The sequence below is a fragment of the Actinacidiphila rubida genome (genome assembly GCF_900110255.1).
GTDB classification, from domain to species: Bacteria; Actinomycetota; Actinomycetes; order Streptomycetales; family Streptomycetaceae; genus Actinacidiphila; species Actinacidiphila rubida.
This window is the reverse complement of the sequence record NZ_FODD01000023.1, coordinates 1-115,343: the sequence shown is the minus strand read 5'-3', so window position 1 is coordinate 115,343 and position 115,343 is coordinate 1. Positions and strand designations below refer to the sequence as shown.

Annotated in this window: 80 protein-coding genes and 1 pseudogene (1 of these 81 running past the window's edge); 30 read left to right on the top strand and 51 right to left on the bottom strand. The window is 73.1% G+C overall.

Annotated elements, in window-relative coordinates:
• Positions 1–502: the final stretch of an SPFH domain-containing protein gene (locus tag BMW99_RS23015; RefSeq protein ID WP_069465005.1), read on the top strand. It extends 707 nt beyond the left edge of the window; the window shows 502 of its 1,209 coding nt (coding positions 708–1,209); its start codon lies off the left edge, out of view; the stop codon is at positions 500–502.
• 43 nt (positions 503–545) lie between these two features.
• Here BMW99_RS23015 and BMW99_RS23010 read toward each other — a convergent pair whose 3' ends face one another.
• Positions 546–1,244 (bottom strand): TetR family transcriptional regulator, encoded by a 699-nt coding sequence (locus BMW99_RS23010; RefSeq protein WP_069465004.1) that lies wholly within the window; start codon positions 1,242–1,244, stop codon positions 546–548.
• 134 nt (positions 1,245–1,378) lie between these two features.
• Between BMW99_RS23010 and BMW99_RS23005 the strand changes: the two genes are divergently transcribed.
• Positions 1,379–2,530 (top strand): acyl-CoA dehydrogenase family protein, encoded by a 1,152-nt coding sequence (locus tag BMW99_RS23005; RefSeq protein WP_069465003.1) that lies wholly within the window; start codon positions 1,379–1,381, stop codon positions 2,528–2,530.
• A 146-nt stretch (positions 2,531–2,676) separates the two neighbouring features.
• On the opposite strand, the gene BMW99_RS23000 is transcribed toward BMW99_RS23005, so the two are convergent.
• Entirely contained in the window at positions 2,677–2,883 is a 207-nt protein-coding gene (locus BMW99_RS23000; RefSeq protein WP_069465002.1) for a hypothetical protein, read from the bottom strand.
• Between the two features lie 196 nt (positions 2,884–3,079).
• On the opposite strand from BMW99_RS23000, the gene BMW99_RS22995 reads away from it, so the two are divergent.
• On the top strand, positions 3,080–4,045 hold the full coding sequence (locus BMW99_RS22995) for an SDR family NAD(P)-dependent oxidoreductase (RefSeq protein WP_069465001.1): 966 nt from the start codon (positions 3,080–3,082) through the stop codon (positions 4,043–4,045).
• Between the two features lie 307 nt (positions 4,046–4,352).
• Here the strand turns inward: BMW99_RS22995 and BMW99_RS22990 are convergent, their stop codons facing one another.
• Together BMW99_RS22990 and BMW99_RS22985 are read right to left on the bottom strand one after the other, a co-directional pair.
• A complete protein-coding gene (locus BMW99_RS22990) occupies positions 4,353–5,198 on the bottom strand; it encodes a hypothetical protein (RefSeq protein ID WP_177226092.1) in 846 nt (281 codons plus the stop codon).
• Positions 5,199–5,487: 289 nt separating this feature from the next.
• Positions 5,488–6,180 carry a DUF899 domain-containing protein gene (locus BMW99_RS22985; RefSeq protein ID WP_075017443.1) on the bottom strand — a complete coding sequence of 231 codons (693 nt, stop codon included), beginning with the start codon at positions 6,178–6,180 and terminating at the stop codon, positions 5,488–5,490.
• Positions 6,181–6,546: 366 nt separating this feature from the next.
• On the opposite strand from BMW99_RS22985, the gene BMW99_RS22980 reads away from it, so the two are divergent.
• On the top strand, positions 6,547–10,626 hold the full coding sequence (locus BMW99_RS22980) for a discoidin domain-containing protein (RefSeq protein WP_075017442.1): 4,080 nt from the start codon (positions 6,547–6,549) through the stop codon (positions 10,624–10,626).
• A gap of 115 nt (positions 10,627–10,741) precedes the next feature.
• On the opposite strand, the gene BMW99_RS22975 is transcribed toward BMW99_RS22980, so the two are convergent.
• From BMW99_RS22975 to BMW99_RS22955, 5 genes are all read right to left on the bottom strand, one after another.
• Positions 10,742–11,203, bottom strand: a complete 462-nt coding sequence (locus BMW99_RS22975; RefSeq protein ID WP_075017441.1) for a nucleoside deaminase — start codon at positions 11,201–11,203, stop codon at positions 10,742–10,744.
• 154 nt (positions 11,204–11,357) lie between these two features.
• Positions 11,358–12,542 (bottom strand): amidohydrolase family protein, encoded by a 1,185-nt coding sequence (locus tag BMW99_RS22970; protein ID WP_245791591.1) that lies wholly within the window; start codon positions 12,540–12,542, stop codon positions 11,358–11,360.
• 73 nt (positions 12,543–12,615) lie between these two features.
• Entirely contained in the window at positions 12,616–13,968 is a 1,353-nt protein-coding gene (locus tag BMW99_RS22965; protein ID WP_218108478.1) for a type I glutamate--ammonia ligase, read from the bottom strand.
• Between the two features lie 224 nt (positions 13,969–14,192).
• The gene (locus BMW99_RS22960; protein WP_069465989.1) at positions 14,193–15,164 is read right to left on the bottom strand and encodes an aldo/keto reductase; all 972 of its coding nucleotides are present in this window, start codon (positions 15,162–15,164) and stop codon (positions 14,193–14,195) included.
• 200 nt (positions 15,165–15,364) lie between these two features.
• The gene (locus BMW99_RS22955) at positions 15,365–16,357 is read right to left on the bottom strand and encodes a L,D-transpeptidase (protein ID WP_075017440.1); all 993 of its coding nucleotides are present in this window, start codon (positions 16,355–16,357) and stop codon (positions 15,365–15,367) included.
• Between the two features lie 195 nt (positions 16,358–16,552).
• On the opposite strand from BMW99_RS22955, the gene BMW99_RS22950 reads away from it, so the two are divergent.
• Together BMW99_RS22950 and BMW99_RS22945 are read left to right on the top strand one after the other, a co-directional pair.
• On the top strand, positions 16,553–19,108 hold the full coding sequence (locus BMW99_RS22950; protein WP_069465391.1) for a polysaccharide lyase family 8 super-sandwich domain-containing protein: 2,556 nt from the start codon (positions 16,553–16,555) through the stop codon (positions 19,106–19,108).
• Between the two features lie 118 nt (positions 19,109–19,226).
• Positions 19,227–20,969, top strand: a complete 1,743-nt coding sequence (locus tag BMW99_RS22945) for a pyruvate dehydrogenase (RefSeq protein ID WP_075017463.1) — start codon at positions 19,227–19,229, stop codon at positions 20,967–20,969.
• Positions 20,970–21,103: 134 nt separating this feature from the next.
• On the opposite strand, the gene BMW99_RS22940 is transcribed toward BMW99_RS22945, so the two are convergent.
• Positions 21,104–22,375, bottom strand: coding sequence for a phosphatase PAP2 family protein (locus tag BMW99_RS22940; protein ID WP_069464987.1), 1,272 nt, complete (start codon positions 22,373–22,375; stop codon positions 21,104–21,106).
• Between the two features lie 439 nt (positions 22,376–22,814).
• On the bottom strand, positions 22,815–23,327 hold the full coding sequence (locus tag BMW99_RS22935) for a DinB family protein (protein WP_069464988.1): 513 nt from the start codon (positions 23,325–23,327) through the stop codon (positions 22,815–22,817).
• A 244-nt stretch (positions 23,328–23,571) separates the two neighbouring features.
• On the opposite strand from BMW99_RS22935, the gene BMW99_RS22930 reads away from it, so the two are divergent.
• A complete protein-coding gene (locus BMW99_RS22930; RefSeq protein WP_075017462.1) occupies positions 23,572–26,877 on the top strand; it encodes a GH92 family glycosyl hydrolase in 3,306 nt (1,101 codons plus the stop codon).
• A gap of 90 nt (positions 26,878–26,967) precedes the next feature.
• Here BMW99_RS22930 and BMW99_RS22925 read toward each other — a convergent pair whose 3' ends face one another.
• Entirely contained in the window at positions 26,968–27,546 is a 579-nt protein-coding gene (locus BMW99_RS22925; protein ID WP_069467154.1) for a hypothetical protein, read from the bottom strand.
• A 157-nt stretch (positions 27,547–27,703) separates the two neighbouring features.
• Between BMW99_RS22925 and BMW99_RS22920 the strand changes: the two genes are divergently transcribed.
• Both BMW99_RS22920 and BMW99_RS22915 read left to right on the top strand, forming a co-directional pair.
• Positions 27,704–28,372: a response regulator transcription factor gene (locus BMW99_RS22920; RefSeq protein ID WP_069467156.1), complete on the top strand. Its 669-nt coding sequence runs from the start codon at positions 27,704–27,706 to the stop codon at positions 28,370–28,372.
• 1 nt (position 28,373) lies between these two features.
• A complete protein-coding gene (locus tag BMW99_RS22915) occupies positions 28,374–29,663 on the top strand; it encodes a sensor histidine kinase (protein WP_075017439.1) in 1,290 nt (429 codons plus the stop codon).
• Between the two features lie 27 nt (positions 29,664–29,690).
• Here BMW99_RS22915 and BMW99_RS22910 read toward each other — a convergent pair whose 3' ends face one another.
• Positions 29,691–31,637, bottom strand: a complete 1,947-nt coding sequence (locus BMW99_RS22910; RefSeq protein ID WP_075017438.1) for a phosphocholine-specific phospholipase C — start codon at positions 31,635–31,637, stop codon at positions 29,691–29,693.
• Positions 31,638–31,917: 280 nt separating this feature from the next.
• Positions 31,918–33,153, bottom strand: a complete 1,236-nt coding sequence (locus BMW99_RS22905; RefSeq protein WP_075017461.1) for an MFS transporter — start codon at positions 33,151–33,153, stop codon at positions 31,918–31,920.
• An 83-nt stretch (positions 33,154–33,236) separates the two neighbouring features.
• Here BMW99_RS22905 and BMW99_RS22900 point away from each other — a divergent pair, with 83 nt between their 5' ends.
• Positions 33,237–34,004: a DeoR/GlpR family DNA-binding transcription regulator gene (locus BMW99_RS22900; protein ID WP_069465337.1), complete on the top strand. Its 768-nt coding sequence runs from the start codon at positions 33,237–33,239 to the stop codon at positions 34,002–34,004.
• A 29-nt stretch (positions 34,005–34,033) separates the two neighbouring features.
• Here BMW99_RS22900 and BMW99_RS22895 read toward each other — a convergent pair whose 3' ends face one another.
• From BMW99_RS22895 to BMW99_RS22885, 3 genes are all read right to left on the bottom strand, one after another.
• Positions 34,034–34,582 (bottom strand): pentapeptide repeat-containing protein, encoded by a 549-nt coding sequence (locus tag BMW99_RS22895; RefSeq protein WP_069465336.1) that lies wholly within the window; start codon positions 34,580–34,582, stop codon positions 34,034–34,036.
• Between the two features lie 1,055 nt (positions 34,583–35,637).
• A complete protein-coding gene (locus BMW99_RS22890; RefSeq protein ID WP_245791590.1) occupies positions 35,638–36,261 on the bottom strand; it encodes an HD domain-containing protein in 624 nt (207 codons plus the stop codon).
• Positions 36,258–37,190, bottom strand: coding sequence for an NADP-dependent oxidoreductase (locus BMW99_RS22885; RefSeq protein WP_069466895.1), 933 nt, complete (start codon positions 37,188–37,190; stop codon positions 36,258–36,260). The genes BMW99_RS22890 and BMW99_RS22885 overlap by 4 nt, the downstream gene beginning before the upstream one ends.
• 873 nt (positions 37,191–38,063) lie before the next feature.
• On the opposite strand from BMW99_RS22885, the gene BMW99_RS40800 reads away from it, so the two are divergent.
• The 4 genes and pseudogenes from BMW99_RS40800 to BMW99_RS22870 all read left to right on the top strand — a co-directional run bounded on the left by BMW99_RS40800 (position 38,064) and on the right by BMW99_RS22870 (position 46,829).
• Positions 38,064–38,243, top strand: a complete 180-nt coding sequence (locus BMW99_RS40800) for a hypothetical protein (RefSeq protein ID WP_141726166.1) — start codon at positions 38,064–38,066, stop codon at positions 38,241–38,243.
• Positions 38,244–38,471: 228 nt separating this feature from the next.
• Complete coding sequence (locus tag BMW99_RS22880) at positions 38,472–39,011, top strand: DinB family protein (RefSeq protein WP_069463931.1); 540 nt, start codon at positions 38,472–38,474, stop codon at positions 39,009–39,011.
• Positions 39,012–39,509: 498 nt separating this feature from the next.
• Positions 39,510–41,852 (top strand): annotated as a pseudogene (locus BMW99_RS22875) (GH92 family glycosyl hydrolase); the annotation flags it as partial.
• Positions 41,853–42,872: 1,020 nt separating this feature from the next.
• A complete protein-coding gene (locus tag BMW99_RS22870; protein ID WP_069463930.1) occupies positions 42,873–46,829 on the top strand; it encodes a GH92 family glycosyl hydrolase in 3,957 nt (1,318 codons plus the stop codon).
• A 136-nt stretch (positions 46,830–46,965) separates the two neighbouring features.
• Here BMW99_RS22870 and BMW99_RS22865 read toward each other — a convergent pair whose 3' ends face one another.
• From BMW99_RS22865 to BMW99_RS22855, 3 genes are read right to left on the bottom strand one after another with little or no spacing between them, the layout of a single operon-like run.
• Positions 46,966–47,313: a UBP-type zinc finger domain-containing protein gene (locus BMW99_RS22865; RefSeq protein WP_069463932.1), complete on the bottom strand. Its 348-nt coding sequence runs from the start codon at positions 47,311–47,313 to the stop codon at positions 46,966–46,968.
• 2 nt (positions 47,314–47,315) lie between these two features.
• Positions 47,316–48,764, bottom strand: a complete 1,449-nt coding sequence (locus tag BMW99_RS22860; RefSeq protein WP_069463929.1) for an ATP-binding protein — start codon at positions 48,762–48,764, stop codon at positions 47,316–47,318.
• Positions 48,761–50,437 carry an FAD-dependent oxidoreductase gene (locus tag BMW99_RS22855; protein ID WP_075017437.1) on the bottom strand — a complete coding sequence of 559 codons (1,677 nt, stop codon included), beginning with the start codon at positions 50,435–50,437 and terminating at the stop codon, positions 48,761–48,763. The genes BMW99_RS22860 and BMW99_RS22855 overlap by 4 nt, the downstream gene beginning before the upstream one ends.
• A gap of 276 nt (positions 50,438–50,713) precedes the next feature.
• On the opposite strand from BMW99_RS22855, the gene BMW99_RS22850 reads away from it, so the two are divergent.
• Together BMW99_RS22850 and BMW99_RS22845 are read left to right on the top strand one after the other, a co-directional pair.
• Complete coding sequence (locus BMW99_RS22850; protein WP_069466431.1) at positions 50,714–54,856, top strand: beta-galactosidase; 4,143 nt, start codon at positions 50,714–50,716, stop codon at positions 54,854–54,856.
• Between the two features lie 302 nt (positions 54,857–55,158).
• Complete coding sequence (locus tag BMW99_RS22845) at positions 55,159–57,084, top strand: hypothetical protein (RefSeq protein ID WP_322900213.1); 1,926 nt, start codon at positions 55,159–55,161, stop codon at positions 57,082–57,084.
• A gap of 42 nt (positions 57,085–57,126) precedes the next feature.
• Here the strand turns inward: BMW99_RS22845 and BMW99_RS22840 are convergent, their stop codons facing one another.
• The 11 genes from BMW99_RS22840 to BMW99_RS22790 all read right to left on the bottom strand — a co-directional run bounded on the left by BMW99_RS22840 (position 57,127) and on the right by BMW99_RS22790 (position 72,079).
• A complete protein-coding gene (locus BMW99_RS22840) occupies positions 57,127–57,978 on the bottom strand; it encodes a M55 family metallopeptidase (protein ID WP_245791589.1) in 852 nt (283 codons plus the stop codon).
• Between the two features lie 85 nt (positions 57,979–58,063).
• A complete protein-coding gene (locus BMW99_RS22835) occupies positions 58,064–59,011 on the bottom strand; it encodes a N(4)-(beta-N-acetylglucosaminyl)-L-asparaginase (protein ID WP_069463864.1) in 948 nt (315 codons plus the stop codon).
• 444 nt (positions 59,012–59,455) lie between these two features.
• Entirely contained in the window at positions 59,456–60,973 is a 1,518-nt protein-coding gene (gene glpK / locus BMW99_RS22830) for a glycerol kinase GlpK (RefSeq protein WP_075017436.1), read from the bottom strand.
• A gap of 260 nt (positions 60,974–61,233) precedes the next feature.
• Positions 61,234–63,042, bottom strand: coding sequence for a glycoside hydrolase family 76 protein (locus BMW99_RS22825; RefSeq protein ID WP_322899521.1), 1,809 nt, complete (start codon positions 63,040–63,042; stop codon positions 61,234–61,236).
• A 282-nt stretch (positions 63,043–63,324) separates the two neighbouring features.
• Positions 63,325–64,761, bottom strand: coding sequence for a Re/Si-specific NAD(P)(+) transhydrogenase subunit beta (pntB, locus tag BMW99_RS22820; protein ID WP_069462168.1), 1,437 nt, complete (start codon positions 64,759–64,761; stop codon positions 63,325–63,327).
• A 9-nt stretch (positions 64,762–64,770) separates the two neighbouring features.
• Positions 64,771–66,309: a Re/Si-specific NAD(P)(+) transhydrogenase subunit alpha gene (locus BMW99_RS22815; protein ID WP_107451447.1), complete on the bottom strand. Its 1,539-nt coding sequence runs from the start codon at positions 66,307–66,309 to the stop codon at positions 64,771–64,773.
• 393 nt (positions 66,310–66,702) lie between these two features.
• Complete coding sequence (locus BMW99_RS22810) at positions 66,703–67,788, bottom strand: sugar ABC transporter substrate-binding protein (RefSeq protein ID WP_069462166.1); 1,086 nt, start codon at positions 67,786–67,788, stop codon at positions 66,703–66,705.
• Between the two features lie 332 nt (positions 67,789–68,120).
• Positions 68,121–69,338, bottom strand: coding sequence for a GNAT family N-acetyltransferase (locus BMW99_RS22805; protein ID WP_069462165.1), 1,218 nt, complete (start codon positions 69,336–69,338; stop codon positions 68,121–68,123).
• 154 nt (positions 69,339–69,492) lie between these two features.
• Positions 69,493–70,188, bottom strand: a complete 696-nt coding sequence (locus BMW99_RS22800; RefSeq protein WP_079138199.1) for a CGNR zinc finger domain-containing protein — start codon at positions 70,186–70,188, stop codon at positions 69,493–69,495.
• 36 nt (positions 70,189–70,224) lie between these two features.
• Positions 70,225–71,169 carry a ketopantoate reductase family protein gene (locus tag BMW99_RS22795; RefSeq protein ID WP_069462164.1) on the bottom strand — a complete coding sequence of 315 codons (945 nt, stop codon included), beginning with the start codon at positions 71,167–71,169 and terminating at the stop codon, positions 70,225–70,227.
• 79 nt (positions 71,170–71,248) lie between these two features.
• Positions 71,249–72,079 carry an aldo/keto reductase gene (locus BMW99_RS22790; protein ID WP_069462170.1) on the bottom strand — a complete coding sequence of 277 codons (831 nt, stop codon included), beginning with the start codon at positions 72,077–72,079 and terminating at the stop codon, positions 71,249–71,251.
• 250 nt (positions 72,080–72,329) lie between these two features.
• Between BMW99_RS22790 and BMW99_RS22785 the strand changes: the two genes are divergently transcribed.
• Positions 72,330–73,718 carry a cellulose binding domain-containing protein gene (locus BMW99_RS22785; RefSeq protein ID WP_075017435.1) on the top strand — a complete coding sequence of 463 codons (1,389 nt, stop codon included), beginning with the start codon at positions 72,330–72,332 and terminating at the stop codon, positions 73,716–73,718.
• A 75-nt stretch (positions 73,719–73,793) separates the two neighbouring features.
• Here the strand turns inward: BMW99_RS22785 and BMW99_RS22780 are convergent, their stop codons facing one another.
• The 5 genes from BMW99_RS22780 to BMW99_RS22760 all read right to left on the bottom strand — a co-directional run bounded on the left by BMW99_RS22780 (position 73,794) and on the right by BMW99_RS22760 (position 79,234).
• Positions 73,794–75,005, bottom strand: coding sequence for a cellulose-binding domain-containing protein (locus tag BMW99_RS22780; protein WP_075017434.1), 1,212 nt, complete (start codon positions 75,003–75,005; stop codon positions 73,794–73,796).
• A 124-nt stretch (positions 75,006–75,129) separates the two neighbouring features.
• Positions 75,130–76,050, bottom strand: a complete 921-nt coding sequence (locus tag BMW99_RS22775; RefSeq protein ID WP_079138655.1) for a carbohydrate ABC transporter permease — start codon at positions 76,048–76,050, stop codon at positions 75,130–75,132.
• Positions 76,047–77,054 (bottom strand): carbohydrate ABC transporter permease, encoded by a 1,008-nt coding sequence (locus BMW99_RS22770; protein ID WP_069465055.1) that lies wholly within the window; start codon positions 77,052–77,054, stop codon positions 76,047–76,049. Before BMW99_RS22770 ends, BMW99_RS22775 begins: the two co-directional genes overlap by 4 nt.
• Positions 77,054–78,349 (bottom strand): ABC transporter substrate-binding protein, encoded by a 1,296-nt coding sequence (locus tag BMW99_RS22765; protein ID WP_069465060.1) that lies wholly within the window; start codon positions 78,347–78,349, stop codon positions 77,054–77,056. The genes BMW99_RS22770 and BMW99_RS22765 overlap by 1 nt, the downstream gene beginning before the upstream one ends.
• Before the next feature lie 399 nt (positions 78,350–78,748).
• The gene (locus tag BMW99_RS22760) at positions 78,749–79,234 is read right to left on the bottom strand and encodes a hypothetical protein (RefSeq protein ID WP_069465056.1); all 486 of its coding nucleotides are present in this window, start codon (positions 79,232–79,234) and stop codon (positions 78,749–78,751) included.
• A 444-nt stretch (positions 79,235–79,678) separates the two neighbouring features.
• Here BMW99_RS22760 and BMW99_RS22755 point away from each other — a divergent pair, with 444 nt between their 5' ends.
• Positions 79,679–80,680 carry a beta-ketoacyl-ACP synthase III gene (locus tag BMW99_RS22755; RefSeq protein ID WP_069465057.1) on the top strand — a complete coding sequence of 334 codons (1,002 nt, stop codon included), beginning with the start codon at positions 79,679–79,681 and terminating at the stop codon, positions 80,678–80,680.
• Between the two features lie 603 nt (positions 80,681–81,283).
• Here the strand turns inward: BMW99_RS22755 and BMW99_RS22750 are convergent.
• Together BMW99_RS22750 and BMW99_RS22745 are read right to left on the bottom strand one after the other, a co-directional pair.
• Positions 81,284–82,288: a phosphotransferase family protein gene (locus BMW99_RS22750; protein ID WP_069465058.1), complete on the bottom strand. Its 1,005-nt coding sequence runs from the start codon at positions 82,286–82,288 to the stop codon at positions 81,284–81,286.
• 37 nt (positions 82,289–82,325) lie between these two features.
• Positions 82,326–83,132, bottom strand: coding sequence for a hypothetical protein (locus BMW99_RS22745; RefSeq protein ID WP_407640313.1), 807 nt, complete (start codon positions 83,130–83,132; stop codon positions 82,326–82,328).
• A gap of 407 nt (positions 83,133–83,539) precedes the next feature.
• Between BMW99_RS22745 and BMW99_RS22740 the strand changes: the two genes are divergently transcribed.
• From BMW99_RS22740 to BMW99_RS22730, 3 genes are all read left to right on the top strand, one after another.
• A complete protein-coding gene (locus BMW99_RS22740) occupies positions 83,540–84,790 on the top strand; it encodes a phosphodiester glycosidase family protein (protein ID WP_069467246.1) in 1,251 nt (416 codons plus the stop codon).
• A gap of 50 nt (positions 84,791–84,840) precedes the next feature.
• The gene (locus BMW99_RS22735; RefSeq protein WP_245791588.1) at positions 84,841–85,602 is read left to right on the top strand and encodes an SDR family NAD(P)-dependent oxidoreductase; all 762 of its coding nucleotides are present in this window, start codon (positions 84,841–84,843) and stop codon (positions 85,600–85,602) included.
• 84 nt (positions 85,603–85,686) lie between these two features.
• Positions 85,687–86,106, top strand: a complete 420-nt coding sequence (locus tag BMW99_RS22730) for an RNA-binding S4 domain-containing protein (RefSeq protein WP_075017433.1) — start codon at positions 85,687–85,689, stop codon at positions 86,104–86,106.
• Between the two features lie 47 nt (positions 86,107–86,153).
• Here BMW99_RS22730 and BMW99_RS22725 read toward each other — a convergent pair whose 3' ends face one another.
• Complete coding sequence (locus BMW99_RS22725) at positions 86,154–86,561, bottom strand: VOC family protein (RefSeq protein WP_075017432.1); 408 nt, start codon at positions 86,559–86,561, stop codon at positions 86,154–86,156.
• A 159-nt stretch (positions 86,562–86,720) separates the two neighbouring features.
• On the opposite strand from BMW99_RS22725, the gene BMW99_RS22720 reads away from it, so the two are divergent.
• Positions 86,721–87,182 (top strand): MarR family winged helix-turn-helix transcriptional regulator, encoded by a 462-nt coding sequence (locus BMW99_RS22720; protein ID WP_256090468.1) that lies wholly within the window; start codon positions 86,721–86,723, stop codon positions 87,180–87,182.
• A gap of 76 nt (positions 87,183–87,258) precedes the next feature.
• Positions 87,259–88,443, top strand: coding sequence for a thiolase family protein (locus BMW99_RS22715; protein ID WP_075017431.1), 1,185 nt, complete (start codon positions 87,259–87,261; stop codon positions 88,441–88,443).
• 60 nt (positions 88,444–88,503) lie between these two features.
• On the opposite strand, the gene BMW99_RS22710 is transcribed toward BMW99_RS22715, so the two are convergent.
• The 5 genes from BMW99_RS22710 to BMW99_RS22690 all read right to left on the bottom strand — a co-directional run bounded on the left by BMW99_RS22710 (position 88,504) and on the right by BMW99_RS22690 (position 95,594).
• Positions 88,504–90,600 carry a restriction endonuclease gene (locus BMW99_RS22710; RefSeq protein WP_069466191.1) on the bottom strand — a complete coding sequence of 699 codons (2,097 nt, stop codon included), beginning with the start codon at positions 90,598–90,600 and terminating at the stop codon, positions 88,504–88,506.
• Positions 90,601–90,824: 224 nt separating this feature from the next.
• Positions 90,825–92,087 (bottom strand): D-alanyl-D-alanine carboxypeptidase family protein, encoded by a 1,263-nt coding sequence (locus BMW99_RS22705; protein WP_069466190.1) that lies wholly within the window; start codon positions 92,085–92,087, stop codon positions 90,825–90,827.
• 428 nt (positions 92,088–92,515) lie between these two features.
• Positions 92,516–93,667: an inositol-3-phosphate synthase gene (locus tag BMW99_RS22700; protein ID WP_079138856.1), complete on the bottom strand. Its 1,152-nt coding sequence runs from the start codon at positions 93,665–93,667 to the stop codon at positions 92,516–92,518.
• Positions 93,664–94,518 carry an MBL fold metallo-hydrolase gene (locus BMW99_RS22695; protein ID WP_069466189.1) on the bottom strand — a complete coding sequence of 285 codons (855 nt, stop codon included), beginning with the start codon at positions 94,516–94,518 and terminating at the stop codon, positions 93,664–93,666. Before BMW99_RS22695 ends, BMW99_RS22700 begins: the two co-directional genes overlap by 4 nt.
• Complete coding sequence (locus BMW99_RS22690) at positions 94,515–95,594, bottom strand: MsnO8 family LLM class oxidoreductase (protein ID WP_069466188.1); 1,080 nt, start codon at positions 95,592–95,594, stop codon at positions 94,515–94,517. Before BMW99_RS22690 ends, BMW99_RS22695 begins: the two co-directional genes overlap by 4 nt.
• A gap of 166 nt (positions 95,595–95,760) precedes the next feature.
• On the opposite strand from BMW99_RS22690, the gene BMW99_RS22685 reads away from it, so the two are divergent.
• Positions 95,761–97,035: a transglycosylase family protein gene (locus BMW99_RS22685; protein ID WP_069466187.1), complete on the top strand. Its 1,275-nt coding sequence runs from the start codon at positions 95,761–95,763 to the stop codon at positions 97,033–97,035.
• On the opposite strand, the gene BMW99_RS22680 is transcribed toward BMW99_RS22685, so the two are convergent.
• The 3 genes from BMW99_RS22680 to BMW99_RS22670 all read right to left on the bottom strand — a co-directional run bounded on the left by BMW99_RS22680 (position 97,017) and on the right by BMW99_RS22670 (position 99,496).
• Positions 97,017–97,766 carry a phosphatase PAP2 family protein gene (locus BMW99_RS22680; RefSeq protein WP_075017430.1) on the bottom strand — a complete coding sequence of 250 codons (750 nt, stop codon included), beginning with the start codon at positions 97,764–97,766 and terminating at the stop codon, positions 97,017–97,019. The genes BMW99_RS22685 and BMW99_RS22680 overlap by 19 nt on opposite strands.
• On the bottom strand, positions 97,766–98,770 hold the full coding sequence (locus BMW99_RS22675) for an aldo/keto reductase family protein (RefSeq protein WP_069467630.1): 1,005 nt from the start codon (positions 98,768–98,770) through the stop codon (positions 97,766–97,768). Before BMW99_RS22675 ends, BMW99_RS22680 begins: the two co-directional genes overlap by 1 nt.
• Positions 98,771–98,848: 78 nt before the next feature.
• Positions 98,849–99,496, bottom strand: coding sequence for a hypothetical protein (locus BMW99_RS22670; RefSeq protein WP_069467631.1), 648 nt, complete (start codon positions 99,494–99,496; stop codon positions 98,849–98,851).
• 164 nt (positions 99,497–99,660) lie between these two features.
• Between BMW99_RS22670 and BMW99_RS22665 the strand changes: the two genes are divergently transcribed.
• From BMW99_RS22665 to BMW99_RS22645, 5 genes are all read left to right on the top strand, one after another.
• Positions 99,661–102,450: an alpha/beta fold hydrolase gene (locus BMW99_RS22665; RefSeq protein ID WP_079176145.1), complete on the top strand. Its 2,790-nt coding sequence runs from the start codon at positions 99,661–99,663 to the stop codon at positions 102,448–102,450.
• Positions 102,447–103,346 carry an ABC transporter permease gene (locus BMW99_RS22660; protein WP_075017429.1) on the top strand — a complete coding sequence of 300 codons (900 nt, stop codon included), beginning with the start codon at positions 102,447–102,449 and terminating at the stop codon, positions 103,344–103,346. The genes BMW99_RS22665 and BMW99_RS22660 overlap by 4 nt, the downstream gene beginning before the upstream one ends.
• Positions 103,347–103,575: 229 nt before the next feature.
• Entirely contained in the window at positions 103,576–104,955 is a 1,380-nt protein-coding gene (locus BMW99_RS22655; RefSeq protein WP_069464626.1) for a S53 family peptidase, read from the top strand.
• Between the two features lie 290 nt (positions 104,956–105,245).
• Complete coding sequence (locus tag BMW99_RS22650; protein WP_069464625.1) at positions 105,246–106,778, top strand: glycosyl hydrolase family 18 protein; 1,533 nt, start codon at positions 105,246–105,248, stop codon at positions 106,776–106,778.
• 263 nt (positions 106,779–107,041) lie between these two features.
• Complete coding sequence (locus BMW99_RS22645; RefSeq protein ID WP_245791587.1) at positions 107,042–109,303, top strand: RICIN domain-containing protein; 2,262 nt, start codon at positions 107,042–107,044, stop codon at positions 109,301–109,303.
• A 270-nt stretch (positions 109,304–109,573) separates the two neighbouring features.
• Here BMW99_RS22645 and BMW99_RS22640 read toward each other — a convergent pair whose 3' ends face one another.
• The 4 genes from BMW99_RS22640 to BMW99_RS22625 form a co-directional block, all read right to left on the bottom strand.
• Entirely contained in the window at positions 109,574–110,677 is a 1,104-nt protein-coding gene (locus tag BMW99_RS22640) for a Gfo/Idh/MocA family protein (protein WP_069464623.1), read from the bottom strand.
• A complete protein-coding gene (locus tag BMW99_RS22635) occupies positions 110,674–111,420 on the bottom strand; it encodes a sugar phosphate isomerase/epimerase family protein (RefSeq protein ID WP_069464622.1) in 747 nt (248 codons plus the stop codon). The genes BMW99_RS22640 and BMW99_RS22635 overlap by 4 nt, the downstream gene beginning before the upstream one ends.
• A 94-nt stretch (positions 111,421–111,514) precedes the next feature.
• Positions 111,515–112,435, bottom strand: coding sequence for a sugar phosphate isomerase/epimerase family protein (locus tag BMW99_RS22630; RefSeq protein WP_069464621.1), 921 nt, complete (start codon positions 112,433–112,435; stop codon positions 111,515–111,517).
• Between the two features lies 1 nt (position 112,436).
• Positions 112,437–113,570 carry a Gfo/Idh/MocA family protein gene (locus tag BMW99_RS22625; RefSeq protein WP_075017428.1) on the bottom strand — a complete coding sequence of 378 codons (1,134 nt, stop codon included), beginning with the start codon at positions 113,568–113,570 and terminating at the stop codon, positions 112,437–112,439.
• A 118-nt stretch (positions 113,571–113,688) separates the two neighbouring features.
• Here BMW99_RS22625 and BMW99_RS22620 point away from each other — a divergent pair, with 118 nt between their 5' ends.
• Complete coding sequence (locus BMW99_RS22620) at positions 113,689–114,867, top strand: ROK family protein (protein ID WP_075017427.1); 1,179 nt, start codon at positions 113,689–113,691, stop codon at positions 114,865–114,867.
• Positions 114,868–115,343: the final 476 nt, after the last annotated feature.

Sequence of the window (115,343 nt, the reverse complement as noted above, 5' to 3'; positions counted from 1 at the left end):
CCACGCGCAGCGGGAGGTCCTCGCGGCGCAGACCGAACTGGCGCTGCGGGCCGCCGAACTGCGCCAGCAGCAGCTGGTCGCCGAGATCGTCAAGCCGGCCGAGGCGGAGGCCGAGCGGATCCGGGTGCTGGCCGTCGCCGACGCCGAGCGGATGCGTATCCAGGCCGCCGCGGCCGCCTCGCACGACCGCGTCGCCCTGGACCGGATGCTGATCGACCAGCTGCCGCAGATCGTCAAGGAGGCCTCCGCGGGCCTGTCCGGCGCCAACGTCAACGTGCTAAACGGCGCCGACGGGCTCAGCGAGATCGCCGCCGGACTCGTCAGCCAGGGCCTGACGATCCTGGACTCGGTCCGCAAGAACCTCAACGGGGAGGACGGCGCGGCCGGCACCGGTGCCGGCACGGTGGCCCTGCGCGGCTACCTGGGCCCGAAGGACCCGCGCGGCGACTCCCGGAACAACGGGACATCCTCGTCCTCGGACGGGCCGGTCGACGTCGACTGACGCCACGGAGCACCCGGGGCCCCGCGGACCGCGGGCCCCCGGGCTACTCCAGGACGCCCTGCACGCCCTGCACGACGCGCCACATCGGAGTGCCGCGCCGGGCGACCATCACCACCACGTCGTCGGCCGGCCCGGTGCCGTCGGCGGCCTCCCCGTCCTCCCGGTCCGACCATGTCGCCGTGACGTACTCCAGCGCGTGGTCGACCTCGGCCTCCGGGTCGATCGAGGCGGCCGAGCGCAACCACGTCCGCAGCGCGTGGTTGTGGGCGGCGACGACCGCCGCGGCGATCACGTCCGCACGCAGCCTGCCGTCGGCCCGCGCGGCGAACCGGGCCCGCAGGTAGTTGGCGAGGGTGCGCTCGTAGCGGCGGACCACCGACAGCTCGTGCGCGCGCAGCGCCGGGACCTGCCGGGTCAGCTCGTAGCGGCGCACCGAGAACTCCGGGTCGCCGGTGTACATGCGCAGCACCAGCCGGGCCGCGTCGTTGACCCGGTCCACCGGGTCGGCCGCGTCGCCCGCCGGGTCGGCGAGGAACTCCGTCATCCGGCGCAGGCAGCCCTCGTGGTCGGGGAAGACCACCGACTCCTTGGACGGGAAGTAGCGGAAGAACGACCGTCGTCCGACGCCGGCCAGCGCCACGATGTCGTCGACCGTGGTCTGCTCGAAGCCGTGCTCCGTGAAGAGCTGGAGCGCGGCGGCGACCAGGGTGTCGCGCATCGGGGGCTTGGGTGCCGGCGTCATGCCTGGACCGTAGCACCAGGACGGCCCGCGCGACCGTGAAAAGCGACACTGAGTGTGCTTTTCGGCGGGAACTGAGTACCCTGAGGGCGACCCTGGATGACCGTGGACCCGTGACCCCCGACGAGGAGCCCCTCATGTCCGAACCGTTCGACCTCTTCCGCATCTCGGAGGAGCAGGAGATGCTCCGGGACTCGGTGCGCTCCCTCGCCGAGTCGAAGATCGCGCCGTTCGCGGCCGAGGTGGACGAGCAGGGCCGGTTCCCGCAGGAGGCGCGGGACGCGCTGGAGGCCGCCGACCTGCACGCGGTGCACGTCCCCGAGCAGTACGACGGCGCCGGCGCCGACGCGCTGTCCACGGTCATCGTGATCGAGGAGGTGGCCCGGGTCTGCGCCTCCTCGTCGCTGATCCCCGCGGTCAACAAGCTCGGCTCGCTGCCCGTGCAGCTGTCCGGCTCCGAGGAGCTCAAGAGCCGCTACCTGGGGGCCCTGGCCCGCCGCGAGGGCATGTTCTCCTACTGCCTGTCCGAGCCCGAGGCCGGCTCGGACGCCGCGGGCATGAAGACCCGCGCGGTGCGCGACGGCGACCACTGGGTGCTCGACGGCGTCAAGCGCTGGATCACCAACGCCGGGGTCTCCGAGTTCTACACGGTGATGGCGGTCACCGACCCCGACAAGCGCTCCAAGGGCATCTCGGCGTTCGTGGTCGAGAAGGACGACCCGGGCGTGTCGTTCGGCGCGCCCGAGCGCAAGCTCGGCATCAAGGGCTCGCCGACCCGCGAGGTGTACTTCGACCAGGTCCGCATCCCCGCCGACCGCATGATCGGCGAGGAGGGCACCGGCTTCGCCACCGCGATGCGCACCCTCGACCACACCCGCGTGACCATCGCCGCGCAGGCGCTGGGCATCGCCCAGGGCGCCCTCGACTACGCCAAGGGCTACGTCGCCGAGCGCAAGCAGTTCGGCAAGGCCATCGCCGAGTTCCAGGGCATCCAGTTCATGCTCGCCGACATGGCGATGAAGCTGGAGGCGGCCCGGCAGCTCACCTACGCGGCCGCCGCGAAGTCCGAGCGCGGCGACAAGGACCTGACGTTCTTCGGCGCGGCGGCCAAGTGCTACGCCTCCGACGCGGCCATGGAGATCACCACGGACGCGGTGCAGCTCCTCGGCGGCTACGGCTACACGCGGGACTACCCCGTCGAGCGCATGATGCGCGACGCGAAAATTACGCAGATCTACGAGGGCACCAACCAGGTCCAGCGCATCGTCATGGCCCGCAACCTGCCCTGACCTCGGGGCTGATCCGGGTCCGGTCCCGGCCCGGGCCCCGGTCCGGGCCGCACGGTACTCAGTACCCCGGGCATCCCGGGGTACTGGCAGCGGATCCGGAGGTCACGGGGCCGGTTCCTGCCGGTGCCACGGCACCGGCAGGGTCCTCAGTTCCCTGCCCCGCCGGCGCTCTGCGGGACGTCGCCCACCGGCGGGACCTCCACTCCGCTCTCCCGGGCCAGTCGCAGGGCGCTCTCCAACTCGTCCAGCGCCTCGCGCAGCTCAGGGGAGTCCGGCGCTTCGGCCGCCTCCTCCAGTGCCGCGCGGGCGGCCATGACCCGGCCGATCACCTGCTCGGCGTGCTTGTCCACCACGCCCGTCTCACCTCGTCGTGCTTGGGCGGTGCCGTACTGATGTCAGCCTGCCACCACCGGAACCTTCCTTCAATTCACCAGGGCGCGCCGCACGCCGGGTCACCCGGCAGGAGGGGCGGGAAGCGGAGCGCCGCGCGCCCCCCGCGCGGCAAGGCCCCTTGCCTTCGAGTGGGCTCCAGCTCCTAGCCTCGGTGCCATGACCACACCTCAGAAGCCCATCGGATCGGGATTCGGCGCGCAGACCACCGCGGACGAGGTCCTGACCGGCATCGACCTGACCGGCACGCTCGCCGTCGTCACCGGCGGCTACTCCGGGCTCGGCCTGGAGACCACGCGAGCACTGGCACGGGCCGGCGCGCACGTCGTGGTGCCGGCCCGGCGGCCGGAGACCGCGCGGGAGGCGGTGGCCGGCATCGACGGCGTCGAGGTCGACGAGCTGGACCTCGGCGACCTCGCGAGCGTCGAGGCGTTCGCCGACCGCTTCCTGGCCTCCGGCCGCGACATCCGGTTCATGATCGACAACGCCGGCGTGATGGCGTGCCCCGAGAGCCGGGTCGGCCCCGGCTGGGAGCGCCAGTTCGGCACCAACCACCTCGGCCACTTCGCCCTGGTCAACCGCCTGTGGCCGGCGATCGAGCGCGGCGGCGGCCGGGTCGTCTCGGTGTCCTCCAGCGGCCACCAGATCTCAGGTATCCGCTGGGACGACCCGCAGTTCACCCAGGGCGACTACGACAAATGGGTTGCCTACGGGCAGTCCAAGACGGCCAACGTGCTGTTCGCGGTCCAGCTCGACGCGCTCGCCAGGGACCGCGGCGTCCGGGCCTTCGCCCTGCACCCCGGCGGCATCCTCACGCCGCTCCAGCGGCACCTGGAGAAGTCCGAGATGGTCGACCGCGGCTGGATCGACGAGGACGGCAAGCCGCTGAACCCGGCCGGCTTCAAGACCCCCGAGCAGGGCGCGGCGACGCAGACCTGGGCCGCGACGTCCCCCCAGCTCGACGGCATGGGCGGCGTCTTCCTCGAGGACTGCGAGATCGCGTCGCCCGCGGCGGCGAACGGCACCCGCGGGGGCGTCAAGGACTACGCGATCGACCCGGCCCAGGCGGAGCGCCTGTGGGCGCTCTCCGCCGAGCTCACGGGCGTCAACGCGTTCGCGGCGTAGCCGCCGCCACCCACCGACCGGTGGCGGGCCCCCGCGGTGTGCCCCTGCCGGGGCGCGGCTCGTCCCCGGCCGCGTGGGGCGGTGGCCGGCTCGCCGGCCGGTGAGGGGGCCGCACGCGCCGTGCCTCGCTCCCCTGGGAGGGTGGCCCCTGCCCGGTGCGCGGGGGCCCCGGGCTACGCCTGGAGGGTGTCGCCCGCGCGCTTGCCGCGTGCGGACGCGCGGGCCGTCACCGGCCGGGTGGCGGTTGCTGTGGTGGCCGGGTCGCCGGCCGCCTCGGGGTCGCATGCGCCCCCGAGGCGGCGCGGGGTCAGCCCGTGGTGGGGCGGTAGGTGTAGATCGTGGTGGCGGCGGCGCAGACGCTGGGGGAGACGATCTCGACGCGCAGCACGCGCGCGTTCGCGTCGTAGTCGATGCCTTCCGACTCGAACGTGCCCGAGCAGATGCTGTCCTGGGGGAGCTGGAACAGCGTGCTCACGTGGGCGGTGACGGCCGAGCCGTCGAGCGCGTGCGGCAGGTCCACCTGGAGCACGTCCTTCGCCGCGTCGTCCGACGCACAGACCAGACGCGTCGCCGAGACGAAGTCGCAGCCCTGGACGTCCTGGACGGGCTGGTCCAGGGAGATCTGCCCGGCCTGGGCGAGGGTGCCGCCCGTCGCGGGGGTGGCCGGGTTGGTGACGGGCGCCGGGAAGACCTGGAGCCGGCTCATCGTGCCCCACTCGCCCGCGACCATCCACTGCGCGTCCGGCGAGACCGCGTCGAAGGAGTTGTTGAGGGCCTCGCCCGCGTCCAGCGGGTGGGTGTAGTCGTACGCCTGCCCGCCCGGCGTCGTCACCTCGAACATCTTCGAGGTCGCGCCGTCACCGCCCTGGTACGCGTCGAACACGTAGCCCCCGGCGATGTCCGGGTCCCCGACGTGGTTCCAGCCCTTGATCCGCAGGCCGAGCGGGATCGAGCCGAGGCCGCGGGTGAGGACGGAGCCGTCCGCGCGGGTGGCGACCCCTTCGCCGCCCGTGAGCGAGTTGACCAGCGAGGAGCCGGTGCCCTGCCATCCGCCGGGCGAGTCGGCCCGGGCGGTGCCGGGCCCTGCCGCGGTGACCGCGGCGGCCGCGACCAGCAGGACGGCGGTGCGGCGACCCAGTGCGCGTGCGCTCAAGGAAACCCCCAAGGGTGTGGTGGACCGCCTGCTCCGCGGCCCGAAGCACCAGCACCCTAGCCGTCGCGCCCCATCCGCCACTACGGCCCCAAACCGAACTCTGCCTGAACGCCTTGCCGTTGACGCACCTTCGGCCCGGTGTCCCGCCGCCCGACCCGCCGCCGGCCCCGTCGCCCCGGCCCCGCCGCCTCGGCCCCGCCGCCCCGGACCCGTCGGGGACCGTCCGCCGGGGCCCGGCCGGACAACCCGCCGGGCCCCCATGCCGCAAGCGCCAACCCGCCGCGCCCTCCTACGACTTGTCGGGACCGTACAGCGCCGCGACGTCCTGGGAGGTCGCCCACCTGCTGTACGTCGGCGACTGCGGCCACCCCTCGGGCGAGTCCTGCCACTCCTCCTGGCGTCCGTACGGCAGGAGGTCGATCAGCGGGAAGGTGTGGGTGAGCTGCTCGGTACCCCGGCCGTCGGTGTGCCACGTGCGGTACACCTTCTCGCCGTCGCGCAGGAAGACGTTCACGGCGAAGCCGCCGCCGGGCGGCGCCCCGACGTCGTCGCCGAACGGGCTGTTCGCGGTCGAGTACCAGTCCATGGCGTTGCCGACCCGCCGCTTGTAGGCGAGCGCCTCGCCGATCGGGCCCTGCGTCACGATGACGAACCGGGCGTCGTACCCGTCCAGGAACTCCAGACGCGTGAACTGGGCGGTGAACCCCGTGCACCCCGGGCACTGCCACTCCTTCCCGGGGAACCACATGTGGCTGTAGACGATCAACTGCCTCTTGCCTGCGAAGACGTCGGCGAGCCGCACCGGCCCGTCCGCGCCCTCCAGGGTGTAGCCGGGCATCTCGACCATCGGCAGGCGCCGGCGCTGCGCGGCGATGGCGTCGAGCTCCCGGGTCGCGGCCTTCTCCCGCGCCCGCAGTTCGTCGAGCCGGCTCTGCCAGGTGCCGGAGTCGACGACGGGCGGTAGGGCGTTGCTGCTGCTCATGGTCCCTCACTGATCACATCGGGGAGCGTGCACGTCCCCGGGTAGACCGCGCGGCCGCGCCGAACTCATCGGTCCGGGCCGTCCGTCCGCCCTCCGCGCCCCTCGGCCCCGCATGCCCTCCGCACCTCACCGGGCCACGGACACCCCGGTACACGCCCAGCCGCGCCCGCTCTACCCGCGGCAGCTGCCCCGCCCCGCGTCGCTTCGGCCCGAACAGCCCCTCACAGCAGGCGAGTTGGCGGTACAGCGCGGTGATCCGGCCCCGCCGGGCAGGGAAGGTCTTGACACGGGCGGGGGCGGGGGACCAGCCTATGGCAACGTTGTCAGGGCGCGGGAGCGTGCCCCCTCGGGAATGGAACGCCGCACATGCCGAACCAGCCGCCCCGCCCCTCCCGTCGCGCTGTCGTCAGCGCCGGCTCCTCGCTCCTCGCGGGGCTGGGGCTGGGCGTGGCACTGCCCGCCGCCGCGGCATCGGCGGCGTCCGCCGCGGAGCCGGCGCCGCCCGTGCCGGGGCGGCAGGAGCTCGCCGCCTACCGGCCGGTCGCCGTGTCGTCGACCGACTACGCGCCGACGCCGGGGGAGTTCGCCGTCGACACGCTCACCACGCCCGGGGTCAAGGGCTCGGGGTGGCGGGCCGCGGCAGGCGACCCGCAGTGGATCTCGGTGGACCTGCAGGCCCGGTGCCAGCTCGACGCGGTCCGCCTGACGTTCGAAGCGACGGCCGGCGACCCGGTGTTCGTGCCCTCCTCGAGCGGCAACCCGCGGGACAGCACCACCGGCCAGGAGATCCTGTCGAGCTGCGCGGTCGACTTCACCGTCGAGGCGTCCCTCGACCACACTTCGTGGACCACCCTCCACCGCACGACCTCAGGCACCGGGGGCGTCGTCGACATCGTCCTCGACCAGCCGGTCCCGGCCCGCTGGGTGCGGCTGACCGTGCGCAAGCGCTCCAACGCCAACCCCCTGGGCCTGAACGGCTTCGAGGTCTACGGCACACCGGGCGGCCACCGCCCGGACGCCACCGGCTGGACGGACTGGGGCACCCACGACCACCGGCCGCCCGCGCTCACCGTCGCCGCCGACGGCACCGTCCCGCTGGAGTCCGGCTGGACGCTGACGATGGACGACCGGGTCGAGGCCGACGGCGCCGCGCTGTCGGCGCCGGGCGTCGACACCAGCGCCTGGCTGCCCGCGACGGTGCCCGGCACGGTGCTGGCCACGCTGGTGGACCAGGGCCACCTGCCCGATCCGGTGGCCGGGTTCAACAACCTGCACGTCCCCGAGGCGCTGTCCCGCCACTCCTGGTGGTACCGGCGGGCGTTCACCGTGCCGGCGGCGCTGCGCACCGGGTCCGGCCGGCACGTGTGGCTGGAGCTGGACGGCGTCAACCACCAGGCGGACGTCTGGCTCAACGGCAAGCAGGCCGGGGGCCTGACGCACCCGTTCGCCCGCGCCGCCCTCGACGTGACCGGCCTGCTGGCCGCCGACGGCGAGCAGGCGCTGGCCGTGCGGATCACCCCCATGCCCTACCCGGGCAGCCCCGCCGACAAGGGCCCGGAGGGCCTGTCCTTCGTCGACGCCGGCGCGAACACGATGAACCGCAACTCCCCGACATACCTGGCCTCTTCGGGCTGGGACTGGATGCCCGCGGTCCGCGACCGGGCAGCCGGCATCTGGAACCACGTGCGGCTGCGGTCCACCGGCCACGCCGTCATCGGCGACCCGCGGGTCGACACGGCGCTGCCCGCGCTCCCCGACACCGGCACCGCCGAACTCACCGTCGTGGTCCCGGTCCGCAACGCCGACACCGCCGACCACGACGTCACCGTCACCGCCGCGTTCGACGGCGTGCGGGTCTCCCGCACCGTCACCGTCGCGGCAGGCGCGACCACGGACGTCACGTTCGCCCCCGACGCCTACGCGGCGCTGCGGATCCGCAACCCCCGCCTGTGGTGGCCCAACGGCTACGGCAGCCCCGAGCTGCACGACCTGACGCTCACCGCCGCCACCGGCGGTGCCGAGAGCGACCGGCGCACCACCCGCTTCGGCATCCGCCAGTTCGGCTACGAGTACGACACCCCGCTGCCGTTCGTCGCGACCGGCGACGCGTACACGCAGAGCGTGGACCTGGGCCCGCGACAGGCCCGCCACGTCAGGATCCGCTGCCTGACCCGCGCCACCGGCTGGGGCTCCTCGCTGTGGACGCTGTCCGTGCTGGACAGCGCGAACCCCGCCACCGACCTGGCCCTGCACCGGACCGCGACGTCGTCCTCCGTCGACGAGGACGACCACCAGCCCGGCAACGCCACCGACGGCGACGCCGGCACCCGCTGGTCGTCCTCCTTCGACGACGACCAGTGGATCGCGGTCGACCTCGGTGCGACGGTCTCCTTCGACCGGGTCGACCTGACGTGGGAGCAGGCGTACGCGCGCACCTACGTCGTGCAGGTCTCCGACGACGGCAGCACCTGGACCGACGCGAAGACCGTCGACAACTCCGCGGTTCCGCTGCCGTTCAACACCGGCGACGCGAGCCTGCAGACCGAGGACTTCGCCGCGCGGACCGCCCGCTACGTGCGCCTCCAGTGCCACAGCCGCGCCACCAGCTGGGGCAACTCGCTGTGGACGCTGTCCGTCCTGGACACCGCGGACCCCGGGACCGACCTGGCGCTCCACCAGGCGGTGACCGCCTCGACGCAGGACCCGTCGAACCCCGCCGCGAACGCCACCGACGGCAACACCGGCACCCGCTGGTCCTCCGACTACCTCGACGACCAGTGGATCCAGGTGGACCTCGGCACGTCGCGGACCTTCGACCGGCTGGTCGTCGTCTGGGAGGCGGCCTACCCGAAGACCTACACCATCCAGGTGTCCGACGACGGCTCCGCCTGGACGGACGTGAAGACCGTCGACAACGCGCCCGTCCCGCTGAAGATCAGCGTCAACGGCGTACGGGTGTTCTGCCGCGGCGGCAACTGGGGCTGGGACGAACTGCTGCGCAGGATGCCGGCCGCCCGCATGGACGCGGCCGTGCGCATGCACCGCGACATGAACTTCACGATGATCCGCAACTGGGTCGGCTGCAGCGACCGCGAGGAGTTCTTCGCCAGCTGCGACGAGCACGGGCTGCTGGTGTGGAACGACTTCCCGAACGCCTGGGGCATGGACCCGCCGGACCACCAGGCCTTCAACGACCAGGCCCGCGACACCGTGCTGCGCTACCGCATCCACCCGAGCGTGGTCGTGTGGTGCGGTGCCAACGAGGGCAACCCGCCGGCCGCCATCGACACCGGGATGCGCACCGCCGTCCAGCAGGAGGCCCCCGGCATCCTCTACCAGAACAACTCGGCCGGCGGGATCATCTCCGGCGGCGGCCCCTACGGCTGGGTGGAACCGCAGCGCTACTTCGACCCCGCCACCTACGGCAGCGGCAGCTTCGGCTTCCACACCGAGATCGGCATGCCCGTCGTCTCCACCGCCGAGAGCCTGCGCGCGATGCTGGAGGGCACCCCGGAGTGGCCGATCGGCGACGCCTGGTACTACCACGACTGGAGCACTCGCGGTAACCAGGCACCGCAGAACTACCTCGCGGCCGTCGAGGCCCGCCTGGACACCGTCCAGGACCTCGACGACCTGGCCCGCAAGGCCCAGTTCGTCAACTACGAGAACACGCGCGCCATGTTCGAGGCGTGGAACGCCCGCCTGTGGCAGGACGCCAGCGGCCTCATGCTGTGGATGTCCCACCCCGCGTGGCACAGCACCGTGTGGCAGACCTACGACTACGACTTCGACGTCAACGGCACCTACTACGGCGCCCGCAAGGCGTGCGAGGCCGTACACGTCCAGGCCGACTCCGTCGACTGGAACGTCGTCGCCGTCAACCACACCCCGCACGCGCTCAAGGGCGCGACCGTCACGGCACGGGTCTTCGACCTGACCGGGCGGCAGCTCGGCACGCCCCTGCGCACCACCCTGGACGTCGGCGCGTCCGCCACGGCCGCCGCGTTCACCGCGGGGTGGAGCAACGGCCTGCCCGGCCTGCACCTGCTCCGGCTGACGCTCCAGGACGCGGCGGGCGCGACGCTGTCGGAGAACACCTACTGGCGCTACCGCGCCACGGCCGACATGAAGGCGCTCAACAGCGCCGCGCAGGTGAAGGTCACCGCCGAACTCGGCAAGGTCACCGGGTCCGGCGACCGCCGCACCGCGACCGCGACCGTCCGCAACCGCGGCAACGCCGTCGCCGCCATGGTGCGGCTCTCCCTGCTGCACGGCACGACGGGCGAGCGGGTGCTGCCGACGCTGTACGGCGACAACTACCTGTGGCTGCTGCCCGGCGAGTCCCGCACGGTCACCCTGTCCTGGCCCGCGGCGGCCCTGACCGAGGGCCGGCCCGCGCTGCGCGTCGACGGCTACAACGTCCCGCGGACGGTGGCGCGGAGCTGACGACCCGCCACCACCCCCCGGCCCGCGGCGAGCGCCGCGGGCCCCCAGACCCGCCCCGGCGCCGGCCGCATACCCCGGCGCCGGGGCGGACCCACCGGCCGGTGTCCCCCCGGCGTCAGCGGCCGATGTCCTCCTCCCACAGATCGGGCCGGGCCGCGATGAAGTCCCGCATCAGCGCCACGCATTCGGGATCGTCGAGGACCGTCACCCGCACGCCGAACCCGGCCAGCCACTCGTGCCCGCCCTGGAAGGTACGCGCCTCGCCGATCACGACCGCGCCGATGCCGAACTGCCGCACCAGTCCCGAGCAGAACCAGCACGGCGACAGCGTCGTCACCATCGTCGTGTCGCCGTAGCCGCGCAGCCGTCCGGCGGCACGGAACGCCGACGTCTCTCCGTGCGCCGCCGGATCGCCGTCCTGCACACGCCGGTTGCGGCCCCGGCCGAGCAGCCGCCCGTCCGGGCCGAACAGCGCCGCTCCGACCGGCACGCCGCCCTCGGCGCGCCCGGTCCGCGCCTCCTCCAGGGCGACGGCCAGCATCGCCGCCGGGTCCAGTGCCGCCGCGGTGTCGTCCATGCCCCCACTGTCATGGCGGCCGACCCGGTCCGCAACGCCACCACGCCGCAGGGCGGGACGGCTTCAGGGCGCGACCGCGGTCGGTGGACGACCGCTTCGAGGTGCGACGGCCTTCAGGCCGTGCGGCTTCGGAGCATTCGCCAGGCAGGCGCTGTCAGAGGCGGTAGGCGCGCAGCGCGTTGTCCCGGCCGATCATCCGCACCACGCGCCGCGCGTCCGGCTCCGACCAGTCGCCCGCCGCCACCCATGCGCGCACCGTGCCCGCCGTCGCGCGGCGCCACAACGCGGCACCCAGGAAGTGCAGTTCGGCCGGACCCCAGGCGTCGGAGGAGTAGAGCAGCTTCGCGAACGGGGCCAGCTCCATCGACTCGGCGACCACCGCGGCCGCCCGCGCGCCCACATGGTTCACGGCGAGCCCCACGTCGCAGTACACCTGGTCGAACGCCTGCGCCAGATAGCCGGCCTCGCGATGGAACGGGTAGCAGTGCAGCAGCATCACCGGGACCGCGGCCACGCGGGGCTGCCGCAGCAGTCCGGTCAGCAGCAGCGGGTTGACCCGGTGGAGGTCCAGGTCGCGGTCGCCGAACCCGGTGTGGAACTGGATCGGCAGGCCGCGGTCCACCGCGCAGTGCACGGCGTGCCGCACCAGCACCGGATCGGCCAGCCGCGGCAGCGGCCCGGCCTCCGCCAGCCAGCGTGCGGCCGCCGCGCGCACCCGCTCGGGCTCCGGCCGGCTCCAGTCCAGGTCCAGGCCCGTCCGGTAGGCGGCCACGGTCTTCACCGCGACGGCGTCGCGCGTCGCGGCGTGCAGCAGCTCGCGGAACGCCTCCGGGTACGCGTCCGCGCCCGTTCCCTGGGCCGCCAGTTGCTCGGCGAGCGACTCCAGACGCACCACGGTGTGGCCCGTGCCGCCGGCCCGCTCGCCCAGCGCGCCGGGCGTCAGCAGCCGATCTCCCTGGTACCCGGTGTCCACCAGCCAGTGCTCCACGCCCGCCGCCGGCAGCAACCGCCCGGTGACCTCCCGCTCGCCGAGTTCGGCCCTGCGCCGCCAGTACGCGTCCGGAGAGGCGTGCGCGGGCAGGCCGAGCAGCGGCGCGCACCAGCGCCGTACCGCGAAGCCCAGTTGGGAGTCGAACGCGGACATCCACGACGGGACCGGGCCGTGCGGGCCCTCACGCAGGGACTCCTCGAACCCGGCGCGGTCCGGCGACGCGGCGAACGCGCCGTGCACATGGTGGTCGACCAGCCGCAGTCCTGGCAGCCACTCGTCGAGAAGCCGGTCGTCGTTCGTCCGGTCGTCGGGCAGTCCGGGGTCCGGGGTCAGGCCGTCTGGCGTCACGAGTGGTGTCCTTCCGCCGGGGCCGGGCGGGGGAGCGGACGGCGGGCTGCCGCGCGCCCGCTGTGGCGGGTCCTCACACCGACCAGGCGAACCGGAAACGGTCGGCGAGATCGCCGACACCCGTGTCGGCGTAGGCCGCCGCCTCGTGGCGGCGGACCGCCAGCAGCGCGGCCATCACCTCGTCGCCCAGGATCCGCCGCGCCGTGCCGGAGGCCGCCAGCGCGTCCAGCACCGCCGGCTGGTCCCGCGGCAGCAGCTCGGCGGAGGGGTCCTGCACCGGGTTCACCCGCACCTCCGGCGGCAGTTCCGCGCCCCGCGCGATTCCGTCCAGGGCCAGGCCCAGCAGGGCGGCCGTCGCCAGGTACACGTTCGCCGACGGGTCGACGCACTTCAGCTCCACGTTCGCGCCGTGCGGCGTGCCGCGGGTCGCCGCCACCAACCGCACCGCCGCCTCCCGGTTCTCCAGGCCCCAGCACGCGAACACCCCCGACCAGCGCCCGGGTCGGAGCCGCAGCGGGGACAGCGCCGACCCGGCGAACACCCCGAGGGTGCCCGGCAGTCCCCGCACGATCCCGGCGATCGCCGACGCGCCCTGCGGCGTCAGGCCGTGCGGCCCGGAGCCGCCCGACAGCAACGGCACGCCGTCCTGCTCCAGGGACAGATGCAGATGGGCGCCGTTGCCGGCACCACCGGCGAACGGCAGGGGGGAGAACGACGCCAGCAGGCCGTGCTCGCGGGCCACCCGGCAGATCACCAGCCGGCCCAGCACGACGCCGTCGGCCGACGCGAGCGGTTCCGCCGGTGCCAGCGACACCTCGAACTGCCCCGTCCCGTACTCCGCGTGGAGCTGCTCGACCGGCAGCCCGGCCTCCTCCAGGGCCTCCGTCAGATCGGCCGCGAAGCCGCCCCGCTCCATGACCGCGCCCAGCCCGTACGGCTGCCAGTGACGCTCGGGCAGCCGCGCCCCGTCGGGGCCGGTGAGCACGAACTCCAGCTCGTGGCCCACCGTCGCGGACAGCCCGGCGGCCTCGACAGCCGCCTGCACCCGGCGCAACTGGCCGCGCGCGCACGGCGCGTAGGGCTCGCCGTCCTGCCCGAAGAACTCCGCGGGCGCCCATGCGTACCCGCCGCCGACCACCCGCGCGGCCGTCAGGTCCGCCCGCAGCCGCAGGTCCCCGACGACGCCGAGGCGGTCGGTGAAGGCGATGGCGCCGTCCGCGCAGAAGACGTTCCAGGACGGGGACGCCCCCATGCCCGCCACGTGGAACGCCGCCGCCCGGCGCAGCGGCACGGTCTTCGCGCGGGCCACGCCCGCCATGTCCACCACCGAACCGACCAGCACCCGGACGCCGTTGCCGGTGAGATCCGCCAGGCGCGCCGTCAGTTCGGCGCCGGTCAGCACGGGCATGGGATCGGTGAGCGGCACGCGGGGGCCTCCTGTCCGGGGCGAGCAAGACCTCCGCGCACGCTAGCGGACGGGGCGCCGGACCCGAAGCCACGCGCGCGCACGGGTGATCGCCGAGGCCGATCAGGTCCCCGGTCTCCGACCTCCGAAGCCACGCGCGCGCACGCGTCATCGCCCGACCCGCGTGGCCCACCGCGCACGCGGCGCCGTGATCCGCCCGTCCCCGCCCCGCCACGACCCGGCGGTCAGTGCCAGGGGAGCCGCGAGCGGTGCGTCCAGTACGCGGCCGGAGGTTCGGCGAGGGCCGCCAGGTCGTCGAGCTGGACCGGTGACAGGTGGACGTCGGCGGCGCGGAGGTTCGAGGTCAGCTGGGCCGTGGTGGCGGCGCCGGAGAGCACGACGTCGGCCCACGGCTGGTGCAGCGCGGCGGCCAGGGCGACGGCGTCGCGGGAGGTGCCGGTGGCCTCCACGAGGGGGAGGAGGACCCGGTCGAGATCCGGATCGGGCACCGCCAGGCGGCCGTTGGCGACACCCTCCTTGACCATGACCGTGCAGCCCGCCGCGTGCGCCTCGGCCAGCGCCGGCCCCGCAGACGGCTCCAGCGGGTTCCAGGTCGCCTGCACGCTGCGGAACAGCGGCCGCCCGTCCACCTCGACGGCCAGCGCCGCCCTGATCGCCTCGCCCTGTCCCGGCCCGCTCACCGACACCCCCACGGTGACGCCCGTCGCGGCCAGTTCGGCGAGCCTGCGGTGCAGCTCCGTGTCCGTCAGGGCCGGGCTGTCCGGCGTCAGCGAGTGGATCTGGTAGACGTCCAGGTGGTCGCCGAGCAGGGCGCGGGTCTCCGCGATCTGCCGCTCGTACGTCGCGACGCCGTGGTCCTTGATCTCGTGGGCCTCCGCGTGCACGTGCCAGTCCGCGGTGTAGGTGTAGCCCCACTTGCTGGAGACCACCAGCCCCGGCCGGTCGCCCACGTCGTGGAGCCAGTCCGCGAGGAACTCCTCGGCCCGCCCGTAGGAGCGGGCGGCGTCGACGCGGCGGACACCGCTCGCGTAGGCCAGGTCGAGGAGTTCGTGGACCCGCTGCCGCAGCGCGTCCACACTGCGGTCCTGCGGCAGGTCGCGGTCGCGGCCCAGCGTGATGTAGCCGGGCCGGCCGACCGCGGCCAGGCCCAGGCCGATCCGGCGGACCGCGGGCGGGGTGGGCGTGGGTGCGGACACGGGTCGGCTCCTCGGGTCGTGCGCATCCGCCGCGGCCGGCGGGGCGCGCCCCGCCGGCCGCGGACGAGGTGCGCGGGCGGTCGGTCCTGCGGTGATCACCGTAGCCCGGCCGCCCGCCGATCCCCGGCAGGCGGTGCGCCCGCGACACCGCCGCCCGTCACACCGCCGCCCGTCACGTCCCGGGGCTCACGTCCCGGGTGTCAGGTCCCGACGGTCGTGCTGATCTGCCCGGCGCCGCTGGACTGCAGCCACTGCGACCAGCTCAGGTTGTAGTCGGCGTAGCCGTTGCTGCCGGCCGCCTTGCCGCGCGGGGAGCCGGTGATGGTGACCGGGTCGCCCTGCCGGGCCCAGGTGTAGAACCACTTCGCGTTCGCCAGCGACAGGTGGACGCAGCCGTGCGAGCCGTTGCCGTGCCCGGGCTGCGGGTCGCCGGTCGAGTAGTGGATGTACGTGCCGGACGTCGTCAGGTGGACGTCCCAGGGCAGCGTCAGGTCGTAGTAGTTGGGGCTCTTCTTGTCGCAGCTGATACCGACGCTGCACGAGGTCATCCGGACCTTCGCCTGCTTGTCGATGACCGCCATGGTGCCGTCCCAGGACGGCCAGTCCGGGCTGCCGGCGTCGATCGGCATGGTCTTGACCACCTTGCCGCCGCGGGTGACCCGCATCGTGTGGCCCGGCACGTCCACCGTCGCCTCGTCGTCGTCGCCGACGGTGAACGAGTGCCGGTAGTCGTGGACGCCGACCCGGCCGTGGCCGTTCGGCACGTTCGTCATGGCCGCGTCCAGGGACACCTTGGTGCCGGCCTTCCAGTAGCCCTGCGGCCGGAAGTCGACCCGGCTGTCGCTGAACCAGTGCCACGCGCCCGTCACCGGCACCGACGTGGTGATCTTCAGGTGCTGCTCGATGCCGGCGCGTGCCGACGTCGCCACCGCGTCGGTGAAGACCACCGAGATCGGCATCGCCACCCCGACCGTGGTTCCGGTCAACGGTGTGATGGTGTCCAGCAGCATCGGTGGCGGCGCCGGCCTGGTGGTGGTCGGAGCGGGCTTCGCGGTCGCCGACGGCGTCCCCGACGCGCCCGCACCGGGCTTCGAGTCGGCGGAGGTCGAACCCCCGCCGCCGCACGCGCTGGTGGCGGCGAGCACCGCCCCCGTCACCAGAGCGATCGCTATGCCTGTCTTGCCGCGCCCCATGTCCGCACTCCCCACCATGTCACTGCTTCAGCCTGCTCCACCCTAAGGGGACTCGTATCCCATCACGGCGGTTGCACGCACCACGTAAAGGCTGTCCCAGGTCGCAGGCCCGCGACGTCCGCTCTAGTGACACGAAGGAGTGCGGTTGCTTCAATGCCGCAAGCGCTTACCGTCCCGGTGAATGGAGCCTGAGCCGTGCACATATCGCGTCGCGCCCTGCTGTCCGCCGTCCCCGCCGCAACGCTGCTGGCCCTGGTGCCGCCCCTGCGGGCACGCGCCGCCGAACCGGCCTCGGCGGAACCGGCCGACGCCGCCGGGGACCGCGCGGGCCTGCTCGCGAACACCACCGCGATCTTCGCCGGCACCTCGGAGTCCAACGCCCGCCCCGAGGCCGCCTCGAAGATCGCGGCCGTCGTGTCGACGGCCCGCGGCCATCTCGCCGCCATGGACGCCGCGTCCGGCCCCTCCGAACTGTTCCACGGCGTCACCCTCGGCACCAGCGACCCCAACCTCAGCACCTCCTTCCAGTACCTGTACGAGACGGCGCTGGCCACCCGCACTCCGGGCGCCGCCGACCTCTACGGCAGCACCGCGGTGCAGACGCGCGTCGCCGACGGCCTGGCCTGGCTCTACGACCACTTCTACGGCGACCAGGCCCAGGGCTACTACGGCAACTGGTTCACCTGGGAGATCGGCATCTCCACCTACGTCAGCAGGACCCTCGTCCTGCTCGACGACGTCCTCACCGCCGGCCACCCCGGCCTGGCCGCCACCTACGTCGCCGCCATGGACGCCTACCTGCGCAACGGCAAGGACGGCGACGTCGACCTGGACTCCCGCTTCCACACCGGTGCCAACCTCGCCGACATCACCACCAACCGCGTCCTCCAGGGCGCGGTGCTCGGCGACGACGCCAGGATCGCCAAGGCCCTCGCCGACCAGCTGACCGTGTACGCGGCCGTCGACCCGTACGACCTCCAGCACGGAGTCACCGACGGCTTCTACGCCGACGGCTCCTTCATCCAGCACGCCTCCGTCGCCTACACCGGCTCCTACGGCAGCGGCCTGCTCTCCCGCATCGTGCAGACGATCAAGATGCTCGACGGCACCGGCTACACGCAGAGCCGCGAACTCGTCGGCGTCGTCCAGGGCTGGGTCTCCGGCGCGTTCGCCCCGCTGATCTTCGAGGGCTGGATGATGGAGATCGTCAAGGGCCGCGCGATATCCCGCACCACCACCGGGTACGCCGACGTCGCCGCGATCGTCGAAGCCGTCGTCGACCTCACCGGCTACGCCACCGGCGCCGACGCCGGCGCGCTCGCCGGATACGTCAAGTACGTCCGCCAGACCTCCCGCAGCGCCCCCGACCCGGCCAAGTTCACCTCCCCGATCAGCGTCGTCCGCTACGCCGACCTCCTCGCCGACACCGCGACGCCCGCCCGGGACCTCAACGCACCCGCCCAGCACACCGCGTTCACCGCCATGGACCGCAGCGTCCACCGCCGACCGGGCTACGCCTTCGCCCTGTCCCGCAGCTCCACCCGGATCAGCGGCTACGAGTACATGAGCGGCGAGAACCTGCTGCCCTGGTTCCAGGGCGCCGGCGCCCACTACCTGTACCTGGCCGGCCAGGACCAGACCCAGGCGTTCGGCATCGACCACGTCACCACCGTGTCGCCCTACGCCCTCGGCGGCGTCACGGCGCCCGTCGAGACCAGGAGGTCCGTCCCCGACCTCTACGGCACCGCCTGGTACGACAACCCCGCGCTCGGCTTCACCTCCTCGTCGGTGTCGCAGAACACCTACGTCTACTTCCCGCTGTCCACCAACGCGTACTCCGGCGGCGCCCGGCTCGGCGCCTACGGCAGTGCCGGCTACGTGCAGTCCGACGACGTCGCGTACACCGCCCGGCAGGCCGGCCTGCTCCCCGCCGACTTCGTCGCCTACCGCAACGCCGACGCCACCAAGTCGTGGTTCATGCTCGACGACGAGATCGTGGTGCTCGCCGCGGGCGTCGGCGACAGCGCCGGACGGGCCGTGACCACCACCCTGGACACCCGCATCGCCGGCCCCTCCGACACCGTCGCGCTCACCGGGCGCCTGCGGGGCGGCGCCGCCTGGTCCGGCACCGGCACCGGCCCGCTGGAGTGGCTGCGTTACGAGGACGCGGCCCAGGGCGTCGCCGTCGGCTACGCGTTCCTCGACGGCCCCGACCCCGCGGTGGCCCTGCAGACCGTCAGCCGCAGCCGCCGCGTGGTCCGCACCTCCAACCCCGACACCACCGCCACCAAGCAGGTCTTCTCCGTCACCGTCGCCCAGGCGGCGGGGGCGCCGCACACCGCCCTGGCGTACGCGCTCGTCCCGCACGCCACCGAGGACGCCCTCGCCCGCTACTCCTGCGGGCCGCTCTCCGTGATCGCCAACACCGTGCGGCTGCAGGCCGTGCGCCACAGCGGGCTGGGGCTGCTCGCAGCCAACGCCTTCACCGAGGGCACCCACCACGCGGACCGGCTGACCCTGGACGGTCCCGCGTCCGTCATCGTCCGCGAGGAGGCCGACGGCACCACGTCGATCGCCGTCGCCGACCCGACGACCGGCCGCGACACCGTCACCGTCCTGCTCCACGGACGCGCGCTGCGTGCGGTGTCCGCCGACGGCGGCGTCACCGTCAGCCGGGTGCCGGGCGGCACCCGCGTCGAGGTCACGACCCGGCACGCGTACGGGCGGAGCTTCGAGACCGTGCTGCGCTGAGCCGCCCGCCCGGCCGCCACCGGGCCGCCCGCTCGCTTGCCGCCCGGCGGCGGCCCGCGCCTGGCGGCCGGACGGGCCCGGGATGCGGGATGCCCGGGCCCATGGCGTGATGGTCTACATGGCGAAAGAGACCGTGGCCGAACAGTTCGTCGACGTGCTCGTCCGGGCCGGCGTGCAGCGCCTCTACGGGGTGGTGGGCGACAGCCTCAACCCCGTGGTGGACGCCGTGCGCCGCAACCGGTCCCTCGAATGGGTGCACGTGCGGCACGAGGAGACCGCGGCGTTCGCGGCCGGCGCCGAGGCGCAGCTCACCGGCCGGCTGGCCGCCTGCGCCGGGTCCTGCGGCCCCGGCAACCTGCACCTGATCAACGGGCTGTACGACGCGCACCGCTCGATGGCCCCGGTGCTCGCCCTCGCCTCGCACATCCCCAGCAGCGAGATCGGCACCGGCTACTTCCAGGAGACCCACCCCGACCAGCTGTTCCGGGAATGCAGCCACTACAGCGAGCTGATCTCCAACGCCGGCCAGATGCCGCGCGTCCTGCGGATCGCGATCCAGCACGCGGTGGGCCAGGGGGGCGTGTCCGTCGTCGCGCTCCCCGGCGACATCGCCGCGCAGACCGCCCCGCGCAGCGCCGCCGAGCACGCCATGGTCTCCCGCCGCCCCCAGGTCCGGCCCGGCGACGCGGAGATCGACGAGTTCGCCGACCTGGTCGACGCCGCCGGCCGGGTCACGCTCTTCTGCGGCAGCGGCACCGCCGGCGCCCACGACGAGGTGATGGCCTTCGCGGAACGCGTCAAGGCACCCGTCGGCCACGCCCTGCGCGGCAAGGAGTGGATCCAGTACGACAACCCGTACGACGTCGGCATGAGCGGCCTGCTCGGCTACGGCGCCGCGTACGAGGCGATGCACGAGTGCGACCTGCTGGTCCTGCTCGGCACCGACTTTCCCTACCAGAGCTTCCTGCCCACGGACGTGCGGATCGTCCAGGTCGACGTGCGGCCCGAGCGGCTGGGCCGCCGCTCCCGCCTCGACCTGGCCGTGTGGGGCGACGTCGCCGAGACGCTGCGCTGCCTGACGCCCAAGGTACGGCCCAAGAGCGACCGCAAGTTCCTCGACCGCATGCTGAAGAAGCACAGCGACGCCCTGGACGGCGTGGTCAAGGCCTACACCCGCAAGGTCGACAAGCACACGCCGATCCACCCCGAGTACGTCGCGTCCGTGCTCGACGACGTCGCCGACGACGACGCGGTGTTCACCGTGGACACCGGCATGTGCAACGTGTGGGCGGCCCGCTACCTCACGCCCAACGGCAGACGCCGGGTCATCGGCTCCTTCTCGCACGGCTCGATGGCCAACGCCCTCCCGCAGGCCATCGGCGCCCAGTTCACCGACCGCCGCCGCCAGGTGATCTCGATGTCGGGCGACGGCGGTTTCAGCATGCTCATGGGCGACTTCCTGACCCTCGTGCAGTACGACCTCCCGGTGAAGGTCGTGCTGTTCAACAACTCCTCGCTCGGCATGGTCGAGCTGGAGATGATGGTCGAGGGGCTGCCCGCGTTCGGCACCACCAACCGCAACCCGGACTTCGCGGCCCTCGCGCGGGCCGCGGGCGCGTACGGCGTCCGCGTCGAGAAGCCGAAGGACCTGCGCGGCGCGCTCAAGGACGCGTTCCGTCACCGGGGCCCCGCCCTCGTCGACGTCGTCACCGACCCGCACGCCCTGTCCATCCCCCCGAAGATCACCGGCGAGCAGATCGGCGGATTCGCCCTCTCCATGGGCCGCACCGTTCTCGACGGAGGTGTCGGCAAGATGGTGCAGCTCGCCCGGGCGAACCTTCGCAACGTCCCCCGCCCGTAGCTCCGCTCGTCCGTTTTTCACCCACCCGCCCGTCCGCACCTGACGGAAAAGGGCAGGGGGCACCCCCGGACGGAGTCTGGGGGAGGGTGGGCGGGTGGGGGGAAAACGGAAAGAGCTGACGCGGGCGCGGGCCGTCAGACCAGTTCCGGCTGGAGCCGGCGCCGGAGCTGCGGCCCGGGCAGCGGATCGTCCTGGTTCGCTGTCCGCACGAAGTCGTAGATGACGGAGCCCGTCGCGAACAGGAGCAGGGGGCCGAAGAGCCAGGGGTGCGCGGCCATCTGCCCGGGCAGGTAGCGGTAGGACACCAGCATCACGGCGAAGACGCCCGTGCCGTGGGCGACCAGGAGGATGCCCGGGCGGTCCCAGCCGCGGTCGTGGGCGCGCAGCCCGCCTTCGATCGTGAGGGCGAACACCGCTCCGGCGACCAGGTCGACGCCGTAGTGGTAGCCGAACCCGAGGGTCGCGCCGAGGGTGGCGACCAGCCAGAACGTGCCCGCGTAGCGCAGGAGGCGGGGGCCCGTGCGGGAGTGGATGAAGATCGCCGTCGCCCACGCCGTGTGGAGGCTCGGCATGCAGTTGCGCGGGGTGATCGCGTCGAACGGCAGCGGTCGCAGCGCGCCGAGCGGCGGCGTCGTGTCCGGCCAGAACGTGGCGACCGCCCAGTGCCCGCCGTCGGCGCCGTAGGCGAAGACCGGCCCGACGGTGGGGAAGAGCATGTAGATGCCCGGTCCGAGCAGGCCGATGAGCAGGAACGTGCGGACCAGGTGGTGGCGCGGGAAGCGGCGCTCCACCGACACGTTGCGCAGCTGGTACAGGGTGACGGCCACCGCGGCCACGGCCAGCTGGATGTAGACGTAGTCGAGCAGGTGGGTGCCGACCGGGCCGCTCGCCCGGACGAGCCGGCCGACCAGCCACGACGGGTTGCCGAGGGCGTGGTCCGCGGCTTCCGTGTAGGGGTCGAACACCGCCGGGCGCGCCTTGGAGGTGATCAGTAGCCACGCGTCCCCGGTCTTGCGCCCGGTCACGAGCACCAGCGCGAGGCCGACGCCCTTGAGCCTCAGGGTGAGGTCCCGGCCTGTGAGCCGGACGAGGGCGTGCAGCGCGCAGCCCAGGACGACCCAGAGGGCGCCGTTGCCGAAGGTCGGCCCCGCGCCGACCGCCAGCCGCACCACCAGGAACACGACGTCGATGCCGAGCGCGGCCCCGAGGGCGAGGAAGCGCTGCCGCCAGGTGAGCACCACCATCATCAGGCCCAGGCTGGCGTACAGCAGGGCACCGGACTTGGGGGCGAACACCACTTCCTGCGCCTGGGTGGTGATCGGTCCGGGCAGGCCGTAGTGGCGCGCGGCGATCTCCATCGTGACGAGGAACACGAGGGCCACCGCGGAGACGGCGGCCCACAGCATCACCCGCGGCTGGCGCAGTGCGGAGAGCGATATTCGGGTTGTTCTGCGCGAGGTCACCCGTGAGGTAAGAGATATCAACAGCTCGGTCGTCTGGTGAGTTTTCCGCCGGCTCGGCCCCTCGGGACCGCGCACGCGCGCGGGCGCGAGAGCGGCGTCCCTCAGGTCAGAGCCTGGGAAAGATTGAGTTTTCCTGTCCTATATGCCCCGATAATTCCAAGCCTTTGAGGCGTCAAGGACTACCCAAAAGGCAACCGGCCGTTCATGTCAAATGCATTAGGCATGGTCATGACGGGGAATAGTGCCCTCCGCATGAGTCCCGGGAGTGGCGGATCCGGTGCCCGGCCGCCTCGCGCGGTGGCGCCAGTCGTGACGCGCGGGTGTCATGCTCGGGCGTCGCGGGGTCCCGCGGTGAACTCCCGTACGGTGCCGGTGCGTCAGGTCAGGTGAGGACCAGGCGCTGGTGTCCGTCGATGAGTTCGCGGACCGCGTCGAGGTGGCCCGCGTGGCACGCCGTCTCCGTGATGACGTGGAGCAGGACCTCGCGCAGGGTGTGGTGGAACCGGGGGCCGAAGAGGTCGGTCGGCCACCACGCGGGCGGGGTGTCCGCGGACGCGGCCGCGATGACGGCGTCGGCGAGGGCCGCCTCCCGCCGGTAGAGCGCGAGGACGTCCGCGGCGGGGACGCCGGCTCCGACCTCCCACGGCTCCTCGTGCTCGCTCGTCGCCCACGCGATGACGTCGGCCTCGCCGGCGACGACCCCGCGGAACCAGAACTGCTCGACGTCCAGCGCCAGATGGCGGACCAGGCCGAGACAGTTCCACCCGGAGGGCAGTACCGGCCGGCGCAGCGCCTCGTCGTCCAGGCCGTCGAGAATCGACAGGACGTGCCGCCGCTGCGAGGCCAGGCTCTTGAGCAGGGCGGTGACCTCGGGGCCGGGTTCCGGCTGCGGCATCGTTTCCTCCAGGGGCGGGGGCCGGGCCATTCTGCACCGCGGCGCGCCCGTTGTCACTCGCCGGCCGGGCCCGCGGCCCGGCGAATCTCCAACCTGTGCTCGCTTACAGGCTCTTGACACCCGCGAGCCCTTCGGGAAAACATCGTAAGCCGAATCTTGACAACGTTGTCGGGCTGGAAGGGCGGAAATAGTGTCAGACAGAACCTCGCGGCGGCCGGGCCGTACGCGCCGCAGGCGCGGCGGGATCGCCACGGCCGTTGCGGCGGCGACCGCGCTGCTGGGACTGGGCTTCGGGGCCGCGCCGGCCTCGGCCGGGACCCCGGGCAGCGCCGCCGGCGACCCCGCGTCGTACGTCAACCCGCTGATCGGGACGTCCAACGCCGGGAACACCTACCCCGGCGCCGTCACCCCGTTCGGCATGCTCGCCTGGAGTCCGCAGAACTCCACCGGCAAGCAGGTGTCCACCCCCGCCCCCGGCGGGTACCGCTACGACGCCACGAAGATCCGCGGGTTCAGCCTCACGCACCTCAACGGCGTGGGCTGCTCGGGCGCCAACGGCGACATCCCGATCATGCCGTACGTCGGCGACGTCGACTCGTCGCCGACCTCCGACACCGGCGACGCCAAGTACACCAGCACCTTCTCGCACGCCAACGAGACGGCCCAGGCGGGCTACTACAAGGTCGCGCTGGACAGCGGCGCGAGCGCGGAGCTCACCACCACCGCGCGCACCGGCACCGGTGAGTTCGGCTTCCCGGCCGACAAGCCCGCGAGCATGCTGTTCCGCACCTCCAACTCCGAGAGCGGCAGCACCGCCGCGGACGTCGCGGTCGACGCGGCCGCCCACACCGTCACCGGCTCGGTGAGCGCGGGCAACTTCTGCGGCCCGCAGAGCGCCAACAACCGGCACGACGTCTACACCCTGTACTTCACCGCGCACTTCGACTCACCGTTCGCCAAGGTCGGCACCTGGACCGACGGCACGCTGAACGCCGGGTCGACCACCGCCTCCGGCGGCACCGGCTACTCCTCCGGCGGCGGCCCGGTCGCCGGCAAGGGCTCCGGCGCGTACGTGACGTTCGCCCCCGGCACGCAGCACGTGCAGGCCAAGGTCGCGATCAGCTACGTCAGCGCGGACAACGCCGAGGCCAACCTGCGGGCGGAGAACCCGCCGTCGCGCTCCTTCGCCTCGGTGCGCGCCCAAGCCGCCGACGCGTGGAACAGCGACCTCGGCCGCATCCAGATCGGCGGCGGCACCGACGACCAGCGCAGCACCTTCTACACCGCGCTGTACCACTCGATGCTCGAACCGACCCTCACCAGCGACGTCGACGGCCGGTACCTCGGCGGCGACCGCACGGTCCACCACGTCGAGCGCGGCCAGCACGCGCAGTACGGCACCTTCTCCGGCTGGGACCAGTACCGCGCCCAGGTGCAGTTGCTGACCCTGCTGCAGCCCGGCGTCGGCAGCGACTACGCCCAGTCCCTGTTCAACTACGCCGGCCAGCGCGGCGGCGAGTGGGACCGCTGGCTGCTGGAGAACGGCAAGACGAGCATCATGTCCGGCGACCCGTCGGACGCCGCGCTCGCCGGCATCTACGCCTTCGGCGGGCGGAACTTCGACGTCAAGGGCGCCCTCGACTCGCTGGTGAAGGCGGCCACCGTGCCGACCGCCAACGACTCGGACAGCGCGGGCTGCAACGTGGAGTGCGTGGGCCAGCGCCCCGCCCTCGACAAGTACCTGCAGCTCGGCTACGTGCCGGCCGACAACTGCCACTGCTGGGCCGGCGCCGCCGAGACCCTCGAGGACGCGGCAGCCGACTTCGGCATCTCCGAACTCGCCGGGCAGGTCGGAAACCACACGGTGCAGCAGCAGTTCCGCGACCGCGCCGGCAACTGGACGAACGTCTTCGACCCCAACGCCACCGCGCAGGGCGGCTACATGCGTGACCGCAAGAGCGACGGCACATGGGCGGGCGCGACGTTCAGCCCGGCCACCGGCAGCGGATTCGTCGAAGGCACCAGCGCCCGCTACACGTGGATGGTGTACTCCGACATCGCCGGCCTGTCGCAGGCGATGGGCGGCGACAAGGCCGCGATCTCCCGGCTCGACGACTTCTTCCACGGATCCGACGGAGCCTTCGACTTCTCCGCCAACGACCCGACGAAGTACGACCCGACCAACGAGCCCGACATCAACGCGCCCTACCTGTACGACTACTTCGGCGCGCCCTACAAGACCCAGGCGACCGTCCGCGCCGAGACCGACGGCCTGTGGACCAACACCCCCGGCGGCATCCCGGGCAACGACGACGCCGGCACCATGTCCTCGTGGTACGTCTTCTCCGCGCTCGGCATGTACCCGCAGGTGCCCAGCCGCGCCGACCTGGTGCTGTCCGCGCCGGTCTTCCCGCACGCGGTGATCCACACCGGGCTCGGCAAGACCATCACGGTCAACGCCCCCGGCGCTTCCACCAGCAACATCTACGTGCAGGGTCTGCGCACCGACGGCCACACCTCGCAGCAGCCCTGGGTCCCCGCGTCGTTCGCCACGCACGGCGGCACCCTGGACTTCACCCTCGGCAGCACCCCGAACACCTCGTGGGGCGCCGCCGCCAAGGACGCGCCGCCGTCCTACCGCCAGGGCGAGGCGCCGTTCTTCGCGGCCACCGCGCCCGGCCAGGTGAAGATCGAGCCGGGCCACTCCGCGGACAGCGCGCTGAAGCTCTCGACGCTGCGCGACGAGAAGACCGGTGTGCGGTGGAGCGCCGCGGCGCCCGACGGCATCACCGTGTCGCCGGCGTCCGGCCAGGCGACCGTGCCCGCCGGCGGCAGCACCTCCGTGCCGCTGACCGTGTCGGCCGCGGCCGGCACCAAGGCCGGCGTGTACACGGTGCCGCTCACCCTGAAGTCCGCCGACGGCACCTCCGTTCCCCAGGCATGGCTCTCGGTCACGGTCGGCGTACGCGGCACCCTCACCTGGTACGTCAACAACGCCGGCATCTCGGCCGACGACACCAGCCCCGCGGCCGACTTCGACGGCGGCGGCTGGAGCTACTCGGCCAAGGCCCTCGCCGCGGCCGGGGCGACACCGGGCGGCACGATCTCCTCGGGCGGCTTCGACTTCACATGGCCGCAGGTCACCCCCGGCGCACCCGACAACGTCCAGGTCGGAGGCGGTGACCAGGTGCTGGACGTCAGCGCCTCCGCGCAGGGCGCCACCCGGCTGAGCCTGCTGGGCAGCGCCAGCGACGGTCCCAGCAGCGGCACCGTCACCCTGACGTACACCGACGGCACCACGCAGCAGGCCCAGATCGGCTTCAGCGACTGGACCCTGGGCGGCGGTACCGACCAGCCCTCGTTCGGCAACACCGTGGCCGTGCACACGACGTACCGCGACGTGATGGGCGGCAGCGTGGACCCGGTGGGCACCGAGGTCTTCGCGACCGCGCCGATCACGCTGGAGTCCGGCAAGCAGCTGGCGAGCGTGACGCTGCCCGCCACCACCGACGGCGGTGACATGCACGTGTTCGCGGTGGCCACCGCCTGAGACGGCGACCCCCGCGGCACACCTGCCGCAGCACGCACCGGGGCGCCCCCGGACCGGCCGACCGGCCGGTCCGGGGGCGCCCCCGCGTGCTCAGCCGCGCAGCGTGCTCGTGGTCAGGCCCGCCTCGGCCCCGCCCGGCGCGCCCTGGAGGACCACGCCGCCGGCCTTGCCGCCGCCCTTGCCGGTCAGGCCGCCCGGGAGCGGCGGGAGCGCGGGCGGTGCGGGGCAGTCCTTGCCGACCTTGGCCCCGGGAACGCGCTTGCCGTTCACGTAGACCTTGCCGTCCACCACCTTGACGGTGATCCGCACCGGCTTCTGCCCGGGGTCGGGCAGCGGCAGCCCCTTGCCCTGCTTCGGCAGCGGCAGCGTCCCCGGCCCACCCGGCGTGCCCGGCTTCGCGCCGCCCGGAGCCCGGATGACGGAGCAGACGACGACGGGTCCGCTGCTCGGCTTCCCCACTCGCGTCAGCACCGGCGCGGAGCCGGCGCCGACCGAGGTCACGGCGGTCGTGGAGGCACCGGACGCCGCCCGCGACGCCACCGATGCCACCGCACCGGACGACGCCGCCGAGTCCGGCGTGGACGCACCGCTGGACGACGCCGCCACCACGCCGGTCAGGCCGAGACCGGCGGTGAGGACGGCGCCCACCAGGATCCTGTTGCTCTTCATGCTGGGTCACTCCCGTTGATGGACCAGCCATCGATCGGTTGCCGCAGATCGGACGATCTGACGCCCCGCAGCGTCGCCGGGCGCGGCTGAAGGCAGACTGAAGAGCCCGTGGTGGATCTTCATGTTCGCCTTAGGTACGGGCGTGCACCCTGACGGCGTGCGGATACTCGTGGTGGAGGACGAACACCGGCTGGCCGAACTCCTCAGGGACGGCCTGAACCGGGAGGGCTTCGCGGTCGACCTCGCCCATGACGGGCTCGAGGGACTGTGGATGGCGACCGAGCAGCCCTACGACGTCATCGTCCTCGACGTCATGCTCCCGGGCCTGCACGGCTACGGGGTGTGCGCGCGGCTGCGCGAAGCAGGGAACTGGACACCCCTCCTCATGCTCACCGCGAAGGACGGCGAGTACGACGAGGCCGAGGCGCTGGACACCGGAGCCGACGACTACCTCAGCAAACCGTTCTCCTACGTCGTGCTGCTCGCCCGGCTGCGGGCCCTGGTGCGGCGCGGCGCCCGGGAACGGCCCGCGGTCCTGGCCGTGGGCGACCTGCGGGTCGACCCCGCGGGCCTGCGCTGCAGCCGGGGCGACGTGCGGATCCCGCTGACGCCCAAGGAGTTCGCGATCCTGCACTGCCTGGCCCGGCGCGCCGGCGAGGTGGTGCCCAAGTCCGAACTGCTCGCCCGCGCCTGGGACTTCGCCTTCGACGGCGACTCCAACGTGGTGGAGGTCTACATCAGCGCCCTGCGCCGCAAGATCGACAGGCCGTTCGGCCGCACCACGCTCACCACCGTCCGCGGTGCCGGCTACCGGCTGGAGGCCTGACATGGGAGTGCGCCTGCGCACCACGCTCACCGCGACCGCGGCCGTCGCGGTGGCCCTGTGCCTCGCCTCGTTCGCACTGTTCGCCGCGCTCGACGCCAGCCTCGCCGCGTCCACGAAGGAGTCGGCGCTGCAGGACGCGCGGGACCGGGCCGCCGCGGAGCTCAGGGCCGCCGGCGGCGCCCCGGCACCGGGGACCGGCGTCGGCGTGGCCGGGCCGCCCGCCCTCGTGACGGTCGGGGGCGGCGGTCCCGGCGCTCCGCCCGGACCCGGCGGCGGACCCGTCACCTCCCAGCGCGGGGGCGGGCGGATCGTCGTCACCCAGGTCGTGACCACCCGCCAGGGCTCCGTCACCGTCAAGGGCACGGCCTCGCTCGCACCGGCCCGCGCCGCGATGAACACCCTCACCGACGTCCTGCTGCCGGGGGTTCCCGCCCTGCTCGGCCTCGTCGCCCTCCTCACCTGGCTGGCCGTCGGCCGGGTGCTGCGGCCGGTCTCCGCCATACGGGCCAAGCTCGCCGACATCACCGCGCACGACCTCCACGAGCGGGTCCCGGAACCACCCACCCGCGACGAGGTCGCCGCGCTGGCCCGTACCGTCAACGCGACCCTCGACCGGCTGAGCACCGCGGTCGCCGCGCACCGGCAGTTCGTCGCCGACGCCGCCCACGAACTGCGCAGCCCCATGGCGATCCTGCGCACCCGCCTCGAACTCGCCGCACCCGCCGAGAAGGCCCTGGCCGGCGACGCGCTCGACGACGTCGCGCGGCTCCAGTCCCTGACGTCCGACCTGCTGCTGCTGGCCCGGCTCGACGCCCGCGAGCCGCTGCGGGCACGCGAGGTGGACCTCGCCCAGGTCACGGCGGAGGAGGCGGCCCGCCCGCGGCCGCGGCCGGAGGTGACGGTCGCCCTCGACGTGACACCGGACGTGCCCGTGCACGGATCGCCCGAGCACCTGAGAAGGCTCGTGGCGAACCTCGTCGACAACGCGGTCCGGCACGCCGCCGCCTCCGTCACCGTCCGCCTCGACGTCCGCGGCGGGCGGGCCGTCCTCGACGTCACCGACGACGGTCCCGGCATCCCGGCCGAGCACCACACGACCGTCTTCGACCGCTTCGCGCGCCTCGACCAGGCCCGGCCCCGGGACACCGGAGGATCGGGCCTGGGCCTGCCCATCGCCCGGGACATCGCCTCCGCCCACGCGGGCTCGCTCCTCGTCGTGCCCCACTCCGGCGGTGCCCGCCTGCGGGCCGCGTTCCCGCTGGCGGCGCGGCCCGCACTCACCGTCCGGTGAGCGCGGGCCCCCTGCCGGTGCCGTCCGTCAGGCGTACGTGCGGCCGGCGAACCGCCGCTCGAAGCCGTCGCCGACGTCGGCGGTCACCGTGTAGTCGTACTGGCCGTCGGCGGCCGGTGCCAGGGTGACCGTCCGGGTGCCGCCGGCCGCCACGGTGACGGTGGAGCCGCCGGTGCCGGTGTAAGCGTTCGCGCCGACGGTGAATACCGCTGCCACCGAACCGGAGTTGGTGAGCGTGAGCACCAGCGACAGCGGGGCCGCCGGGGCGATGGACAGCGCCGCCTCCGGGTGCGCCTTCGTGGTGCTCGTCCAGGTGCGGACGTCGCCCTTGAAGCCGCGCAGGTACCCGTCAGGACCGTGCAGGTCGAAGTCGTACAGGCCGCCGCCGTACGTCTGCGCGCTGAAGTAGTCCGAGACGGAGCCGCCGGCCGCCAGCGTGTACCGCCAGTTGTCGTACGTGCGGTAGTTCACGGTGTACGCCGCGAAGCCGCCGCCGAGGGCACCGGTGCCGACCGTCTTGAACCAGATCCGCCCGGTGGACGTGTCGGTCCACGACGTGGTGTCGAAGAAGTAGCCGAGCTTCCGCGCCGGGCGGCTGCCCGGCTCCTGCACCGGCGCCACCGGAGTGGCCGGGGGAGCGGCGTCCGGCAGGGAGTTCTCCGCGTCGCACGCCGCCACCAGGGCGGCGGTGTCGGGCAGCGACGGGAACGTGGTGTTCTTGGTCGTGAAGTCGAAGGCCGACATCAGGTCGCCGCACACCGTCCGCCGCCACGCGGAGATGTTGGTCTCCTTCACGCCCGTCCAGTTCTCCAGGAACCGCAGCGGCGACGTGTGGTCCGCGACCTGCGAGTTGACGTAACCGCCGCGGCTCCAGGGCGAGATGACGATCATCGGGACGCGCGGGCCCAGGCCGATCGGCGCGCCGGACACGAACTCGTCCGCGGTGCCGGCCGGCGGAACCGGCGGTGCGACGTGGTCGAAGAACCCGTCGTTCTCGTCGAAGTTGAGGAAGACCACCGTCTTCGCCCACACCGCCGGGTTCGCGGCGAGGGAGTTGAGGACGTACCGAGCGGTGTAGTCCGCGCCGTAGGCCGGCGGGTAGTCCGGGTGCTCGCTCTGCGAGGCCGGGGCCACCACCCAACTCACCGCGGGCAGCGTGCCGGCCGCCACGTCGGCGTTGAACGCGTCGGCCGAACGGCGCTGCATGCCGTTCACGTACAGCGACGACGTCGTCGACGCCTTCTGGAAGTTCCTGAACCACGCGAGCGGGTTGTCGTCGTAGTTGTCCTGCTGCTGGTACACCCGCCACGAGATGCCGGCCGCCTCCAGCCGCTCGGCGTACGTGGTCCAGCTGTAGCCCTTCTCGGAGTTGTCGGTCACCGGGCCGCCGCCCTTGCCCGCCGGGTCGATCGTGCCGGTCCACTGGTACAGGCGGTTGGGGTTCGTCGGGCCCTGCACCGAGCAGAAGTACTGGTCGCAGACCGTGAACGCCTCGGCCAGCGCGAACTGGAACGGGATGTCGGCGCGCTGGTAGTAGCCCATCGCGTAGGAACTCTTCGCCGGCACCCAGTTGTTGTACTGGCCGCCGTTCCACGCGCTGTGCGTGCCCGACCAGCCGTGGTCCAGGTCCCGGACCCGCTGCGCGTCGGTGGTCGCGGTGTCCAGGTGCCACGGCAGCACGAGGTTGCCGCCCGTCGGGCCGAGCGTGGTCTGGTGCAGCACGTCGGAGTTGCTCGGGAAACGCAGCTTCGACCGGTCGCCGTAGCCCCGGACGCCCTTGAGCGTCCCGAAGTAGTGGTCGAAGGAACGGTTCTCCTGCATGAAGATCACGACGTGCTCGACGTCGTCCAGCGTGCCGGCCGGCGACGCGGCCGCCATCGCCTGCTGGATGTCGAAGGGCAGCGCACCGACAGCGGCGGCGACGGACGTTCCTGCGGCGGCGCCGAGAAAACCACGGCGGGACAGAGGCGTCAACTCAACTCCTCGGAAGACGGGGAGGTGCATGGTCGACCCGCATTCAAGTCACCCCGTGCGACCCCCACGCCACAACCGCCCCCGCCCGGCGTGACGTTCGGGTGCCCGCCGCATGACAATCGTGCCAAGGACACGTCAAGTCTGCCACCCGCGCCGAGCTGCGGGCAGCGGGCTGCGCCCGCGGTTGCGGGGACGCGTGCGCTGCCGCGCGGGGCGCGCGGGCGCGTTGCGCGTGCCGTGGGGGCATGCGCCGGGCGGGCGGTGCGTCGTGTGCCGCGGGTCAGTGGGCGGGGGCGTCTGCCGGGTCGTCGGTGACGGACGGGTCCGGAGCGGGGGTGGCCTCACCGGCGGCGGGGGTGTGCAGGACCCCGGCCCCGGCGGCGGCCAGGACGCAGAAGCCCAGCGGCAGCAGGAACGCGGCGTTGAGCGGGACGATGCGGGTGAGCGCGCCGATCGCCGCGGGGCCGGCGAGCATGCCCAGGTAGCCGAGTCCGGCGACCTTCGAGACGTTGGCGCCCGCGGCGTCGCGGTCGGCGTGGCCCGCGACGCTGAAGAGCTGCGGCACGCAGCCGGACAGGCCGATGCCGAAGACCGTCCAGCCGGCGATCGCGAGCGGGATCCACGGCGAGCAGACCACCGCGGTCATGCCCGCGGCCGCCGTGCCCGCGCCCCACCGGACGACGGCGACCGACCCGAAGCGCCCCGCCACCCGGTCGGTGAGCAGCCGCCCGATCGTCATGGCCGTGGCGAACGCGCCGTAGGCGAACGCCGCGGTGGCCGCGGGCGCGTGCAGCACGTCCCGCGTGGCCAGCACGCTCCAGTCGTTCGCGACGCCCTCGCTCAGCATCACCATCAGCGCGATCGCCGCCAGCGCCCAGATCCGGCCGGGAGTACGGCGCCGCGGCCGCCCCGCCTCGGGGGCCTTCCTCCCGGCCGGGGCGTCACCGGCCGTCGCGGACTCGCGGGGCAGCAGGGCCGTCGCGGCCAGCAGCGACGCGGCCAGGCACACCGCGGCGGTGCCGGCGAGCGTGGCGGACGCGCTCCAGCCCCAGCTGAGCGTCCGGGCGCCGACCAGCGACGCCGCGACACCGCCGAGGGAGAACACCGCGTGGAACGCCGACATCACGGGACGCGCGTACCCGCGTTCCACCTGGACGGCGTGGGCGTTCATGCTCACGTCGAGGCAGCCGTTGCCGAGCCCCAGGACCAGCAGCGCGGCGCCCAGGGCCCAGCCGCTGGTGGCGAGGCCGGGCAGGACCACTGCCGCCGAGCACAGTGCCGCGCTCGCCGGCACGACCCGGCGCGCGCCGAAGCGGTCGGCCAGCGGGCCCACCAGCTGCATGCCGGCGAACGCGCCCGCGCCCAGCAGGAGCAGCAGCGAACCCAGCACGGCGTGGCTGATGCCCGCCCGCCGTTCGATCGCGGGGATGTGCACGATCCACATGCCCAGGACGAAGCCGTTCAGCGCGAAGTACGCGAAGGTGGCCGCCCGGGCGGCACGAAGAGCTCGCTGCATGGCCGCGAACATAACAAACATTTGACGTGTTCGTTAGTCCACCATTCGCACAGTACTGATGTGCGTGGTGTTCAATAGGGGCCATGGCAAGCACCGACCGACACCGGCGGATCGTCGAGGCCGTCCGCGTGGAGGGCCGGCTCGGCGTCGCCGAACTCGCCGCGCTCACCGGCGCGTCCGAGATGACCGTCCGCCGGGACCTGGAGATCCTCGCCGGGCAGGGCGTCCTGGAGCGGTACCACGGCGGTGCCCGCAGCCTGCTGCTGCGCGGCGAGGAGCCGCCGTTCGCGCTGCGCGCGACCGAGAACAGCGCGGTCAAACAGCGGATCGCGGCGGAGGTCGCGTCCCTCGTCGCGGACGGCGAGACCGTGGTGCTCGACAGCGGCACCACCTGCCTGGAGGTCGCCCGCACGCTGGAGCAGCGGCGGCTCACCGTCATGCCGCTCTCCCTGCACTCCGCTAACGCGCTGACCGCGGCGCCGCGGCTGCGCCTGATCATCCCCGGCGGCGAGCCCCGGCCCGGTGAACTCGCCCTGACCGGGCCCCTCACGGAGTCGGCGCTGGCCGCGCTGCGGTTCGACACGGCGGTGCTCGGCTGCTGCGGCCTCACCGCGGCGGACGGCCTCACCGCGTACGACCTCGCGGAGGCGGCCGTCAAACGGGCCGCCATCGCCTCCGCGCGCAAGGTCATCGCGGTCGCCGACGCGGCCAAGTTCTCCCGCACGGCACTCGCGTACGTGGCACCGGTCACCGCCCTGCACACCGTGGTCACCGACGACCGGGCGCCCGGCGAGGAGGTGGCGGCGCTCGCCGCCGCTGGGGTGACCGTCCGTACCGTGCCGGCCGGCTGACCGCGCCCCCCGCCGGTGCCGTCCGGGGCCTACCGGTGGGAGGGGTCGCTCGCCGGCTCCGACCGCAGCGACACCGCGTAGACCGCGGGGTCGACGACGGGCGCGGCGGGCAGCAGTGTGCGCGCGGTCGGCAGCGCGGCCATGAGCTGCCGCCGCTCCAGACGCAGGGCCGTCCGCAGGTCCGTGCCGTCCAGCCCGGCGCCGTCGAGCTGTGCGCCGTGCAGGTCCGCGCCGTCGAGCAGGGCGCCGTCCAGACGCGCGCCCCGCAGGTCCGCGCCGGACAGGTTCGCCCCGTACAGGTCGGCGCCCCGCAGGTCCGCCTCGCGCAGCAGCGCGCGGGTCAGGTCGGCGCCGGACAGGTCCGCGTCACGCAGCACCGTCCCGACGAGCCGCGCCCCGGTGAGGTCCGCGCTCCCCAGATGCGCCGACTCCAGGTCGGCACCGCTCAGATCGCACCCGGTCAGATCGGCCCCTTCCAGGTCCACGCCCGCCAGGGCCCGCGCCGGGGCCGGAAGCGCAGGGCTGGCCGGAACGGCCGGGATGGCCGGAACGGCCAGGACACGGTGTTCGTCGTGCACGGTGAGGGCTCCTGTAGGTCCGACGACGAGCTGACAACGTTGTCAAAGTTCGTCCATTTTGGGCCGGGAATCCTGGAGCGTCAAGGGGATTGGCGGAACCCGGGCGGGTCGCTTTTTGGCGCGTCCCGCCCGCGGGGGTGGGAGCCGGGGGCGTCCGGGTCGCCCCCAATGTCCCCGCCGCGGCGGGCCGCCAACGGGGTGCCCCCGGGGCTTGCTCCGTCCTGTGCCGACGGGGTGCCCCCGGGGCTTTATCGCGTGTGCCGCGCCGTCGTGGCTTGTCGCGCAGTTCCCCGCGCCCCTGCGGGGCTCGTCCTGCCCCTTGCTCGCCGTCGCCGTCACCTGGCCGGTGGCCGGTTGCTCGCGCAGTTCCCCGCGCCCCTGGCGGTGCAGGTTCGTGGGTGGGGTCAGGGGCCACTCCGGGAGTGTCTCCTCGAACTGTGCGTGCACCGTTCTTTCGTTCGGCTGGGCGGGTGGATGCACAGTTCTGCGGGGACACACCCGGATCGTCCCCTTCCGGCCGGTCCCCGTCTGCGGGAGGACATTGGCCGTGCTCCATGTCCCCCGCCGCACGGTGGATAAGCGGGAGGGGGTGGGGAGGAAGTGCTCCCCGCAGAGAAATGTGCGCGGCCCCCGGGTGCCTTGGTGGACGAACCCGTATGCACATTTCCGAGGAGACGCTTCCGGAGCGCCCCCGACCCCACGGACAAAGGGCACGCATATCAGGGGCGCGAGGAACTGCGCGACAAGCCGAGACGGCGCGGCACACGGCTGAACAAGCGCCGGGGGCACCCCGTTGGCCGAACCCATTCACCGGCCGGTGGACGGCCGACAAGCGCCGGGGGCACCCCGTTGGCCGAACCCGTCCACCGGCCGGTGGACGGCCGACAAGCGCCGGGGGCACCCCGTTGGCCGAACCCGTCCACCGGCCGGTGGACGGCCGACAAGCCCCGGGGGCACCCCGTTGGCCGAACCCACCCCACCGGCCGGTGGACGGCCGACAAGCCCCGGGGGCACCCCGGACGCCGCACCCAGCAAGCCCCAGGGGCACCCCGTTGTCAGGGCGCGGACGCGGTGGACTCGTCGAGGAGGTTGCCGCACATCCGCCCGGGGAGCCCCGCGCGCAGCGCGCCGGCCGCGGAGCTGGCGGGTTTGCGCGCCGCCTGAGCCCGGAAGCACGCCAGGAACTGCTCGGCGAGGTCCAGCCGCGGATACCGTTCGAGAACCTCCGCGCGGAATCCGCGCGGGTACGCGTCGGCCTCCCGGCCGACGATCTCCGTCGCCGTGGCACGAGCCAGCAAGTGCCCCTCGGGGTCCGCGGAGACGTCCACCTCCCGCCACATGTGGCGGACGATCACGTCCGCCACGCGCTGCCGGCGCTCGGCCGGCCAGCCCGCACCGGCAGCGAAGACGCCGGCGACGTGGCCGCCGGCCTCCTCGAACGGGAGGGTGTGGTTGTCGAAGGCCCGTTCCAGGCCGATGTCGTGGAACAGCGCGGCGACGTAGAGGAGTTCGGGGTCGAACGGGATGCCGTCCGCCACGCCGCGGGCCGCCGCCCACACGTAGGCGCGCAGCGAGTGGTTGAGCAGCGCGGGGGAGAGGTGGGCGGCGGCGACGTCCAGTGCGGCGGCCGCGGTCGCGCCATCGGGCACGGGGAGGGTGCCGAGCGTTATGGGGGTCACCGGGCAGCCGATGCCGGGGCCACGCTGATGACCGTCCTGCCACGGGTGCGCCGCCCGGGCGCGAAGGCCTCGGGTGCCTCGGCGAGTGGACGCACCTCCGCGACGATCGGCGTGAGCCGCCCGCTTCGGACGCGTTCCGCGAGGTCGGCGAGCCGGGCCCGGTCCGGTTCGACGACGAAGAAGACGGCCCGGCCGTCCTCGGGCTTCACCGTGGGCGGCGCGGCGATGGTGACGAGCGTGCCACCGGCGCGTACCAGGGCCGCGGAGCGGTCGAGGATCCCGCCGCCGATGACGTCGAACACGACGTCGACCTGCTCGGCGTCCGCCAGACCGTCCGCGTCGAGGTCGAGGAACGTGTCCGCGCCCAGGCCCAGTGCGGTGTCCCGGTCCGCCGCGCGGCCGGTGCCGATCACCCGAGCGCCCGCCTCCCGGGCGAGTTGGACCGCGAGCGAGCCGACGCTGCCGGCGGCGCCGTGGATCAGGACCGTTTGCCCCGCCTTGAGCTGCCCGTGGTCGAACAGGCCCTGCCACGCGGTGAGCCCCGCGATCGGCAGCGCGGCGGCCGTGGCGTGGTCGATGTCCGCGGGGAGCGGCGCGAGGTTGCGGGCCTCCACCGCCGTGTACTCGGCGAGCGTTCCGTCGCGGGTCCAGTCGGCGAGCCCGAAGACGCGCTGCCCGACGGTCAGACCGGTGGTGCCGAAACCGAGCTCGGCGACGACCCCGGAGAGCTCGTGCCCGGGCACGCTCGGGGTCCGGTCGCGGCCGGCGCGGTCGGTCCACGTCGCGGGCCAGGCGAGTTCGCCGCGGGTGAAGCCGGCGGCGTGCACGCGGACGATCACGTCGTTCTCGGACGCGTGCGGGTGGGGCAGCTCCGCGAGCGTGAATCCGCCGGTACCGGCGTCGGGATCGCTGACGGTGATGGCTTGCATGGCAGTTCCTCCGGGAACGCGGGTCATGGCAGTTCCGGCGCACACGTTCCCCGTCTGACCGGCGGGGCCACGCGGCGCGCCCTGATCTCGACCGTATGCGCCAGCCGGACCGTCCACGTGGGCCAGTTCGCCCTTGATCCCCTGCGCCACTTCCCGCGGCGCCGGCGTTCGCCTCCCGGGTGCGTACGGGGTGCGTACGGGGTGCCCCCGGGGCTTGCCCGTTGTCCACCGGCCGGTGGGTGCGTTCGGGCTCCGGGGTGCCCCGCGCTGCGCGCTGCCGTCTGCGGGTCTCGTTGCGGTTGTTCGCGTTGGGGGCACCTCCCGGCCGAAGGCTGGGGGACCCCGCGCCCCTGGTGTGCGTGCCGTTTGTCCGTGGGGTCGGGGGCGCTCCGGAAGCGTCTCCTCGGAAATGTGCATACGGGTTCGTACGCAGTCTTGCCCGGGGGCCGCGCACATTTCTCTGCGGGGAGCACCTCCTCCCCACCCCCTCCCGCTGATCCACCGTGCGGCGGGGGACATGGACACGGACAGGGCCCGCACGGTTCGGGCGTGACCTGTGTCCTCCCCGCGGACGGGGCGGGCCACCGACGGAATTCGCTGACCCGTGAAAACGATCTCGAGTGACGCCACGCGATCCCAGGACTGCGGAATGAGCTTCCCAGCCAAGGCTCAGCGCGTGTACGACCTGGCGCGCCGCTGCCAAGCCGCTGTGTCCCGATCGTGGCGGTCAGCCGCCTGCGTGCGGAGCATGCTCACGTTCTGCTCAACTCCCGTATGACGCGGGCCGGGGCGGGCACAAAGCGGTCACGCGTTCTCGAGGCGCGCCCGGCCGGCGGTGGGCCGGCGTGGGTATGACGGCTGAGGGGAGTTGCCGTGACGTCGGCATGGAAGTGGCTGGTGCGGCGGATGCGCGCCGCTGTGTCGGAGCGGGACCGGATGAAGCGCTACGAATTTCCCGAGGCGCACCGGATGACGCAGTCCCGGCGGCAGCACGAGGCGGGTCTGTCCCGTCACTACGCCGGACCGACCGGGCATAACCAGGACATGGGCTGACCCGCCGCGGGCGCCGGACGTCGATGGCCTCGTCCGGAAGACCTGCCGGCCGGGAGGTGCCCCCAACGCGACCAGCCACGACGGTGCGGCGCACGCCGGAGCAGGCCCCGGGGGCACCCCGTTGACGCCCGCCGCCGCGGAATGGCGCCGCGCCGCCGCGCAGGGCTGAGGGGCGGGGGAAAAAATGCATGGCTCACGACAGGACCCGCGCCCCTAGACTCACGTCGCATGACTGAACTGGACGAGCAGGGGCGCCCAGAGCCGCCCGCGACGGCTGATGAGAAGGACACACTCCTCGGGTTCCTGGAGTTCCAGAGGGCCACGTTCGCGTGGAAGTGCCGAGGGCTGGACGCGAAGGGGCTGGCGGCGACGGTCGCCGCGTCGAGCATGACGCTCGGCGGCATGATGAAGCACCTCGCGCTGGTGGAGGACTGGTGGTTCTCCCAGTGGCTGGCCGGGCTGCCGGAGCCCGCGCCGTGGGACACGGTGGACTGGGACGCTGATGCGGACTGGGACTGGCACTCGGCCGCCGAGAACACGCCCGAGGAGCTGGAAGGGCTCTGGCAGGAGGCCGTCGAGCGGTCGAGGGCGCGCGTAGCCGACGCGCTGGCGGCCGGCGACCTGGGGCAGAGCGCCAAGCGCCGGAACGACAAGGGGTGGTCCCCCAACATGCGGTGGATCCTGTGCCACATGATCGAGGAGTACGCCCGTCACAACGGCCACGCCGACCTCATCCGCGAAGCAGTGGACGGTACGACGGGGGAGTAGTAGGCGTAGACCCCGGCCGTGCGGGCAAGGCGGGCAGCGCGAGGAGCCGCACACATCCCGCACGGTCCCCGCGCCCGCGCCAGCAAGCCGCGCCGGCTCCGCTGGAGACCGGCCATCAGCCCGCCCGTGGCGGAGGTACCCGCAGGGGCGATCGCGGAACCACCCGCGAACCGTCCCGCACGCCCACGAGGACTCGCTGACGCCATGTGAGACGGTCCACCGTCAGTGGTCTACACCACTGCCTCGGGTCCGCGGCCGCGCGGTCGCCGCGAACACCCCTGTGACCTGGGGTGATTGACGCCTCGTCCGGCCGCCGGCAGGGATCCCCTATACCGTACGGATAAATCGCTTCGCTCCTTGCCATTGACGCTGGATGGCCCGGCGGACAAGATTCCTGACGTCCCAGACGTCCCATTGGCATGTCCCGTGCCCCGCATTCTTGGGTGCCCCGTGTACCTGATGATCTGACAACGTTGTCAACGGAGGAGAGACGCAAGCATGACCGGAAGCAAGCAACGCCGCAGATCCACGGCGGGGGTGGCTGTCGCCGCCTTCGCCGCGGCCGTCGCGGCAGTGCTGCCCGCGCAGTCCGCGCAGGCGACCGGTGCCGCGACCGGAGATCTGACCCACCTGGTCAACTCCTTCATCGGCACGCAGAACGACGGCAACACCTACCCCGGCGCCGCGGTGCCGTTCGGCATGGTGCAGCTGTCGCCCGACACCGGGCACAACACGGGGTACGACTACAACCAGGACCACATCCGGGGCTTCAGCTCCGTGCACCTGTCCGGCGTGGGCTGCGGCCTCGGCGGCGACCTGCCGGTGCTGCCCACGACCGGGGCCGTCACCGCCACCGACGACGCCGCGTACGCCGCGCCGTTCAGCCACAGCGACGAGACCGCGTCGCCCGGCTACTACAAGGTGAAGCTCGGCACGGGCATCACCGCGGAGCTGAGCGCCACCGCGCGCACCGGCTGGCAGCGCTACACGTTCCCGGCCACCGACCAGGCCAACGTGCTGCTCAACAGCGGGCAGGCGCTGCACAAGGTGACGTCGAGCACCGTGACCGTGCTGGACGACCGGACGGTGGTGACCGCGATCACCGGCCGCGGGTTCTGCCAGGACACGCAGCCGTACACGGTGTACACCGAGACCAGGTTCGACCGGCCGTTCGCCTCGTACGGGACGTGGAGCGGCTCGAACGTCACGGCCGGCAGCCACACCTCCACCTCGACCGGGCTGAACGGCGCCTACGTGCGGTTCGACGCGACGACGGACCACAGCGTCACGGCCGTCACCTCGCTGTCGTGGGTGGACGCGGCCGGCGCCGCGAAGAACCTCGCGGCCGAGGGCGGCGGCACGTTCGACGCCGCCAGGTCGGCGGCCACGCAGTCCTGGCAGGACCGGCTGAGCCAGATCCGGGTCCAGGGCGGCACCGACGAGCAGCAGCGGACGTTCTACTCGTCGCTGTACCGGTCGTTCCTCGCGCCGAACATCGGCAGCGACGTGGACGGCCGCTACACCGGCTGGGACGCCAAGGTGCACGCCGGGGACGGCTCGACGTACTACCAGAACTGGTCCCTGTGGGACACCTACCGCACCCAGCAGCAGCTGCTGTCGCTGCTGGCGCCGCGCGAGTCCAGGGACATGGCGCTGTCGCTGCTCAAGGTCGGCGAGCAGAGCGGGCAGTTGCCGCGCTGGGGCTACGCCACGGCCGAGACCAACATCATGACCGGCGACCCGGTCACCCCGTGGCTCGTCGACGCCTACCGGCAGGGCCTGCTCAAGGGCCATGAGGAGGAGGCGTACCAGGCGCTGCGGAAGCACGTGGACAGCGCGGCTCCCGACTCGTCGCCGTCCGCGGTGCGCCAGGCCGATCCGGAGTACCTGGCCAACGGCTACGTCCCGTACGACCCGGGACGCCCGCAGACCAAGCCGGGTGACGACGACTACCAGCACGGGCCGTCCGCGACGCTGGAGTACGCGCTCGCCGACGCCGCGCTCGGCGGCATGGCCAAGGACCTCGGCCACGGTGCCGACGCGCGGAAGTACCTGGCCCGCGGCCAGAACTACCGCAACATCCTCGACCCGTCGACCGGCTTCTTCCGGGCCCGGGACAACGACGGCGCCTTCGTCGGGCCGTCCGACCCGGCGTCCGGCGTGGGCTTCCACGAGGGCACGTCGTGGCAGTACATGTGGCTGGTGCCGCAGGACGTGCCCGGCCTCGTCGACATGGTCGGCGGCACCAGCACGGCCAACTCGCGGCTGGACTCGTTCTTCGCGTACGACCAGCTGCTGAAGGACCCGGCCGGCACCGCCAGGAACGTGTGGGTCAACGGCCCGTACTCGTACTACAACCAGGACAAGTACAACCCGCAGAACGAGCCGGACCTCAGCGCCCCGTACACGTACCTGTCCACCGGGCAGCCGTGGAAGACCACCGACGTGGTGCACGCCGCGCTGACCCTGTTCACCGACGCGCCCAACGGCGTGACCGGCAACGACGACCTGGGCACCATGTCGTCCTGGCAGGTGCTGTCGGCGATCGGTGTCTACCCGATGACGCCGGGCACCGACCTCTGGGGGCTGTCCACGCCGCTGTTCGACCGGGTCGACGTGACGCTGGACCCGCACTTCTACCCCAAGGGCCACCTGACGATCACCGCGCCGGGCAGCTCGGACAGCAACCGGTACATCCAGACCGCGTCCCTGGGCGGCAAGAAGCTCACGCACACCTACCTGACGACCGGGGACATCAGGGCGGGCCGCGACATCGCGCTGACGCTCGGCACCTCGCCGTCCGGCTGGGGCACCGCCGCGTCCGACGCGCCGCCCACCCTGGACAACGCGCCCGACACCCAGCGGCACACCGCGGCGGCCGTCGCGCCGTCGGCGGTCGGGGTGCTGGGCGGCGGGACCGCCACCGACGTGAAGGTCTCCGCGATCCTCACCGCACCCGGCACGGCCGCCGGCACCGTGAGCGTCAGCGCTCCCGCGCCGCTGACGGTCTCGCCCGCGCGGACGTCGTTCACCGTGCGCTCGAACACCGCGCCCGCCACCCATGAGGTGCCGGTGCACATCACCGCGCCGGCCGGCACGCCCGACGGGACGTACCAGGTCACCGTCAAGGTCACGCAGGAGGACGGGCCGTCGGTGACGCGGACCCTGCCCGTCTCGGTGACCACCGCGAGCTGCCAGGGCAGCAAGGGCTCGTGCCTGGAGGACCTGTCGGCGCAGTACTCGGTGGACGGCGTGAGCGCGGCCGGGCAGACCGGCGCCGACTTCGACGGCACCGGCACCAGCTTCCCGGCCGAGCAGCTGCCCGCGCCGGGCCCCGGCGTCCTCGGCGGCCACGCCTACCAGTTCCCGGACACGACGGGCAGCGCGGCCAACTTCGCGCCCGCCCACGGCCAGACGGTGGCGCTGGTCCCGCGCAGCTACTCGGCGCTGGACGTGCTGCTCACCGCGCACCACGGGGACGTGAACGGCACCGCGACCGTGCACTACTCCGACGGCACCTCCGGCACCGTGCCGCTGAACGCGACCGACTGGGCGTCCGGTTCGCCCCGGCTCGGCGAGGATCCCGCGATCCACGCGGACAGCCGCTACAACGCGCAGGGCGCGCCGGACGGTGTCGCGGTGAACATCTGGCACCTGACGGTCCCGGTGGACAGCGGCAGGACCGCCGTCTCGATCACCCTGCCCGACGACACCCGCCTGTCGCTGTACGCGCTCAGCGGGCGCAACGCCTGACGGACCCCGGTCCGCATCCAGGCCGGCCGCCGCGCCCTCGGGACGGGCGCGGCGGCCGGCACCGCGGCCGGAGCACCGGCCGCACCCCGAAGGAGAGAGGCAGCACCCATGACACATGGCCGTGCCCGCCGTACCCTCGCCAGATCCCTGCTGGCAGGAGCGGTTTCCCTGGCCCTGACGGTCCCCGCGGCCGCACTCGCCCACGCCCAGAGCGGCGGGGCGGGTGACGCGCCCGCGTTCACCACGTCGTTCGAGTCCGGGCAGCAGCAGCCGGACTGGACCAGCACCGCGGAGACCGGCCCCGACGGCAAGGCGATGCTCTCCGGCGTGACCGCGGGCACCCTGCCCGTGCTCGGCGGCAGCGTCAAGGACAAGATCGCCGAGGTCACCACGAGCGGCGACAACCCGCCGAACGAGACCGCACAGAAGGCCGCGGACGAGGACCCGAACACCAAGTGGCTGACGTTCGCGTCCACCGGCTGGCTGCAGTACCGGCTGTCCGAGGACGTGACGGTCAAGAAGTACGCGCTCACCTCGGCGAACGACTTCCCGAACCGCGACCCCAAGGACTGGGCCCTGCAGGGCTCGTCCGACGGCAGCACGTGGACGACGGTGGACTCGCGCACCGGGCAGACGTTCGACAAGCGCTTCAGCCCGCACGTGTACCAGGTGACCGACCCCGGGGCCTACCGCTACTACCGGCTGAACGTCACGGCCAACAACGGCAGCGACGGCACCCAGCTCGCCGACCTCATCCTCTCCGACGGCTCCGCCCCGCCGCCGCCGGTGGCCGGCATGACCACCGCGGTCGGCAGCGGCCCGTCGTCCGGCCCCAACGTGCGGCCCAACACCGGTTTCACGGGCGTCAAGGCGCTGGAGTACGCGGGCACGCACACGGCCGCCGGCGCCGTGCACGCCTACAACAAGCTGTACGACGTGCACATCCCGGTGGCGCGCGACACCCGGCTGTCGTACGACATCTTCCCCGAACTCACCGGCGGGGACCTCAAGTACCCGAGCACCTACGCGTCGGTCGACCTGCACTTCACCGACGGCACGTACCTGAGCGGGCTGACGCACCAGGCGCAGGACCAGAACGGCGTGGCGCTGAACCCCAAGGCGCAGGGCACGTCGAAGATCCTCTACGCGTCGCAGTGGAACACGGTGGCCTCGCTCGTCGGCCAGGTCGCCGCGGGCAAGACCATCGACCGGATCCTGCTCGGCTACGACGACCCGCAGGGCAGCGCCGGTGAGGGCACGGCCACGCAGTTCAAGGGCTGGATCGACGACCTCACCATCGGGACGGCGCCGCCGGCCAACACCTCGGCGAGCTACGCGCGGCACGTCGACACCCGGCGCGGCACCAACTCCTCCGGGTCGTTCTCCCGCGGCAACAACCTGCCGCTGACCGGGGTCCCCAACGGCTTCAACTTCTTCACGCCGGTGACCGACGCGGGCTCGACGAGCTGGGAGTACAGCTACGCGGCGCAGAACAACGCCGACAACCTGCCGACCTTGCAGGCCCTCGGCATCAGCCACGAGCCCAGCCCGTGGATGGGGGACCGCGACACCTTCCAGGTGATGCCCTCCGCCGCCACCGGCACCCCGGACCTGGACCGGAGCAAGCGCGCGCTGGCGTTCGAGCACAAGGACGAGGTGGCCCAGCCGCAGTACTACGGCGTCACCTTCAAGAACGGCATCAAGGCCGAGATCGCGCCCACCGACCACGCCGCGGAGTTCCGCTTCACCTTCCCTGGCGACACCGGTGACGTGCTGTTCGACAATGTCAACAACAACGGCGGCCTGACCTTCGACGCCGCCGCGGGCACCCTGGACGGCTACTCCGACGTCAACACCGGCGGCGGCGAAGCCGCGACGCGGATGTACGTGCACGGCGAGTTCGACCGGACCCCCGGCACGGCCACCAAGGTCACCGGACAGGGCCGCGACAACGTCACCGGCTACGCCCAGTTCGACACCTCCGGCTCCAGGACCGTGACCCTCCGGATCGCCACGTCGTTCATCGGCGCCGACCAGGCGAAGAAGAACCTGGACCTGGAGATCCCGAAGGGCACCTCCTTCGACACGGTCGAGAAGAACGCCGAGCGGCAGTGGAACGCCAAGCTCGGCAAGGTCGAGGTGCAGGGCGCCAGCGACGACCAGCTCACCACGCTGTACTCGAACCTGTACCGGATGAACCTGTACCCCAACTCCGGTTCGGAGAACACGGGGACGGCCGCGAAGCCGGTGTACAGGTACGCCAGCCCGTTCTCGCCGGCCACCGGTTCCAGCACGCCCACCCAGACCGGCGCCAAGATCGTCGACGGCCAGGTGTACGTCAACAACGGCTTCTGGGACACCTACCGCAGCGAGTGGCCGGCCTACTCGCTGCTGGAGTCGGACACCGCGGGCAAGCTCGCCGACGGCTTCGTCCAGCAGTACAAGGACGGCGGCTGGACGTCGCGCTGGTCCTCGCCGGGTTATGCCGACCTGATGACCGGCACCAGCTCCGACGTGGCCTTCGCGGACGCCTTCGCCAAGGGCGTCGACACCTTCGACGCCAAGGCCGCCTACGCGGCCGCGGTGAAGAACGCCACCGTGGTGCCGACGCAGTCCGGTGTCGGCCGCAAGGGCCTGGACACCTCGGAGTTCACCGGCTACACCAACACCGCCCAGGGCGGCAGCGTCTCCTGGTCGCTGGACGGCTACATCAACGACTACGGCATCGGCACGATGGCCGCCAAGCTGGCCAAGGACCCGAAGGCGTCGAAGGCCGACCGGCAGCGCTACCAGGAGGAGTCCGACTACTTCCTGGCCCGGGCGCTGAACTACACCACCATCTTCAACAAGAACGTGGGCTTCTTCGAGGGCCGCAACGCCGACGGCTCGTGGCGGGTGCCCGACGCGAGCTACGACCCGCAGCAGTGGGGCAACGAGTACACCGAGACCAACGCGTGGAACTACGCCTTCACCGTGCCGCAGGACCCGAACGGTCTGGCGGCGCTCTACGGCGGGCAGCAGAAGCTCGAGCAGAAGCTCGACACGTTCTTCGCCACGCAGGAGACCGCCGACGGCGACGCCGGCGGCTACGGCGGCACCATCCACGAGATGATCGAGGCCCGCGACGTCCGCATGGGCGAACTGGGCCTGAGCAACCAGCCGTCGTTCGGCATCCCGTACATGTACGACTACGCGGGCGCGCCGGCCAAGACGCAGGCGGTCGTCCGCGAGGCGCAGCAGCGGCTGTTCACCGGCAGCTCGATCGGTCAGGGCTACCCCGGTGACGAGGACAACGGCGCCACGTCCACCTGGCAGATCTTCTCCGCGCTGGGCTTCTACCCGCTGCAGGTCGGCAACGACAACTACATGATCGGCTCGCCGCTGTTCACCAAGGCGACGGTCCACCTGGACAACGGCCGCAGCATCGTCGTCAACGCCCCGAACAACAGCCGGAGCAACGTCTACGTGCAGTCGCTGAAGGTCAACGGCGACGCATGGGACAAGACGTACCTCAACGGCGACCAGCTCAGGAACGGTGCGGTGCTGGACTTCACCATGGGGTCGGCGCCGTCGTCGTGGGGCACCGGCAAGAGCGCCCTGCCGCCGTCCCTGACGCCGGCCGGACGCACCCCCGACCCGCTGACCGACACCACGGGCACCGGGCTGGGCACCGGCAAGGCCGCCGACGGCACCGACGTCTCCGGCCTGTTCGACGACACCTCGGCCACCCGGGTGACCTTCTCCACCGCCACCCCGGTGATCGACTACGCCTACGCCGGCAAGGACGGCGGGCCGGCCGTCGCGCGGAAGGCGGCGTTCTACACCCTGACCTCCGGCGCCACCGCCGGAGCCGACCCGAAGAGCTGGCAGCTCCAGGGCTCGAACGACGGCAGCCACTGGAAGACGCTGGACAGCAGGAGCGGTGAGACCTTCACCGACCGGTTGCAGACCCGCCCGTTCGAGATCGCCGATCCGGGCAGCTTCACCTCCTACCGGCTGGTGGTGACCGGCAACAGCGGTGCCGCCACCACCTCGCTGGCGGAGCTGGAGATCCTCGCCCACTAGGCGGCTCGGCGGACGCCAACCACGGCCCGGCCGGCGCCCACCGGGCGTCGGCCGGGCACCGCCTCATGACCCGGGCCCCGCGGAACACCCCGCGGGGCCCGGCCCCTTCCTCACCGCCCGGACGCCCGGGTGGACCTCAGTGCAGGTGCCGCTGCCAGTCGGCCGGGACGCGGTCCGCCGGACCGGGCGCCGGCTGCGTGACGGGGTGGTTGGCCGGCGGGGCCAGCTCCTGACCGTCCACGTAGGACTGGGTGCGGTAGTTCCAGAACCAGTCCTCGCCCGGCTCGAAGCTGCGGATCACGTCGTGGCCGCTGGCCCTGGCGTGCGCGTCGGCGTGCTGGGCCGGAGAGCTGTCGCAGCAGCCGATGTGGCCGCAGGTCGCGCACCGGCGCAGGTGGAACCACCAGCCGCCGGCGGCGTCGCAGTCCGCGCAGCCCACACCGCTGGGCGGGACGGTCGGGTCGATTCCCGGGGTGTCGGGCATGGTCATTCGGCAGCCTCCTCGGCGTCGGACTCCGTGGCGGTCAGCGGCAGCAGCACCCGGAAGCGGGTGTCGCCCGGTTCGGACTCGACCTGCAGGTCGCCGTGGTGCTTGTTGACCACGATGCGCCACGAGATGTCGAGGCCGAGGCCGGTGCCCTGGCCCACCGGCTTGGTGGTGAAGAAGGGCTCGAAGATCCGTTCGCGGATCTCCGCCGGGACCCCCGGACCGGTGTCCTGGAACTCCACGGCCAGCCTGCCGTGCTCGCGCCAGGTGCGCACGGTGAGCGTGCCGCTGCCGTCCATCGCCGACACGGCGTTGTCGATCAGGTTGGTCCACACCTGGTTCAGCTCGCCCGGGTAGGCCGGGATGCGCGGCAGCGCGTGGTCGAAGTCCTTGACCACGCTGACGCCGTCGCCGATCTTCCCGGCGAGCATCTGCAGGGTGCTGGAGAGCAGCTCGTGGATGTCGACCACCTGGTACGGCGCGCGGTCCAGCTGCGAGTACTGCCGTGCCGCGTTGACCAGACCGGAGATGCGGGTGGTGGAGTCCTCGATCTCGTTCATCAGCAGTTCGGTCTCGACCGTGTAGTTCAGCCAGCGCAGCGCGCTCTCCAGCAGCTCGCCCTCCACCGCGGCCGCGACCTGGTCGAGCCACTCCTCGTCCAGGCCGGCCTGCACGAACACCGGCGCCAGGTCCCAGCCGCCGGCGATGCCGTGGTCGTCGAGCCAGTCCGCGACGGCGTCCTCCTGGTCGGACGTCTCCAGGGGACTGAGCTCCTCGGCCTTGGCGACCCGTTCGGCGGCCCGCTCCTGGATGGCCACCAGCGAGTCCAGGTCGGCCTGCCGGTAGGGGCCGCCGGCCAGGATCTTCAGCTTGTGGCGCATCCCGGCGACCCGCTCGCGCAGCGCCGCGGTGGCCCGCAGCGCGGCCGCCGCCGGGTTGTTCAGCTCGTGGGTGAGGCCCGCCGACAGCGAGCCCAGCGCCAGCAGCCGCTCGCGCTGGTTGACCCGCTGCTGGAACGCCTGGTTGCCGAAGAACAGGCCCTCCAGCAGGTGCACGGCCATCGGGAACCACTCGTGCACGATCCGGGAGAACTCGTCGGACGACAGCAGGAAGAACCGCGAACGCTCGGTCACCCGCATCGAGTTGGTGTACAGCTGCGGCACCCGGTCACCCAGGTAGGCCTGGAACGCGCCCGCGTACACGCCTCGCTGGGAGGTGCGGGTGATCTCCACGTCATCGGCGCCGACCCGCCGGGAGGTGACGACGGTGCCGTCCAGCAGCACGTAGAAGCACGTCGCCGGGTCGCCCTCGGCGTACACCGGGCCCGGCTCGACCTCCTGGATCCGGCCGGCCTGGCACAGCTGGCCGAGCTGGTCGGCGGTGAGCTTCTCGAAGAGGAACAGCGTCCGCAGCTCGGACGGGTCGCAGGGCAGCGTCTTCGGGGTCACAGGCCCTCCAGGTAGCGGTGCACGAGCATCACGGCCATCGCGCCCTCGCCGACCGCGGAGGCCACCCGCTTCGCCGACTCCGACCGGACGTCGCCCGCCGCGAACACGCCGGGGACGCTGGTCTCCAGGTGGTAGGGCGGGCGGTCCGGCTCCCAGCCGGGCGGCCGGTGGCCCTCCCCGGACAGGTCCGGGCCGGTGAGGACGAAGCCGTGGTCGTCGCGCAGCACCACGCCCTCCAGCCACTCGGTGCGGGGCGCCGCCCCGATGAAGACGAACAGCCGCTGGGCGTCGACGAGTTCGGTCTGCCCGGACTCGCGGTCGCGCAGCGCCAGACCTTCCAGGTGGTCGCTGCCGTGCACCGCGGACACCTGGGTGCCGGTGCGGACGGTGATGGTGGGGATGGCGGCGATCTGCTGGATCAGATAGTGCGACATGGACGCCTCCAGCGACGCCCCGCGCACCAGCAGGGTCACCGACTTGGCGCCCCGGGACAGGTACACGGCCGCCTGTCCCGCGGAGTTGGCGCCGCCGACGATGTAGATGTCCTGGCCCTCGCAGCCCGCCGCCTCGGTGAGCGCCGAGCCGTAGAACACGCCGCGGCCGGTGAACTCGGCCATGCCGGGCACGTCCAGCAGGCGGTAGTTGACGCCGGTGGTGAGGATGACGCTCTGCGCCGAGACCGCCGAGCCGTCGGCGAAGCGGACGGTGCGGTTGGGGCCGTTGACCTCCAGCGCGGTGACCTCGCAGGCGGTGAGCAGCTCGGCGCCGAACCGGCTCGCCTGGCGGCGGGCCCGGTCGGTGAGCTGGGCGCCGGAGACACCGTCGGGGAAGCCGAGGTAGTTCTCGATGCGGGTGCTCTGCCCGGCCTGGCCGCCGGTCGCGGTGCGCTCCACCAGCACGGTGCGCAGCCCCTCGGAGGCCCCGTAGACGGCCGCGCCGAGACCGGCCGGCCCGGCGCCGATGACGACCAGGTCGTAGAAGTCCTCGGTGGGGCTGGTGGCCAGGCCCACCTGGGCCGCCAGTTCCTGGTCGGACGGCTCGACGAGCACCTCGCCGCCCGGGGCGATCACCAGCGGCAGCCGCATCCCGTCGTGTCCGGCCGCGTCCAGCAGCCGCTGGCCCTCGGCCTGGTCCGACAGGTACCAGCGGTACGGCACCTGGTTGCGGGCGAGGAACTCGCGGACGCCCGACGAGCGGGCCGACCAGCGGTGGCCGACGACCTTGGTCTCCGGCACCGGGCGGTGGTCGGAGTTCAGCCAGCTGTCCAGGAGGGCGTCGACCACCGGGTACAGCTTCTCCTCCGGCGGGTCCCACGGCTTGAGCAGGTAGTGGTCCAGGTCGACGACGTTGATCGCGTCGATCGCCGCGCCGGTGTCCGCGTAGGCGGTGAGCAGGATCCGCCGGGCGCCGGGGTGGACGTCCATCGCGCGTTCGAGGAACTCGATGCCGTTCATCTCCGGCATCCGGTAGTCCGCCAGGATGACCGCGACGAGGTCCCCGCGGAGCTTGATCTCCTTGAGCGCCTCGAGCGCCGAGTTCCCGGACTCGGCGCGGACGACGCGATAGCGCTCGCCGTACCGCCGGCGCAGGTCCCGTGCCACCGCGCGCGAGACCCCCGGGTCGTCGTCGACCGTGAGGAGCACGGCGCGGCGAGTGCTGTCCGGTGCTGTCATGGGCATCCCCGTCCCCAGTTGTGGCCTGCGCGGGGGTTTTCTCCAGGTGAAGGTGGCCGCGCACGTCCCCGGTTCAGCCTAGTGGGCAGGGGGAGGAGTCGCACGGGCGATGATTTCTGTCCGAATGGTTGCGGGTGCCAACGCCTGATGCCACACTCCCAGACGCAATCCAACGAATTCGCGCATCCCCCCACCTTGAAGCCTGAGTGTTCCCGGTGAGTGTCGGGGCTGTCGCAGAGCCCCACGGCGCCGGGCGCACCCCCGTGGAGGTCTCGCATGACAGCTCACCGCACAGGCAGCCGGGTCCTCCGGCGCTGCCTGGCGATAGGCGCCGCCCTCGCCCTTGTCCTCGGCCTGGGCGCCACCGCCGCGACCTACGCCGCCACCCCGCGGACGGCCCCGGCCGCCGCCGCGGCGCCGGCGGCCAAGCACACCGTCACCTATGACGGCTACTCGTTCATGATCGACGGCAAGCGCACGTACCTGTGGTCGGGGGAGTTCCACTACTTCCGCCTGCCGAGCCAGGACCTCTGGCGGGACGTGCTGGAGAAGATGAAGGCGGCCGGCTTCAACGCCGTCTCCCTCTACTTCGACTGGGGCTACCACTCGCCGGCTCCGGGGGTGTACGACTTCACCGGCGTCCGTGACGTCGACAAGCTCCTGGACATGGCCGACCAGCTGGGCATCTACGTGATCGCCCGCCCCGGCCCCTACATCAACGCCGAGGTGGACGGAGGCGGCTTCCCGGGCTGGCTGTCCACGAAGAAGGGGAACACCCGCACCAGTGACCCCGAGTACCTGAAGTACAGCGACGAGTGGCAGACCCAGATCGACCGGATCCTGGCCCGCCACCAGCTCACCGACGGCACCGGGTCGGTCATCGAGTACCAGGTCGAGAACGAGTACTACAACGGCAGCGCCGCGGGCCGCACCTACATGAAGCACCTGGAGGACAAGGCCACCGCCGACGGCATCACCGTGCCCCTGGTCGGCAACAACAACGGAACGTTCAACTCCGGTGACGCCGCGCTGGCGGTGGACGGCGCCGACTCCTACCCGCAGGGCTTCAACTGCAGCAACCCGACGAAGTGGAACGGTGTCCCGGACCTCAGCTACGACCACCCGGCCGGGAAGCCGCTGGAGACCGCCGAGTTCCAGGGCGGCGCCTTCGACCCGTGGGGCGGCCCCGGCTACGACAAGTGCGCGCAGCTGATCAACGACCAGTTCGCCGACGTGTTCTACAAGCAGAACATCGCGGTCGGCGCGACGTCGCAGAGCTTCTACATGACCTACGGCGGCACCAACTGGGGCTGGCTGGGCGAGCCGCAGAACTACACCTCCTATGACTACGGCGCCGCGATCCGGGAGAACCGGGAGCTGGACCCGAAGTACGACCAGGACAAGCTGATCGGCTACTTCACCCAGGCCGTCGCCCCGCTCACCAAGACCGACCCGCTGCCCGCGACGCCCACCGACAACGCGGCGATCGTGGACACCGCCCGGGTCAACACCGACACCGGCACCCAGTTCCACGTGCTGCGGCACGCCGACTCCACCTCGACCGGCACCGACAGCGCGCACCTCACCCTCGACCTCGGGGCGCACCCCGGCTACACCTACGACGACCGGGACGGCGCGCTCGCCTACACCGGCAGCTGGTCGCACGTCGGCTCCGAGCAGAACTACACCGGCGGCGACTACCAGCACACCGAGTCCTTCAGCAGCACCGCGGGTGACAGCGTCAGCGTCGGCTTCACCGGCACCGGCGTGAAGTGGATCAGCAACCTCGACGGCAACCACGGCACCGCGGACGTCTACCTGGACGGCACCAAGGTCAAGACCGTCGACCTGTACGCCGCGACCAAGCAGAACCAGTACGTGGCCTACCAGGCGAGCGGCCTCGCGTCCGGCGCACACACCCTGAAGATCGTAGCCACCGGCGCCAAGAACCCGTCGTCGACCGGCACGTTCGTGACCATCGACGCCATCGACGTGGCCACCGGCTCGGCGTCCACCGCCCCCGTCTACACGATCCCGCAGCAGCCCGGCACCTCGATCGGCCTCAACGGCCGGGAGAGCAAGATCATCGTGGCCGGCTACGACCTCGGCGGGAACCACCTGCAGTACTCCACCTCGGAGATCATGACCGACGCCACCATCGGCGGCCGGGACGTCGCCGTCCTCTACGGCGACCACGGCTCCGACGGCGAGACGGTCCTGAAGTACGCCACCAGGCCCACCGTCACCGCCACCGGCGGCACCGTCGCCTCCACCTGGGACGCGGCCACCGGCGACCTGCGCCTGAACTACAGCCACACCGGCCTGACCCGGGTGCAGATCAGCGGCGGTGGCCACCCGCTCCTGCTGCTGCTCGCCGACACCGCCACCGCCAAGACGTTCTGGCGGCAGGACACCGCCGCCGGACCGGTCCTGGTCCGCGGCACGCACCTGCTCCGCGGCGCGACCGCCGCGGGCGGGACCCTGGCGCTGACCGGCGACAACGGCACCGACCCCGGCATCGAGGTGTTCGCCGACGCGTCCACGGTCACGTGGAACGGCCGCACGCTGCACACCACGGCCACGCCCACCGGCAGCCTCACCGGCTCCGTCGCCACCGCCGCGCCGATCACCCTGCCGGCGCTCACCGGCTGGAAGCACGTCCAGGAGTCCCCTGAGTCCCAGCCGGGATTCGACGACTCCGGCTGGCAGGTGGCCGACAAGACCACCTCCAACAGCACCACCGGGCCGGGCAGCCTGCCCGTGCTGTTCGCCGACGACTACGGCTTCCACACCGGCAGCACCTGGTACCGCGGCCGGTTCACCGGCACCGGCACGGAGACCGGCGTCACCCTGTCCGCGCAGAGCGGCGGCCGCGCCGCCGCCTCATCGGTGTGGCTCAACGGCACCTTCCTCGGCAGCGCCACCGCCGACGGCCAGAAGACCTACACCTTCCCGGCCGGCCTGGTGAAGAACGGCGCCGACAACGTGCTGTCCGTCCTCACCGTCAACATGGGCCACGAGGAGGACTACAACGAGTCCAACGGCAACAAGGCCGCACGCGGTCTGACCGGCGCGGCCCTCACCGGCAACCCGCTGGGCACCATCACCTGGCGCCTGCAGGGCGTGCGCGGCGGCGAGACCCCGGTCGACACCGTCCGCGGGCCCCTCAACACCGGCGGCCTGTACGGCGAGCGGGCCGGGTACATGCTGCCCGGGTACCCCACCGAGGGCTGGACCCCGGTCACGCTGCCGGCGACCGACACCACCCCCGGCGTCTCCTGGTACACCACCCATGCCGCGCTCGACCTGCCCAAGGGGCAGGACACCTCGCTCGGCCTGACCCTCACCGACGACGCGTCCCGCAAGTACCGCGCCGAGCTGTACGTCAACGGCTGGGACGTCGGCAACTACGTCAACTACCTGGGTCCGCAGCACAGTTTCCCGGTGCCGAACGGCATCCTGAACCCCAACGGCGACAACACCATCGCCATCGCGGTCTGGAACCTCGACGGCTCCACCGGCGGGCTGGGCAAGGTCGCGCTGACCAACTACGGCAGCTACGCCTCGTCGCTCACCGTCGCGCAGAACGACAGCCCCCGGTACGACCCCGCGGCCTACCGGATGCCGAGCGCGCCGCGCTCCTCGGTGTCCCTGTCCGTGCCCGGATCGGTGGGCGCCGGGCAGCACTTCACCGCCACCGCGACCGTCGCGGTGCCGGCCGGCGCCCCGCCGGCCACGGCGGTGACCGCCGCCCTCGCCGCGCCCGACGGGTGGACCGTCGCCGGCGCGTCCACGCCGCCCTCCGTCAGCAAGATCGACGGCGGCACCTCGGCGACGTTCAGCTGGGACGTGACGGCGCCCCAGAACCCGGCCAAGACCAGCCCGCTCACCGCCACGGCCACCCTGCGGCAGGCGGGCGGGACGGCGAACCCGGCCGACACCCGGTTCGTCGGTTCGGTGCCCGCGGTGCCGCCGGCGGGCGACGACCAGGTCAGCGACCTGACGTTCCTGTCCGCCACCAACGGCTGGGGCCCGGTCGAACGGGACCAGAGCGTCGGCAACACCGCCGCGAACGACGGCACCCCGCTCAAGCTCGGCGGCACCACCTACGCCAAGGGCCTGGGCACCAACTCGCCCAGCGACGTGCAGATCTACGTGGGCGGAACGTGCAGCCGCTTCACCGCCACGGTCGGCGTCGACAACGGCGATCCGGGCACCGTGACCTTCTCCGTCGTGCTCGACGGCAAGGTGCTCACCACCACACCGGTGCTGAACGGCAAGTCCGCGCCCGTCGCCGTCGACGTGCCCGTCACCGGCGGGCAGGTGCTCGACCTGTCGGTCGGCGACGGAGGCGACGGCAACGGCAACGACCACGGCGACTGGGTCAACCCCGTGCTCACCTGCCAGGGCGCCGCGTAGGTCCTGCCGGACACGACCCCGGGTCCGGGCGAGCGTCCGGCCCCGCCGGCCAGGACCGGCCCTCACCGCCGTGCGCGGGACATCCGTCCCGTGCACGGCGGTTCGGCGTCCCCGGGTCCGCTCGCGGGCCCCGCGGGCCCGTCGCCTCCGGTGATCCGAGGTCCTACGAGACCGATAAAGTACGTGCGCGAGGTGGGAACCCGAGGCAACCTTCTCGCATCTCTTTTTCAAGGCCCGACGCCGGACACCGGCGGGCGGGCAGGGGGCGGGACCGGCCGGGGGCCGGAAGTGAGGGGGCTGCTGTGGCCTGGGATCCTACGGCCGGAGACGGCGAGAGAGCGCGCGACGACGCACCGGGGAACGACGCGCCGCGCGACGACGCACCGGGGAGCGCGGGTACGCCGGGGGGCGAACCGCCTTCCGGCGGTGCGGAGTTCGGACCCGCGCCGAGCGCGACGGGCGGGGCGTTCCCCGCGCCGGCCCTGCCGGGCGCCGCGCGGCCGCCGGCCGCACCGGCGGCCTTCGGCCCTCCGCCCGAGGCGGCCCCGCCGCAGCCGCCGGCCGCGGCGCCCGCCTTCGGCGCGGCTCCCACGCCGCCGCTGCCGCCCACCGCGCCGCCGGCTTACGGCGCGCCCGCCTTCGACTCTCCGCCCGCCCCGCCCGCCTTCGGTGCTCCGCCCGCCCTGTCCGCCTTCGGTGCGCCGGCCGGGCCGCCGCCCGCGCCGCCCGCGCCGCCGGCGCCGCCGAACGGCCTGCGCGCCGTCGCGGTCGCCCTGCTCAACCTCAGCGGCCTCGGCCTCGGCTATGCCCTGACCCGGCGCTGGCTCGCCATGGTCGCCTGCTGGGCCGCCACCGCCGCGCTGCTCTTCACCGCGCTGCCCGCCGACGCCGACGGCGTCTCCAGCGGCGCGCTCGCCGCCTACGGCGCGTTCCTGGTGCTGGCCGCCGTGCACGGCGGCGTGAAGGGCCACCGCACCCGGCTGCTGTGGCCGTCCCGGGCCCCCCTCGCCCTGCTGCTCGGACTGGTGCTGCTCGCCGCGCCCGCCGGTGCGGCCGTCGCCTACAACGGCGCGCAGGACGAGGCCACCCAGAAGATGCTGCTGGACCGGCTGGACAAGGCCGACCACCTCGTGGCGGCCGCCAAGGCCAAGCCGTTCGCGAAGGCCCAGCCCGACTACCGCAGCGCGCTGTCGACCTACCGCGACCTGAGCGAGAACCACGCGGGCTCCCGGGCCGCGAAGCACGTACCGGACCGGCTGACCGCGTACTACAAGACGGTGGGCGCGCCCTATGAGCAGAAGAAGTACTGCGACGCCATCGCGCCCCTGACGTACCTGCGCACCGTCCCGGCCTCGTTCGGCAGGACGGGTGTCGGCGCGCTGGCCGCATGGCCCGACGACCGGCTGGCGACGTCGCTGTACGAGTGCGGGGTGTCCGACCTCGCGAAGGACCCCGCGGCGTCCGGGGGCAGCGGCGACCACCTGAGCGAGCTGCTGACCATGTTCCCGCGCTCGCCCCAGGCCGCGAAGGTCGAGGCGGCCGTCCGGGCGCAGATCACGAGCACCGCCAGGGCAGTGCACGGCAACGACCCGTGCGGCACCACCGACCGGCTGCGGGCGCTGGCCACCAGGGCATCGGCGCTGCCCGGCGACAACGCCGGGATCACCGGAGCGCTGGCCAAGGACGCCCGGCAGGCCGGCGGCTACGTCGAGTCCGGCACCTACGCCTGCGGCGTGGACCAGTACCGGAGCGCCGAGTTCCGCAGCGCGGCGGACACCATGCAGGCCTTCGCCAAGAAGTACCCGCACGACACGCACCGGGCGCTCGCGCAGAAGATCGCCATCGCCGCGGAGATCGCCGAGACGGATCCGGCCGCCGGCCGCCGGATGCCGACCACCGCGTCCGGCGGCGGCATCCCGGTGACCATCAGCAACGACAGCCCCGAGCCGGTCGAGGTGCTGTACACCGGCCCGGTCACGGGCAGCTTCTCACTGCCGGGCTGCGGCAGCTGCCACCTGTACTCCAACGAGTCCACGGCCAGGTCCGCCGCGTGCAAGAGCGGCAGGACCTACCCGAAGAGGACCATCGAACTGCCGCCGGGCACGGTGTACTTCCTGCACAAGTCGGGCAAGAGCAGCACCACGCCCGGCAGCGACTCGGTCCCGCTGCGGTACGGCTACACCTACACCGAGTGCGCCTTCACCGTGCAGTCCGGGCTGAGCCTCTGACCCGCCCGCCGCGGGCCGGGGCCGAGGCCCCGGCCCTCCTGCTCACTCCGCGATGCCGCGGGTGAGCAGGACGACGGTGACGAACGTGCGGTAGAGCCGCAGCGGGTCGCCGTCCGTCATCGTCACGGTGACGGGGTCGCCGGCCACCGGCTCGACGCCGGCGATCCAGGTGGCCATCTCCGCGAGGTCGGGGTTGCGCATGCGGACGGTGAGCGTCGCCGGCAGGTCGATCCGCGGGGGCCGGGCGGACGCCAGTCCTGCCACGGCCCGCCGGGCGGCGTCCCGGATCACCTCGCGGGCGTCCTCGGGGTGCAGGCTGTCCGCGGCGAACCGGGAGACCGACGACTTGACCACGGCCGGGACCGCCTCCGGGCAGAACGGCGCGGCCTCGGCGGCGGTGGTCGCGTCGCCCGTGACGAGCAGCACCGGCACCCCGTGAGCCAGCGCGACCAGGGCGTTGATGCCGCTCTCCCCGGCCGGCACCCCGTTGAGCCGCACCTCGCTGATCGCCAGCGGGTTGTAGGTGTGCGAGAGCGTGGCCTGCGTGCCCGACATCGACCCGTGGTACGAGACGAAGAAGACGCCGTCGAAGGACGCGTCCAGCCCCTGCATCATGTACAGCGGCTTGTGACGGCCCGACAGGTAGCGCGCCCGGCCGGCCAGTTCGTCCGGACGCAGGTTGGCCATGGTGGAGTGCGAGTCGTTGACGAGGAAGCTGCCGGCGCCGCCGGCCTGCGCGCCCTCGATCGCGGCGTTGACCTCGGCCTGGAGCAGGGTGCGGTAGTAGGTGTACTCCGGCTGCCCCGGGCGGCACTGCGCCCAGTCGACGACTCCGGCCGTGCCCTCCATGTCGGAGGAGACGAAGATCCTCAGGGCCTTCTCCTGGCTGCTCACCGTGCTTCTCCGTTCGCTTGCCCGCCCACTCGGCGCGGGAGTGGACGCGCCGCCGTCCCCGGCCCGGCGGTCCGGTGTGCGTCGCTCACAGGACCACCCGCGGCCGGGACTCGGGCTCGGTCGAGGCCTCGGTCATCAGGACGTACACGCTGCCCTCCTGACCGGCCGCGCCGCCGTGGCGGCCGTCCGGGGTGAGGGCCAGCGCGCGCAGCTCGGAGCGGAACTCGTCGGGCAGCGTCGCCGCGTCGGCCAGCGCCGCCCGGCACGCCTCCGCCGGGTCCTGGCCGCCGGCGATCAGGTCCACGATGGTGCGGGCCGTGCCGCCGCGCATGCTCAGCTCGCCGCGGCCGGTGCACGCGGCGCCGCCGGCCCGCAGGTCGCACCAGTTGCCTGCGCCGGGCAGGGCGGAGTCGCCGACCCGGCCGGGGTACTTGTAGGGGTAGCCGGACGTCGACACCCCGACGCACATCTCGCCGGTGGCGTCCAGGGCGATGATGTTGATGGTGCCCCACGGCCCGTCGTGCGGCGCGAGCCTGCGGATCAGGGACAGCGCGCTCTCGCGGTAGCGCTGGTCGCCGTCGGTGGCCGCGGTGTTCTCGCCCTCGACCGCCTCCTTGGAGTCGGTGACCTGCTTGCGCCACTGCTCGCGCGAGGCGTCGGTGAGCAGGTCGGCCGTGGTGAACCCGCACTCCTCGGCGAACAGCGCGGCGCCCTCGCCGACCAGCAGGCTGTGCTGCGGCAGCCGCTCCAGCACGGCGCGGGCGACGGAGATCGGGTTGGGGTAGCCCTTGAGGGCCGCGACCGCGCCGAACTGCCTCCCCGAGCCGAGCATCAGCGAGGCGTCGAGCTCCACGACGCCCTGCGCGTTGGGCAGGCCCGCGGTCCCGACGTAGTGGTCGGCCGGGTTGTCCTCGCAGCGCCGCATCGCGGCCTCCACCGCGTCCAGGGCGGAGCCACCGCGGCGCAGCACCTCCATCCCGGCCGGCAGCCCGGCCTCGCTGCGCTCACTGCCGATGATCACCGGATCCGCCATGGTCCTCCTGTCCGAGTGCCGGCCGACGGGGTCCCCGCCGGCGCCGACCGGGAATACGTGTATCGCGCATGTTCCGGTGTGCGGCAGTCTCGCACCCCGCCCGCACCGCCGTACAGTCACGGTGTGTCACGATCTCCCCAAGATCGACGCCGGGAGTGACGCCGGGAGTGACGCCGGGAGTGACGCCGGGAGTGGCGCAGGGATCGGCGCCTGGATCGGGGACGGGAGTGACCGCCGGAGAAGCGCCCACGGGGCGGGAAGGCCAGTGGCGTGAGAAGGCCGGCGGTGCCGGAAGGCCGGCGGAACCAGGAGGGTCGGCCGCGCGAGGAGGGCCACGAGCGAGGCCCCCGGCCGGCGCGCCGCGCGGTGGCGGCGTCGCCGGCCGGGGGCCGGGCGGGGACGGGGGAGCTGCCCGCGGGGAGGGGCGGGTGCCTTCGGCCGCGGCTACTCGACCTCGACCCAGTCCAGGGTCCGGTCCACGGCCTTCTTCCAGCCGGCGTAGCCCGATTCGCGCTGCTCCTCGGTCCACTGGGGGTCCCAGCGCTTCGACTCGTGCCAGTGCTGGCGCAGTTCGTCGGTGTTCTGCCAGAAGCCCACGGCCAGACCCGCGGCGTAGGCGGCGCCGAGCGCGGTGGTCTCGGCGACCACCGGGCGGCTGACCGGGACGCCGAGCACGTCCGCCTGGGTCTGCATCGCCAGGTCGTTGGCGGTGACGCCGCCGTCGACCTTGAGCACGTCCAGGTGCACCCCGGAGTCCTGCTCCATCGCCACGACCACGTCGCGGCTCTGGTAGCAGATCGACTCCAGTGTGGCCCGGGCCAGGTGGCCGTTGTTGTGGTAGCGCGCGAGGCCGACGATGGCGCCGCGGGCGTCGGAGCGCCAGTACGGCGCGAACAGGCCGGAGAACGCCGGCACGAAGTAGATGCCGTCGCTGCCGTCGACCGTCTTGGCCAGCCGCTCGCTCTCGGCCGCGTCGGAGATGGCGTGCAGCTGGTCGCGCAGCCACTGCACCGCGGAGCCGGTGACCGCGATCGAGCCCTCCAGCGCGTACACCGCGGGCGCGTCACCGAACTTGTAGGCGACGGTGGTGATCAGGCCGTGCTCCGAACGCACCGCCTCCGTGCCGGTGTTGAGCAGCAGGAAGTTGCCGGTGCCGTAGGTGTTCTTGGCCTCGCCGGGGGCGAAGCAGACCTGGCCGACGGTCGCCGCCTGCTGGTCGCCGAGCACACCGGCGATGGGCACCGGGGCGCTGAGCGGCCGCGAGGTGCGGGTGGTGCCGAACGCCTCGGGGTGCGAGGACGGGTAGATCGTCGGCAGCATCGCCCTGGGGATGTTGAAGATGCTGAGCAGCTCGTCGTCCCAGTCCAGCGTCTCCAGGTCCATCAGCATGGTGCGGCTGGCGTTGGTGACGTCGGTGGCGTGGATGCCGCCGTTGGGGCCGCCGGTGAGGTTCCAGAGCACCCAGCAGTCGGTGGTGCCGAACAGCGCGTGGCCCTGCTCGGCCGCGGCGCGCACGCCCTCGACGTTCTCCAGGATCCACTTGATCTTGCCGCCGGAGAAGTACGTGGCCGGCGGCAGGCCGGCGCGGCGGCGGATCAGGTCGCCGTGGCCGTCGCGCTCCAGCGCCTTGGCGATGGAGTCGGTCCTGGTGTCCTGCCAGACGATCGCGTTGCCGTAGGGGCGGCCGGTGCGAGGGTCCCACACGACCGTGGTCTCGCGCTGGTTGGTGATGCCGATCGCGGCGAGGTCGCTGGCCTGGAGGCCGGCCGAGCGGACCGCGTTCTGGATGGCGACGTTGGTCCGCTCCCAGATCTCGATCGGGTCGTGCTCCACCCAGCCGGGTTTCGGCAGGTACTGGGTGTGCTCGAGCTGGTGCTTGGCCACCTCGTTGCCGTCGTGGTCGAAAATCATGAAGCGGCTGCTGGTGGTTCCTTGGTCCACCGCGCCGACGAAGTCCGCCATGCTGCTGCCTCTCGTGGAGGGAGCTCGCCCACGTCCCGCGCGGGCATGCTCCCGGGGAACGGTTGCGCCTGGTGCGTCAGGCCTCGGGTCCTGACTCACACGGAAACACGTCGTGTCCAGCGCGGCGCGCGGTGCTGGGCCGTACGGACGACCCGGTTTCCCCTGCGGTGCCCGGCCCGTGCGGGGAGAGGGGTGGTGCGCGGGGACGGGCCGGCCGCCCGCGGGGGAGCGGCCGGCCCGGTGCGCCGGACGGGGACCGGTTACCCGGCGGCCAGGAGGGCGCTGAGGGCGGACGCCTCGGTCCGCCAGTCGCTGACGTTCGGCGCCGACGACGTCCCGCCGCCCGCCCAGCGCTCGCCGAACCGGTCGAGGCTGTCGCGGTCGGCGTTCCACAGCGAGTTCGCCTGGGTGGTCGCGAAGGAGTGGTAGGCGTTGCCGGTCACCGCGTCCAGGTCCTGCAGGTACCGCATGAAGACGCCCTTGAACTGCTTGCCGTTGTCGTCGCAGCCGGAGGTAGCGGTGTCGCAGGGCTCGGTGAGCACGCCGTTGGTGACCAGCGCGGGGGAGGCGACGGCGGCGTCGGCCAGCCGCCTGGCGGTGGCCAGTGCCCCCGCGTCGCCCGTGGCGCGCCAGATCTCCACGCCCGCGCCGATGGCCAGCCCCTGGTTGTAGCTCCACACGGTCTGGCCGTTGTTGGCGCACGACCCCGTCAGGCCGTCGTTGACCAGGCCGGAGGAGTTGATCAGGCCGCTGGACGTGAACCAGTTCCAGGCGGTCGTCGCCCGGCCCAGCCACAGCGTGTCGCCGCTCATCCGGTTGTGCAGCTCGGCCGTCAGCCGCACCCACAGCCCGTTGGTGACCGCGTTCTTGTACGTCCGCTCCCGGTCCCACCACACCCCGCCGCCGCAGGTGCTGGTGTCCCACAGACCGTTGACGTAGTTCGCGATGGTGACGGCCTCGTCGAGGTAGCGCGCGTCATGGGTGAGGTCGTAGGCGTCGAGCCAGGCCAGCGCCCACCACTCGGAGTCGTCGGTGGCGCGGCTGATGAAGTCGCCCTCGATCGGGTCGGAGCTGCGGGCGCCGGCCGGGAAGGCCACCCGGTCGACCTGGTAGGTGCGGTCGACGATCCAGGAGTACCGCGTGTCGCCGGTCTGCCGCATGTAGTCCACGACGGTGGCGAGCGCGACCGCCGAGTTCCACCAACTGGACGGCCAGTAGGCGGTGTTCGGGTCGTAGGAGTACATCAGGGCGTCCGCGGCGGCCGCGGGACGGCTCACCGCGGGCCGGGCCCAGGCGGTGCAGCTGCCGTTCTGCCCCTCGACGGCGCGGCCGCAGGCCCGCACCGCGCCTCCGTACAACCTGCCCAGCGGGTCGTCGGTGTTGATCCTCGCAGTGGCGGTCGCACTGCCGCCGGACGGCACGCTGGTGCGGCCCAGCGAGGAGCCGTCCGGCCAGTCGGCGCCGCTGTCCCAGGACCGGTCGAGCCACACCTCGTCGCCGGCCCTGCCCGCGGCGATCGTCGCCCACGCCATGCCCGAGGAGTCGGTGTGCAGGGCGATGGTCCGGCCGCTCAGCGTGGTGGGGGCGACCGGCTGGCTGTCGCCGCCGGCCGTGCCGGCCCCGTCGCACGCCGCCGCGCAGACCTTCAGGTGAGCCCACTGCGTGCAGCTGACGCCCGCGCCGTCGCCGCAGGCGCGCAGCACGGCACGGCGGTGGTTCGACGGGTCGTAGAGGTTGTACATCAGGGTGCGGGTCCCGGTCCACGTCGACGGGATCCACGCCTTCCCGAGCAGGCCGTCCCAGGTGGCGCCGCCGTCCCAGGAGCGGTCCAGCCACACCGAGTCGTTGAGCAGGCCGTCGTCGATGCTCGCCCAGGCCATTCCCGTCACGTCGTCCACGTGCAGCTCGACGACGCGCCCGTTGACCACCACGTTCGGCACCGGGAAGGTCTCCTGGGCCGCCTTCGAGGGATCGAGGGTGTCGCAGGCCAGCGCGCACACCGTGGCCGAAGCCTGCGGGGCCGCCCCGGCGGCGGGCCCGGAGGCCGCGGCGCGGGGCGCCGGCGCCACCAGCAGGAGCAGGGCCGTCAGCAGCGCGCACCACAGCGCCGCCGGCGGTAACGAGGACGATCGGGTCCGTGACGCTGCAGTCCGCCGTAACGCCGGTATCCGCACGGTGCCCCCTTCAGGCCGTCAACTCCGTTGCTTTCCAACGTTGTACGGCACATTGAGACACCGTTGTCATGTTCAGTCAAGACTTTGCTCAGGGGTGCGGAACGCCCCCCCGGCGGGGGAAGCGCCGCGCCCCGGACAGCGGTCGGCGGACCGGTCCGGGGCGCGGGCGGCGGGACCTCAGGAGGAGGCCAGGCTCTTCTCGGGCAGGTGCAGCGCCCGCAGGATGCCCTCGACGCTCTGCTTGGCGTCGCCGAACAGCATCCGGCTGTTGTCCCGGAAGAACAGCGGGTTCTGGACGCCGGCGTAGCCGGACGCCATCGACCGCTTGAAGACGATGACCGTCTCGGACTCCCACACCCGCAGCACCGGCATGCCGGCGATCGGGCTGCCCGGGTCGTCCATCGCGGCCGGGTTGACCGTGTCGTTGGCGCCGATGACCAGCACCACCGACGTGGCGGCGAAGTCCTCGTTGATCTCGTCCATCTCCAGCACCACGTCGTACGGCACGTTGGCCTCGGCCAGCAGCACGTTCATGTGGCCCGGCAGCCGCCCCGCCACCGGGTGCACGCCGAACCTGACGTCGACGCCCCGCTCCCGCAGCACCCGGGTCAGCTCCGCCACCGGATGCTGGGCCTGCGCCACCGCCATCCCGTACCCGGGCGTGATGATCACCGAGGTGGCGCTCTCCAGCAGTTCGGCCGCCTCCTCGGCGGTCGTCTCCCGGTGCTCCCCGGTCTCCCCGTCCCCGCCGGAAGGCGCCTCGATGCCGAAGCCGCCGGCGATGACCGAGACGAACGAGCGGTTCATCGCCTTGCACATGATGTACGACAGGTACGCACCGGAGGAGCCGACGAGCGCGCCGGTGACGATCAGCAGGTTGTTGTCGAGCAGGAACCCGGCGGCCGCGGCCGCCCAGCCCGAGTAGCTGTTGAGCATCGAGACCACGACCGGCATGTCGCCGCCGCCGATCGAGGCGACCAGGTGCCAGCCCAGGGCCAGCGCGACCAGCGTCACGGCGATCATCAGGCCGAGGCCGGGGCTCGCCACGAACCAGACCGTCAGCCCGACGAACACCCCCAGGGCACCCAGGTTGAGGGCGTTCTTGCCCGGCAGCATCAGCGGGCTCGACTTGATCCGCGCGGACAGCTTCAGGAACGCGATGATGGACCCGGTGAAGGTGACCGCGCCGATGAAGATGCCGATGAAGACCTCGGCGTGGTGAATCCGCAGCAGGTTCGAGGCGATCTCGGTCTGCGCGGAGCCGCGGGCCTCGACGTCCAGGTAGCTGTTCCAGCCCACCAGCACCGCGGACAGGCCGACGAAGCTGTGCAGCATGGCGATCAGCTCCGGCATCCCGGTCATCTCCACGACCCGGGCCCGCCACAGGCCGATCCCGGCGCCGACCGCCATCGCCACGAGGATCAGGAGGACCGCGCCGCCGGAGATGTGCCGTCCGGCGAACACGATGGTGGCGAGCAGGGCGAGCGCCATGCCGCAGATGCCGAACACCACCCCGGCCCGCGAGGTGCGGTGCTGGGAGAGCCCGGCGAGGCTGAGGATGAACAGCAGCGCGGCGACGACGTCCGCGGCCTGCATGGCTGTGCTTGCGTCCATGGCTTCCCCTCAGCCCTTCGTGAACATGCTGAGCATGCGGCGGGTGACGGCGAAACCGCCGAAGATGTTGATGCTGGTCAGCAGGATCGCCGCGAACGCCAGCACGGAGACGGCGACCCGGTCGTGGCCGAACTGCAGCAGGGCCCCGACGATCACGATGCCCGAGATGGCGTTGGTCACCGACATCAGCGGCGTGTGCAGGGCGTGGTGCACCTTGCCGATGACGTAGTAGCCGATGACCACGGCCAGCACGAAGACCGTGAAGTTCCCGACCAGTTGGGCCGGGGAGAAGGCGATCAGCAGGAACAGGGCGGCCATGCCGGCACCGATCAGCCCGAACCGGGCGGCCGGGGTCAGCCCCTTCTTCTCCGGCGCCGGAGCGGCGGCCGCCGCCAGCGCGGGGGCGGGCGCGGCCGACACCTTGACGGGGGGTGGCGGCCAGGTCTTCTCGCCGTCGCGCACGACCGTCACCGAGCGCTGCACCACGTCGTCGAAGTCGAGCACCAGCTGCCCGTCCTTGCCCGGTGTGAGCAGCTTCAGCAGGTTGACGAGGTTGGTGCCGTACAGCTGCGACGCCTGGGCCGGCAGCCGGCCGGCCAGGTCGGTGTAGCCGATGATGGTGACGCCGTTCTCGGTGACCACCGCGCGGCCGGCGACCGTGCCCGCCACGTTGCCGCCCTGCGCGGCGGCCATGTCGACGATGACGCTGCCCGGCTTCATCGCCGCCACGTCCTCGGCCGTGACCAGCCGCGGCGCGGGACGGCCCGGGATCAGCGCGGTGGTGATGATGACATCGACGTCGGCGGCCTGCTCGTGGTAGATCTCCGCGGCCCGCCGGTCGTAGTCCTCCGACGTCGCCTTGGCGTAGCCGTCGGTGCTCTCCTCCTGTGCCACCTCCACCGCGAGGAACTCCCCGCCCAGCGAGCGCACCTGGTCGGCGACCTCGGGGCGCGGGTCGGTGGCCCGCACCACCGCGCCCAGGCTGCCGGCCGCGCCGATCGCCGCGAGCCCGGCCACGCCGGCGCCGGCCACCAGCACCTTGGCGGGCGGTACCTTGCCGGCCGCCGTCACCTGGCCGGTGAAGAAGCGCCCGAAGACGTGTGCGGCCTCGATGACCGCCCGGTACCCGGCGATGTTGGCCATCGAGCTGAGGACGTCCATCGACTGGGCCCGCGAGATACGCGGCACCGCGTCCATCGCGAGCACGGTGATGGGCCGCGCGGCCAGCTCCTCGACGAGCTCGGGCGACTGGCCGGCACCGATCAGCCCGATCAGGGTGGCGCCCTCGCGCAGCCGCGCGATCTCCTCGTGCGAGGGCGCGTTGACCTTCAGGACGACGTCCGCCTGCCAGGCGTCGGCCACTTGGGCGCCGGCCTCGCCGTAGGCGTCGTCGGAGAAACCGGAGGCCGTGCCGGCCCCCGACTCGACGACCACCTCGTAGCCGAGCGCGAGGAGCTGCTTGACGGTCTGCGGCGTGGCCGCCACGCGGGTCTCCCCGGTTCCGGACTCCGCGACGACGCCGATCTGCTGTGCTGCTGCTTCAGACATCGTGATCCCCTCTCACCTGGTGATGGGACGACGAACAGGAACATCGGTCGTTAGGACGAACAGACGTGAACAGAAGTGGGCTGACATGGGGTGACGTGGGCTGACACGAACGGAGGTGGACATCGGTGGTCGACAGGCAGGGACAACGATCCGGGGCGGCCGGTGGGTTGCGGGCCGTCCCCCAAGAATGTGGAGGAGCGCCCCGCGCCACACAAGCAGCCCCGGATGTGGTCTGCCGCACCCTATGGGGCTCCGGCGCCCGTGCGACAGGCCCTGATCCGCGCATGATCGCCCGGTCGAGGCCGCACGAAGGCCCGGGGTCCGCCGCAGTGGCGGACCCCGGGCCGGGGATCGGCGAGCGGGACGGCGCTCGGTCGGGCGCGTCCGAACGGACTACTGCAGACCGTTGGCCTTGCACGCCTGGGCGAACTCCGCGGTGCAGATCTGCGCGATGGTGTACATCCCGTCCTTGACCACGGTGTCCTTGATGTTGGCCGTCGTCACCGAGACCGCGGTGAGCAGCTTGGCCGGCACGTTCTGCCCCGATCCGCTGGTCGCGGTCGTGTCGGCCACGGACGTGACGGCCTTGCCCTGCAGCAGGTCCACGGCGATCTCGGCGGTGGCGTCCGCCTCCGGCTTGTACGCCTTGTAGACGGTGGCGGACTGGCTGCCGGCCAGGATGCGCTCGATGGCGGCGAGGTCGGCGTCCTGCCCGGTGAGCGGCACGTGCAGCCCGGCGCCCTTGAGGGCGGTGGCGATGCCGCCGGCCATCGTGTCGTTGGCGGAGTACACGCCGACGATGTTCTTCGCGCCGATGGAGGTGATCGCCGCGGTCACCTTCTGGTTGGCGACGGTGTCCTTCCACTGGCCGCTCTGCTCGTAGGCGATGTCGACCTTGCCGTCGAGGACCTTGTGGGCACCGGCCTTGAACTGCGCGGCGTTCGGGTCGGCGTCGTCGCCGTTGATCATCACGATCTTGGACTGCGGAGTGGCCTTGGCCCCGAGCGCGTCCAGCAGCGCCTGGCCCTGCAGCTCACCGACCTTCTCGTTGTCGTACGACACGTACGCCGACACCGGGCCCTGCGCGAGCCGGTCGTAGGCCACCACCTTGATGCCCTTGTCGACCGCGGCCTGTACCGAGGACTTGACGCCGACCGAGTCCTGCGCGTCCAGGATGAGCACCTTGACACCCCTGGTGATCATGCTGTTCACCTGCTGTGCCTGCTTGGACGCGTCACCGGTGGCGTTGGCGTAGGTCACCGTGCAGTCCGCGCACAGCTCCTTGATCTTGGCTTCCATGAGCGGTCGGTCGAACCGCTCGTACCGGGCGGTGACCGTGTCCGGCAGCAGGATGCCGATCGCCTTTCCGGAGCCCGCGGAATCGGACTTCTTGTCGCCGGCCTTGCCGCACGCGGCCAGTGCCAGTGCCATCGACACCACGGCCGTCCCCACGATCACACGACGCCTCAACGCGGTCATCGAACGCTGCCTCCCGGGACAGGGCCGCAACACCACGGCCCAAGTGACGGCGAGTCAATCGGCACGGCCGCCCGCGCGTCAATAAGCCGACAGCACGAGAATTGCCTCCTGCCGGACTCGAACGCGCTCCCGAGGTGGAGTTGCCCCGCCCCGGAGTGCCGGTTCGTCAAATAGTGCGCCACGGTGTCCGAAAGGCGCACGGGGGATACGGTCAAAGTCGGAGGTTCCCCGAGGGCGGGGTCCCCAGGAGTGCGACGTCCCCGAAGGGTGCCGCCGCGTGCGGACCCGCGGCCCGCACGCGGTGCGACCCGGACCTCCGGACCTCCCGCGGGTCAGAACCAGTGGACGGTGTGCGGGGTCCGCTCGCTGCGGAACACCGCGTCCGCGAGGGCCAGGGCACGCGGGTCGCGGGCGCCGACGCGTCCGGCCTCGGCGAGCGTCGAGGGCGGCGTGCCGCCGAGCAGGACCGAGCCCAGGTCACTGACGTCCATGCGGAGGTCCGGCTCGTCGCCGGTGCGCTCGCACACCGCCGTGCCGCCTTCGACGGTCAGCGCGTAGCGCCCGGCGACCTCGGTGCGGACGGTGTCCGCGACCTCCAGGACGAGCCGGCCGTCCACGGGATACGTACGGGAGGCGAGGGCGCGGGGCACGTCCAGGACCCGCACCCACAGCCAGTCGGTGTCCCGGGTCAGCGCCGCCGCCCGGTGGTCCTCCAGCAGCCAGCGCAGCCAGCTCTGCCGCGGCAGGGACTTGAGGGCGACCTCGCTCACCAGGTCGTGGCCGGTGAGGAAGTGGAACAGCGCCACGTAGGCGTCGCGGTTCGCGGCGACCAACTCGTCGACGGACAGCGTCCGGCCGCCCGTCACCGGGTCGACGGCGCCGACCACGTAGCTCGCGTACCCGTCGGCGACGCCCTCCTCGTCGTGGTGGAGGGCGATGAGGCGCTTGGTGAGTGCCACCGGCGGCTGGCCCGCACCGGTTCGCCAGGACCCGGCGGGGCGGGACAGCGCGCCGGGCTGGGTACGCCGGTAGGCGTCGTAGACGGACGCGAGCTCGTCGCCGCACTCCGCACGCTGCAGCACGCTGACCGACCCGGTGGGCGCGGGACCGGACAGCCGGGCGCGGTGCCGCGGCAGCGTCAGCCGCTGGGCGAACGTCGCGGGGCCGTAGCCGAACCGCCGGTAGATCACCGACTCCGACGACAGCAGTACGGCCATGCACTCGCCGCGGGCCACGACGTCGTCCAGCTGCCGGTGCATCAGGGCTGTGAGGAGGCCGCGTCGCCGGTGCGAGGGCAGTACGCCGACCGCCGTGACTCCGGCGACCGGCACCAGGGCGCCGCCGGGCATGGTGAGTTCGAAGGTGTACGCGCCGGCCGTCGCCACGATCCGGCCGTCGTCGCCCTCCGCCACCAGGCCGCGGTCCATCTCGAAGCCCGACCACCAGGCCCCCTCGCCCTCCGCGGGGGTCTCGGCGGTATTGCCGAACGCGGCGAGCACCGTGGTGACGTAACGTTCGCGGTCGGCCTCGCGCGTGGCGCGGATCTGCATGGCGGGTCCCTTCGGGGCAGGCGGCGGGCGACCCCCCAGTCTCGGGCTCCGGCCGGCGCTCCGGCCACCGGGTTTCCCGGCCTCGCCGTCCCCGGCCCGCAGGTGGCTTCGCCGGGCCGCCCGCGCGCCGCGCCGCGCGCCGGACGGCGAGCGGTCAGTCCGCGGCCGCGCGGTCGCGGTACCGGGCGGCCTTCGCGTTGTTGCCGCAGCGCCGCATGGAGCACCAGCGGCGCCGCCGTCCCGGTGTCGAGTCGAGGTAGAGCATGCGGCACTCGGACGCCCCGCACTCGCGCAGCCCCGCGCGGCGCTCCGGGTCGGCCATCAGGGAGATCAGGTCGCGGGCCAGCACCGACAGCAGCTGCCGCCCGGTCAGCTCCGGCCGCTCCACCACCACGCCGTCCGGCCCCGCGTCCAGGCGCGGCGCCGGCGGCTCCCGGTGCGCGCACTCGTTGACGAGCGCGACCGACGGCAGCGCGGGGGGAGTGCCGTGCAGGTCCGTGCGGGCGACGTCGTACAGTGCCGCGCGCAGCAGCCGCAGCTCACCGAGGAGGACCTCGGTGGCCTCCTCGGGCGCCAGCCGCAGCGAGACGCCGTGGCACCACGCCCGCAGCCGGTCGGGGCCGTCCAGGCGCTCGACCGGGGACCCGTGGCGCCTGCCGAGGGTGGCGACGAGGTCGAGGGCCGGGCTGCCGCCGTCGAAGCGCAGGTCGCGCACCCGGTCGGTGACACGGGGCGCCGGGCGCGGGGCGCTGTCCGTGATGCGCTCGGGAGCGCCGCCGGAGGTGCCCTCCGGGCGCGACCCGCCGTCGGCCGTGCGGGGCGCCGGCACCGCGGACTCCGCCGGTGTCATCTCCCGCACCCGTGACCGCGATAACCGCTGGGACGGTTAGGCATCGATGCCGGCCGGGGTGCCCATGACGTACGGGGAGAGGATGTCGGCGACCGCCTGGTTGCGCGGCACCGGCACGCCCAGCTCGCCGCCGAGCTCGGCCACCGCGCCGCTGAGCCACGGCAGTTCGAGGCGGTTGCCGCGCCTGAGGTCGGTGAACATCGAGGCCGCCATGCCCGCCGGCAGGGTGTCGCAGAACGCCAGCCGCTCGTCCGCGAGTCCCGGGTCCAGGTCCACGCCCCTGGCCCGGCCGACCGCGGCCGCCTCCCGCATCACGTCGAGCAGCAGCGCACGCGAGCCGGGCGTGCCCCGCACCACCCCGATGGGCTGACGCACCGCGGACGTCGCGGCGGACAGGCCCACCAGGAACACGAACTTCTCCCAGATCACCCGCTCGACGTCCGCGCTCACCTCGGCCTCGACGCCCGCCGCGGCGCACCGGTCGAGCAACGCGCCTGCGCGCAGCGACGGTTCGGCGGCGCGCGCCCCGAACTCGCCGAACACCAGCTTCTGCAGGGACCCGTTGTGGCGGACGACGCCCGGCTCCTCGATGAAGGCCGAGATGTAGCAGACGCCGCCCATCACCGACGACTCCGGCAGATGGGCCCGCAGCACGTCGTCCTTGCGCACCCCGTTCTGCAGCGAGACCACCGCAGCGCCGCCCTCGGCCAGCGGCCGCAACTGCCGGGCCACGTCCTCGGTGTCCCACAGCTTGACCGCGACCAGCACCACGTCGGCCGCCTCGACGTCCGCGATCGTGGGCACCACGGCGTCGGGCGCCACCCGCAGGTCGCCCAGCGGGCTGCGCACGGTCAGCCCGCCGGCCCGGATCGCCTCCAGGTGGGCGCCGCGGGCGACGAAGGTGACCTCGTCCCCTCCGGCTGCCAGCCGCGCTCCGAAGTACCCGCCGACGCCACCCGCTCCGACGACCGCGATCCGCATGGCGACCCCTGTCCCTTCGCCCGGGCTTCCCGGGCCCCTCGACAACCCCTCGGATGGTTACCTGGGCAGCATAGGTGGCTCAGAACTCCTCGTGGTGGCGGGGATTCCCGCCCAGCCGCCGGTGCGGAGGCGCGGAGATCGCGGTCAACTCCTCGGCGTCGAGCGTGAAGCCGAAGACGTCGAGGTTCTCCCGCTGCCGCGCCGGGTCACCGGACTTGGGGATCGGCACCACACCCAGTTGGGTGTGCCAGCGGAGCACCACCTGACCCGGGGTGCGACCATGGGCCGCCGCTGCCGCGGTGACCGCCGGTGCGCCGAGCAGGTCGCCGCCCCGGCCCAGCGGGCTCCAGCTCTCCACCACCACGCCCCTGGCGGCCATCTGCTCCCGCAACTCCTCCTGCGGGAACAGCGGATGCATCTCGATCTGGTTCACCGACGGCAGCACGCCGGTCTCCCGCTCCAGCCGGTCGACGTGCTCCGCCGTGAAGTTGGAGACCCCGATCGAGCGGACCAGGCCCTCCTCGCGCAGTTTGACCATCGCCCGCCAGGAGTCGGCGTAGCGGTCGAGGCGGGGCAGCGGCCAGTGGATCAGGTACAGGTCGACGTAGTCCAGGCCGAGGCGCTTGCGCGACTGCTCGAACGAGGCCAGCGTCTCCTCGTAGCCGTGGTCGCGGCCGGGCAGCTTGGTGGTGACCACGACCTCCTCGCGGCCGACCCCGCTGTGCGCGACACCGCGGCCCGTGCCGGTCTCGTTGCGGTAGTTCACCGCCGTGTCCACCAGCCGGTACCCGGCGCCGACGGCCTCGGCGACCGCGCGCTCGGCCTCCGCGTCGGACACCGGATAGGTGCCGAGGCCGAGGCCGGGCAGCGAGGTGCCGTCGTTGAGCGAGTGGACCGGAACCACGGGCATGGAGTTGACCCTCACGTCCTCGTCGTCGGGCTCGGCGGTCCTGGCCGGACGGCCACGCCGCCGAGTGGAGCCTTGCCGCCAGCCTACGACCGCGCCGATCACCGCCCGGGGCGGCACGCCCGGTCCCGGTGACGGCCGGACGCTGGACAGCACCAGCCGCCGCCCGCACTATGGGAGCGCTCCCATTCTCGGTGCGTCCCCGTCGCGCACCCCCGCACGGACTCCGTCCCCCCACACTCCGGAGACCCCCATGAGCCCGACCGAGCACCATCCGCCGCGCCCCCCGCGCCGCGCCTCCCGACCGCTGCCCGCCGTCCTCGCCGCGCTCCTCGGCGCCGCGCTGGTGTGCGCCCTGACCATGGTTCCCGCTCCCGCCGCGACCCCGGGCGGCGGACGCGCGTCCGCCCGGGGCCAGTCGGCCGCGGCTGCCGCCGACGTCACCGGCAACGCGACCCACTTCGACGGCCTCGGCCAGCCCTACGGCGGCTGCGGCATGCCGCAGTCCGAGCTGGAGACCCAGGACTTCGTGGCCCTCAACGTCTTCGACACCCCGGGCGACTACGCGACGTACCCGCGCCCGGTGCCGCCCGACCAGGCATCGCGGATCGGCGCCTGGGACAACGGGCACAACTGCGGCCGATGGGTGCGGGTCACCATCGGCGACTACTGCACCGGCACCAATGACGGCGCCCCCGGGCAGCCGTTCTGCCGCAACGGCGTGTGGACGGCGGACTCCTACGACGGCGCCACGCTGACCATGCTCGTCGCGGACAGCTGTGCTGACGCCAACGCCTGGTGCCGCGACGACCCGAACCACCTGGACCTCGCCACCGCGTCCCTCAACCGCTTCACCCAGGACGGCGTTCCCGTCACGGGCCTGCCCGACCACTGGAACAACCGCCATGTGTCCTGGAGTTACGTGCCCGCTCCCGGCTACACCGGCGACATCAGGATCGGGTTCCTGCAGGGCGCCCAGCGCTGGTGGCCCGCCGTCTCCGTGTCCCACCTGCCCAACGGGGTGCACGGCGTGCAGTACCTGGCCGACGGCGTTTGGCACGACGCCCAGATGGACGGCGACATGGGCCAGGCTTTCGTGCTGGCGCCCACCTCCTCCGGTGGCACCGACTTCGCCGTCCGCGTCAAGGACGCCTCGGACGCCTACCTGTTCGGCGGCCGCGAGTACGACTTCTCGCTGCCCGCCTCGTGCTCCGGCAGTTGCGGGCCCGCCTACACCGCCGTCACGTACACCACACAGGGCGGCGACACACCCCCGACCACGCCGCCCACGACGCCCCCGACCACCCCACCGACCACGCCGCCGACGACCCCGCCCGGCACGGGCGGCTGCACGGCCACCGTGCACGTCTCCAACTCCTGGCCCGGCGGGTACCAGGCGGACGTCACCGTGCTCAACTCCGGGACGAAGCCGGTCGGTTCGTGGGCGGTACGCCTCGCGCTCCCGTCCGGAACGGCGATCGCGACCGTCTGGAACGCGGCTGTCGACTCGTCGGCCCCGCCGGCCACCGTGCGCAACGCCGCCTACAACGGCACCGTCCCGGCGGGCGGTTCGACCACCTTCGGCATGACGCTGTCCGGCACGAGCCAGGATCTCGGCCTGCCGGTGTGCTCCGCGTCCTGACGCGCACGGGCCCGGGCCGCCGCCGGCGCGGTGGCGGTCCGGGCCCCTTCACGGCCCGCGGGTGCGCGTGCGGCCTCAGCAGCCGATCGGGGACGAACCCACCGCCACGTCGTCGAACCACAGCGTGTCGTCACCGGTGGCGTAGCTCTCCCAGCCCAGCCGCAGTGCCGTCGGGCGCGGCGGCACCGTGCTGCTCAGCCACTGCTGGTCGACGTCCTGGGTGGGCACGCCGTCCAGGTGCAGCCCCGGCACCTGCTGGTCGTCGAGCCAGGTGTCCGCGTGCGGCGCCGAGGTGTCGACGGCGAACCGCAGGCACACCCAGCGGCCGGTGGGCAGCGGGCTGCTGAGCGCCACGCCGGCCGGGCTCTGCGCCGGCAGCGTCGCGTCGTCGGACTCCCGGTTCCACTGCAGAGCCCCGTTCTGCCCGCCGATCCGCAGGGCCCTGCCGCCCTGCGAGGCGTCCGGCATCGAGACGAAGGCGACGTGCGAGACGGGCAGCGCCGTGGTGTGCCGGACCCAAATCCGCAGGTAGACCACCGGGCCGACACCCGACAGGTCCCGCGAGCTCACCGCGAACGCGTGGTTGCAGTAGCCCGCCCTGCCGTCCACCCGCAGCGACTTCGTGCCGGAGTGGGCGACGGCGGAGTCCACCGAGACGCTGCCCGTGCCCTGGCAGTCCGGCGCCGCGGCCTGCCAGTCGCCACCGGGCGAGGTGCCGGTCTGGTCCTCGAAGCCGGAGCAGATCACCGCGCCCGCGCAGTCGGCCGGCGGCGAACTCGGCGGCGAACTCGGGGGAGTGGTCGGGGGAGTGGCCGGGGGTGTCGTCGGCGGCGAGGTGGGCGGCGAGGTCGTGCCGCCGTCGCAGGCGGTCCCGTTGAGGGTGAACGCGGCCGGCGCGGGATCCGAGCCGTGCCAGGTGCCCTGCACGCCGAAGTCGGCCGAAGCCCCGGTGCCCAGGCTGCCGTTGTAGCCGAGGTTCGCCGCGACGACCTGGGAGCCGGTCTGCGTCACCTGGGCGTTCCACGCCGAGGTGACCTGCTGGTCGCCGCCGTAGGCCCAGGCCAGCTGCCAGCCGGTCAGTGGTGCGCCGAGGTTGGTGACACGGATCTGCGCGGTGTAGCCGCCGCTCCACTGGTTGTCCGTGTAGGTCACCGAGCAGCCGGCCGCGGCGCCGCTCGCGGGTACGGCCAGCGCCGCCGGCACGATCAGGGCGACCGCCGCCAGGACGAGCGGCCAGGGCCGGCGCCGTAAGCGGGCGAGCAGGCCGTGCGGTCGGGAAAGTCTCATGGCGCTCCTCCGGAGGTGGGGGGTATGGGAGCGCTCCCATCGTCACAGCGGCACCCGCCGCTGGAAAGCCCGCGGGGGCGGCGGCCCGCAGGCCGCCGCCCCCGTCGAGCCGGGGCCGTGCACGTCAGCCCTTGCTGGACCCCAGCGACAGACCCGCGATGAACTGCTTCTGCAGCAGGATGTAGACCACCAGCGTCGGCACCGCCGCGATCATGGCCGCGGCCGCGATCAGGTTCTGGTTGCTGACGAACTGGCCCTGCAGGTTGGCCAGGGCCGAGGTGACGGGGCGCTTGTCGCCCGACGACATCAGTGTGATGGCCCAGAAGAAGTCGTTGTAGATCCACGTGGTGAGCAGGGTGGCGAGCGCCGCGAGCGCGGGCCGGCACAGCGGCAGCGTCAGCCGCCAGAACCGGGTCCACAGCGAGGCGCCGTCCACCAGCGCGGCCTCGTACATCTCGCCGGGGATCGACTTCATGTAGTTGCTCAGCACGAAGACGCAGAAGCCCAGCTGGAAGGCCACGTTGATGACGATCAGGCCGAAGATCGAGTTGTACATCAGGCCGCTGCTGGACAGGAAGTGCGGCAGCGTGATCTTCAGGTAGATCCGGTACAGCGGGGTGATGATGACCTGCTGCGGCAGCAGGTTGCCGGCCGTGAAGACGATCAGCAGCGCGATGTTGACCTTGACGTTGACCCGGGTCAGCACGAAGGCGACACCCGACGCCAGGCACAGCACGATGATCACCGCGGGGACCGTGATGAGTACCGAGTTCCAGAAGAAGTGCAGCATGTCCGACTGGGTCCATGCTTCACGGAAGTTGTCGAACGTGATGTGGTGCGGCATCGACACGTAGCCGTACTTGCGCGTGTCGGAGTACGGCCGGATCGCCACGTAGAGGGCGAACGCGATCGGCAGCAGCCACAGCACGGAGGCGACGATCAGGAACACCTGGGAGGCGATCTGGCCCCACGGCCTGGACTTGGTGCCCGGGCCCGAGGCGGGCCGGGCGGGGGCGTCGATCCGAGGCAGGGTCTCGGCGCTCATGATGATTCCTCCCGGCGGAAGGTCTGGTAGAGGAAGATGCTGATGGGCACGAGGGAGATGACCAGCAGCACCACGCCCAGCGCCGAGCCGAAGCCGACCCGCTGGGTCTCGCCGACGATGTTCGTCGTCACCAGGACCGACAGCAGTTCGAGTCCGTTGATGCCCTTGTTGGTGATGTACACCAGGTCGAAGGCCCGCAGCGACTCGATGACGGTGACGACCATGATCACGATGTTGATCGGCCGCATCACCGGGAAGACGATCTTCCAGAAGGTCTGCCAGGCGTTCGCGCCGTCCACCAGCGCCGCCTCGCGGAGCGACGGGTCGACGGCCTTGAGCCCGGCCAGGTAGAGCACCATCACGTACCCGGCCTGCCGCCAGGTCGCCTCGAGCAGCACCGCCCACAGGTTCAGGTGTGGATTGCCGAGCCAGTCGATGGCGTTGTCATTGCCGTTGCGGCCGATGACGGTGTTGATCAGGCCGTAGTTCTGGGAGTAGACGAACTCCCAGATGATGCCGACCAGCGCCAGCGACAGCATGACCGGCAGGAACAGGATGCTCTGGTACATCCGGCTGCCGCGGATGCCGCGGTCGATGAGCACCGCGAACAGCATGCCCAGCGGCGTGGCGATCACCACGAACACGGCCAGCCAGATCAGGTTGTGCCGGACCGCCGGCCAGAACTCCGGGTAGATCGTGGCGGCCTGATGGTAGTTCTGCACGCCGTAGACGCAGCCGTTGTTGAGGATCGACGGCATGTTGGGCACGCAGGACTTGGTGTGCAGGCTGCCCACGCCGTTCCACTTGGTGAACGACAGCAGCACGGTGCCGATCGCCGGGAACCACACGAAGGCCAGGTCGAGCAGCAGGGGTATGCCGAGGAGCAGCGCGACCACGATCCGGTCGCGGGTGGTCATCTTGCGCATGCGCCGGCGGCGGCGGGCCGGGACCTTGGTCCTGGCCCCCGCCGCCGCCGGGTCGTGCGCCTGGGAGGCGGAACTCATCAGGAGTAGATCGCCTTCGCCTGGGACTCCGCGCTCTTCTGCAGCGTCGCGATGTTGCCCGTGCTCGGGTCGTCGATGAACTTCTGGATGATCGAGATCATCGCGTTCGCCATCGCCGGGTCGGAGTCGCGGTCCATGAACTGGGCCACCGACTTGCACTTGGCGATCTCCGCCACCGACTTCTTCTGGATCGCGTTGTACGTCGGCACCTGGAGGCCGTTGACCAGGCCGACGTCCCACTGGTCGGTCTTGAGGTACTCGGACTCGGCGGCGCCGGTGCCGATGTACTTCAGGATCGCCTTGGCGGCGTCGGGGTTCTTCGCCTTCTTGCTGAGCATGAAGCCGTCGGTGGGGGCGTCCATGTAGTCCTGGCCCCACTGCGGGTTGATCTCGGGGAAGACGAAGAAGTCCAGGTCGTCCAGGTTGGCCTTGTCCGACACGTACTGCGCGGCGACCTGGTTGGTGCCCTGGAACATCATGCCGGCCTGCTTGGCCTCCAGCGCCTTGGCCGCGTCCTGCCAGATGCGCCCGTTGGCACCGGTCTGCAGGTAGGGCATCAGCTCGGCCCAGTGCTGGAAGACCGTGTGCACGCCCTGGTCGGTCCAGGGGATCTCGTGCTTCATCAGCTTGATGTGGTAGTCGTACCCGTTGATCCGCATGTTCAGGATGTCGAACGTGCCGAGCGCGGGCCAGCCGTCCTTGTCCGCGAACGCGATCGGGATGATGCCGTCCGACTTCATCTTCTTGGCCAGCTGCACGTACTGGTCCCAGGTGGTCGGGACGGTGTAGCCCTTGGCCTGGAAGACGCTCTTGTTGTAGAAGACGACCCACGGGTAGTTGTAGATCGGCACCAGGTACTGGTGGCCGTCCAGGCCAGTGGAGAGCTGCTTGGCGGCGGGGCCGAAGCTGCTGCCGATCGTCTCCCAGACGTCGTCGATCGGCTCGGCCAGGCCCTGGGCCGCGAAGTACTGCATGCGGTAGCCGGCGAACCAGGTGAACAGGTCGTCCGGGGTGCCCTGCAGGTAGCTGGTGATGTTCTGCTGGAACGTGTTGTGGTCGACCGTGTTGACGTTGATCTTCGCCTTGGTCGACGCGGCGGCGGCGGTGGTCAGCGCGGCGAACGCGGACTTGGCCGCCGGGTCGGAGTAGTTCGACCCGAACGTCACGGTGCTGCCGGCGACCGGCGTGGAACCGGACTTCTTCTTGTCGTCCGAGCTGCTGGAGCTGCTGCAGGCCGTCAGCAGGCCCCCGGAGACCGCGGCGAGGCCCGCCGCTCCGGCCGCTCCTCGCAGCAGGTTCCTGCGCGTCGGGGAGCTGAGTCCCTGCGTGTTGCTTCCCGACGACTCGACGTCCGACATGGTGCCTCCATGTGTGTGTGGGCGTATCAGGGGGCCGAAGGCGAATGCTCTGGCGGAGCGGAGGTTTCTGGCGGCTCCAGCACCGATCCGTTTCCAACAGAAGTCACCAAGATGAAACGCCATCGCAACTGCAGGGGTAGTTCTACGCCACATGCACAAGGTCGTCAACGCCCTGATCCGGATGAGTTGCCGGACCGTGATGTGCCGCCTGTGTTGGAACATGTTTGCTTCCGTCAGGGACCTGGTCCGTGACCGAAGCACAAACGTACCGGCCGCCACTCCCCTCACGTCGAGGGGGAGTGGCGGCCGGTTCGGACGGGTGCGCCGATGTGCGGTTCAGGCAGGTGCGGGCGACAGGATGGCCAGATCCGCGGCGCGGACGGAGACCTGTCCCGACGTCAGGCGCAGCGTCACCGTCAGGTGCAGGCCGCTCGCGGTGCAGCCGGGGAGGACCAGGTAGCCGGTCGAGGTGAGGACGACCGCGCCGGGCGCCAGCGCCACCTGGCGGACGAGCGGGTCGAGGACCGGGCAGCCGGCGGGCAGGCCCGTGCCGGCGGCCGACGTCCAGGAGGCCTGCCAGGTCTCGGAGCCCTGCTGCGTGGTCTGCGTGCAGTTGACGGCCGTCGCGGTGGCCGTGGAGGTCTGGCCGGGCGCGATCTGCGCCGGGTCGAAGGACAGGCCGGTCAGCCCGGCGCCGCCCGAGCAGGCGGGCGGCGTGCCCGTGGCGGGCGGGGTGGACGCCGCCGCGGGGAGGGCCGCGCCGAGCACGGCGGCCGCGACGGCGGCGGCCGCCGTCAGGAGTGCGAGAGGTCTGCGAGGCACATCGATTCCTTTCCGACCGCGGGTGCCGGACCCGCGGGACCGATGAGGACGGCACCAAAGTGACGTCGGACGCGGGAGTTGGCAATGGGCCGGGAGGGAAGTTGCCGCCCGCGCCGCGTAGCGCCGCTGCCGCACGCCGCTGCCGCACGCCGTGCGGTGCCGCCTGACCGCGGGTCCGGCCGCTTCCGGCTGCTTTCCGGCTGTTTCCGGCTGTTTCCGACGGCTTTCCGACGGCGTTCGCGAGGGCCCGGGTGACGGCGTTTCCGGCCGCGCGCACGGCTGTCCGCGCACGAATCCGCGGCTCACCCGCCGAACAAAGGGCGATCCGGCGCCCGAATCGCGCCGAAGGGAGAGATCATGCATCCGGGGACACCCGCACCGAAGCGGCCGCCGGCCGCCGCCGGCGAGCCTCCCCGCGCCCGGATCCACGCCCGAAAGGCTCCCATGAAAGCTGAGTTCGCCCCGCCCGCAGGCGCCCCGTACACCCGGATCCTCGGGGTCGGCGCGTACCGTCCCCGCCGCGTCGTGGACAACACCGAGGTGTGCCGCCACATCGACTCGTCCGACGAATGGATCCGCTCGCGCACCGGCATCGTGTCGCGCCGCTGGGCCGAACCGGACGAGACGCTGGGCGTGATGGCCGAACAGGCCGCGAGCAAGGCGATCGCGGCCGCGGGCCTGACGCCCGGCGACATCACCTGTGTCATCGCGGCGACCTTCACCCACCTCATGCAGACCCCGGCCATCGCCACCGAGATCGCGCACCGGATCGGTGCGACGGGCGCCCCGGGCTTCGACGTCTCCGCGGGCTGCGCCGGATTCGTGCACGGCGTGGTGCTGGCCTCGGACGCGGTGCGGGCCCGCGGCGGCCACGTCCTGGTGGTGGGCGTGGAACGCATGTCGGACATCCTCGACCTGACCGACCGTTCGACCGCCTTCATCTTCGGCGACGGCGCCGGCGCGGTGGTCGTCGGTCCCTCCGAGACGCCGGGCATCGGGCCGGTGGTGTGGGGCGCCGACGGGTCGCAGGCCGACGCGATCCGGCAGAGCGTGCCGTGGGACACCCTGAAGAAGGACCCCGGGCACCCGTTCCCCGCGCTCCGGCAGGACGGCCAGCGGGTGTTCCGCTGGGCGGTGTACGAGATGTCCAAGGTCGCCGGGCAGGCGCTCCGGGCGGCGGGCGTGGCGCCCGAGGAGCTCGACGCCTTCATCCCGCACCAGGCCAACGTCCGCATCATCGACAGCATGACCCGCGCCATGGGCCTGCCCGCCCATGTGACCGTCGCCAAGGACATCGTCACCAGCGGCAACACCTCGGGCGCCTCCATCCCGATGGCCATGGACCAGGTGCTGTCCTCGGGAGCCGCCGTCTCGGGCGGCACGGCTCTGCTGCTCGGCTACGGCGCGGGGCTGTCGTACGCGGCGGTCACCGCGGTCCTGCCCTGACGGGACGGCACGGCCGGGCCGGGGCGTCCGCGCTCCCGGCCGGCACGAGGCGGCGGTGGTCCACCTCCACCGCCGCCCTGTGTGGTCACCCCCGAGGGGAAGGAGGCCGCCGGCCGCGGGCGCTGTCAGGTCGCACGACGCCCGGGACCCCGCCTCAGCCGGGGGTTGCGCGGCGGGCACATCCGTACGACGGCGGACGGTCCAGGTGTCCTGGAGCGCGCCGGCCGGGTCCGTGTCATGCCTGGGGATACGCGATCCCGGAAGGTGACCGGCCCGCGCTGGCCGCGCTCGAATCCTCCCAGAGCCGCACGGGCAGGAGGCGAGAACCGGCCAGGGTGATCGCGCTCTCAGCGCTCCATGGGCGGCCCGCTCCCGCCGTCCGACGTCCCTGACGCCACGTCCGGACAGGTCGGCGGCAGGTCGCGGCGGACGGAGCCGTACGCGCCCGGTGGAGCGGCGTCGCCGAGGGCGATGGCCGAAACCCGCCACGGGCGCCGTGGCGGGCCCTCAGGGGCGTCTACGGGGCCGGACGGACAGCGGCTTGCGACCGGAGGGGAGCGCCGTCCGAAGAGCGCTCCGGGCAGGGATCCGGGCAGCCGCCGGTCAGCCGGCCGCGCCCTCCAGCGCCGCCGCCAGCCGGGGGCCGACGTACTCCCGCGCCCAGGCGACCCGTTCGGGCCCGTAACCGCGCGGCACCACCTCGACCAGCATGATCAGGTACAGGTAGCAGCGGTACAGCGCGATCCGCCGCAGCGCGGGTCCGTCGAGCTCCGCGGTCCCGCCGCCCGCCCGGTACCCGGCCAGGAACGCCGTGTCGCGCTCGGCGTCGCCGACGAACAGCGAGAGCGAGGCGAAGTCCGCCAGCGGATCGCCCCACATCATCCGCTCCCCGTCGATCAGCCCGCTGATCGTGCGGCTGCCCACGGGTCCGTCGATCAGCACGTTCCCGGGCCACAGGTCGAAGTGCACCAGCGCGGGCACGTCCACCGCGTCCAGCACGTCCGCGGCGGCGGCGAGGCGGGCCCGCACCACGGGCACCGGGAACGGCAGCCACGCGCCGTACCGTTCGGCGTCGTCCAGCACCGCCCCGGTCATCGCGGCGAACGCGCCGGCCCAGCGCGCGGCGGGCGGGCCGGCCGACGGCGCCGGGTAGCCGAAGCCCGGCCCGGTCACCGTGTGCAGTCGGGCCACCAGCGCGCCCAGGTCACCGCGCAGGCGCTCGCGCTCGGCGTCCGCCATCCGCTCGGCGACCTCCCACCACGGCACCCCGGGCACGTGGGTCATCAGCAGGAACGGCTCGCGGCCCGGGCCTTCGGCGGTCTCGGCGTGCACGACCCGCGGCGCGGGCACTCCCGCCGCGGCCGCCGAACGGTAGAACAGGGCCTCGCCGCACAGCAGTTCCGCCTCGTAGCGCAGGCGCGGACGGTCCGCGGGCGGCGGCACCTTGAGCACCAGCCGCTCGCCGCCGCCGAGTTCGACCGTGTACAGGGCGTTGTAGGTGCCGCCGGTCAGCGCGGTCACCTCCCGCACGGGACCGCCGGTGCCCCGCGCGCCGGCCTCCGCGGCCCGCGCGAGGAACGCCGCGACCCCCTCGTCCGTGACCGTCATCGTCCCGCCCCTCCCCGACGCCGTCCGGCCCGTCACCTTACGCGGTGAGCAGGCCCCAGCCGAGGGCCGCGGCCGCGGCGGCCACGTAGAGCGCGGCCGCGACGCCCACCAGGCGCTCCCGCCGCCGCGCGGACCAGCCGGTGCGGGACAGCAGCCACGCCAGGGCCGGCAGCACGAGCACCGCGTGCAGGCTCACCCCGTGCAGCGGCTTGAGGGCGCCGGTCGAGTGGTAGGCCGCGTCCTGGTGCCCGCTGCGGGTGAGGACGACGCCGCGGGCGATCATCGCCGCCCCCGACAGCAGCCCCACCAGCAGCAGCGCGAACCCGGCGCGCAGCGCCAGCGGCATGCCCGCCGGGCCGTCCGGCCGGTGCTTGAACGCGGCCGCGGCGAACACACCGAGGACCACGACCAGCAGCGCGCCGCCGAACGCGAGCGAGAGGGCGATCGCGGTGTCCACGGGCGTCTCCATGTCGAAGTGCGACGGGCGGTGCCGCCACGCCTGCACGGTGATGCCGGCGACCTCCAGCACGCAGTCGGCGGCGAACAGCCCGAGCAGCACCGCCCGGACGCGGGCGCCGACCCGCAGGTACGACGTCACCCACGCGACGGCGAGCAGCGTCAGCCCGAACGACACCCCGAAGGTGAACGGCTTGCGCCAGGACACCGGGCCGTCCCACGGGCCGCCGGCCACGAAGAACACGACCAGGTGGAAAAGCCCCGACACGATCAGCGCCGCGCCCACCGTCCAGGCCACGCGCTCCACGGGCCGGGCGCGGTGCGCCGCCGTCAGGAACGGGGCGGCACCGGTGGGTGCGGGGGCGGGGACCTCGGGCACGGGCGACACGGCGGACACGCGGCGGCTCCTTCTCGTCGAGCCGGCACATACCGGCGGCGGGGCCCCGCGAGCGGGGCCGCCGAAGAGCGCGGTTGCGCCCGCGAGGGCGGCATCGGCGGCCGGTGACCGGCCGGACACCCGACCCTAGGGCGGGCACGGCACCGCGGTCGTCGTCGCACGGGAGGCGCCGGCACTGCGCCCGGGGGAGTAGGGGCATCGCCGCCCGCGCCCCGGGACCGGGTGCCCGCCACACGGCCTAATGCTGTGGCGGCGCGCCCGCAACGTCCGTAGAGAAGACAGGGAGAGACACAGCCGTCCCGAACACCCCGAGCACCCGGGCACGCAGACACGGCACCCGTTTCAGGGTGCCGGCGCCGCCCGTTCCGGCGTCGGGTTCCGGACCCGGAAGGAGCGCCATGACCCAGGGCGGGCAGATCGCCGAGCCGCAGGAGGAGACCGGCGCCGGTGCCGCGGACGGCCGGAGGCGCCGGCGCCGCAGGCTGCTGCCGTGGAAGCACAAGCGCGACCTGGACCCGGCGCAGTTGCGCCGCCGCCGGTTCACCGTGCGCAGCCTGCTCGCGGTCCTGCTCGTCTGCCTGGGCAGCCTGGGCTGGTCGGTCGGCCGGGCGCTGACGTACCCGGGCAAGGACAGCACCGCCGCCCGCCTCGCCGAATGGGGGCGCGACCACGAACTCGGCTTCGTGGTGAACAAGCTGGAGGACTGGCAGTACCGGATGAACCCGCCCAAGGTGGGCGGCACCCTGTCGCCCGAGGCCCTGGCGCGGATGAACGACACCGCGCCCGCCGTCCCCGCGCCCGCGCACCTCGCCGCCGGACCGCTGGTCCCGCTGCGCGCGCCGATGAAGCCGATGGTCAGCCCGGGCCTGCCCGGCGAGGGGGTGTACCGGACGCTGGCCAGCGCCCATGGCGAGCCCATCGTGCAGGGCACCTATGTGCGGCCCGACAGCGAGCACACCTCGTACGAGGCCGCGGTCGCCTGGATCAGCGGCAAGTACGCGCGCTTCCAGCTGCACCCGGGCTTCAAGGAACCCGGCGGCACCTTCGACGTGCCGCCGACCATCCCCCAGGGGCAGCGCACCGGCCTGGTCGCCACCTGGAACGGCGGCTTCCGGGTGACCGACGGCGGCTCCCGCGGCGGGTTCTACCTCGACGGGCAGACCGCCGGCGACCTGCGCGACGGCACCGCGTCCGAGGTCTTCTACCGCGACGGCTCGATGAAGCTCGGCGTCTGGGGCCGTGACGTGCGGATGACGCCCGACGTGGTGGGCGTCCGCCAGTGCCTGGAACTGATGGTCGACGGCGGCCGGGTCGTGCCCGACATCGACGACGACTCCAAGTGGGGCGTCAGCGACCAGAGCAAGATGTACGTGCCCCGTTCCGGCGTCGGCGTGACCGCGCAGGGCGACGTCATCATGGTCGTCGGGCAGGCGCTGAACGCCCGCTCGCTCGCCGAGCTCATGCAGCGCGCGGGCGCGGTGCGGGCCATGCCGCTGGACATGAACCGCGCCTGGCCGTCGTTCATGTCCTACGACGGCAGCAAGGACCCGTCGAACCCGAAGCCCGCCAACATCCTCGACTTCGAGGACCCGCCGGACCGCTACTACGTCCAGGCGACCCGTGACTTCGTCGCCGTGTACGCCCGTTGAGCCGCATCGTACGCACGCGCGGGTGATCCTTTCCGGCATAGGGTGACCCGGTGACAACAGCCAGCACACAGCAGCGACGTGTCGTGGTGTCCGGCGGCGGCACCGGCATCGGCAGGGCCACCGCGGCCGCCTTCGCCGCCGACGGCGCACAGGTGGTCGTCCTCGGGCGGCGCGAGGAGGTGCTGCGCGCCGCGGCCGAGGAGCTCCGCGCGCAGTACGGGAAGGACGCCGCGGACTACCGCGTCGCGGACCTGACCGAGCCGGCGCAGGTGCGGGAGGCCGCCGCGTTCGTCGCGAGCGGCGGGCCCGTCGACGTGGTCGTCACCAACGCCGGGGGCAACGTCGCCACCGGCGACGACGGCTCCCTGGAGGGCATCGCCGACGGCTACCGCCGCAACTTCGCGGCCAACGTGCTGACGGCGGTGCTGCTCACCGAGGCCCTGCTCCCGCACCTGCGGCGTCCCGGCGGCCGCATCGTCCACCTGTCCTCGATCGCCGCGGTCCGCGGGCCCGGCTCCTACGGCGGCGCGAAGGCCGCCGTCCACGCCTACACCTACGAACTCGCCGCCAGGCTCGGCGCGGAGGGCATCACCGCGAACGCCGTCGCCCCCGGCTTCGTGGGCGGGACCGAGTTCTTCGGCGACCGGGCCACCCCGGAGTTCGTCGCCACCCGCGTCGACGCGACGCTCACCGGGCAGCCCGGCCGGCCCGAGGAGATCGCCGCGGCGATCCAGTACCTGGCGTCGCCCGCCGCCGCCTACGTCACCGGGCAGATCCTGCACATCAACGGCGGCACGGTCCTGGGCCGCTGACCCGCCCCGTCCGGCGGCGGGCCCCGCCGCCGGAGGGGCGGAAACCGTTCCCGCTCCGGCGGGGCCAGGCCGTAGGCTCGACGCATGGCCGGTCATGAGGGAGAGCCCAGCGGCAGCGTCCGCGTCGACAGCTGGATCTGGTGCGTGCGCCTGACCAAGAGCCGGTCGCTGGCCGCGGCCGCGTGCAAGGCCGGGCACGTGCGGGTCAACGGCGAGCGGGTGAAGCCCGCGCAGACCGTGCGCGTCGGCGACGAGGTGCGGCTGTTCCACGCCGGGCGCGAGCGCGTCGTGGTGGTCTCCCGGCTGATCGCCAAGCGCGTGGGCGCGCCCGTGGCCGCCGAGTGCTTCGTGGACAACAGCCCGCCGCCCGCCCCGCGCGCGGAGGCCCTGGCGCTCGGCGTGCGCGACCGCGGTACCGGTCGTCCCACCAAGCGGGACCGGCGCGACATGGAACGGCTGCTCGGCCACTCCGGCGGCCGCCCGCCGCGCCCCTCGGCGGGCTGAGGGCCCGCTCCCGGCGCGCTGCGTGCGGCAGGCGTCGTGCGGAGCGGTCAGTACGACTGGAGCTCGATCAGCACGCCCTCGGGGTCGCGCACGTGGGCCGTGCGCATCGTGGGGCCCCACTCCGGCCGGTCGGTCGGCGGGACCACCGGCCGCGCCCCGTTGGCCAGGCACAGCGCGTAGCCCGCGTCCACGTCCGCGACCCGGCTCACCATCATCGCCCGGTCCTGTGCGGCCGGCGTCCGCGCCGGCAGGTGCTCGGTGCCCACCACCGCGGCCATCGCGGCACGGTCGAAGAGCATCACCGCGCCCTGCGCGCCCACGTCCCAGCTGGCGTACGGGCCCCGCACGTCGCCCCTGGTGCGGGAGGCGCCGATCAGGTCGGGCAGCACCGCGTCGTAGAAGCGGAAGGAGGCCGCGAAGTCGCTGACCAGCAGGCGCGGGTGGAGTGCGTCCATAGGGACCTCCGGGGTTTCGGGACTCGGGTCGGGGTGGGACTCATAACGGGGGAGGGCCGTGCGGGGGCGGGGCTCGGGACGGAACCCCCTGACAGGCGGAAAATGGGTGCACAAATGATGGGTGCGCACCCATGATGGGAACGACCCTACGATAGTCCCATGGACGCCATGGGCCGGACGACACCGCCGACGCTGACCGGGCTCACCACCTACCTGCTGTCCCGGACCGGCAAGGCGGCTCGCGGCGCGCTCGCCGCGCGGCTCGCGCGCCGGGGCCTGCGGTTGTGGCACATGGCGGTCCTGGCCGCGCTCGCGGACTTCGGGCCGCACGCGCAGCGGGAGCTGTCCACCCGGCTGGGCATCGACCCCAGCGACGTGGTGAAGGTGGTCGACGAGCTGGCCGCGCCCGGCTACGTCGAGCGTTCCCGCGACCCGGCCGACCGCCGGCGCGTGCGCGTCGCCCTCACCCCGTCCGGGCGGGCGGCGCTGGCGGAGCTCAACGACGCGGCGCAGGAGGTGGGCGGTGCGGTTCTCGCTCCGCTGGACGCCCGGGAGCAGGCCACCCTGCACGCCCTGCTGAGCAGGGTGTACGCCGGAATCGAAGAGTCCTCGACCCCGTAAACTTGCAGTGCTAGTTTGCGAGGGCGGCACGACCGCAGCAGGCATCACGCCGGACCCGCCACCCGAGGAGCACCCGATGCGCCCAGTCCACTTCGCCGCCGCCCGCCGCACCCCGATCGGCCGGCTGCGCGGCGCGCTGTCCACCGTGCGCCCGGACGACCTGGCCGCCACCGTGCTGCGTGGCCTGCTGGCGGATGTGCCGGCGCTGGACCCCGCGCGCGTCGACGACGTCTACTGGGGCGCCGCCAACCAGGCGGGCGAGGACAACCGCAACGTGGCCCGGATGGCCGTGCTGCTCGCCGGCCTGCCCGACAGCGTGCCGGGCGCGACCGTCAACCGGCTCTGCGCGTCCGGCATGGAGGCCGTCACCAGTGCGGCCCGCATGATCGCCGCCGGCGAGGCCGACATCGTGGTGGCCGGCGGCTCGGAGTCCATGAGCCGCGCGCCGTTCGTGCTGCCCCGCCCGGACGAGGCGCTGCCGCGCGGCCTGCAGACCCACGACACGCGCCTGGGCTGGCGGCTGACCAACCCGCGGATGGCCGAGCTCCACGGCGTGCTGTCCATGGGTGAGACCGCCGAGGAGGTCGCGGAGCGCCACGGCGTCACCCGCGCCGACCAGGACGCGTTCGCGCTCCGCTCGCACCGGCTGGCCGCCGCCGCCCGCAAGGACGGCCTCTTCGACGCCGAGATCCTCCCCGTCACCCGGCCCGACGGAGTGGTCGTCAGCGAGGACGAGTCCATCAGGGAGGACACGACCGCCGAGCGCCTCGCCGCGCTCAAGCCGGTCTTCCGCGCCGGCGGCACCGTCACCGCGGGCAACTCCTCGCCGATGAACGACGGCGCGGCCGCGCTGCTGCTGGTCAGCGAGGAGGCCCTGGACGATCTGGGACTCGAGTCGCTCGGCCGGTACGCGGCGGGCGCCAGCGCCGGCGTCCACCCCGACGTGATGGGCGTCGGGCCGGTTCCCGCGACCCGCAGGGCGCTCGACCGGCTCGGCCGCGGCATCGACTCCGTCGAGGAGGCCGAGTTCAACGAGGCGTTCGCGGCCCAGGCCCTGGCCAGCGTCCGCGCACTGGGTATCGATCCCGACCTGGTGAACCCCACCGGCGGCGCCATCGCCCTCGGGCACCCGCTGGGCTGCTCGGGCGCCCGCATCCTCACCACGCTGCTGCACCGGATGCGCCGGACCGGCGCGAGCCGCGGTCTGGCGACGATGTGCGTCGGCGTCGGCCAGGGATCCGCGGTGCTCGTCGACCGCTGACATCCCGTCACGCCCGGCCGGAAGGACGGCCGGCGCCGCGAACGGACCGCCCGCCGTGCGCTACTCGACCTCGATGCCGTGGTCGTGCAGCAGCGCGGTGAGGGCGGCGGGGCCGCCGTAGCCCTTGCCGCCGGACACGAACGCCCAGTCGTCCGCGCCGCGCCGGCGGAACGAGCCCAGCACCAGAGCGGTCTCGCCCGGCCTGCCGTCCGCCACCGGCAGCCGGTCCACCTCCTGGCCCGCCGGGTCGGTCAGCCTGATGCGGGCGTCCGTGAAGCCGGTCAGGTCCCCGTCCGGATCCGCCACGGGATCGACCGCGGCGACCAGCACCACACGGTCGGCCTCCGCGGGCAGCCGGTCGAAGTCCACCCAGATCGCCGCCTTGTCCTCGCCGAGGCCCGGCATCATCCGCACGCTGCCGTCCGGCGTGCGCGGGTTGTTGTAGAAGACGAACCGGTCGTCGTCCAGTGCCCGGCCGCCCCGGCACACCACGGCGCACACGTCGAGCCGCACCCCGCCGGCCCACCACATGCCCAGCACGCTCGCGTCCGGCTCGTCGTCCGGGCCGGACACGGCCGGTGGCGCGGCGGCGGGAGAGGAGGCCCCGGGGCCCAACCGCCCGCGCAGACCGTGCTGGTGCAGCAGTTCCACCAGATCGGTGCCGGACACCAGGGTCAGCGGCTTGCCGTGCGCGAACGTGTGCGACGTCGGGCCGAACCCCGACGTGGTGATGAGCACGCCCTTGTTCGCGCCGACGCTCTGCACCGTGCCGTACAGGTCGCGCACGGCACTCGGTGAGACGGTGTTGCGGTACCGCTTGACCTGCACCACGATCGTGCCGCCGCGGATCGGATCGGGGTCCAGCGCGTCCACGTCCACCCCGCCGTCGCCGGAACGGACCGTGGTCACCGCCTGCATCCCCATGGCCCGGAACAGCTCGGCGACCAGTTCCTCGAACACCAGCGGGTCCATCGCCAGCAGATCGGGCTCGTCGTCACCGCCCTGCGCGGCGACCGCACGACCGCCGGCGCCCGGCAGCCGTACCGGGGTGATCGCGGCCCGCCGGTCCGGCCGGGCCGACAACTGGCCCGCCAGCGCCTGCTCCAGGCAGTCCACCGCGTTGACCTGCGCCAGGTTGAGCGCGGTGAAGTCCTCCCGGTTCACCAGCACCGACGCCAGGAACACCGGGGTGCGGTGCCCGGTCGCCGGATCGGTCTCGTCCACGAAGCCGTTCAGCGCCACCGACTCCACCGTCCCCGAGGGATCGGCGCCGAACACCTCCCGCAGCACCAGCAGCACGCACTGCGCGAGCACGTCCCGGTAGGCGGTCCTGCGCTCCGCCACCGGACGCGCGACCTCCTTGTCCCGGTCCACGCCCGGCATGTAGCGGACCGACGCCGCCTCGGGCACCACCGCGGGGCCCGGCAGTTCCCACGACAGCACCAGCCGCCGCTCCGGCCCCTCGTACGAGGCGGACAGCTGCCGGGGCAGCCCCTGCGGCCAGGCACGCGAGGCGTACAGCACCGCGCTCATGTACTCCTGCACGGCGTCGGGTGCGCCGCGGCTCACGCCGTCCAGCAGATCCCGCACCCCCGCGTTGTGCCGGCGTATCTCGCCCAGCCGCTGGTCGGCCCAGCGGCGGTACTGCTCCTGGTAGGCGGCCAGTTGCCGCTGCCGCTGCGCCTCTGCGGCCTGCGCCGCCCGCAGGTCGGCGGCGTACTGCGCCCTGGCCGCGTCCTCCTGGGCACGCCGGCCGCCCCAGCCGGCGCGCTGCTGCGGCGCGTACTGCTCGGACCGGGGCATCGGGACCGGCACGGCGAGCGGGCCGGGCGCGAACGGCTCCAGCCGCTCGTCCGCCATCAGGTCCGCGGGCGTGAACGCCGCCACCGCGCACCCGGTGCGCAGCAGGTCGGCCAACTCAGCCATCCTGGCCTCGAGTTCGTCGGTGCGCCGGCGGGCGTCCGCCTCCCGGCGCGCCCGGTACTCGGCCTGCTGCTCGCGCCGGCTGCGGGCCAGTGCCCGCTCGGCCGCACGCTGCTGCCGCTCCGCGTCACGCTGCTGCTGCACCCGCGCGCGGTGCTGGGCCTCCTCCTGGCGCTGCCGCTGGCGCTGGACCTCCGCCCACGCGGACCCCACCCCGGTCGAACGACGGCTCATGCGCTGGCGGCTCCCTCTCGGCGCGGACGGCGGGCCGGTGGCACCACCTGCCCGGAAGCAGCCGGGCAACCGACCTTATCGCCGGGTGAACGGCCACGTCACCGCGGCGGTTCCCCTGGCGCGCGGGCCCGACGCGGGGCGGTCGCCGTACCCGCCGTCCGGGCGCCGCCGGCCGGCCGCCGCCACCGGGGCGACGGCCGGCCCGCGGAGTGCCGCGGCCCGCGTCAGCGCGCCTTGGCGCTGTGCCGTCGGCGCAGCACCACGACGGACACCACGGCCACGACGGCCAGGCCGCCGCCGATGTACCAGGCCGTCGCCGACGTCGTCGAGGACTTGGCGGAGGCCGGTGACACCGGCTGGTCGCGCGGGGTGGCCGCCTCCGCGGCCTCGTCCGCGCGCCCCGTCGCGGCGGGGGTGCCCGCGCTTCCGGTGTGCCCGGCCGCTCGCGGCTGCTCCGCCTGACCGGCCTGCCGGTCCGGCTCCGCCGCCGAACCGGTGGCGTCCTGCAGCGCCGCGGACCGCACGGTGTTGAGCGTGCCCACCGACGTGGTCTGCCCCGCCGCCTCGAATCCCCAGTCGAGGAGCTTCGCCGCCTCGTCGTACACGGCGTTCTGGATGCCGGACTGAGGGTTCATCACGGTCGCGATGAGCGTGCGGCCGTTGTGGCGGGCCGCGGCGATCAGGGTGTTGCCGGCGTTGGTGGTGTAGCCGTTCTTCACGCCGACCAGCCCGGGGTAGGGCGTCACACCCTTGGCGCCGGTCAGCAGCCGGTTGGTGTTCTGGATGCCGAACGACTGGACGTAGTTGCCGTGCGCGTCGTAGCCGCCGGGGAAGTCGGCGTCCTTCGTGGAGCAGTACTCGGCGAAGTCGGTGTTCTGCAGGCCGGCGCGGGCGAACACGGCCAGGTCGTACGCCGACGACACCTGCCCTTCCGCGTCGTAGCCGTCCGGCGAGACGACGTGGGTGTCGTTCGCGCCGAGCATCCTGGCCTTGGCCTGCATGTCGCTGACGGTCTCCGCGACCGAGCCGTTCATGTGGGCGAGCACGTGGACGGCGTCGTTGCCCGATGCGAGGAAGACCCCGCGCCACAGGTCGGCGACCGTGTAGGTCTGCCCCACCTGGATGCCGACCAGGCTGCTGCCCGCGCCGATGCCCGCCAGGTCCGCGTCGGTGACCTTGTGGGTCGTCTCGCGGGAGAAGCGCGGCAGGACGGTGTCCGCGAACAGGGTCTTGAGGGTCGAGGCGGGCGGCAGCTGGCGGTGGGCGTTCTTGGCGGCCAGCACCTGCCCGGTGGTCGCGTCCGACACGAGCCAGGACAGTGCGGAGATGCCGGACGGCGGGTCGGGCACACCCGCGTCCGGTTCCGCCTGGACGCCGGACTCGAAGAGCAGCGCGCCGCCCCCGGCCATCGCGACGGAGGACGGGGATCCCTGCGAGCCGTGCCCGCCGCCGTCCTCGGCGGCGGCCGTGCCGGCGGTGGGCACCACGGACAGAGCGCACAGCCCGCACGCGGCGGCCAAGGTCGCGGCGGTGCGGGGAAACGGCCTGGTCAGAGCCAGGATCGAGCGGTGAAATGGGGGACGGAAGGCATTCATGCGATTACCGTATGAACGCCTCCGTGGCCTGGCGCGGTGGCGGGCGCCATCCGGATGAGGTCCGGCGTGCGGGACGCTGACGACCCGTCGGGGCAAGCCGACACGCCGTCACATCCCCTCCCGGATCGGTGCCGGGACGGCCGCCGGGAGAGCGGCCGGCGGTGCTCGGGAGCCAGGGTGAGGGCCCGTCAGCACGCCGCAGGCCGGGGCGGGTGCGGGCCGCCGGGTGCCGGGGTGCGCGGTAGTGGGGTCCGCGGCGGTCGGATGTCGGGCGGTCGCGTGAAGGGCCGGTCGCGTGCCCGGCCGGCGGTCCCCTCGGCTCAGCCCGCCGCCGCACCGCCGTCGCCGGACAGCCCGCGCAGGCCCGCCGCGACCGCCTCGTCGTCCAGCGGCACCGGTGCGGCCTTCATCAGCTCCGCGGAGACCGGGTCCACCACACCGCCGATCCCGCGGTCCATCGCGGCCCTCATCCAGCGCACGGCGTCCAGGACGTTGCCCGCCGCGCTCGGCGAGTCGTCCACCTCCATCCGCAGGTCGACCTCGACGGGCGTGCCGCCGAACGCCTCGCCCTGGACGCGGATGAAGGCCACCTTGCGGTCGCCGAGGAACGGGATGAAGTCCGCCCCCACATGCATCCGCGGTCCGCGCGCGCCCGGACCAGAGCCGCTGCCGGCCGTCGCGCCCTGCGTCTTCGTCGCCTTCTTGGAGGCCATCCGCTCGGGGTCCTGCAGGTTGAGGAAGTCCATGTTGCCGCCGCCCAGCAACTGGTACGTGCTGTGCAGGGCGACGCCGTTGCGCTCCAGCACCTCCAGCAGCGCCCGGTGGACCAGCGTCGCGCCGAACTGGCTCTTCAGGTCGTCGCCGGCGAGCGGCAGCCCGGCCTCGGCGAAGGCCCGCGCCCACGGGGCCGACCGCGCGATCACCGCGGGCATGCAGTTGACGAACGCGCACCCGGCCAGCAGCGCGGCGCGCGCGTACAGCTCCGATGCCGACTGGCTGCCCACCGGAAGGAAGTTGACGAGGACGTGCGTGCCGGACGCGCGCAGCCGCTCCGCGACGTCCTCGGCCGAGGCGGCGCCGCGCGCCTCGAGCCGGCCGGAGGCGCTGCGGCCGACTCCGTCGCCCAGCGCGCCCTCCGTCACCGGGACGTCCAGGTACGGCACGTCGGCGAACGCACGCGCGTTGTTCGGCGCCGCCCAGATCGCCTCCGACAGGTCCCTGCCGGTCTTGCCGGTGTCGACGTCGAAGGCGGCGGTGAACCGGACGTCACCGACGGCGTACCCCGCGCACACCGGATGCCGCAGTCCCGCCGTGCCCGCGGGCGCGCCCCGGTAGAACTCCACGCCCTGCACCAGGGACGAGGCGCAGTTGCCGACCCCGACGATGCCGACGTTGACCGTACCCGGCGCGTTCCCGGTGCCGGTGTCAGCGCCGGCGCCGGTGCCGGTGTCCGTGCCGGTGGTGCCGCTCACCCCGCGTCCTCGATGTGCAGCAGGAAGTCGTCGAAGCGATGGGTGCCCGGGCGGCCGCCGGCCTCGGCCAGCGCCGTGCGCAGCGCCCGCAGGTGGCCGACGGACATCTCCAGCGGGGGCTCGTCCGGCTGGTGGGTGGTGCCGCGCGGGTAGTCGTCGCCGGGCTTCGTCGTCATCTCGACGTGGCAGCCCAGCAGATGGGTCACCGGATGGTGCTCGCAGAACGCCAGCAGGCGGTCGACCGTCGCCGTGTACGCGGGGAGGTCGCGGATGTAGAGGTGACCCGGGTACAGGGTGTCGCCCGTGAACAGCAGTCCCGTGCGCCGGTCGTGGAAGACGGTCGCCGCGCGCTCGTGCCCGGGGCCGGGCAGCACGTCCAGCACCCGGCCGCCGCCCAGGTCCAACTCCGCACTGCCGCCCGGCCATTCGGGCAGGCCGTAGAAGGCGGTCACCGCGTCCAGGTCCGCCCCGACCACCACCGTGTCCGGCCGCCCGGCGAACTGGGCGTCGCCCGCGACATGGTCGCCGTGCCCGTGGGTGTGCGCGACCACCAACGCGTAGGAGGGGTGCGGATGCAGGTCCAGCCAGTCCGCGACCGCCGCGTCGACGGTGGCGCGCAGCGGGAAGTACGCCGGGTCGGCGGTCGCCCCCGTGTCCAGCAGCAGCGCCCGCTCGGCGCCGAACAGCAGGAACAGGAACGGCGCCTCGAAGTGCACCGACATGTTCTGCCGCAGGATCAGCGTGCTCTCGTCGACGGCGTGGACCTGGATCTCGGGCGCCGGGTCGTGCTTGGGGGACGGCCAGCCCGCGTGCCAGCGCACATCGAGCCCGGCCGGCTTGGATGCGGTCATCCGACGACCCTACCCGGCGCCCTGCCGAGCACTTCGGCCAGCAGGCGGTACGACTCCAGCAGCTCGCCCCGGTCGTACGTGCTGGTGGTGACCAGGAACTCGTCGGCCGCACTCCGGGTCAGCAGGGACTCCAGGGCCTTCGCGACGTCCTCGGGCGTGCCGGCCACGTGACCCTCCAGCGCCTCCTCGAAGCGCTCCCGCTCCGGCCCGGTCATCGTGCGCGCCGCGATCGCGTCGGCGGGCGCGAGCGGGGGGAAGACGCCGTGGGTCCTGGAGTGGGCGGTCGCCCACGCCTCCGGCGCCAGCAGCCGCCCGGCCCGCTCACCCGTCGCGGCGACGGCCACGGTTCCCGACAGCACCACGTAGGGCTCCGCCCGCCACGGCGAGGGCACGAAACGGTCGCGATAGCGGTCCACCGCCCGCAGCAGGGCGTCCTCGTGACGGCCGCCGATCACCAGCGGCAGGCCGTGCGCGGCGGCCAGGTCGGCGCCGCTCCCGACGGCCAGCAGGAACGGTCGCGGCCGCAGGCCCTCCGCGGGCCACGCGTGCACCTGCGGATAGGAGTCCTGGCCACCGGTGAACCAGCCCAGCAGCTCCTCCAGCCGACCGCCGAACGCCTCGGCCTCCGCCTCGTCCCGGCCGGCGCCCAGCGCCTTCCTGATCCCGCCGGTGAAGCCCACCGACCGGCCGATGCCCATGTCGATGCGGCCGGGGAACAGCGACTCCAGCACCCCGAACTGCTCGGCCACCACCAGCGGCCGGTGGTTGGGCAGCATCACCCCGCCGGTGCCGACCCTGATCCGGGACGTGGCCGCGGCGACCGCCGCCGCCAGCACGGTCGGCGCCGACCCCGCCACGCCGGGCACGCTGTGGTGCTCCGACACCCAGAACCCGTCGTAGCCCAGCGCCTCGACGTCCCGTGCGAACGCGACCGTGTCGCGCAGCGCCCGCGGCCCGTCCGGCACCCGCGCCCGCGCGGCGCCGGACGCCGCGGCCGCACCGCCACCGTCCGGCGCCTCGCGGGTGCGCGAGCGGTCCAGCACGGAGAAGGGCGTGTCGCGCAGTACGGAGCTCACGCCGGTGTCAACACCGCCCGCGCGCGGCCATTCCCCGTCACGTTCCGTACGCGCGCGGGCACTCTTGTGGCGCCGCGGCACGCGGGCCTATCTTTGGCGCGCCCGGCACACGGGTGTTCGGCAGCCACAGACCACTGCCGGCCGGGTCCTGGAGAGGACGCCAACCATGCCCTTACGCGGACGCCACCGCCGTTACCGTCCCAGCCGGGTGTCGCAGGCCTCGCTGACCGTCACCGCGAGCGGAGCCGGGCTGGCCCTGCCGCTGGTGGGTCTGAGTACCGCGCACGCCGCCGCGTCGGACGTGTGGGACAAGGTCGCCACCTGCGAGTCCTCCGGGAACTGGCAGATCAACACCGGCAACGGCTTCTACGGCGGGCTGCAGTTCGCGTCCAGCACCTGGAAGTCCTTCGGCGGCACCGCCTACGCGCCGCGCGCGGACCTCGCCACCAGGAACCAGCAGATCGCGGTCGCCGAGCGGGTGCTGCGCAGCCAGGGCCCCGCCGCCTGGCCGGTGTGCTCGGTGCGCGCCGGACTGACGCGGCAGGCGGCCACCGCCTCGCACGTCGTGCAGGCCGCCTCGTACACCGCGCACGCCACCGTCCCCAAGCCGCGGCCCGCCGCCCACCCGCAGGCGAAGGCGCCCGCGAAGCCCCCGGCGGCGGCTCCGGCGAAGTCGCCGCACCCGGCGCCCGCTCGCCCCGCGGGCCGCGACCACTACACCGTCGTGTCCGGCGACACCCTGTCCGGAATCGCCGAGGACCACCATGTGGCCGGCGGCTGGCCGCAGTTGTACGCCGACAACCGGGGCGTCGTCGGCGGCGACCCCGACCTGATCCTGCCCGGCCAGCACCTGACGGTGCCGTCGCCCGCCGCCCGGCCGAAGCCCGAGGCCGCCCCGGCGAAGGCCGCACCGGCCCCGGCCGTCCGTCCGGCCTCCACGACGAAACCGAAGCCCAAGCCCAAGCCCGCCGCCGAGCCGGGCGGGAGCCGCGCTCCGGAGCACCACACGGCGCCCGCGCACACCCTCGTACGTAGCGGATACACGCTCCCCGTGGCACACGCCCCGATCGGCACGGCGTACCACGCGTCCGGCAGCCACTGGGCGAGCGGCTACCACACCGGCGTCGACTTCCTGGTGTCCACCGGCACCGCCGTCCACTCGGTGGCCGCGGGCCGGGTCGTCACCGCCGGATGGGGCGGGTCGTACGGCTACCAGGTCGTCATCCGGCACGCCGACGGCCGCTACAGCCAGTACGCCCACCTCTCGCAGATCTCGGTGAAGGCCGGCCAGCAGGTCAACGAGGGCCAGCGGATAGGGCGTTCAGGCGCCACCGGCAATGTCACCGGCCCGCACCTGCACTTCGAGATCAGGACCGGCCCCGACTACGGCGACGACATCGACCCGCTGCGATACCTGCGCGATCACGGCGTGTCCGTCTGAGTCCCCGGGCGGCCGTCCCGCCCGGGGCCGGCCGCGCCGCCGGGGCCGTCCATGCGGTCGCCGCTGCTGCCGTCGCCGCCGTCCGCGTAAGCGGACAGCGCCGGCAGCACCACCGCCATCCAGCAGCCGGCGAACAGCCAGGCGCCGAGCACGTCCGTGGGCCAGTGCACCCCCAGGTACACGCGGGTGAGCCCGATCAGCAGGGCGACCGCGCCGCACGCCCAGGCGGCCACGCGGCCCACCGCGCCAGGGAACGTCCGCAGCAGGCCCCAGGCCAAAACACCCGCGGCCATCGCGCTGGACGCACTGTGCCCGGACGGGAACGCGTGACCCGAGGCGTGCGCCGCCCAGTCCACGACCGGCGGCCGGGACCGGTGCAGCAGCAGCATCAGCGCGGTGCGCAGCACCTGCCCGGCCAGCAGCGCCAGCAGGGCCAGCAGCGCGGCCGGGACACCGCGTCGCGCGTCGCGGCCGCCGCCCAGCCAGCCCCCGACCGCCGCCGCGAGATACGGGTACGGCCCGGTGCCCGCCGCCGTCACCGCCCGCGCCGCGACGGCCCAGCCGTGCGGCCGGTGCCGCACGGACCAGTGGTGCGGTCCGGTGTCCACACCGTACGGTGTGCCGTGCCGTGCGAGCACGACGGCGGCCAGCGCCGCGAACGCGACGGCGAGGACGGCCGGCAGCACCAGCCGGCGCGCCGGGGGCAGCGTGACGGCAGGCCGGTGGCCCACTACGGGCGCTGCACCGGCACGTTGTCGTGCACGCGCTTGGGGTCGACGACCGCGACGGGCGCGAGCGCCGCCTCGATCCCGGCCATCACCTCCGCGTCCAGCCGCACACCCGCCGCCTTGGCGTTCTCCGCCACCTGCTCGGGCCGCGAGGCGCCGACGATCGCCGCCGACACGTTCGGGTTCTGCAGCACCCAGGCGACCGCGAGCTGCGCCATGCTCAGACCGGAGTCGGCGGCCAGCGGCTGCAGCAACTGCACGCGCTCCAGCAGGTCGTCGTTCATGTAGCGGCCGATCATGGCCGAGCCGCCCTTGTCGTCGGTGGCCCGCGAGCCGGCCGGCGGCTCCTGGCCCGGCTGGTACTTGCCGGTCAGCACGCCCTGCGCGATCGGCGAGAACACGATCTGGCCCAGGCCGAGCTCCTCGCACGCCGGGACGACCTCGCCCTCGATGACCCGCCACAGCGCCGAGTACTGCGGCTGGTTGGAGACCAGCGGGATGTGCAGTTCCCGGGCCAGCGCGTGCGCCCGGCGGATCTGGTCGGCCGTCCACTCGGACACGCCGATGTAGTGCGCCTTCCCGGAGTGCACGACGTCGGCGAACGCCTCCATCGTCTCCTCCAGCGGCGTGAACCGGTCGAACCGGTGCGCCTGGTAGAGGTCGACGTACTCGGTCTGCAGGCGGCGCAGGGAGTTGTCGATCGACTCCCTGATGTGCTTGCGGGACAGACCGCGGTCGTTGCGGCCCGGACCGGTCGGCCAGAACACCTTGGTGAGGATCTCCAGGCCCTCGCGGCGCTCGCCCTTCAGCGCGCGGCCGAGCACCGACTCGGCTCGCGTCTGCGCGTAGACATCGGCGGTGTCGAACGTGGTGATGCCCGCGTCGAGCGCGGCCTGGACGCAGGCGGTGGCCGCGTCCTCCTCCACCTGGGAGCCGTGGGTGAGCCAGTTGCCGTAGGCGATCTCGCTGATGATCAGGCCGCTGCGGCCGAGATGACGGTATTCCATGACCAGGACTCTAGATCGTGGCCCTGGCCTGGTGCGACGGTAGAGCGCGCTCGAACGCCGGGGGGCGGGGACCGGGCCTCAGCGCTTGGCCGGGCTCGTCAGCAGGAACGGGTCGCCGGCCCGGGTGCGGTGCCGGGTCGACTGCCATCCGCGGGCGGCCAGCAGCTCCGCGCAGCGGGCCAGGGCGTCGGCCGGCGACGCTGCGGACCAGGCGATCTCGGCGGTGTCCGGATGGGCCGACGCGGTCACCCGGTAGCCGGGCGAGCCGGCCCGGGCCGGCGGGCACCCCGCGGCCTCCAGCGCCAACGCGACCGCGTGGACCACTCGTTCCCGCTCCCAGGGCGCGGGCAGCGCGGACTCGCCGTCCGCCAGTACCGACCGGATCTGCAGCAGGCCCTCCCAGGCCGAGGCGACCTCGGCGGCCCGCCGGGCGGGATCGACCGGCGGCAGCCTCCCCGTGCCGTCGTCCGCGGTGAACGACCCGGTAGTGGGGGAGGGGACCGGCTGCGCCGCGTCCGGGGGAGCGCCGGACGCGGCGAGTTCGGCCCGCAGCCGCCGGCCCTCGGTCGTCAGGTAGTGGCTGTGATGGCCGCCGCGACCGTGCGGCACCGCGAGCCCCGCCGCGACGAGCGACGCGCACACCGCGGCCGACGCCCGCACCCGGCCGGTCGCCGGGTCGGACCCCGTCACCGCCCTGCGTCCCGCCGCGCCCAGCCCCTTGCCCATGGCTCCGACTGTAGGCGCTGCCACCGACGGTCACCGCCGTGCGCCCGCGTCCCGCCGCGCGGGGAAGGGCCGGCCCTGCCGTGCCGCCCTGCCGGTGTCTGGGAAATGCCGGGGAATGGGACCGGTGCGCCGGGCCCGGCGCGGCCGCCACCTAGGATCGGGGGATGGATCTTCGAAGGGCGCTGCGCCGGCCGGGGTGGAAGCGGCGGGCCGCGGTCGTGGGGGCGCTCGTGCTGCTCGCGGCCGGCGGCGCGGTCGCCGTCGGCAGCGCGGCCGAGGGCCGCGGGTCCGCGGTGCACCGCAGCGACGCGATGCTGGCCGGCGCCGGCGGGGTGCGGCTCGACACGTCGTACTTCACGGCCGGCGGCCCCGGCCGCAGACCCGCGGTGCTGCTCGGCCACGGCTTCGGCGGCAGCAAGGACGAGGTGCGCGGCCAGGCGGAGACGCTGGCCAGGCACGGCTACGCGGTGCTGACCTGGTCGGCCCGCGGCTTCGGCCGCTCCACCGGCCGCATCGGCTTGAACGCGCCGGACGGCGAGGTCGCCGACGTCCGCAAGCTCGTCGACTGGCTCGCCACCCGGCCCGAGGTGCGCCTCGACGCGCCGGGCGACCCGCGGGTCGGCATCACCGGTGTCTCGTACGGCGGCGCGATCTCGCTGCTCGCCGCGGGCTACGACCACCGCATCGACGCGATCGCGCCGCGCGAGACGTACTGGAACCTCAGCGACGCCCTGTTCCCCGGCGACGTCTACAAGAAGCTGTGGGCCGGCATCTTCTTCACCAGCGGTGCCACCCCGCTGACCGGCGGTCTCGGTGGCGCGCCCGCGACGGCACCGACGCCCGCGCCTTCCGGGGCGTCGGGCTCCCCGGACTCCACCTCGGGCCCGGCGAACCCGTCCGCGGGGCAGCCGGCGGGCAGCGGCGCCACCGCGGCGGACCCGCTGTGCGGCCGCTTCACCGCCGCCATCTGCGACCTGTACAAGCGGGTCGCCGAGGCGGGCAGGCCCGACGCGGCCGCGGAGGCGCAGCTGACCGCGCTCAGCCCGGCCGCGGTGGGCGCCCGCATCAAGGTGCCCGCGCTCATCGTGCAGGGCCAGACCGACTCGCTGTTCACCCTCGACCAGTCCGACGCGATGGCCCGCGCCCTGCGGGCCAACGGCGCCCCGGTGAAGGTCGACTGGATCTCCGGCGGCCACGACGGGGGCGACACCGAGGACGCCCGGGTCGACGCCCGCGTCACCGCCTGGTTCGACCACTACCTCAAGGGCGACACCGCGACCGGCACCGGGCCCGCGTTCCGTGTGACCCGCACCGGCGGCCTCAACTCCACCGACGGCAGCGTCGTCCTGCGCGGCGCGAGCGGAGCGGCCTACCCGGGCCTGCACGGCACCCGCACCCGCCGGTACGCGCTCAGCGGCGGCGCGCAGCGCGTCACCAGCCCCGCCGGCGGCTCACCGCCCGGCATCTCCGCCGTGCCCGGCGCCGGCGGCCTCACCCAGCTCTCCCAGTTCGGCGCCGGACTCGCCCTGGACTTCCCCGGGCAGTCCGCCTCGTTCGACTCCGCGCAGCTGCGCCACGCGGTCACGCTGACCGGTGCGCCCGAGGTGTCGGTGAAGGTCGCCACCGACGCGCCCGACGCCGTGCTGTTCGCCAAGCTGTACGACCTGGGTCCTGACGGCAAGCAGACCCTGCCGGCCTCGCTCGCCACCCCGGTGCGCGTCGCCGGCTCGCCCCAGGGCACCACCGTGCGGCTGCACCTCCCGGCCGTCGACCACGCCTTCGCCGGCGGCCACCGGCTGCGCCTCGTGCTGTCGACCACCGACCTCGGCTACGCCTCCCCGGCCGCGCCCTCGGTGCTGACCGTCTCCCTCGCCGACCCGCGGCTGACCGTGCCCACCGACCCCGGTCTGACCGCGGACGCGACCCCCCTCCCGGTCTGGGTGTGGGTGCTCCCGCCGCTCGCGGTCGCCGCCGCGGCGGCACTGCTGCTCACCGGCCGCCGTCGCGGCCGGCCCCGCCCGGCCGACCCCGCGCTCGCCGCGGTGCCGCTGCAGATCACCGGGCTGAGCAAGAAGTACGCGAAGGCCGCCGACCGGTACGCCGTGCGCGAGCTGTCGTTCCGCGTCGAACCCGGCCAGGTGCTGGGCCTGCTCGGGCCGAACGGCGCGGGCAAGACCACCACCCTGCGGATGCTGATGGGCCTCATCCGGCCGGACGAGGGCGAGATCCGGATCTTCGGCGAGGCGGTGCGCCCGGGCGCGCCCGTGCTGTCCCGCGTCGGCGCGTTCGTCGAGGGTGCCGGATTCCTGCCGCACCTGACCGGCCGCGCCAACCTCGACCTGTACTGGCAGGCCACCGGGCGCCCGGCGGAGGACGCCCACCTCGCGGAGGCGCTGGAGATCGCCGGCCTGGGCGACGCGCTGGACCGCGCGGTGCGCACCTACTCGCAGGGCATGCGGCAGCGCCTGGCCATCGCCCAGGCCATGCTGGGCCTGCCCGACCTGCTGATCCTCGACGAGCCGACCAACGGCCTCGACCCGCCGCAGATCCGCGAGATGCGCGAGGTGATGATCCGCTACGCCGGCGCCGGCCGGACCGTCATCGTCTCCAGCCACCTGCTGGCCGAGGTGGAGCAGAGCTGCACGCACCTGGTGGTGATGGACCGCGGCCGGCTGGTGACCGCGGGCCCGGTCGCCGAGATCGTCGGCTCCGCGGACACCGTGCTCGTCGGCGTCGACGGGGAGGTGCCCCAGTCCGCGGTCGACAAGGTCGCCGCGCTGCCGGGCGTCGCCACGGTGGTCCGCGAGGAGGACGGGCTGCTGGCCGTGCTCGACGGCATGTCGGCGTCCCGGCTGGTGGCCGAACTGGTCCGCCTCGACATCCCCGTGTCCCAGGTCGGGCCGCACCGCCGCCTGGAGGACGCCTTCCTCACCCTGATCGGAGGCTCGGCATGAGCACCGCACCCGCTGCCCCCGTCCCCGCGCCGGTCCCGCCCGGCCCGGCCGCGGCCACCGCGCCCGGCTATCGCGCCGGGCGCACCCTGCGGCTGCGGGTCGAGGCGCGCCGCCAGCTGCTGCGGCGGCGCACGATGATCGTGGCCGCCCTGCTCGTGGCGCTGCCGTTCATCCTCATCGCGGCCTTCGCGATCGGCGGGACGCCGAGCGGCGACGGGCGCAACGGGCCGACGCTGATCGACACGGCCACGGCGTCCGGCGCGAACTTCGCCGCGACCTGCCTGTTCGTGTCCGCCGGGTTCGTGCTGGTGGTGCCGGTCGCGCTGTTCTGCGGCGACACCGTCGCCTCCGAGGCCGGCTGGTCGAGCCTGCGGTACCTGCTGGCCGCGCCGGTGCCGCGGGCCCGGCTGCTGGGTGTGAAGCTCGCGGTGGCGCTCCTGTTCTCCGCGGTCGCCATCGTGCTGCTGCCGGCCGTGGCGCTCGCGGCCGGCACCGTGGCCTACGGGTGGGGCGACCTGGAGCTGCCCACCGGCGGCACGCTGAGTTCCGGCGCCGCCCTGCCGCGGCTGGCGATCGCCGTCGCGTTCATCTTCGTCAGCGAACTGGTCACCGCCGCGCTGGCGTTCTGGCTGTCGACGGTCACCGACGCGCCGCTGGGCGCGGTCGGGGGCGCGGTGGGCCTGACGATCCTCGGCAACGTGCTGGACGCGGTCACCGCGCTCGGCTCCTGGCGGGACGTCCTGCCGGCGCACTGGCAGTTCTCCTGGGCGGACGCGCTGCAGCCGACCATGGAATGGTCGGGGATGCTGCAGGGGACGTCCGTGTCGCTGTCCTACGCGCTGGTGCTCGTCGCGCTGGCGTTCCGCGGCTTCCGCTCCAAGGACATCGTGTCCTGACCGCCCGTCACCGGCGGGTCGCTGGGTCCCGCTGCGTCCCGCTGTATTCCTCGGGCGTACCCCCATTTCCTGTCGATGACCCGGCAAAGGATTCGGCCGTCCGGGTAAAGCAGGGGGCAGCAGACGGCCAATTCACTTGTTCTGCGCATGATCCACAGATCAGATCATCACAACAGCCGTCCTCGTGCGGCCGCACCACCCACCGGAGAGCTTCACTCAAGGAGGGTCCATGCGCAGATCTCGCCCGCGGCCTCGCGCCGTGGCCGCCGCGGCCGGGGCCACCGCCCTCACCGCCGCCGCCCTGATCGCCGCCCCGATGAGCGGCGCGGCCGCCGCGGCCGGCCACGTGACCGGCGCCGTCAAGGCGGTGCCCGCCGTGGCCGGCCACCGCCTGATCAAGGGCGTCGGCAGCCCGCTGACCATCGCGCAGTGCCAGGCCAAATGGGGCATCAACTGCTACACGCCCCTGCAGTACCGCCAGGCGTACGACCTGAAGCCGCTGTACCGCGCGGGCGTCACCGGCAAGGGCCGCACCATCGTGATCGTGGACTCGTTCGGCTCGCCGACGATCCAGCACGACCTCGACGTCTACAGCGCGCAGTTCGGCATGGCCAGCACCCACGTCCAGGTCGTCAAGTGGGGCGACGTCCCGCCGTTCGACCCGACCAACCCCGACCACACCGGGTGGGCCGGCGAGAGCACGCTGGACGTCGAGATGGCCCACGCGACGGCGCCGGACGCGCACATCGTGCTGGTGGAGACGGGCGTCGCGGAGACCGAGGGCGTCACCGGCCTGCCGGAGATGATGGACGCCGAGAAGGCCATGATCGACCACGGCGTGGGCGACGTCATCACGCAGAGCTTCGGCGCGACGGAGAACACCTTCCCCGGCTTCGCGCAGGGCGACTTCTCCAGCATCGGGAAGCTGCGCTACGCCTTCAAGGACGCGCAGCGGCACGGGGTGACGGTGCTGGCGTCCTCCGGCGACGGCGGTGCCACCGACGCGACCGAGGACGGCAGCACCAACTACCCGTACCGGGTGAACTCCTGGCCCTCCTCCGACCCGCTGGTCACCTCGGTGGGCGGCACCCAGCTGCACCTGGACGACGCGGGCGACCGCACGGCGCCGGACAGCGTGTACAACGACTACGGCGCCGGCGGCGGCGGGCAGTCGCACGTCTTCGCCAGGCCGCTCTACCAGAACGGCGTCCGGCAGGTCGTCGGCGCACAGCGCGGCACTCCGGACATCTCCATGTCGGCGGCCGTCGACGGCGGCGCGTGGGTGTACTCCAGCTTCGACCCGACAGCGGTGGGCTGGGACGTCTACGGCGGCACGAGCGAGGCGAGCCCGCTGTTCTCCGGCATCGTCGCGCTCGCCGACCAGCTGGCCGGGCACCGGGTGGGCGACATCCACCAGGCGCTGTACGCCCTCGCCAAGGGCACGGCGAAGTTCAGCGGCATCGTGGACGTCGCCGACGGCACCAACAACTCCTACGACGGCGTCACCGGCTACACCGCGGTGAAGGGCTACGACATGGCCACCGGCGTCGGCACCCTCGACGCGGCGCGCTTCGTCCCGGCGCTGGCGCTGACGAGCTGGCCGCGCTGACCTCGCGGGCCGCGCTGATCGTGCTGACGGCGCCGACCGTGGAACCGTCCGCGGAGCGGCACCGACCGCCGAGCGGCGCCGAGGCCGGCCGCCGTCGCTGAATCCGGCCGCCGCCGCGTCCCCGACAGGACGCGGCGGTGGCCGGTTCCCTCCGTTCGGACGGGAGACTGTCAACAACCTTGTCTGTTAGGACCCTTGACAGTCGGGTGGTCCAGACCAGCACTATTGGTCCAGACCAAATATGTGCTTCCGGATGCTGAAGCCCCCCACCGTCGAAGGGAGCGCGGTCCATGACCGGACCCGTTCGCAGACCCGTCCTCCGCACCCTGCTCACCGGTGTCGTCACCGCCGTCGCGTCCGCCGGACTGGCGCTGACCGGCGCCGGTACCGCGCACGCGGCCACCCCACTGCCCGCGCACGTCTTCGCCCCCTACTTCGAGGCCTACAACGGCGACAGCCTGTCCGGCCTCGCCTCGCAGTCCGGCAACAAGTACCTGACGATGGCGTTCATCCAGGCCGCCACCAAGGGCTCCTGCACGCCGTACTGGAACGGCGACAGCGGCATGCCGATAGCCTCGGCCAACTTCGGCAGCGACATCAGCACGCTGCGCGCCTCCGGCGGCGACGTCATCCCGTCCTTCGGAGGCTTCACGGCCGACGACACCGGCACCGAGATCGCCGACAGCTGCACCGACGTCAACTCGATCGCCGCGGCCTACGAGAAGGTCATCACGACCTACGACATCAGCCGCATCGACCTCGACACCGAGGACAACTCGCTCACCAACACGGCCGGCATCGACCGCCGCAACAAGGCGGTCAAGGCGGTCGAGGACTGGGCTGCGGCCAACGGCCGGAGCATCCAGTTCTCGTACACCCTGCCCACCACCACGACGGGCCTCGCCGACAGCGGCCTGAAGGTGCTGCAGAACGCGGTGTCCAACAACGCCCGGATCGACGTCGTCAACATCATGACGTTCGACTACTACGACGGTGCCACCCACAACATGGCCACCGACACGCAGACCGCGGCGCAGGGCCTGCACGACCAGCTCAAGACGCTGTACCCGTCCAAGACCGACGCGCAGCTGTGGGGCTCCATCGGCGTCACCGAGATGCCCGGCATCGACGACTACGGCGCCGCGGAGACCTTCACCACGGCGAACGCCACCACCGTGTACAACTGGGCGGTCGGCAAGGGCATCAACACCCTGTCGTTCTGGGCCCTCCAGCGGGACAACGGCGGCTGCCCGGGCACCGGCGGCTCCGACAGCTGCTCGGGCACCACGCAGAGCACCTGGCAGTTCAGCCACACCTTCGAGCCGTTCACCAGCGGTACCACCACGCCGCCGGCGAACGACTTCTCGCTCTCCCTGACGCCGTCGTCGGCGAGCGTCGCCGCCGGTTCGTCCGCGACCTCCAGCATCAAGACCGCGGTGGCCGCCGGGTCGGCGCAGTCCGTCGCCCTGTCGGTCAGCGGCGCCCCCGCGGGCGTCACCGCCTCCGTCAGCCCGGCCTCGGTCACCGCGGGCGGCAGCGCCACCCTGTCGGTGTCCACGACGGCCGCGGCGGCCAGCGGCACCTACGCCCTGACGGTCACCGGCACCGAGGGATCCGCCGTGCACACCGCCACCTACACCCTGACGGTGACGGGCGGCACGACCAGCTGCACCGCGGCCCAGTGGAGTTCCTCGGCGATCTACGTCGGCGGCAACACGGTCTCGTGGAAGGGCCACACCTGGAAGGCGAAGTGGTGGACGACCAACGAGGAGCCCGGCACCACGGGCGAGTGGGGCGTCTGGCAGGACCTCGGCGCCTGCTGAGTTCCTGACCCCGGCAGGTTCCGGGCGCTCCGAGGTATCCCGCGCACTCGCGGGACCGGTACGTTTCCGCGCGTCACGCGGCCTGGCCAGGAGCCGGTCCCGCCACGCGCCGAGGGGCTCGGCCGTGCTGGCCGGGCCCCTTCGCGTGGCCAACTCCCGTGCATAGTTCACGACTTATTTTTTGATGTGTATTGACTCCCGTGCGGGCGGCCCCTAGCGTCCACAGCGCATCGCGACCCCCACAACGCGACCAAGGAGACCCTGTGACACAGGTCCTTGCCGTGCCCGGCACACCACCCCCGGCGAGCCGCCGCCGCAGACGGACGGCCGCCCTCGCGGTGGCGATCCTGCTCCCGACCTCGCTCGGAATAGCCCTGGTCACCGCCAGGGACGCGGGCGCCGCCACGATCCCCACCGCACCGGCCACCGTCACCAACGTCAACAGCGGCAAGTGCGTCGACGCCCGCGCCGCGGCGACCGGCAACGGCACCGCGGTGCAGCAGTACACCTGCAACGGCACCTCGGCGCAGTCCTGGCAGTTCACCGCGACCGACAGCGGCTACTACCGGATCGGCGTGTCCACCGCGCCCGACCAGGTGTGGGACGAGACCGGCGTGTCCACGGCCGACGGCGCCCTCACCCAGCTGTGGCTGTACGGCGGCGGCGCCAACCAGCAGTGGCTGCCGGTCGCCGAGTCCGGCGGCTCCTTCCACTTCGTCAACCGCAACAGCGGCAAGTGCCTGGACGTGCCCTCGGCCTCCACCGCCGACAGCGTCCAACTGCAGCAGTACACCTGCAACGGCACCGCCGCCCAGTCGTTCAACGTCGGGGGCAGCGGCGGCGGCACCACCACACCGCCGCCCGGCACCCCGGACTTCGGCCCCAACGTGACCGTGTTCGACCCGTCGATGTCGACGTCCGCCATCCAGTCGCAGATCACGTCGGTCTACAACGCACAGGTCAACAACGAGTTCGGCACCCAGCGCAACGCCATGCTGTTCATGCCGGGCACCTACAACGTGAGCATCCCGGTCGGCTACAACACCCAGGTCTCCGGCCTCGGCCTGTCGCCCGACCAGGTCGACATCACCGGCAGCGGCATCCGGGTCGAGGGCCACACCGCCGACGGCAACGCGACGCAGAACTTCTGGCGCGACGTCGAGAACATGGAACTGAGCCCGAGCTCCGGCAGCACCATGTACGCCGTCTCCCAGGCCGACCCGTTCCGCCGGATGGACGTGCACGGCGGCATGCTGCTGTACGACAACACCCACGGCACCAGCGGCAACTGGTCGTCCGGCGGCTACGTCGGCGACTCCCGGATCTCCGGGACCATCAGCTCCGGCACCCAGCAGCAGTTCCTCACCAAGAACACCGCGATGGGCGGCTGGAGCGGCAGCAACTGGAACATGGTGTTCGTCGGCGACACCGGCGCGCCCGGCCAGAGCTTCCCCAACCCGCCGAACACCACGGTCGCGCAGAGCCCGGTCTCCAAGGAGAAGCCGTTCCTCTACGTGGACTCGGCCGGCGCCTGGCAGGTCTTCAACCCCGCGGTGCGCACCAACGCCCAGGGACCGGACTGGGTCAACGGCACCCCCGCCGGAACCTCGATCCCGATCGGCGACTTCTACATCGCCAAGCCCGGTGACACCGCGACGACGATGAACAACGCGCTCGCCGCGGGCAAGAACCTGCTCGTCACCCCCGGCGTCTACCACCTGTCGGCGCCGCTGAACGTCACGCGTCCCGACACCGTGGTGCTCGGCATGGGCATGGCCACGCTGGTGCCGGACAACGGAGTCACCGCCATCACCACCGCGGACGTCGACGGCATCGACATCGCGGGCCTGCTGATCAGCGCCAACACCACCAACTCGGCGACGCTGATGCAGGTCGGCCCGAGCGGCTCCACCGCCGACCACTCGGCCGACCCGACCGTGCTGCAGGACGTGTTCTTCCGCGTCGGCGGCGACATCGCCGGCAAGGCCACCACCACCCTGGTGGTCAACAGCGCCGACGTCGTCGGCGACGACCTGTGGCTGTGGCGCGGCGACCACTCCAACGGCGTCGGCTGGAACACCAACCCGGCCATGCAGGGCCTGGTCGTCAACGGCGCCGACGTGACGATGTACGGCCTCGCCGTCGAGCACTACGAGAAGTACCAGACCACCTGGAACGCCAACGGCGGCCGCGTGTACTTCTACCAGAGCGAGACCCCGTACGACGTGCCCGACCAGGGCAGCTGGACGACCAGCGGCGGCGACCTCGGCTACGCCTCCTACAAGGTCGCCAACTCCGTGACCACGCACGAGGCATGGGGCGTGGGCATCTACGCCTACCTGCGCGACAACCCGTCCCTGGTGCTCGGCCACGCCATCGAGACGCCCACCAGCACCAACGTGAAGTTCCACGACATGGTCACCACGGTGCTGGGCGGCGCCGGCACCATCAACCACATCGTCGACACCACCGGAGCCCAGGTCACCGCCAGCCACAACCACGAGACCTGGACCACCTACCCCTGACCGGGGGCGGGCGCCCGCCCGGAACACCCCCGCGGGGGAGTCCCGGGGGGACGCCGGCGGGTGACACCGCCGCGCACAGGTACGGGGCCGGCCGGCCCAGGGGGCGCATCCTGCCGGCCGGCCTCACCCGTGCGCGCGCAAGGGCCGGACCCGCCGCATTCCGCCGTCGCCGTGGACGGCCCGGAGAAAGGCCTGGCCGACCCATCCCCCCACGGGTGGGCCGGCCAGGTGGCCGGGATCGTGCCCGGCCGCTCGGTGGCGCGACGCGCGTCAGGTCAACGTCGCCGCCACCGGGTCCCAGCCGTCCGGCAGTGTCTCCACCGCCGGAGCCGCCGACTCCATGCCCACGAACCCGTGCCGCTCCGCCGAGTCGGTGATCGACGCCATCAACTCCAGCACGTGCTGCGCGAGTTCACCGGACGCCCGGTGACGGTCGCCGCCCCGCACGGCCCGGGCCATGTCGAGCACGCCGATACCGCGCCCGGCCGTCGTGCCCTCCACCGGCAGGTCCCGCCACTCCTCCTCGCCGAGTGCGCGGACCTGCAGCGGACCGTCGAAGGTGTTCGGGTCGGGCAGCGACAACGTGCCCTCGGTGCCGGTGATCTCGATCATGCGGCGCGGCACCGACGAGTCGAAGCTGAACGTCGCCGACGTGCTCGGGCCGTTCGCGAAGTCGAGCAACGCGTGGACGTGCGTGGGCACTTCGACGTCGAAGACGGTGCCGGCCTTCGGACCGGAACCGATCACCCGCTGCGCCCGCGCCTGCCGGGCGGTCGCGGCCACCCGGTCCACCGAGCCGAACAGCGCGACGAGCGCCGTCAGGTAGTACGGGCCGATGTCGAACAGCGGCCCCGCGCCGTACTGGAACAGGAACTCCGGGCTCGGGTGCCAGCTCTCCGGGCCCGGGCCCTGCGTGACCGCCGTCGCGCTGACCGGCTCGCCGATCAGGCCCGCCCGCAGCGCACGCGCCGCCGACTGCAGCCCCGCGCCGAGGAAGGTGTCCGGCGCGCTGCCCACCCGCAGGCCCCGGGTCTGGGCCTCGGCGAGGATCTTCGCCCCGTCGGACGGCGCCAGGGCCAGCGGCTTCTCGCCGTAGACGTGCTTGCCCGCCCGCAGTGCCGCGGTCGCGACCTCGGCGTGCGCGGCCGGGATCGTCAGGTTCACGACGATCTCCACCTCGGGGATCGCCAGCGCCGACGCCAGGTCGCCGTGCGCCGGCACCCCGTACGCCTCCGCCTGCGCGCGGGCCCGCGCCACGTCCAGGTCCGCCACCGACAACACCCGGACGTCGGGGAACGTCGACAGCGCCGTCAGGTACTGCGTGCTGATGACGCCGGCGCCGACCAGCGCCACGCCGACCGGACCACTGCTCATGAACGCCCCTCCAGCGCGGTCAGATAGGCGTGCGACTCGGCGACGGCATCGAAGACGTCGCCCGCACACGAGTCGAGTTCGACGATGCGCACCGCGTCCGGCGCGGCGGCCAGGATCGACGGCACGTCGATGACGCCCTTGCCGACCGCGGTGTGCGGCTCGTCCTTCACCCCGGGGCCGTCCTTGACGTGCAGGGCCAGCACCCGGTCGCCGAGGCTCCGCAGCAGCTGCGGCACGTCGGCGCCGCCAACGGCCGCCCAGTACGTGTCGACCTCGAGGAAGACCTCGGGCGCCAGCAGGCCCGCCAGCACCTCCAGCGCGGTGCGGTCCTCGAAGCGCGGCTCGATCTCCCACCAGTGGTTGTGGTAGCCGATGCGGATGCCGCGCTCCGCGGCCTTCGACGCGAAGCCGTTGAGCAGGTCCGCGGTCCGCTGCAGGCCCTCCAGCGTGGTGAACTCCTCGTGGGCGATGCCGCCGGGGATGATCGCCCGGTCGGTCCCCACCGTGGCGACCGCGTCGAACACCTCGCCGGCGTCCTTGTCGAACAGCGCGTACGCGTGCGTGCTGGTCACGCTGATGCCCAGGTCGTCGGCGATCTTGCGGAAACCGGCCGGGTCCGCCGTCGGGTCGTACGGCTCCACCGAGCGGTAGCCGATCCCGGCGAGCCGGGTCAGCGTCCCGTCGCGGTCGGCGGCCATCTGGTCCCGGAGGGTGTAGAGCTGGATGCTCAGGGGGTGGGTCATCGAACGGATGCCTCCTCGGTCGAACAGCAGTGCGGCAGGACGGTGCGCGCACTACGGCGTCGGTGCGGGTGTGTACGGATGCCGGTGGTGGGAGTCAGCCGACGATGAGGGGCCGCAGAGTGCGATGGGCGATCTCCAGGCCCTGGGTGACCCGCTGGACGTCACCGCTCCAGACGGGGTCCTCGTGCTCCACGGACAGCACGCCGGTGAAGCCGCCCTCGTACAGGGTGTCGACGACGCGGCGCCAGTCCACGTCGCCGAGCCCCGGTACGCGGTAGCGCCACCAGCCGCTGTCCCAGCCGTCGTTGCGCTCGACGGTCCGGCCGAAGAAGCCGTACCGGTTCCGGGCGGCCGGATCCAGCTGGGCGTCCTTGGCCTGGGCGTGCGGGATGCGGTCCAGGTAGGGCTTGAGCGCCGTGACCGGGTCGATGCCCAGCCACAGCAGGTGCGAGGGGTCGTAGTTGAGGTACAGGCCCAGGTCGAACATCCACTCCCACAGCTCGGGGGAGTAGGCGAGGTTGCCCGGGTAGCCGTCGGGGTGCCAGCCCTCCATCACGCAGTTCTCGATGATGATCTTCACCCCGCGCTCGCCGGCGTACTCCACCAGCGGCGGCAGCTCCCGCTCGGCCAGCGCGATGTTCTCCTTGACCGACAGGCCCGGGTGCCGCCCGATGAACGTGCCCACGCTCTCCACGCCGAGCAGCTGCGCGGCGTCCACGTTGGCCCGCACGTGATCGGCGATCTCCGCCCTGCGCGCCTCGTCGGCGTGCAGGTTGTTCTCGTAGTACGCCAGCGACGACAGCAGCAGCCCGTGCTTGTCGAACAGCGCCCGGACGTCCTCGGCCTCGCGCGCGCCGAAGGCCCGTACGTCGATGTGGCTGGCCTCGAAGTCACGGGAGCCGGTCGACGGCCACGTCGCCACCTCCAGCGCCTCGTAGTCGTGCGCCGCCGCCCACGCCGCGATCTCGTCCAGCGGCAGTTGCGGAAGGCAGGCGGTCAGGAAGCCCAGCTTCATCTCAGGAGACCTCTTTCCAGGAGCGGTTCGCGGCGGAGTCCAGGACCGCCTCGGTGAGGCGCACCATGCGGGCGGCGTCGTCGAAGGTGGGGAACGCGCCCCCGGTGCCGTCGCCGCGGATGGCGGCGTGCACGTCGCGGACGAAGGCGGCGAAGCAGTCCAGGTACCCCATCGGATGGCCGCCGGGGACCACCGACAGGCGGGCCGCGTCCGGCGACAGCACGGCCGGGTCGCGCAGCACCGCCGCGTTCTCACCGCGGCTGCCCACGAACAGCGACTCGGGGTTCTCCTGGTCGAAGGCGAGCGCGGTGCGGGTGCCGTCGACCTCGAACCACAGCCGGTTCTTGCGGCCCGGCGAGATCTGGGACACCGTCACCGAGCCGGTCGCGCCGAGGTCGGTGCGGAACAGCAGCTGCACCACGTCCTCGGTGGCGGGCAGCCCGCCGTCGCGCGGCACCGTCTGGCTCACCGCGGTCAGCTCGCTGATCCGGTGCCCGGTCACCCACTCCACCAGGTCGCACCAGTGCGAGCCGATGTCGGCGAACGCCCGCGACGGGCCGCCGGCCGCCGCGTCCACCCGCCAGTTGGTGTCACCCGGCTCGGACAGCCAGTCCTGCAGGTAGTGGCCGTGCACCAGGCGCACCTCTCCCGCCCGGCCGTCGCGGACGCGGGCGCGCGCCTCGGCCGCCATCGGGTGGTACCGGTACACGAACGGCACCGCGGCCACCCGCCCGCTCTCCGCGGCCAGCGCCGCCAGGGCGTCGGCGGTCGCCGCCGAGGTCGTCAGGGGCTTCTCGCACACCACGTGCTTGCCGGCGCGCAGGGCGAGTTCGGCCAGGCGGGCGTGCACGTCGTTGGGCGTGCACAGGTGGACCACGTCGACGTCGTCGCTGGTGACCAGCTCCTCGGAGGAGTCGAAGGCCCGCTCCACGCCGAGCGCGGCGGCGGCCTCCTTGGCCCGGGCCGGCGTCGAGGCGCTGATCCCCACGACGGGGGCGCCGGTGCGGCGCACCGCGTCCAGGTGCACCCGGCCGATCATGCCCGTCCCGGCGATGGCCGTGCGCAGCGGCGACCGCGGTGGTCCTTGCCGCGACGCACCTGCCGATGCGTGCGAGGTGTGACCCGAAGCTCCCAACGTGGCCCTCCCTTTCGGTTCCCCAAAGACGCTAGCCACCGCTCTTTCGGTTGACAATGGCAAGATTTCGGCTAACTTCTGTCATAAATAAGCCGGGCGGAAGAGGGGCGACGACCACGTGAGCGCAGCAGGCGACCGGCAGTTGACCGCACTGAGCGAGCTCGCCGGACTCGTCGCCGGCGGCACCACCCGGCGCAGCCAGCTCGCCACCGCCACCGGCCTGTCCCGCGCCGCCGTCGCCCAGCGCGTCGACCTGCTCATCACCAAGGGCCTCCTGGTGGAGACCGGCACCGTCGCCACCGAACGCGGCCGCCCGCCGCTGGCCCTGCAACTCGCCTCCGACGCCGCGGTGGTCTGCGCCGTCGACCTCGGCGCCACCCACAGCACCGTCGCCGTCGCCGAACTCGGCGGCGCCGTCCTGTCCGAGGCCACCGAGGAACTCGACATCGACGAGGGCCCCGAGGCCGTCCTCAGCGGTCTCCACGACCAGCTCGGCCGCCTGCTGGCCGACGCCGGCCACCCCGCGTCCCACGTACGCGCCATCGGCATCGGCGTGCCCGGCCCCGTCGAGGCCAGCACCGGCACCGTCGTCCGCCCGCCGATCATGCGCGGCTGGGACGGCTACCGCGTCCCCGGCTTCTTCGAGGGCCGCTACGACGCGCCCGTCCTCGTCGACAACGACGTGAACATGATGGCGCTCGGCGAGTACGCGCACCGGCCCGCCGCCGACCACCTCCTCTACGTCAAGGTCGGCACCGGCATCGGCTGCGGCATCGTCTCCTCCGGCGGCCGCGTGCACCGCGGCGCTTCCGGCGCCGCGGGCGACATCGGGCACATCCGGGTGCCCGGCCAGGACGACGTCCTGTGCCACTGCGGCAACACCGGCTGCGTCGAGGCGGTCGCCTCCGGCGCGGCCATCGCCGCGGCGCTGCGCGACGCCGGGCTCCCCGTCGAGCACGTCGCGGACGTCGTCCGCCTCGTCGCCGCGGGCGACCCCACCGCCCGCCGCCACGTGCGGCTCGCCGCCCAGCGCATCGGGGACGTCCTGGCGTCCCTCGTCAGCTTCTGGAACCCCGACACGATCGTGCTCGGCGGCAGCATCGCCAGCCTCCACGACGACCTGCTCGCGGACATCCGTGCCGCCGTCTACCGGAGGGCCCTGCCGCTGGCGACGCGGACGGTCGCGATCGAGGCGACGATTCTGGGGCGGCGCGCGGGGATCGAAGGCGCGCGCCGGCGCGCCGTCCACCACCTGCTCTCACCGGCGGGCATCGCGCAGTTCCTGTCCACGCCGTGACGGTTCCACCTGGGGTCAGGGGGCGGGGTGGCCCCCGGGGGCCTGTTCGGGCTCCGGGGTGCCCCCGGGGCTTGCTCGTTGTCCACCGGCCGGTGGTGTGTTCGGGCTCCGGGGTGCCCCGCGCTGCGCGCTGCCGTGTGCCGGTCTCGTCGTGGTTGTTCGCGCAGTTCCTCGCGCCCCTGATATGCGTGCCCTTTGTCCGTGGGGTCGGGGGCGCTCCGGAAGCGTCTCCTCGGAAATGTGCATACGGGTTCGTCCGTCTGCTTGCCCGGGGGCCGCGCACATTTCTCTGCGGGGAGCACTTCCTCCCCACCCCCTCCCGCTGATCCACCGTGCGGCGGGGGACATGGGACACAGCCAATGTCCTCCCGCAGACGGGGACGGGCCGGAAGGGGACGATCCGGGTGTGTCCCCGCAGAGCTTTGCAAGGCCCCGGCCCACCAATCTGGAAGAAGTCGCCATGCAAAGCTCGAGGA

Bases quoted from the DNA above. Each gene is read 5' to 3' on its own strand.
- BMW99_RS22980 (WP_075017442.1), top strand. From the start codon at position 6,547: ATGCCGAACCAGCCGCCCCGCCCCTCCCGTCGCGCTGTCGTCAGCGCC.
- BMW99_RS22750 (WP_069465058.1), bottom strand. From the start codon at position 82,288: ATGACGGTCACGGACGAGGGGGTCGCGGCGTTCCTCGCGCGGGCCGCG.
- BMW99_RS22795 (WP_069462164.1), bottom strand. From the start codon at position 71,169: ATGCGGATCGCGGTCGTCGGAGCGGGTGGCGTCGGCGGGTACTTCGGA.
- BMW99_RS22805 (WP_069462165.1), bottom strand. From the start codon at position 69,338: ATGCAGATCCGCGCCACGCGCGAGGCCGACCGCGAACGTTACGTCACC.
- BMW99_RS22670 (WP_069467631.1), bottom strand. From the start codon at position 99,496: ATGGGCAAGGGGCTGGGCGCGGCGGGACGCAGGGCGGTGACGGGGTCC.
- BMW99_RS22880 (WP_069463931.1), top strand. From the start codon at position 38,472: ATGACTGAACTGGACGAGCAGGGGCGCCCAGAGCCGCCCGCGACGGCT.
- BMW99_RS22915 (WP_075017439.1), top strand. From the start codon at position 28,374: ATGGGAGTGCGCCTGCGCACCACGCTCACCGCGACCGCGGCCGTCGCG.
- pntB (WP_069462168.1), bottom strand. From the start codon at position 64,761: ATGGACGCAAGCACAGCCATGCAGGCCGCGGACGTCGTCGCCGCGCTG.
- BMW99_RS22650 (WP_069464625.1), top strand. From the start codon at position 105,246: ATGACCGGACCCGTTCGCAGACCCGTCCTCCGCACCCTGCTCACCGGT.
- BMW99_RS23005 (WP_069465003.1), top strand. From the start codon at position 1,379: ATGTCCGAACCGTTCGACCTCTTCCGCATCTCGGAGGAGCAGGAGATG.
- BMW99_RS22695 (WP_069466189.1), bottom strand. From the start codon at position 94,518: ATGACCGCATCCAAGCCGGCCGGGCTCGATGTGCGCTGGCACGCGGGC.
- BMW99_RS22925 (WP_069467154.1), bottom strand. From the start codon at position 27,546: ATGAAGAGCAACAGGATCCTGGTGGGCGCCGTCCTCACCGCCGGTCTC.
- BMW99_RS22755 (WP_069465057.1), top strand. From the start codon at position 79,679: ATGAAAGCTGAGTTCGCCCCGCCCGCAGGCGCCCCGTACACCCGGATC.
- BMW99_RS22870 (WP_069463930.1), top strand. From the start codon at position 42,873: ATGACACATGGCCGTGCCCGCCGTACCCTCGCCAGATCCCTGCTGGCA.
- BMW99_RS22975 (WP_075017441.1), bottom strand. From the start codon at position 11,203: ATGGACGACACCGCGGCGGCACTGGACCCGGCGGCGATGCTGGCCGTC.
- BMW99_RS22665 (WP_079176145.1), top strand. From the start codon at position 99,661: ATGGATCTTCGAAGGGCGCTGCGCCGGCCGGGGTGGAAGCGGCGGGCC.
- BMW99_RS22995 (WP_069465001.1), top strand. From the start codon at position 3,080: ATGACCACACCTCAGAAGCCCATCGGATCGGGATTCGGCGCGCAGACC.
- BMW99_RS22780 (WP_075017434.1), bottom strand. From the start codon at position 75,005: ATGAGACTTTCCCGACCGCACGGCCTGCTCGCCCGCTTACGGCGCCGG.
- BMW99_RS22935 (WP_069464988.1), bottom strand. From the start codon at position 23,327: ATGCCGCAGCCGGAACCCGGCCCCGAGGTCACCGCCCTGCTCAAGAGC.
- BMW99_RS22835 (WP_069463864.1), bottom strand. From the start codon at position 59,011: ATGGCGGATCCGGTGATCATCGGCAGTGAGCGCAGCGAGGCCGGGCTG.
- BMW99_RS22955 (WP_075017440.1), bottom strand. From the start codon at position 16,357: ATGGGGCGCGGCAAGACAGGCATAGCGATCGCTCTGGTGACGGGGGCG.
- BMW99_RS22725 (WP_075017432.1), bottom strand. From the start codon at position 86,561: ATGGACGCACTCCACCCGCGCCTGCTGGTCAGCGACTTCGCGGCCTCC.
- BMW99_RS22945 (WP_075017463.1), top strand. From the start codon at position 19,227: ATGGCGAAAGAGACCGTGGCCGAACAGTTCGTCGACGTGCTCGTCCGG.
- BMW99_RS22785 (WP_075017435.1), top strand. From the start codon at position 72,330: ATGAGCCCGACCGAGCACCATCCGCCGCGCCCCCCGCGCCGCGCCTCC.
- BMW99_RS22850 (WP_069466431.1), top strand. From the start codon at position 50,714: ATGACAGCTCACCGCACAGGCAGCCGGGTCCTCCGGCGCTGCCTGGCG.
- BMW99_RS22630 (WP_069464621.1), bottom strand. From the start codon at position 112,435: ATGAAGCTGGGCTTCCTGACCGCCTGCCTTCCGCAACTGCCGCTGGAC.
- BMW99_RS22660 (WP_075017429.1), top strand. From the start codon at position 102,447: ATGAGCACCGCACCCGCTGCCCCCGTCCCCGCGCCGGTCCCGCCCGGC.
- BMW99_RS22810 (WP_069462166.1), bottom strand. From the start codon at position 67,788: ATGACCGCGTTGAGGCGTCGTGTGATCGTGGGGACGGCCGTGGTGTCG.
- BMW99_RS22710 (WP_069466191.1), bottom strand. From the start codon at position 90,600: ATGAGCCGTCGTTCGACCGGGGTGGGGTCCGCGTGGGCGGAGGTCCAG.
- BMW99_RS22715 (WP_075017431.1), top strand. From the start codon at position 87,259: ATGCGCCCAGTCCACTTCGCCGCCGCCCGCCGCACCCCGATCGGCCGG.
- glpK (WP_075017436.1), bottom strand. From the start codon at position 60,973: ATGGCGGACTTCGTCGGCGCGGTGGACCAAGGAACCACCAGCAGCCGC.
- BMW99_RS22775 (WP_079138655.1), bottom strand. From the start codon at position 76,050: ATGAGCGCCGAGACCCTGCCTCGGATCGACGCCCCCGCCCGGCCCGCC.
- BMW99_RS22905 (WP_075017461.1), bottom strand. From the start codon at position 33,153: ATGCAGCGAGCTCTTCGTGCCGCCCGGGCGGCCACCTTCGCGTACTTC.
- BMW99_RS22730 (WP_075017433.1), top strand. From the start codon at position 85,687: ATGGCCGGTCATGAGGGAGAGCCCAGCGGCAGCGTCCGCGTCGACAGC.
- BMW99_RS22900 (WP_069465337.1), top strand. From the start codon at position 33,237: ATGGCAAGCACCGACCGACACCGGCGGATCGTCGAGGCCGTCCGCGTG.
- BMW99_RS22940 (WP_069464987.1), bottom strand. From the start codon at position 22,375: ATGCTGTGGGCCGCCGTCTCCGCGGTGGCCCTCGTGTTCCTCGTCACG.
- BMW99_RS22685 (WP_069466187.1), top strand. From the start codon at position 95,761: ATGCCCTTACGCGGACGCCACCGCCGTTACCGTCCCAGCCGGGTGTCG.
- BMW99_RS22885 (WP_069466895.1), bottom strand. From the start codon at position 37,190: ATGCAAGCCATCACCGTCAGCGATCCCGACGCCGGTACCGGCGGATTC.
- BMW99_RS22985 (WP_075017443.1), bottom strand. From the start codon at position 6,180: ATGAGCAGCAGCAACGCCCTACCGCCCGTCGTCGACTCCGGCACCTGG.
- BMW99_RS22855 (WP_075017437.1), bottom strand. From the start codon at position 50,437: ATGACAGCACCGGACAGCACTCGCCGCGCCGTGCTCCTCACGGTCGAC.
- BMW99_RS22635 (WP_069464622.1), bottom strand. From the start codon at position 111,420: ATGACCCACCCCCTGAGCATCCAGCTCTACACCCTCCGGGACCAGATG.
- BMW99_RS22655 (WP_069464626.1), top strand. From the start codon at position 103,576: ATGCGCAGATCTCGCCCGCGGCCTCGCGCCGTGGCCGCCGCGGCCGGG.
- BMW99_RS22640 (WP_069464623.1), bottom strand. From the start codon at position 110,677: ATGAGCAGTGGTCCGGTCGGCGTGGCGCTGGTCGGCGCCGGCGTCATC.
- BMW99_RS22770 (WP_069465055.1), bottom strand. From the start codon at position 77,054: ATGAGTTCCGCCTCCCAGGCGCACGACCCGGCGGCGGCGGGGGCCAGG.
- BMW99_RS22790 (WP_069462170.1), bottom strand. From the start codon at position 72,079: ATGCCCGTGGTTCCGGTCCACTCGCTCAACGACGGCACCTCGCTGCCC.
- BMW99_RS22740 (WP_069467246.1), top strand. From the start codon at position 83,540: ATGACCCAGGGCGGGCAGATCGCCGAGCCGCAGGAGGAGACCGGCGCC.
- BMW99_RS23010 (WP_069465004.1), bottom strand. From the start codon at position 1,244: ATGACGCCGGCACCCAAGCCCCCGATGCGCGACACCCTGGTCGCCGCC.
- BMW99_RS22720 (WP_256090468.1), top strand. From the start codon at position 86,721: ATGGACGCCATGGGCCGGACGACACCGCCGACGCTGACCGGGCTCACC.
- BMW99_RS22815 (WP_107451447.1), bottom strand. From the start codon at position 66,309: ATGTCTGAAGCAGCAGCACAGCAGATCGGCGTCGTCGCGGAGTCCGGA.
- BMW99_RS22800 (WP_079138199.1), bottom strand. From the start codon at position 70,188: ATGACACCGGCGGAGTCCGCGGTGCCGGCGCCCCGCACGGCCGACGGC.
- BMW99_RS22865 (WP_069463932.1), bottom strand. From the start codon at position 47,313: ATGCCCGACACCCCGGGAATCGACCCGACCGTCCCGCCCAGCGGTGTG.
- BMW99_RS22675 (WP_069467630.1), bottom strand. From the start codon at position 98,770: ATGGAATACCGTCATCTCGGCCGCAGCGGCCTGATCATCAGCGAGATC.